Origin of the sequence: Cytobacillus kochii, from assembly GCF_020171845.1 — a bacterium.
GTDB lineage: Bacteria > Bacillota > Bacilli > Bacillales > Cytobacillaceae > Cytobacillus > Cytobacillus kochii.
Window position 1 is genome coordinate 1 of the sequence record NZ_JAIVAM010000009.1, and the last position, 115,343, is coordinate 115,343.

Annotated in this window: 116 protein-coding genes, 2 riboswitches and 1 other annotated feature (1 of these 119 running past the window's edge); of the genes, 85 read left to right on the top strand and 31 right to left on the bottom strand. The window is 36.1% G+C overall.

The annotated features are described in order from the left end of the window. From LCM23_RS26195 to LCM23_RS14755, 5 genes are all read left to right on the top strand, one after another. The gene (locus LCM23_RS26195) at positions 1–84 is read left to right on the top strand and encodes an IS3 family transposase (RefSeq protein ID WP_224936932.1); all 84 of its coding nucleotides are present in this window, start codon (positions 1–3) and stop codon (positions 82–84) included. 254 nt (positions 85–338) lie between these two features. Beyond that, entirely contained in the window at positions 339–1,562 is a 1,224-nt protein-coding gene (locus LCM23_RS14740) for a metallophosphoesterase family protein (protein WP_224937650.1), read from the top strand. Then, positions 1,559–4,555, top strand: coding sequence for an ATP-binding protein (locus LCM23_RS14745; protein WP_224937651.1), 2,997 nt, complete (start codon positions 1,559–1,561; stop codon positions 4,553–4,555). Before LCM23_RS14740 ends, LCM23_RS14745 begins: the two co-directional genes overlap by 4 nt. Before the next feature lie 71 nt (positions 4,556–4,626). Next, positions 4,627–5,571: a 3'-5' exoribonuclease YhaM gene (gene yhaM, locus LCM23_RS14750; protein WP_224937652.1), complete on the top strand. Its 945-nt coding sequence runs from the start codon at positions 4,627–4,629 to the stop codon at positions 5,569–5,571. Between the two features lie 194 nt (positions 5,572–5,765). Beyond that, positions 5,766–5,954 carry a sporulation YhaL family protein gene (locus LCM23_RS14755; RefSeq protein WP_224937653.1) on the top strand — a complete coding sequence of 63 codons (189 nt, stop codon included), beginning with the start codon at positions 5,766–5,768 and terminating at the stop codon, positions 5,952–5,954. 105 nt (positions 5,955–6,059) lie between these two features. Here LCM23_RS14755 and LCM23_RS14760 read toward each other — a convergent pair whose 3' ends face one another. Beyond that, entirely contained in the window at positions 6,060–6,947 is an 888-nt protein-coding gene (locus LCM23_RS14760; RefSeq protein WP_224937654.1) for a peptidylprolyl isomerase, read from the bottom strand. A gap of 281 nt (positions 6,948–7,228) precedes the next feature. Here LCM23_RS14760 and LCM23_RS14765 point away from each other — a divergent pair, with 281 nt between their 5' ends. After that, a complete protein-coding gene (locus tag LCM23_RS14765) occupies positions 7,229–7,318 on the top strand; it encodes a YjcZ family sporulation protein (protein ID WP_095369913.1) in 90 nt (29 codons plus the stop codon). Positions 7,319–7,381: 63 nt separating this feature from the next. Further along, positions 7,382–7,483 carry a YjcZ family sporulation protein gene (locus LCM23_RS14770; RefSeq protein WP_095369912.1) on the top strand — a complete coding sequence of 34 codons (102 nt, stop codon included), beginning with the start codon at positions 7,382–7,384 and terminating at the stop codon, positions 7,481–7,483. A 72-nt stretch (positions 7,484–7,555) separates the two neighbouring features. Here the strand turns inward: LCM23_RS14770 and LCM23_RS14775 are convergent, their stop codons facing one another. The 7 genes from LCM23_RS14775 to LCM23_RS14805 form a co-directional block, all read right to left on the bottom strand. Further along, entirely contained in the window at positions 7,556–7,735 is a 180-nt protein-coding gene (locus LCM23_RS14775; protein ID WP_095369911.1) for a hypothetical protein, read from the bottom strand. 94 nt (positions 7,736–7,829) lie between these two features. Continuing rightward, a complete protein-coding gene (locus LCM23_RS14780; protein WP_224937655.1) occupies positions 7,830–8,381 on the bottom strand; it encodes a DUF3267 domain-containing protein in 552 nt (183 codons plus the stop codon). 243 nt (positions 8,382–8,624) lie between these two features. Next, positions 8,625–9,200, bottom strand: a complete 576-nt coding sequence (locus LCM23_RS14785; protein WP_224937656.1) for an HTH-type transcriptional regulator Hpr — start codon at positions 9,198–9,200, stop codon at positions 8,625–8,627. A 255-nt stretch (positions 9,201–9,455) separates the two neighbouring features. Then, complete coding sequence (locus LCM23_RS14790; protein ID WP_224937657.1) at positions 9,456–9,830, bottom strand: YtxH domain-containing protein; 375 nt, start codon at positions 9,828–9,830, stop codon at positions 9,456–9,458. Between the two features lie 144 nt (positions 9,831–9,974). Beyond that, entirely contained in the window at positions 9,975–10,502 is a 528-nt protein-coding gene (locus LCM23_RS14795) for a tryptophan transporter (RefSeq protein ID WP_224937658.1), read from the bottom strand. Positions 10,503–10,629: 127 nt separating this feature from the next. Then, positions 10,630–11,706: a 3-phosphoserine/phosphohydroxythreonine transaminase gene (gene serC / locus LCM23_RS14800; protein WP_224937659.1), complete on the bottom strand. Its 1,077-nt coding sequence runs from the start codon at positions 11,704–11,706 to the stop codon at positions 10,630–10,632. 301 nt (positions 11,707–12,007) lie between these two features. Beyond that, positions 12,008–12,430, bottom strand: a complete 423-nt coding sequence (locus tag LCM23_RS14805; protein ID WP_224937660.1) for an HIT family protein — start codon at positions 12,428–12,430, stop codon at positions 12,008–12,010. Positions 12,431–12,998: 568 nt separating this feature from the next. Between LCM23_RS14805 and LCM23_RS14810 the strand changes: the two genes are divergently transcribed. From LCM23_RS14810 to LCM23_RS14825, 4 genes are all read left to right on the top strand, one after another. Next, positions 12,999–13,739, top strand: a complete 741-nt coding sequence (locus LCM23_RS14810) for an ABC transporter ATP-binding protein (RefSeq protein WP_095369905.1) — start codon at positions 12,999–13,001, stop codon at positions 13,737–13,739. Further along, on the top strand, positions 13,732–14,949 hold the full coding sequence (locus LCM23_RS14815; protein WP_224937661.1) for an ABC transporter permease: 1,218 nt from the start codon (positions 13,732–13,734) through the stop codon (positions 14,947–14,949). Before LCM23_RS14810 ends, LCM23_RS14815 begins: the two co-directional genes overlap by 8 nt. Positions 14,950–14,991: 42 nt before the next feature. Continuing rightward, positions 14,992–15,708 (top strand): EcsC family protein, encoded by a 717-nt coding sequence (locus tag LCM23_RS14820; RefSeq protein WP_224937662.1) that lies wholly within the window; start codon positions 14,992–14,994, stop codon positions 15,706–15,708. A 183-nt stretch (positions 15,709–15,891) separates the two neighbouring features. Further along, on the top strand, positions 15,892–17,292 hold the full coding sequence (locus LCM23_RS14825; protein WP_224937663.1) for a hypothetical protein: 1,401 nt from the start codon (positions 15,892–15,894) through the stop codon (positions 17,290–17,292). A gap of 123 nt (positions 17,293–17,415) precedes the next feature. Here the strand turns inward: LCM23_RS14825 and LCM23_RS14830 are convergent, their stop codons facing one another. Beyond that, positions 17,416–17,916, bottom strand: a complete 501-nt coding sequence (locus LCM23_RS14830; protein WP_224937664.1) for an antibiotic biosynthesis monooxygenase family protein — start codon at positions 17,914–17,916, stop codon at positions 17,416–17,418. A gap of 175 nt (positions 17,917–18,091) precedes the next feature. Here LCM23_RS14830 and hemE point away from each other — a divergent pair, with 175 nt between their 5' ends. The 3 genes from hemE (at position 18,092) to LCM23_RS14845 (ending at position 20,788) form a co-directional block, all read left to right on the top strand. Further along, positions 18,092–19,132: a uroporphyrinogen decarboxylase gene (hemE, locus tag LCM23_RS14835; protein ID WP_224937665.1), complete on the top strand. Its 1,041-nt coding sequence runs from the start codon at positions 18,092–18,094 to the stop codon at positions 19,130–19,132. 37 nt (positions 19,133–19,169) lie between these two features. Then, a complete protein-coding gene (hemH, locus tag LCM23_RS14840) occupies positions 19,170–20,105 on the top strand; it encodes a ferrochelatase (protein WP_224937666.1) in 936 nt (311 codons plus the stop codon). Positions 20,106–20,209: 104 nt separating this feature from the next. Then, positions 20,210–20,788 carry a TetR/AcrR family transcriptional regulator gene (locus LCM23_RS14845; protein ID WP_224937667.1) on the top strand — a complete coding sequence of 193 codons (579 nt, stop codon included), beginning with the start codon at positions 20,210–20,212 and terminating at the stop codon, positions 20,786–20,788. Between the two features lie 650 nt (positions 20,789–21,438). Here the strand turns inward: LCM23_RS14845 and yhfH are convergent. Then, a complete protein-coding gene (gene yhfH / locus LCM23_RS14850; RefSeq protein ID WP_095369898.1) occupies positions 21,439–21,573 on the bottom strand; it encodes a protein YhfH in 135 nt (44 codons plus the stop codon). A 158-nt stretch (positions 21,574–21,731) separates the two neighbouring features. Here yhfH and LCM23_RS14855 point away from each other — a divergent pair, with 158 nt between their 5' ends. The 28 genes from LCM23_RS14855 to LCM23_RS14990 all read left to right on the top strand — a co-directional run bounded on the left by LCM23_RS14855 (position 21,732) and on the right by LCM23_RS14990 (position 50,104). After that, complete coding sequence (locus LCM23_RS14855; RefSeq protein ID WP_224937668.1) at positions 21,732–22,466, top strand: MBL fold metallo-hydrolase; 735 nt, start codon at positions 21,732–21,734, stop codon at positions 22,464–22,466. A 13-nt stretch (positions 22,467–22,479) separates the two neighbouring features. Continuing rightward, positions 22,480–23,466, top strand: a complete 987-nt coding sequence (locus tag LCM23_RS14860) for a lipoate--protein ligase (RefSeq protein WP_224937669.1) — start codon at positions 22,480–22,482, stop codon at positions 23,464–23,466. A 210-nt stretch (positions 23,467–23,676) separates the two neighbouring features. Continuing rightward, on the top strand, positions 23,677–25,236 hold the full coding sequence (locus LCM23_RS14865) for a fatty acid--CoA ligase family protein (protein WP_224937670.1): 1,560 nt from the start codon (positions 23,677–23,679) through the stop codon (positions 25,234–25,236). 62 nt (positions 25,237–25,298) lie between these two features. Then, positions 25,299–25,411, top strand: a riboswitch (SAM riboswitch). A gap of 158 nt (positions 25,412–25,569) precedes the next feature. Continuing rightward, the gene (locus LCM23_RS14870) at positions 25,570–26,967 is read left to right on the top strand and encodes an LLM class flavin-dependent oxidoreductase (protein ID WP_224937671.1); all 1,398 of its coding nucleotides are present in this window, start codon (positions 25,570–25,572) and stop codon (positions 26,965–26,967) included. 17 nt (positions 26,968–26,984) lie between these two features. Then, on the top strand, positions 26,985–27,800 hold the full coding sequence (locus tag LCM23_RS14875) for a MetQ/NlpA family ABC transporter substrate-binding protein (RefSeq protein WP_224937672.1): 816 nt from the start codon (positions 26,985–26,987) through the stop codon (positions 27,798–27,800). An 84-nt stretch (positions 27,801–27,884) separates the two neighbouring features. Then, positions 27,885–27,987, top strand: a riboswitch (SAM riboswitch). 257 nt (positions 27,988–28,244) lie between these two features. Then, the gene (locus tag LCM23_RS14880) at positions 28,245–29,033 is read left to right on the top strand and encodes an alpha/beta hydrolase (RefSeq protein WP_224937673.1); all 789 of its coding nucleotides are present in this window, start codon (positions 28,245–28,247) and stop codon (positions 29,031–29,033) included. After that, positions 29,026–29,175: a hypothetical protein gene (locus LCM23_RS14885; RefSeq protein WP_224937674.1), complete on the top strand. Its 150-nt coding sequence runs from the start codon at positions 29,026–29,028 to the stop codon at positions 29,173–29,175. Before LCM23_RS14880 ends, LCM23_RS14885 begins: the two co-directional genes overlap by 8 nt. Before the next feature lie 20 nt (positions 29,176–29,195). Beyond that, on the top strand, positions 29,196–29,363 hold the full coding sequence (locus LCM23_RS14890; protein ID WP_095369892.1) for a YezD family protein: 168 nt from the start codon (positions 29,196–29,198) through the stop codon (positions 29,361–29,363). A 32-nt stretch (positions 29,364–29,395) separates the two neighbouring features. Beyond that, a complete protein-coding gene (locus tag LCM23_RS14895; RefSeq protein WP_224937675.1) occupies positions 29,396–29,716 on the top strand; it encodes a hypothetical protein in 321 nt (106 codons plus the stop codon). A gap of 13 nt (positions 29,717–29,729) precedes the next feature. Further along, the gene (locus LCM23_RS14900) at positions 29,730–31,106 is read left to right on the top strand and encodes an LLM class flavin-dependent oxidoreductase (protein ID WP_224937676.1); all 1,377 of its coding nucleotides are present in this window, start codon (positions 29,730–29,732) and stop codon (positions 31,104–31,106) included. 13 nt (positions 31,107–31,119) lie between these two features. Beyond that, entirely contained in the window at positions 31,120–31,668 is a 549-nt protein-coding gene (gene ssuE, locus LCM23_RS14905) for an NADPH-dependent FMN reductase (protein WP_224937677.1), read from the top strand. A gap of 207 nt (positions 31,669–31,875) precedes the next feature. Next, a complete protein-coding gene (locus LCM23_RS14910; protein WP_224937678.1) occupies positions 31,876–32,679 on the top strand; it encodes an alpha/beta fold hydrolase in 804 nt (267 codons plus the stop codon). 148 nt (positions 32,680–32,827) lie between these two features. After that, positions 32,828–33,604 carry an enoyl-CoA hydratase-related protein gene (locus tag LCM23_RS14915; protein ID WP_224937679.1) on the top strand — a complete coding sequence of 259 codons (777 nt, stop codon included), beginning with the start codon at positions 32,828–32,830 and terminating at the stop codon, positions 33,602–33,604. 705 nt (positions 33,605–34,309) lie between these two features. Continuing rightward, complete coding sequence (locus LCM23_RS14920; protein ID WP_224937680.1) at positions 34,310–34,936, top strand: NEAT domain-containing protein; 627 nt, start codon at positions 34,310–34,312, stop codon at positions 34,934–34,936. A gap of 2 nt (positions 34,937–34,938) precedes the next feature. Next, the gene (locus LCM23_RS14925; RefSeq protein WP_224937681.1) at positions 34,939–36,690 is read left to right on the top strand and encodes an NEAT domain-containing protein; all 1,752 of its coding nucleotides are present in this window, start codon (positions 34,939–34,941) and stop codon (positions 36,688–36,690) included. Positions 36,691–36,750: 60 nt separating this feature from the next. After that, entirely contained in the window at positions 36,751–37,644 is an 894-nt protein-coding gene (gene isdE / locus LCM23_RS14930; RefSeq protein WP_224937682.1) for a heme ABC transporter substrate-binding protein IsdE, read from the top strand. Positions 37,645–37,657: 13 nt separating this feature from the next. Further along, the gene (locus tag LCM23_RS14935) at positions 37,658–38,641 is read left to right on the top strand and encodes a FecCD family ABC transporter permease (protein WP_095369883.1); all 984 of its coding nucleotides are present in this window, start codon (positions 37,658–37,660) and stop codon (positions 38,639–38,641) included. Then, positions 38,631–39,401 (top strand): ABC transporter ATP-binding protein, encoded by a 771-nt coding sequence (locus LCM23_RS14940; protein ID WP_224937683.1) that lies wholly within the window; start codon positions 38,631–38,633, stop codon positions 39,399–39,401. The genes LCM23_RS14935 and LCM23_RS14940 overlap by 11 nt, the downstream gene beginning before the upstream one ends. A gap of 2 nt (positions 39,402–39,403) precedes the next feature. Next, positions 39,404–40,144: a class B sortase gene (gene srtB, locus LCM23_RS14945; RefSeq protein WP_224937684.1), complete on the top strand. Its 741-nt coding sequence runs from the start codon at positions 39,404–39,406 to the stop codon at positions 40,142–40,144. A 6-nt stretch (positions 40,145–40,150) separates the two neighbouring features. Then, a complete protein-coding gene (locus LCM23_RS14950; protein WP_224937685.1) occupies positions 40,151–41,080 on the top strand; it encodes an ABC transporter substrate-binding protein in 930 nt (309 codons plus the stop codon). 58 nt (positions 41,081–41,138) lie between these two features. Then, the gene (locus LCM23_RS14955; protein WP_224937901.1) at positions 41,139–42,083 is read left to right on the top strand and encodes a FecCD family ABC transporter permease; all 945 of its coding nucleotides are present in this window, start codon (positions 41,139–41,141) and stop codon (positions 42,081–42,083) included. Next, positions 42,080–42,844, top strand: coding sequence for an ABC transporter ATP-binding protein (locus LCM23_RS14960; protein ID WP_224937686.1), 765 nt, complete (start codon positions 42,080–42,082; stop codon positions 42,842–42,844). Before LCM23_RS14955 ends, LCM23_RS14960 begins: the two co-directional genes overlap by 4 nt. Before the next feature lie 13 nt (positions 42,845–42,857). Further along, on the top strand, positions 42,858–43,193 hold the full coding sequence (gene isdG / locus LCM23_RS14965) for a heme oxygenase (protein ID WP_224937687.1): 336 nt from the start codon (positions 42,858–42,860) through the stop codon (positions 43,191–43,193). A 386-nt stretch (positions 43,194–43,579) separates the two neighbouring features. Further along, positions 43,580–44,215, top strand: coding sequence for a pentapeptide repeat-containing protein (locus LCM23_RS14970; RefSeq protein WP_224937688.1), 636 nt, complete (start codon positions 43,580–43,582; stop codon positions 44,213–44,215). A 152-nt stretch (positions 44,216–44,367) separates the two neighbouring features. After that, a complete protein-coding gene (locus LCM23_RS14975; protein WP_224937689.1) occupies positions 44,368–45,000 on the top strand; it encodes a CatA-like O-acetyltransferase in 633 nt (210 codons plus the stop codon). Between the two features lie 2,297 nt (positions 45,001–47,297). Next, positions 47,298–48,287, top strand: coding sequence for an ABC transporter substrate-binding protein (locus LCM23_RS14980; protein ID WP_224937902.1), 990 nt, complete (start codon positions 47,298–47,300; stop codon positions 48,285–48,287). A gap of 47 nt (positions 48,288–48,334) precedes the next feature. Then, positions 48,335–49,288 carry an ABC transporter permease gene (locus LCM23_RS14985; protein WP_224937690.1) on the top strand — a complete coding sequence of 318 codons (954 nt, stop codon included), beginning with the start codon at positions 48,335–48,337 and terminating at the stop codon, positions 49,286–49,288. A 21-nt stretch (positions 49,289–49,309) separates the two neighbouring features. Further along, the gene (locus LCM23_RS14990) at positions 49,310–50,104 is read left to right on the top strand and encodes an ABC transporter ATP-binding protein (protein ID WP_224937691.1); all 795 of its coding nucleotides are present in this window, start codon (positions 49,310–49,312) and stop codon (positions 50,102–50,104) included. A 192-nt stretch (positions 50,105–50,296) separates the two neighbouring features. Here the strand turns inward: LCM23_RS14990 and LCM23_RS25935 are convergent, their stop codons facing one another. The 4 genes from LCM23_RS25935 to LCM23_RS15005 all read right to left on the bottom strand — a co-directional run bounded on the left by LCM23_RS25935 (position 50,297) and on the right by LCM23_RS15005 (position 53,111). Further along, positions 50,297–50,419: a hypothetical protein gene (locus LCM23_RS25935; protein ID WP_263624268.1), complete on the bottom strand. Its 123-nt coding sequence runs from the start codon at positions 50,417–50,419 to the stop codon at positions 50,297–50,299. A gap of 47 nt (positions 50,420–50,466) precedes the next feature. Continuing rightward, complete coding sequence (gene tyrS, locus LCM23_RS14995) at positions 50,467–51,708, bottom strand: tyrosine--tRNA ligase (protein WP_373370896.1); 1,242 nt, start codon at positions 51,706–51,708, stop codon at positions 50,467–50,469. Positions 51,709–51,753: 45 nt separating this feature from the next. Next, positions 51,754–51,966 (bottom strand) — a binding site (T-box leader). Between the two features lie 4 nt (positions 51,967–51,970). Then, entirely contained in the window at positions 51,971–52,450 is a 480-nt protein-coding gene (locus LCM23_RS15000) for a MarR family winged helix-turn-helix transcriptional regulator (RefSeq protein ID WP_224937692.1), read from the bottom strand. A 109-nt stretch (positions 52,451–52,559) separates the two neighbouring features. Beyond that, a complete protein-coding gene (locus tag LCM23_RS15005) occupies positions 52,560–53,111 on the bottom strand; it encodes a helix-turn-helix domain-containing protein (RefSeq protein ID WP_224937693.1) in 552 nt (183 codons plus the stop codon). 121 nt (positions 53,112–53,232) lie between these two features. Here LCM23_RS15005 and LCM23_RS15010 point away from each other — a divergent pair, with 121 nt between their 5' ends. From LCM23_RS15010 to LCM23_RS15020, 3 genes are all read left to right on the top strand, one after another. Continuing rightward, complete coding sequence (locus tag LCM23_RS15010; RefSeq protein ID WP_224937694.1) at positions 53,233–53,958, top strand: AzlC family ABC transporter permease; 726 nt, start codon at positions 53,233–53,235, stop codon at positions 53,956–53,958. Then, complete coding sequence (locus LCM23_RS15015) at positions 53,948–54,256, top strand: AzlD domain-containing protein (protein ID WP_095369864.1); 309 nt, start codon at positions 53,948–53,950, stop codon at positions 54,254–54,256. The genes LCM23_RS15010 and LCM23_RS15015 overlap by 11 nt, the downstream gene beginning before the upstream one ends. Positions 54,257–54,358: 102 nt before the next feature. Further along, positions 54,359–55,633: a M48 family metallopeptidase gene (locus LCM23_RS15020; protein ID WP_224937695.1), complete on the top strand. Its 1,275-nt coding sequence runs from the start codon at positions 54,359–54,361 to the stop codon at positions 55,631–55,633. A 146-nt stretch (positions 55,634–55,779) separates the two neighbouring features. On the opposite strand, the gene LCM23_RS15025 is transcribed toward LCM23_RS15020, so the two are convergent. After that, positions 55,780–56,016, bottom strand: a complete 237-nt coding sequence (locus LCM23_RS15025; RefSeq protein ID WP_224937696.1) for an IDEAL domain-containing protein — start codon at positions 56,014–56,016, stop codon at positions 55,780–55,782. 217 nt (positions 56,017–56,233) lie between these two features. Here LCM23_RS15025 and LCM23_RS15030 point away from each other — a divergent pair, with 217 nt between their 5' ends. Beyond that, entirely contained in the window at positions 56,234–56,794 is a 561-nt protein-coding gene (locus LCM23_RS15030; protein WP_095369861.1) for a competence protein ComK, read from the top strand. A gap of 6 nt (positions 56,795–56,800) precedes the next feature. On the opposite strand, the gene LCM23_RS15035 is transcribed toward LCM23_RS15030, so the two are convergent. Beyond that, complete coding sequence (locus tag LCM23_RS15035) at positions 56,801–57,178, bottom strand: hypothetical protein (protein WP_224937697.1); 378 nt, start codon at positions 57,176–57,178, stop codon at positions 56,801–56,803. A gap of 213 nt (positions 57,179–57,391) precedes the next feature. Between LCM23_RS15035 and LCM23_RS15040 the strand changes: the two genes are divergently transcribed. From LCM23_RS15040 to addA, 5 genes are all read left to right on the top strand, one after another. Continuing rightward, positions 57,392–59,365 (top strand): S9 family peptidase, encoded by a 1,974-nt coding sequence (locus LCM23_RS15040; RefSeq protein ID WP_224937698.1) that lies wholly within the window; start codon positions 57,392–57,394, stop codon positions 59,363–59,365. A gap of 288 nt (positions 59,366–59,653) precedes the next feature. Continuing rightward, complete coding sequence (locus tag LCM23_RS15045; RefSeq protein ID WP_224937699.1) at positions 59,654–60,601, top strand: LCP family protein; 948 nt, start codon at positions 59,654–59,656, stop codon at positions 60,599–60,601. A gap of 45 nt (positions 60,602–60,646) precedes the next feature. After that, a complete protein-coding gene (locus LCM23_RS15050) occupies positions 60,647–61,258 on the top strand; it encodes a TVP38/TMEM64 family protein (protein ID WP_224937700.1) in 612 nt (203 codons plus the stop codon). Between the two features lie 225 nt (positions 61,259–61,483). Continuing rightward, positions 61,484–64,978, top strand: a complete 3,495-nt coding sequence (gene addB, locus LCM23_RS15055; RefSeq protein ID WP_224937701.1) for a helicase-exonuclease AddAB subunit AddB — start codon at positions 61,484–61,486, stop codon at positions 64,976–64,978. Further along, positions 64,971–68,711 (top strand): helicase-exonuclease AddAB subunit AddA, encoded by a 3,741-nt coding sequence (gene addA, locus LCM23_RS15060; protein ID WP_224937702.1) that lies wholly within the window; start codon positions 64,971–64,973, stop codon positions 68,709–68,711. The genes addB and addA overlap by 8 nt, the downstream gene beginning before the upstream one ends. A gap of 33 nt (positions 68,712–68,744) precedes the next feature. On the opposite strand, the gene LCM23_RS15065 is transcribed toward addA, so the two are convergent. From LCM23_RS15065 to LCM23_RS15090, 6 genes are read right to left on the bottom strand one after another with little or no spacing between them, the layout of a single operon-like run. Continuing rightward, complete coding sequence (locus LCM23_RS15065; protein WP_095369854.1) at positions 68,745–68,963, bottom strand: spore germination protein; 219 nt, start codon at positions 68,961–68,963, stop codon at positions 68,745–68,747. 12 nt (positions 68,964–68,975) lie between these two features. Beyond that, complete coding sequence (locus LCM23_RS15070) at positions 68,976–69,350, bottom strand: spore germination protein GerPE (RefSeq protein ID WP_224937703.1); 375 nt, start codon at positions 69,348–69,350, stop codon at positions 68,976–68,978. A gap of 4 nt (positions 69,351–69,354) precedes the next feature. After that, complete coding sequence (locus tag LCM23_RS15075; protein WP_191814817.1) at positions 69,355–69,531, bottom strand: spore gernimation protein GerPD; 177 nt, start codon at positions 69,529–69,531, stop codon at positions 69,355–69,357. Further along, complete coding sequence (gene gerPC, locus LCM23_RS15080; protein WP_224937704.1) at positions 69,528–70,133, bottom strand: spore germination protein GerPC; 606 nt, start codon at positions 70,131–70,133, stop codon at positions 69,528–69,530. Before gerPC ends, LCM23_RS15075 begins: the two co-directional genes overlap by 4 nt. 27 nt (positions 70,134–70,160) lie before the next feature. Beyond that, positions 70,161–70,394, bottom strand: a complete 234-nt coding sequence (locus LCM23_RS15085; RefSeq protein WP_224937705.1) for a spore germination protein GerPB — start codon at positions 70,392–70,394, stop codon at positions 70,161–70,163. A gap of 17 nt (positions 70,395–70,411) precedes the next feature. After that, a complete protein-coding gene (locus tag LCM23_RS15090) occupies positions 70,412–70,633 on the bottom strand; it encodes a spore germination protein (protein WP_095369849.1) in 222 nt (73 codons plus the stop codon). A 200-nt stretch (positions 70,634–70,833) separates the two neighbouring features. Here LCM23_RS15090 and LCM23_RS15095 point away from each other — a divergent pair, with 200 nt between their 5' ends. The 5 genes from LCM23_RS15095 to LCM23_RS15115 all read left to right on the top strand — a co-directional run bounded on the left by LCM23_RS15095 (position 70,834) and on the right by LCM23_RS15115 (position 77,672). Beyond that, positions 70,834–72,426, top strand: a complete 1,593-nt coding sequence (locus LCM23_RS15095; RefSeq protein ID WP_224937706.1) for a long-chain-fatty-acid--CoA ligase — start codon at positions 70,834–70,836, stop codon at positions 72,424–72,426. Positions 72,427–72,814: 388 nt separating this feature from the next. Further along, positions 72,815–73,987 (top strand): DUF418 domain-containing protein, encoded by a 1,173-nt coding sequence (locus LCM23_RS15100; RefSeq protein ID WP_224937707.1) that lies wholly within the window; start codon positions 72,815–72,817, stop codon positions 73,985–73,987. Positions 73,988–74,065: 78 nt separating this feature from the next. After that, entirely contained in the window at positions 74,066–74,962 is an 897-nt protein-coding gene (locus LCM23_RS15105; protein WP_224937708.1) for a fumarylacetoacetate hydrolase family protein, read from the top strand. 114 nt (positions 74,963–75,076) lie between these two features. Then, positions 75,077–75,427: a YisL family protein gene (locus LCM23_RS15110; protein WP_224937709.1), complete on the top strand. Its 351-nt coding sequence runs from the start codon at positions 75,077–75,079 to the stop codon at positions 75,425–75,427. Positions 75,428–75,941: 514 nt separating this feature from the next. Then, positions 75,942–77,672 (top strand): putative bifunctional diguanylate cyclase/phosphodiesterase, encoded by a 1,731-nt coding sequence (locus LCM23_RS15115; protein ID WP_224937710.1) that lies wholly within the window; start codon positions 75,942–75,944, stop codon positions 77,670–77,672. 75 nt (positions 77,673–77,747) lie between these two features. On the opposite strand, the gene LCM23_RS15120 is transcribed toward LCM23_RS15115, so the two are convergent. Then, positions 77,748–78,317: a DUF2777 domain-containing protein gene (locus LCM23_RS15120; RefSeq protein WP_095369844.1), complete on the bottom strand. Its 570-nt coding sequence runs from the start codon at positions 78,315–78,317 to the stop codon at positions 77,748–77,750. Between the two features lie 211 nt (positions 78,318–78,528). On the opposite strand from LCM23_RS15120, the gene asnB reads away from it, so the two are divergent. Beyond that, on the top strand, positions 78,529–80,376 hold the full coding sequence (asnB, locus tag LCM23_RS15125) for an asparagine synthase (glutamine-hydrolyzing) (protein WP_224937711.1): 1,848 nt from the start codon (positions 78,529–78,531) through the stop codon (positions 80,374–80,376). A 218-nt stretch (positions 80,377–80,594) separates the two neighbouring features. Beyond that, a complete protein-coding gene (locus LCM23_RS15130; protein WP_224937712.1) occupies positions 80,595–82,121 on the top strand; it encodes an alpha-amylase family glycosyl hydrolase in 1,527 nt (508 codons plus the stop codon). A 188-nt stretch (positions 82,122–82,309) separates the two neighbouring features. Here the strand turns inward: LCM23_RS15130 and LCM23_RS15135 are convergent, their stop codons facing one another. Both LCM23_RS15135 and LCM23_RS15140 read right to left on the bottom strand, forming a co-directional pair. After that, complete coding sequence (locus tag LCM23_RS15135) at positions 82,310–83,176, bottom strand: SDR family oxidoreductase (RefSeq protein ID WP_224937713.1); 867 nt, start codon at positions 83,174–83,176, stop codon at positions 82,310–82,312. A gap of 121 nt (positions 83,177–83,297) precedes the next feature. After that, positions 83,298–83,789: a YajQ family cyclic di-GMP-binding protein gene (locus LCM23_RS15140; protein ID WP_224937714.1), complete on the bottom strand. Its 492-nt coding sequence runs from the start codon at positions 83,787–83,789 to the stop codon at positions 83,298–83,300. A 90-nt stretch (positions 83,790–83,879) separates the two neighbouring features. Here LCM23_RS15140 and LCM23_RS15145 point away from each other — a divergent pair, with 90 nt between their 5' ends. The 3 genes from LCM23_RS15145 (at position 83,880) to LCM23_RS15155 (ending at position 85,780) form a co-directional block, all read left to right on the top strand. After that, a complete protein-coding gene (locus tag LCM23_RS15145; protein ID WP_224937715.1) occupies positions 83,880–84,752 on the top strand; it encodes a CvfB family protein in 873 nt (290 codons plus the stop codon). A gap of 239 nt (positions 84,753–84,991) precedes the next feature. Continuing rightward, positions 84,992–85,135 carry a hypothetical protein gene (locus tag LCM23_RS15150; protein ID WP_224937716.1) on the top strand — a complete coding sequence of 48 codons (144 nt, stop codon included), beginning with the start codon at positions 84,992–84,994 and terminating at the stop codon, positions 85,133–85,135. A gap of 468 nt (positions 85,136–85,603) precedes the next feature. Continuing rightward, entirely contained in the window at positions 85,604–85,780 is a 177-nt protein-coding gene (locus tag LCM23_RS15155; RefSeq protein ID WP_224937717.1) for a hypothetical protein, read from the top strand. A 118-nt stretch (positions 85,781–85,898) separates the two neighbouring features. On the opposite strand, the gene LCM23_RS15160 is transcribed toward LCM23_RS15155, so the two are convergent. Together LCM23_RS15160 and LCM23_RS15165 are read right to left on the bottom strand one after the other, a co-directional pair. Continuing rightward, positions 85,899–86,030, bottom strand: a complete 132-nt coding sequence (locus LCM23_RS15160) for a DUF3941 domain-containing protein (RefSeq protein WP_095369838.1) — start codon at positions 86,028–86,030, stop codon at positions 85,899–85,901. Between the two features lie 76 nt (positions 86,031–86,106). Further along, the gene (locus LCM23_RS15165; protein WP_224937718.1) at positions 86,107–86,967 is read right to left on the bottom strand and encodes a DegV family protein; all 861 of its coding nucleotides are present in this window, start codon (positions 86,965–86,967) and stop codon (positions 86,107–86,109) included. 125 nt (positions 86,968–87,092) lie between these two features. Between LCM23_RS15165 and LCM23_RS15170 the strand changes: the two genes are divergently transcribed. Both LCM23_RS15170 and LCM23_RS15175 read left to right on the top strand, forming a co-directional pair. Then, positions 87,093–87,923: a YitT family protein gene (locus LCM23_RS15170; RefSeq protein ID WP_224937719.1), complete on the top strand. Its 831-nt coding sequence runs from the start codon at positions 87,093–87,095 to the stop codon at positions 87,921–87,923. A gap of 15 nt (positions 87,924–87,938) precedes the next feature. Continuing rightward, on the top strand, positions 87,939–88,664 hold the full coding sequence (locus tag LCM23_RS15175; protein ID WP_224937720.1) for a BsuPI-related putative proteinase inhibitor: 726 nt from the start codon (positions 87,939–87,941) through the stop codon (positions 88,662–88,664). A 51-nt stretch (positions 88,665–88,715) separates the two neighbouring features. Here LCM23_RS15175 and LCM23_RS15180 read toward each other — a convergent pair whose 3' ends face one another. Both LCM23_RS15180 and LCM23_RS15185 read right to left on the bottom strand, forming a co-directional pair. Next, positions 88,716–88,868 carry a hypothetical protein gene (locus tag LCM23_RS15180; RefSeq protein ID WP_191814850.1) on the bottom strand — a complete coding sequence of 51 codons (153 nt, stop codon included), beginning with the start codon at positions 88,866–88,868 and terminating at the stop codon, positions 88,716–88,718. A gap of 99 nt (positions 88,869–88,967) precedes the next feature. Next, positions 88,968–89,786 (bottom strand): Cof-type HAD-IIB family hydrolase, encoded by an 819-nt coding sequence (locus tag LCM23_RS15185; protein ID WP_095369834.1) that lies wholly within the window; start codon positions 89,784–89,786, stop codon positions 88,968–88,970. A 228-nt stretch (positions 89,787–90,014) separates the two neighbouring features. On the opposite strand from LCM23_RS15185, the gene LCM23_RS15190 reads away from it, so the two are divergent. The 14 genes from LCM23_RS15190 to clpB all read left to right on the top strand — a co-directional run bounded on the left by LCM23_RS15190 (position 90,015) and on the right by clpB (position 107,256). Next, complete coding sequence (locus LCM23_RS15190) at positions 90,015–90,782, top strand: prolyl oligopeptidase family serine peptidase (RefSeq protein ID WP_224937721.1); 768 nt, start codon at positions 90,015–90,017, stop codon at positions 90,780–90,782. Between the two features lie 90 nt (positions 90,783–90,872). Then, positions 90,873–91,184: a metal-sulfur cluster assembly factor gene (locus LCM23_RS15195; protein WP_095369832.1), complete on the top strand. Its 312-nt coding sequence runs from the start codon at positions 90,873–90,875 to the stop codon at positions 91,182–91,184. Positions 91,185–91,416: 232 nt separating this feature from the next. Next, positions 91,417–92,433 (top strand): GTP 3',8-cyclase MoaA, encoded by a 1,017-nt coding sequence (gene moaA, locus LCM23_RS15200; protein WP_224937722.1) that lies wholly within the window; start codon positions 91,417–91,419, stop codon positions 92,431–92,433. 24 nt (positions 92,434–92,457) lie between these two features. Beyond that, entirely contained in the window at positions 92,458–93,723 is a 1,266-nt protein-coding gene (locus tag LCM23_RS15205) for a molybdopterin molybdotransferase MoeA (protein ID WP_224937723.1), read from the top strand. After that, complete coding sequence (gene mobB / locus LCM23_RS15210; protein WP_224937904.1) at positions 93,717–94,178, top strand: molybdopterin-guanine dinucleotide biosynthesis protein B; 462 nt, start codon at positions 93,717–93,719, stop codon at positions 94,176–94,178. The genes LCM23_RS15205 and mobB overlap by 7 nt, the downstream gene beginning before the upstream one ends. Before the next feature lie 382 nt (positions 94,179–94,560). Further along, a complete protein-coding gene (argC, locus tag LCM23_RS15215; RefSeq protein WP_224937724.1) occupies positions 94,561–95,592 on the top strand; it encodes an N-acetyl-gamma-glutamyl-phosphate reductase in 1,032 nt (343 codons plus the stop codon). A 16-nt stretch (positions 95,593–95,608) separates the two neighbouring features. Next, positions 95,609–96,838, top strand: a complete 1,230-nt coding sequence (gene argJ, locus LCM23_RS15220; RefSeq protein ID WP_224937725.1) for a bifunctional ornithine acetyltransferase/N-acetylglutamate synthase — start codon at positions 95,609–95,611, stop codon at positions 96,836–96,838. 13 nt (positions 96,839–96,851) lie between these two features. Beyond that, positions 96,852–97,628 carry an acetylglutamate kinase gene (gene argB / locus LCM23_RS15225; RefSeq protein WP_224937726.1) on the top strand — a complete coding sequence of 259 codons (777 nt, stop codon included), beginning with the start codon at positions 96,852–96,854 and terminating at the stop codon, positions 97,626–97,628. Then, positions 97,628–98,779, top strand: coding sequence for an acetylornithine transaminase (locus tag LCM23_RS15230; RefSeq protein ID WP_263624270.1), 1,152 nt, complete (start codon positions 97,628–97,630; stop codon positions 98,777–98,779). Before argB ends, LCM23_RS15230 begins: the two co-directional genes overlap by 1 nt. An 81-nt stretch (positions 98,780–98,860) precedes the next feature. Further along, positions 98,861–99,940: a carbamoyl phosphate synthase small subunit gene (locus LCM23_RS15235; protein ID WP_224937727.1), complete on the top strand. Its 1,080-nt coding sequence runs from the start codon at positions 98,861–98,863 to the stop codon at positions 99,938–99,940. Further along, positions 99,933–103,025, top strand: coding sequence for a carbamoyl phosphate synthase large subunit (locus LCM23_RS15240; RefSeq protein ID WP_224937728.1), 3,093 nt, complete (start codon positions 99,933–99,935; stop codon positions 103,023–103,025). The genes LCM23_RS15235 and LCM23_RS15240 overlap by 8 nt, the downstream gene beginning before the upstream one ends. Further along, positions 103,022–103,975 carry an ornithine carbamoyltransferase gene (argF, locus tag LCM23_RS15245; RefSeq protein WP_224937729.1) on the top strand — a complete coding sequence of 318 codons (954 nt, stop codon included), beginning with the start codon at positions 103,022–103,024 and terminating at the stop codon, positions 103,973–103,975. The genes LCM23_RS15240 and argF overlap by 4 nt, the downstream gene beginning before the upstream one ends. A gap of 398 nt (positions 103,976–104,373) precedes the next feature. Beyond that, the gene (locus LCM23_RS15250; RefSeq protein ID WP_095369821.1) at positions 104,374–104,553 is read left to right on the top strand and encodes a YjzC family protein; all 180 of its coding nucleotides are present in this window, start codon (positions 104,374–104,376) and stop codon (positions 104,551–104,553) included. A gap of 108 nt (positions 104,554–104,661) precedes the next feature. Further along, positions 104,662–107,256: an ATP-dependent chaperone ClpB gene (gene clpB / locus LCM23_RS15255; protein ID WP_224937730.1), complete on the top strand. Its 2,595-nt coding sequence runs from the start codon at positions 104,662–104,664 to the stop codon at positions 107,254–107,256. A gap of 86 nt (positions 107,257–107,342) precedes the next feature. Here the strand turns inward: clpB and LCM23_RS15260 are convergent, their stop codons facing one another. After that, on the bottom strand, positions 107,343–107,534 hold the full coding sequence (locus tag LCM23_RS15260) for a YjzD family protein (RefSeq protein ID WP_224937731.1): 192 nt from the start codon (positions 107,532–107,534) through the stop codon (positions 107,343–107,345). Between the two features lie 222 nt (positions 107,535–107,756). Here LCM23_RS15260 and LCM23_RS15265 point away from each other — a divergent pair, with 222 nt between their 5' ends. The 4 genes from LCM23_RS15265 to LCM23_RS15280 all read left to right on the top strand — a co-directional run bounded on the left by LCM23_RS15265 (position 107,757) and on the right by LCM23_RS15280 (position 110,690). After that, positions 107,757–108,491: a lipase family protein gene (locus LCM23_RS15265; protein ID WP_224937732.1), complete on the top strand. Its 735-nt coding sequence runs from the start codon at positions 107,757–107,759 to the stop codon at positions 108,489–108,491. A 148-nt stretch (positions 108,492–108,639) separates the two neighbouring features. Further along, on the top strand, positions 108,640–109,401 hold the full coding sequence (locus tag LCM23_RS15270) for a hypothetical protein (RefSeq protein WP_224937733.1): 762 nt from the start codon (positions 108,640–108,642) through the stop codon (positions 109,399–109,401). A 119-nt stretch (positions 109,402–109,520) separates the two neighbouring features. Next, positions 109,521–110,486, top strand: coding sequence for a BMP family ABC transporter substrate-binding protein (locus LCM23_RS15275; RefSeq protein ID WP_224937734.1), 966 nt, complete (start codon positions 109,521–109,523; stop codon positions 110,484–110,486). Positions 110,487–110,498: 12 nt separating this feature from the next. Continuing rightward, positions 110,499–110,690 (top strand): ComZ family protein, encoded by a 192-nt coding sequence (locus LCM23_RS15280; protein ID WP_191814887.1) that lies wholly within the window; start codon positions 110,499–110,501, stop codon positions 110,688–110,690. Between the two features lie 28 nt (positions 110,691–110,718). Here the strand turns inward: LCM23_RS15280 and LCM23_RS15285 are convergent, their stop codons facing one another. Continuing rightward, positions 110,719–110,973 carry a hypothetical protein gene (locus tag LCM23_RS15285; RefSeq protein WP_224937735.1) on the bottom strand — a complete coding sequence of 85 codons (255 nt, stop codon included), beginning with the start codon at positions 110,971–110,973 and terminating at the stop codon, positions 110,719–110,721. A 238-nt stretch (positions 110,974–111,211) separates the two neighbouring features. On the opposite strand from LCM23_RS15285, the gene LCM23_RS15290 reads away from it, so the two are divergent. The 4 genes from LCM23_RS15290 to LCM23_RS15305 all read left to right on the top strand — a co-directional run. Further along, positions 111,212–112,144, top strand: coding sequence for a beta-ketoacyl-ACP synthase III (locus tag LCM23_RS15290; RefSeq protein WP_224937736.1), 933 nt, complete (start codon positions 111,212–111,214; stop codon positions 112,142–112,144). 46 nt (positions 112,145–112,190) lie between these two features. Further along, the gene (gene fabF, locus LCM23_RS15295; protein WP_224937737.1) at positions 112,191–113,429 is read left to right on the top strand and encodes a beta-ketoacyl-ACP synthase II; all 1,239 of its coding nucleotides are present in this window, start codon (positions 112,191–112,193) and stop codon (positions 113,427–113,429) included. Positions 113,430–113,568: 139 nt separating this feature from the next. Then, entirely contained in the window at positions 113,569–114,351 is a 783-nt protein-coding gene (locus LCM23_RS15300; protein WP_224937738.1) for a DUF2268 domain-containing protein, read from the top strand. Between the two features lie 258 nt (positions 114,352–114,609). Then, a protein-coding gene (locus LCM23_RS15305) for an ABC transporter ATP-binding protein (RefSeq protein ID WP_224937739.1) crosses the window boundary here: on the top strand, positions 114,610–115,343 show its 5' portion. Its footprint extends 301 nt past the window's final position; the window shows 734 of its 1,035 coding nt (coding positions 1–734); the start codon lies at positions 114,610–114,612; its stop codon lies off the right edge, out of view.

Consider the following 115,343-nt stretch of genomic DNA (forward strand, 5'->3'; position numbering starts at 1 on the left):
ATTTACCATTACAATTACAAACGAAGACAAAAGAAACTAAAGAAACGCGCGCCGATTGAATATCGACACGCGCTCACTGCTTAGCTTTTTATGTTGTCTACTTGACAGGGGCAAGACCAATGCGTCCGGTTTTTTTTATGCGATAAGAAACGAATATTTCTTAAATAAGCATGATGGTTAGTATTTAGCAAGTTGATATAAAGGGCAAAACTACCATTAAGGTGAACAAGAGACTGAGCTGAGTCTTCTGAATTTCAATTCTACGATCAATCAAGTAAGAACGTGCATTCGCTTTTGGTTTGCGTTAAAATAAAAGAAAAATGTAAGAGGGATAAAAAATGGAGCCTATCAAATTTATTCATGCTGCAGATTTACATTTAGACAGCCCGATGGTTGGATTAAAAGACTTACCCGACTTCATATTTGAGCGGTTAAAGGAAAGTACATTTCGTTCATTTATTAAGCTCATTGATGTTGCAATAAGTGAAAAAGTTGATTTTGTTATCTTAGCGGGAGATTTATACGATGCAAGCGATCGGAGTATAAAGGCACAAAACATCTTGCGAGAACAGATGTTACGTTTACATAAGGCTAGCATTCGTGCATTTATTGTTCATGGTAACCATGATCATCTTGGTGGAGAGTGGATTAAATTAACGATGCCAGAGAATGTATTTATTTTTGGTGAAATACCAGAAGTAACTAGATTTCAAAAAAACGATACAATTATTCATCTTTATGGCTTTAGTTACAAAGAACGACATGTCGATGAAAGAATGGTTCAGCTTTATCAGAAAGAAGAAGCGGCTGGTTATCATATCGGCATTTTACATGGCAATTTGGAAGGATTAACAGAACACGGGAACTATGCACCGTTTACGATTTCTGACTTGATAGAAAAGCAGTTTGATTATTGGGCCCTTGGTCATATACATAAAAGAGCTGAAATCAATACAGTACCACCAATTATTTATCCAGGAAATATACAAGGAAGACATAAAAAGGAAACAGGTATAAAGGGTTGTTATTTAATAGAATTACAAGAGCATATTTGCGAGAAGCGATTTATTGAGACAAATGATGTGGTTTGGGATGAAGTGGTCCTTGATTGTAGTTCATTCAATTCTTTTGAGGTTTTATTATCAAATTGTATCAAATTGTTAGAATCAAAAAGAAGAGAAGGAAAAGCCATTATACTTAAATTAGAATTACAACACTTAAGTATGAGTGAAATAGAAGAAAAAGCCATTCGGTCAGGTGAATTAATAGAATTTCTCCAAGAAACTGAACGAATACAACAATCCTTCGTTTGGGTAAATGAGTTAAAAGTTAAAAAGCAGTTAGTGTGGGATGAGGAAAGTTTACGAAGTCAGTCACCTTTTTATAAAGAAATGTTAGATCTTGCAAATGAAGAAATAGTTCTGAAGGCATTATCCCCATTATATAGACATAAACAAGCAAGTCGATGGATAGATGAATTATCACTAACAGATCAAAAAGAAATTGTTGCAGATGCAAAACAATTGTTACTTGAACTATTAGTGGAGGGGGTGAACGAATGAAGCTTAAAGGGATGGAGATCTATGGTTACGGTAAATGGGAAAATATCAAAATTGAACAGTTAAACGATTTTCATTGTTTTTACGGGCAAAATGAAGCGGGTAAATCAACACTAATGTCTTTTATTCATAGTATGTTATTTGGTTTTCCATCTAAAAAAGGAAATGAAAGAAATTATAAACCTAAGAATAGTAATCAATATGGTGGAAAATTAATTGTCACTTTACCAGATGGGCATGAAGCAATGATTGAGAGAGTAAAGGAAAGAACACCAGATGAAGTGAACGTTGTGCTCAGTTCTGGAAGAAGCGGTGGTTCTACGTTATTAGAGGAATTGCTCCAAGGGATGGACCAATCATTATACCGAGCAATCTTTTCTTTTGACCTGTTTGATATTCAAAATGTGCAATCATTTAGTAAAGAAGATTTAGGGCATTTTTTATTTTCTTCCGCGGTAGTTGGAACAGATGGCATTTTAAAGGCAGAACAATATTTGCAAAAGCAACTGGATTTGCGTTTTAAGCCATCTGGAACAAAGCCAGTTTTAAACAGCGGTTTAAATGAGCTAAAAAAAGCATATGAAAATCTAAAAAAAGCGGAAAAAACGAATAACCTTTATAAAGAACGAACGGAGAAAAAAGAAGAATTAATTCATAGTAACGAACTACTTGAACAAGAAGTGGAACAGTTAGAAGCGATGCTAAGTTCTTTAAGGAAATGGTTTACGGTTGAGGAAGTATATCTTCATTATTTAAGTTTACTAGATGAAGAAAAGCAATTAGACGTAGATGACTTTCCAATAGATGGGTTAAAGCAATTAGATGCTATACAACAGAATATGGAAGTATTAGAAGACCAAAGAAATGAACTCATCATGAAAAGAAGTAACCTTGACGAAAAATTAATGAATGCAGGGTTACAGAAGCAAATACTTGAAAATAGAGCAGAAATCGAAGCTGTTTGCGAACTGAATACTGTCAGAGAGAATCAAGTGCAGACGATGAACGAATGGCAACTCGAAATAAAAGCTTTGGAGGAAGAATTGCAGCATATGTCAGATAAGCTGCATATGCAAATATCTGAGGAAGAAATTTTATCTTTTGATACGAGTATGTTTCAAAAAGAGCTCATCTCTAATGTAATGAAGAAAAAGTCGCGGTTGACCGATAGAAAATTGCAATTGGATGAAGAGTCGGAGACTATAAGAACTGAATTAAATGAATTAGAAAATAAAATAAATGAAAGTAGAAAGAAGTTACTATCAAGGGAAGAGAGAGCAAACATTGTTAAACAAATCACTACTTTTGAGCAACAGGAAAGTCACCATCAGAGATTAACTGAAATCAATGTCAATATACAATTGCTCACGGAGAAACATAAACAAGCAATTACTAAGGATAAGAAAGCCCAAAAAATTGAATATATGAAGATAAGTTCACTTATATTATTATTTATTTTCATTGGCATATGGGGATTTATTGAAGCTTCATTCCTCATCCAAGCATTAGCGATTGGGGGAATCTGTCTTACCTTTATTAGTTCTTTTTTTAAACAGAAGGCAGTCTACTCTGATGGAATAAAGGATGAATTGGATTATTTAAGACAACAAAAAGTGGTATTAGAAAGAGATGAGCCCATCGCAGCTAAGGAGCAGGTGGATGAATGGAAGCAGCAAATTGAAAGAGATAACAAGCAAGAAGCCGAAGTTGCAGAATACGCTCGGCGATTAGATTATGTCAATAGTCAGTATGAAAAAATCATCGCCGCATATGAAGTGTGGGAAGGTGAGATGAGAGAAATTGATAGTAAGATAGATCTCATTGCCGAGCCATATAAATTAAATAAATCAACTATGAAAAATCAATTACTTGATGCCTTCTTATTGATTGAAGAGATGAAGGGCACGATTAGAAAAAAGAAGATAAAGAAAACGAAATTGGATGACTTAAGCCAATCTATTACTAATATAGAGGAGAAACTATCTCATTATTTCTCGTTAGTGGTTATCGAACCACGCTCATATGCTGATGGCGTGATTCAGTTAAAAGATATCATCGATAAAGAAAGAAACAAACTTGCAAACTTTGAAAAAAATAAGGAAATAAAAGAATCAATCCAATCAGATATTACGATTATAGACGAGAAAATAGCAAATAGAGAAAAGCATGTTCAATCGTTACTAGAAGAAGCTGATGTGTCTTCAATCATAGCTTTTAAAGAAAAAGGGATGGCTGCTAAAAGGAAGCAAGCCATTAAAGAAGAGCTACGGACCGAAAAATTAAAGTTAAATATGACAAACTTATCACAAGAGACATTAAATAAATATGTTGAATTAAGACCGACAGAAGAACATTTAAAAGAATACCAAATAAGCATTGATACGAGGAAAGAAAGAATTACCAAGCAACAAGAAATACTACATCATCTTTCTTATGAAATTAAGCAATTAGAAGAAGGTGGGATTTATGCTGAACTATTACACAAATACAAACAATTAAAAGCAGAATGGAATGAGTTGGCAAAGGAATGGGCCGTGTATGCAACAGCAAAGAGCTTACTATCTGAAACGGTGAACACCTTTAAAGAAGAAGAATTCCCTAAAATATTAAAGAAAGCTGAGAGGTATTTTTCTGATTTAACATTAGGTCAATATAAGAGGATTTTTTATGATAGCGACAAAGACCATTTATTATTAGAGCATAAGGAAGGGATGTTTTTTGAGCCAAGATCGTTAAGTCAATCAACAGCTGAGCAACTTTATATTAGTTTGCGGTTGAGCTTGGCAGAAATTGTGTTCCATCGGTATCAGCTCCCTTTTATAATTGATGATGGATTTGTGAACTTTGATCATAAAAGAGTGGAAGAAGTCATGCGAGTACTAAGAGGTAAAGAGCAGCAGATTATTTTCTTTACTTGTCATAAAGGCATGTTGCAAAGTTTTAACGGGGATGAAGTGATTGATTTAAGTGAACTACAAACAGCAACAAGCTTTTAAAAATGAAGGCTGTAAAATAGATATGGTATACTTTTACTTAAAGGTAAGACTTAGAGGAGGCAGGTGTAACGATGACTAAAGGAATCGTTTATTACGATACAGGAGAGCAGGTTGAATTGTTCTTACTAATAAAAAATGCTACAAAAGGTGTGGCAAGTAACGGTAAACCTTTTTTAACTTTGATTTTTCAAGATAAAAGTGGGGATATCGAAGCAAAACTTTGGGATGTTTCCGAACAGGATGAAAATAATTACGTGCCAGAAACAATTGTCAAAGTGGCGGGAGATATCTTAAATTATCGTGGACGACAACAGCTACGGATAAGACAGATTCGTCCGTCAAATGAAAACGATACGGTAAAGTTAGCGGACTTTTTAGAAACTGCTCCTATTGACGCTGAAGAAATGATGGGGAAAGTCACACAATACATTTTTGAAATGAAAAACCCAAATATTCAAAGAATCACTAGACATTTATTAAAGAAATATCAAGCTGAGTTTCTAGAATATCCTGCAGCGACTAAAAATCATCATGAATTTGTCTCAGGTTTAGCTTATCATGTTGTTTCAATGTTAGATCTCGCTAAAGCGATTGCAAACCTTTACCCTACATTGGATAAGGATTTATTATATGCAGGTATCATTCTGCATGATTTAGGTAAAGTTACAGAGCTATCTGGCCCTATATCCACAACCTATACAGTAAAAGGAAACTTACTCGGCCATATTTCCATCATGGTTAGTGAGATTGAGACAGCGGCTGAGGAGCTATCAATTCAAGGAGAAGAGGTCGTTATTTTACAGCATATTGTTCTGTCTCACCATGGTAAAGCAGAATGGGGTAGCCCGAAACCGCCTTTAATTAAAGAAGCGGAAATCATTCATTATATTGATAATTTAGATGCGAAAATGAATATGCTTGACCGATCATTATCTAGAGTCAAACCAGGTGAATACACTGAAAGAGTTTTTGCTTTAGATAATCGGGCATTTTATAAGCCGACTTTTCATGAATAAATGAGAAAAAGCAAGTATGTGGAATGTAAGAATGTCACATATCTTGCTTTTTTTTTGCGGTTTAACAGTCGGGTGTATGTGTTCGTCATGACTATGGAAATGAGAGTAAGGTGAGCAAAATGGTTATGAAAAATTTTTTGCATATTATGGGACGAGCAGACATATTTTCTAATAAGAGAGTAAGGAGGAGTCCAATGGTACCTATATGGCTTTATTTTGTGATTGCAGGTATTTTCATTAGTGCATTTATGGCGATTAAGACAGGTAGGGATGAAAGAAAGGCGGAAAATGCTCAAATTGAGCAGGAAGGTGAAGTTTATATGCAAAGGTTAGAATCCGCTAGGGATGACAAACGAGAACAATATGAAAGGCAAGAAGGATAATAAAGGTTGAACCATAGATACGAAAGAAAATATACACATAAATAGTCTAATGGTTTTGAGACCAAAGAAAAGACCTGGTTATGTCATATAACCAGGTCTTTTATGTTATTGTTCTTCTTTTGTTTCTGCATCATCGGCTTCTGCTTCAGGAGCTTTGAATAACTCTTTAAAATCATTATCTTTTACTTCCACACCTGAATTTTCTAATTCCCTCTGCATTGCTTCTTGAATAATCGTACTATCAACTTTCGCTACTTTCACTTGATATTCAATTTCTTCTTTCATATCTTCATATGATTCTTTTTCTTTTTTGTCAGTTACTTGAATGATATGGAAACCATGTTGTGATTCAACAGGATCACTAATTTCATCTACTTCTAATGCATAGGCAGCTTCTTCAAATTCTGCAACCATCTGGCCAGCTCCAAACCAACCTAAATCGCCACCATTGGCAGCAGATGCGGTATCAGTTGAATATTCTTCCGCCACTTTTGCAAAGTCTTCGCCATCATCTAATTTCTTTTTCACTTCTTCAGCTGTTTCTTTATCCGCTACAAGAATATGACGCGCTTGGATTTCTGGCTTATAATTCTCATAGTATTCCTTCATTTCTTCTTCGGTAGCTTCAACATCTTTAATTGCCGCTTTTTCTTGCATTAGACCTGTTCTTAACATTTCTTTTAGGTCCTCTTCACTTTCCATACCGTATTGTGCAAGTGCTAATTGGAAGTTAGAACCTAATTGTTCTTTCATTGTATCTACTTGTTCATTAAGTTCGTCCTCGGAAACCTCATAATTTTCTGAGAGGACTTTCTCATAAACGAGTTCTTGAAGAACTTGTTCACCATATTGTTCTTTCAAGGCTTGATAAAAGTCTTCTTGTGTAATATTTCCGTTTCCTGTTTCGACTACTACTTCAGAATCTCCTGAACTACAAGCGCTTAAAACTAATACACCTGTTGCAACAGAAAGGGATAAAATCCATTTTTTCATGTTGAACACTCCCACGTTTATTGTTGTATATACACAGTAAATACTATAACACAAATCATTTCCTTAACAAAAATATTTACTACAAAATTAGGTTTATTTAAGAAAATTTTGGGTATTAGACTAACCATTCTAGAGAGTCCAACATAGGATATAAAGAAATTGAAAATGATATTTCGTCCAAAGAAGTTTATAGAAAATATAAAAAGACGAGATACGCGCCTATTCGCACGACAGAGTGTTTGAATAGTATGTGGTAACAACCTAATAAGGGAGGTGTTATCATGGGTGGAGGATTTGGATACGGCGGAGGCTTCGCTTTAATTGTTGTTCTTTTCATTCTATTAGTCATCGTAGGTGCTGCTTGGTTATAAAAAATAGCGTTATAAGACAATAAAGAAAGAACTTATAACGGACGATAGAAGGGAGGAAAATCCATGTCACACGGCGGTGGAGGATTTGGATACGGTGGAGGTTTCGCTTTACTCGTTGTCCTTTTCATTTTATTAGTAATTATTGGAGCTTCTTGGGTTTGCTAATTAATTCATACCTCAAGCTTTTCCATACAGAGAAAAAGCGGCGAAAATCTCGCCGCTTTTTTTACATTTATTTTAAGTAAATGCAATTTCAACAAAGGAAGAAATAAGCAGTATCGTAATTAAAACATTAATTGTTCGATATACTTTCGGTTGTTTCTCCTCTGGAATTTCCTTTTGTAAACATAAGGAAAAAGTAAGTCTGTTAATATTATATAGAATAAATACAGCAAAAATAATAAAAATGGAGATCATCGATGATTCCCTCCCCTAGTCAATCGTAGTCTATTGTTTTACAATATCAAAAATAATCATAAAAAGATAGTATAAAAGGTTGGAAGAATGGATTTTATCTAGTTTCTTTGATTTGTATTAATATATTGAGTCCAACCTCATTCTCTTCAATATATGAAAATTTGGGTGTATTCATTACGATTTTTATATAGATTAAATCTCGGCATGATAATCCAATATGCAAAGATAAAAGAATGATGAAAAACGCTCCATATTGTTGAAATGATAACATTAACAATAAAAGTGTTCCATTAATACATAGTATCGGTGCGATTAAAGCACTTAGATACATCAATTTAGGTACTGGTTCATTGACTTTTAATTGTATCATGGGTACACATTTTGATCGTAATTCCAACGATTTCTTTATATTTTTATTTACCGGCATTAATGGAATATAATGAATCAATTTATGGACAGGATACAATCCAATCAGAAAGAGGGTGAAGATACTTAAACTTTCTGTATTAATCACTGTATCAGGAAACAAATAATTCATTGGTAAATATGTGATAATAAAGACTGTAAATGCCAGTATAGCAGACATGAAGTCCAACCATAATTGTCCATACTGCTTGTTAACATTTATCTCCTTTACACAGCTCATAAACAAAATAATCCCTCGCAGTTCAGCGCTCATGTTTTAAATTCAAACACTACTTTACTCTCCTCTTTAAGAAAAATCAATACCATTTTTTCGATAAAAAAATGATTGTTAAATTTCAACATAAAAGTGAAGGGATGTAAGGGTTTTCATTATTTTATTTTATATTTAATGAACATATTGTCTTTTATACCAAAATAAAAAAGCGGAGAAGTTTGTTTATAATTCCGCTTTTATCGTACAAAATTATACTAATTCTTTTGTATATTCTTTTTTCTTTAATAGTTTACCATCTTTTTCCTCAAATTCGTTATCAATATTTGAAAATGATTTTTCGAATATTTCCATAAAATCATCTCCGTAAATGTTGCGGATAATGGCCATCACTTCAATGATTTCCGGGAATTTTCCATATAATTCTTTTAAAGGCATCGCACCTGAAAAAACAGAATTTTTATCTGGATGATATGTTTCCATTAATTCTAGAAAAACGCTTTCACCTTTATCCGTTAATTTAATGTAAGTATTCCTTTTATCACTTTCTCTTTTTGAAAATTCAAGATATCCTCTTTCTTCAAGCTTTTTAGAAAAATTAAATGCGGTAGATACATGCATAACGCCAAACTTCGCTACATCAGAAATGGATGCGCCATTTAAATGATAAGCAATCCATAAAATATGGTGTTCATTGATATTTAAGTCATATGGTTTAATCCATTGTTGCCAATCTTTTTCAATAGATTTCCATAAAGCTTTACTCAATTGAGCAACCCTTTGGCTGAAAAGCATGGCTTCCTTGATTGAGAAATTCGTTTCTGACATTTCGCTTCACCTACTTTTTTATTATTGTATATTTATTATGCCAATAAAGCAAAAATTAATAAAGATATTAATTTGCATAATTTTTAGATTTTGTTTCTTGTTTTTAGGAGTAATACTTCTGTTAGCATTTGGCATAATCTTAAAGCAAACCATTTTTATAACATAATATATTAGATTTCTTTTTTAAAATAAGAAATCCTTCTTTTTTTCTAAAATAATTAGAGAAAAAAGAAGGATTGTAAAACAGAAGGCTATTTATTCTTTGTCCATTGGATTGGCATGTTTTAAGGTTTGTTCTAATTCAGCTATTGATTTTTCAATATTTGCGATTTCTTGTTGTAAGTTTTGTTGATGGGGAAGTATTTCACTTTTCCATTGTTTAATGGAAGATGATACGTCTTCGGTTAAGGTGGAAAGAGCTACTTTCCCTTCTTCACCTACATGGACGATCTGATTCTTGATATCAGTTAGTTGTTTACCTAATTCTTTTATTTGAATAGAAGCCGATTTTGATTGTACAGTAATATATTTTCGGGTATCTTTACCAGAAGCAGGTGCAGTAAAGAGTGTAGCTGCAGCAGCTGCTACCCCGCCAACGACAAAGCCTAAAAAAAGTGATTTCGCTTTCAATCTAAACTCTCCTCTCAATTTTAATGTCTACGTATATCATACATGAATCCAGTAAAAAGAACATCTATTACCCCTTATATTCCACGCTTAATAGCTATATTAAACATAAAAAAAACACCTGTAGTCTACTACAGGTGGGGAAGTTTATAAATGAATCGCGTGTTCATTTAATTTAGTACGTTTATTAATAGATTTTGTAATTGGGAACAATACTGCCATTAAACCGGCATTTAATAATACGGTTGGTAAGACGCTTGCTGCAAATAACCCGATAAAGGCACCTGGTAGACCTACAATGATGTAAGCGGATGTTAAAAATAAAAATCCAGATATCAGTGTGCCAATCGCTGTTAAGACAATAGCGACAATTGATTTAGCGCTGATATTTTTTAACAGTGACAAAAGACCATAAAATATGAAGGCAGTTATCAGCTTATCAATAATATTAGGAATTTGTCCTCCTGGAAATCCTGTAGTCAAGGCTGAAAGAATACCACTTACAAGTCCAATAAGAACAACGCTTTTGACGTCGGTAAATAATAAAATGCCTAAAAACATCATGACTAACATCATGTCAGGCTTTACACCCATAAAAATCGGCGGAGTTATGGCATGTAGGACAACACCCATTCCTGCCAAAAGGGCAAGGGCAACAATATTTTTACTTTTCATTTTCTCATCTCTCCTCAAGCTAATCTCATTTTGAACTGTATTCTCCTACAATGCACTCATTGCTTGCAGCGAGAACTTTAATTTATTATAACATCACAAATATCATATGAACATATCTATTTTATGGTTAATATTTTTCTTTGAAGTTCTTCATAAATGATACTAAAGCTTCTACATGTTCTAATGGAACAGCGTTATAAATAGATGCTCTACATCCTCCAACAGAGCGATGTCCATTTAACCCAACAAATCCTATTTGTTTCGCCTCTTCAAGGAATTTGGTAGAAAGTTCTTCGCTTTTTAAGTTAAAAGTGACATTCATATGAGATCGGCTCTTCTCATCAGCATGCCCAATGTAAAAGCCATTGCTATTATCAATCATATTGTATAAGAGGGAAGACTTCTCTTCATTTCTCTTGCTTATTGCATCTATCCCACCATTTTCTTCTACCCATTCTAAAACTAGAGAGAGAAGGTAAATCGCTAGTGTTGGAGGTGTGTTATATAAAGAGTTATTTTTTGCAAACGTTTCATAGTTTAACATAGTAGGTAGTGCTGGTTGACTTTGAATGAGTTCTTTACGAATAATAACTACTGTTACCCCAGAAGGTCCTAAATTCTTCTGTGCACCTGCATAAATAAGGTCGAATTGCTCTATTTGAAGTGGGCGGGACAAGATATCGCTTGACATATCTGCAATAAGTGGGACTTGTGTATTTGGATATTGGTGCCATTGTGTTCCAAAGATCGTATTATTACTCGTTAGATGAAGATAAGCTGCATCTTCTGACAAATTAATTTCCTCTAGCTCAGGAATGCGATGATAGCCCGTTTCCTTCGTCGAAGCAGCAACATGGGTGGAACCAACCTTTTTGGCTTCTTTTAATGCTTTATCTGACCATGAGCCAGTAAGGATATAGTTTGCCGTCTGATCTGGCTTTAACAAATTCATTGGGATCATAGAAAATTGTAAACTCGCTCCACCTTGTAGAAAAAGAACTTCATAATCATCTGGGATGGATAGGATATTTCTTAATGAGGCAATAGCTTTGTTATGTACTTTTTCATAATCTTTACTTCTATGGCTTAACTCCATTAAAGCCATACCTGTTCCATTAAAATCTAGCCAAGCTTCTTTTGCTTTTTCTAGGACCGCAAATGGCAAAGTTGCTGGACCTGCATTAAAGTTAAATGCTCGTTTCATGCTTTTCCCTCCATCATTCACAATGTTGTACTATATCGCTGTAGCGAAATAAAGATATCATTATGTTATCAAAAAAAACACATTTGTACAGAATTAATTAAAAAGATTTTGAATTTTTTTAGAAATATTTTAAGTAAGGTTTCTTTCAGGACGATGGTTAAAGGAAAGTGAGATGGAGAGGAGAAAATATATATTTATTGGCTTTGGGGTCTTGAGTGTAGATACAACTACATGGAAGGTTGATAGAAATATTGTAAATAGGTTTTATCAGACACAGATCTTGCTGTGCCTGATAAAAGCTTTATGATAAATGACTATGTATTTGCTGTGACATCTTTTGGAGATCTTCAGGCGTATATTCTGAAGTATGTGTTTTCCATACGACACCTAAACCATCACCTTGGCCATATCTAGGAATAAGGTGCATATGATAATGAAAGACGGTTTGGCCAGCAATTTCCCCATTATTATTAATCGTGTTTAATCCATCAGGCTGGAACTCTGCTTTAAGCGCACGGCTAATGGCTGGAACAGCTTCAAATACGTGACGGGCTGTTTCTTCATCTAATTCAAAGATATTTTCTTTATGAATCTTTGGAATAATCAACGTATGTCCTTTGGTTACTTGACTGATATCTAGAAATGCAACGACATGCTCATTTTCATACACTTTTGCTGAGGGGATTTCCCCAGCTACTATTTTACAAAAGATGCAGTCACTCATATTTTTTTCATCTCCCTTATACTTGAATTGACCATATTTTATCATAAATTAAGACCAATCATAAATAAAAGAAGCAGGATTCCATAAGAATCCTGCCGAAATTGAAGGGGAATGCTTCTTGGCTTCTACTCTTGGAAATACTCTTTAACAAACACCTCATTTGACAGTTTTGTTAAATGCATTGAATAACTACCATCACAAACTACTTGTAATTGGTATCTTTAATAAACACCTCATTTAGAAATGATGATTTAAACCACTTTCGGTAAAGCGATTTAAATGTTTAAAAAAAGCTCAATGCGTTTTCATTACATTTGTGCAATAAAAACATCTCCTTTAATAGTTGCATTTGAAGCTACAATCGGTTTGAAAGATTATTGTCTGCCGTAGACACCTCATTCAAGTTCATTCATTAAGATAATGAATGTTGATTTGTATTCCCCTTCATAAAATAGAATGCCCGTAATAAGAAGAGATATGCGTCACCCAAAAAAATAGTTGTTTTCTTTACAATATGGTTTTAATTTACTTACAATAAGAATAACTTTTTACAAGGAAGGTCGATCAAATGACTTTATTAAATATTAAAGAGGTAACAGGTGGTTATACGAGAAATCCCGTATTAAAGGGTATTTCCTTTGATGTCAAACCGAATGAAATTGTAGGATTAATTGGACTGAATGGCGCAGGTAAAAGTACAACAATCAAGCATGTTATTGGTCTTATGGAGCCAAATAAAGGTGAGATAACAATTAATGGGAAAACATTCTTAAGTGACAAAGATGCGTATCGTAGACAATATACCTTTATACCAGAAACGCCAATTTTGTATGATGAATTAACTTTAGATGAACATTTAGAAATGACAGCTATGGCTTATGGACTCGAACGTGAAACCTTAAAAGAAAGAAAAGCACAGTTACTTAAGGAATTTAGGATGGAAAAGCGCTTAAAATGGTTTCCTGCCCATTTCTCTAAAGGAATGAAACAAAAAGTAATGATTATGTGTGCTTTCCTTGTACAACCTTCCTTATATATTGTTGATGAACCTTTTGTAGGGCTCGATCCGCTCGGAATTCAATCACTATTGAATTTAATGGAGAAAATGAAAAATACCGGCGCAGGTATCCTGATGTCCACTCACATTTTAGCAACTGCAGAAAGATATTGTGATCGCTTTGTGATCATACATGAAGGTGAAATTAGAGCGAAAGGCACATTAGAAGAGCTAAGGGTACAATTTAATATGGCTGGTGCTACATTAGATGATTTATATATCCAGTTAACAAAGGAAGAAAATTATGAATGATATACAAAGTATCTGGAAGAATCGCTTAGCGAATAGAACAAAGGAACTAAGTCGCTATTTAAAATATATTTTCAATGGCCACATCGTTATTGTAATGGTATTTCTTATTGGTACAGTGGCCTATTATTATCAAGAGTGGCTAAAAACGCTCACTTCGGATTTTCCAGTGGCAGAAATTATGGCCATTCTACTTGGTCTTATCGTTACATATAGCCCGATTTATACCTTTTTAGAAGAAGCAGATCGTGTGTTTTTACTGCCATTAGAGAATAAACTAGGTAGGTATTTCAAGAAAGCAATTTTAACTAGCTTTTTATTATCCTCCTACTTAATTCTTATTGGCTTGGCCGTGTTAATGCCGTTGTATGCAAGTGTAAATCAAGGAGATTTCAGTTCGTTTTTTCCGTTTTTAATTATTTTGTTGTTAGTAAAAGGTGTGAATATGCTTATTCGTTGGCGAGTCCAATATGAGATGGATTATACAACCCATTTAATTGACTCATTTGTTAGATTCGTCATTAATGTTGCGTTGTTATTTTTCATATTTAGCTCAGCACATATTGGGTTCACGATCGCCACTATAGGTATTCTCTTATTACTTTATTTGTATTTTTATCAGAAAACAAAAGGAAAAGGATTAAAGTGGGAATTCTTAATTCAATCGGAAGAGAGAAAAATGGCCAAGTTTTATCGTGTGGCAAATATGTTTACAGATGTACCACATTTACGTGATCAAATTAAGCGGAGAAAATGGTTGGACTGGTTATTACAATCGGTTTCCTATCAGCAGGAAAACACCTTTCATTATTTATACTTAAGAACTTTTCTCCGAACGGGAGATTATCTAGGCATCTTTTTCCGTTTAACAGCCATCGGCGGTGTGTTGATTTATTTTATTAATAATGGAATCGCGCAAATTGTTATTGCCATGCTTTTTATCTATCTAACTGGGTTTCAACTCGTGCCATTGTGGAGACAACATCAAAATAAATTATGGATAGATCTATACCCAGTCGATGTTAAAATTCGAGAAAATTCATTTAAATGGTTAATTGCTCGTGTGCTGATCATTCAAGCCATCATTTATGCGTTACTCATTATGATAAAAGGGAATTTCTTTGTAGGTTTTGGTGTGCTCGTCTTAAGTGGGTCAGTAGCCGTTGGTTATGCATATCTTTATATGATGAAATCATTGCGTTCTCAACCGTAAGCTGATAGAAAGTAATAATTGATAATGGAGTGTGGTGATATTATGGGGAGTTATGAGGAGGCTGTCTCAAGAGAAGTAAAAGATTGGCTTTATCAAATGCGGAAAAAGTCAAGATTATGGAAAAGAACCTCCAAACAGGCCCAAGATAAATTCAATGGATTAATCCCAGAAAAAGCTCATCACTTGATAACAGATGCGATAAAGCATATGGTAAAAGCTACATTATGGGGGAGTGAATATACAACAAAGAGACCTTCTCAAATAGTGGTTACATTACAGGAACAAGATGAAAAGTTAACAGAGACGTTGATTAAATATAGAAATACGGCTTCCGTTGAAGGAGCAGGAACAGGTGCTGTAGGTTTTATAGGTGGGTTAGCCGATTTTCCACTGCTTCTTAGCATAAAAATGAAGTTCCTATTTGAAGCAGCAATGATATATGGCTTTGATACTTCAGAATATGAAGAAAGATTATTTTTACTTCATATTTTCCAATTAGCATTTTCAAGTGATGATAAACGCAGAGAAACAATGGATATCATTGAAGATTGGGAAAATAGGAAAGCAGAACTTGTAGATATGGATTGGCAGGTATTTCAACAAGAATACAGGGACCATATTGACTTAATTAAAATGCTACAAATGATTCCTGGGATTGGTGCGGTCGTTGGTGCATATGCTAATTTTCACTTATTAGAACAATTAGGGGCGGTCGCTAAAAATGCTTATCGGTTAAGAAGAATCCAACAAAATAACTGAACTAAGTGCCACAGATGTTACTTCTGTGGTTTTTTGTTATTAAAACATATTTCCCGGGGAATTCCGACAAAAAAATTGGCCATGTCGAATGGTGATACACACAACTTTTTCTCCCAAACATATTTTAAAGTAATCCATTAGGGCAGATGCCTAATAAATGGATGAGGGGGGAGAATGACGAACATGGGCGTCGAATTAACAGCAATACATTGGATTTATGTTGTGTTTATTTTGTTAATTATTGGATTTATGGTCGCTAGAAGAGATACAACCTTTATTTGTATAGTCGGGATATTCTTAATCGCGATCACAGCAACGAATTCGATTAATTCTTCGATCAGTGGAATTTTTAACAGTTTTATTTTTGCTATTACGGAATTATTACCTACAATATTAGTCATCTCAATTATTGTAGGTATGAGCAAAACATTAACATCAACTGGCATTAATGATGTCATGATTTCACCATTTACTAAACTGATTAAAACACCAACATTAGCTTATTGGGTAATAGGTATTTTAATGATGGGAATTTCATGGTTCTTTTGGCCGTCTCCAGCAGTTGCTTTAATTGGTGCAGTGTTATTACCAGTGGCTTTAAGAGCAGGTCTGCCTGCATTAGCAGTAGCGATGTCAATGAACTTATTTGGTCATGGTATAGCATTATCAGGAGACTTTGTTATTCAGGCTGCTCCTAAACTGACTGCAGACGCAGCAGGGTTACCAGTTGGTGATGTCATCTCAGCAAGTATTCCACTCGTCATTGTTATGGGGGTTGTGACCACCTTAACAGCGTTTTTCTTTATTAAGAGGGATATGAATTCAGGCAAACTTAATATGTCAACAGCTATGACGGAAAGTACAGATTTACCAACTGATTTACCGCAAGCAAACCTACTTACACCTATACAAAAAAAGATTTTTGCTATTCTTATTCCCATTTTATTTGTGATTGATGTGGTTGTTATGTTTTTATTCGACCTTCAAGGAGGAGATGCGACCGCTTTAATTGGGGGTACAGCCATTCTCATTTTACTCACGATTACATTATTTTCTCATAGACAAAAAGGCCTCGAAAAAATAACCACTTATTTAGTCGAAGGATTTCAATTCGGGTTTAAAGTATTTGGACCAGTGATTCCAATTGCTGCATTCTTTTATTTGGGAGATGCTGGGTTTCAGGCAATCATCGGAGAGCAGCTTCCTCAACATTCACATGGAATCGTCAACGATTTAGGCGTTGCACTTGCATCTGTTGTACCATTAACTGCACAAGTTGGTGCGATTACATTAACGGTAGTAGGAGCAATAACTGGTTTGGATGGATCAGGTTTTTCAGGAATATCTTTGGCTGGATCTATTGGTAGTTTGTTTGGTACAGCGATTGGTGGTGGTGCAGCAACATTAACTGCTTTAGGTCAAATTGCAGGAATTTGGGTAGGTGGCGGGGCGTTAATTCCATGGGCAATGATTCCCGTTGCCGCTATATGTAAAGTGGATGTATTTGAGTTAGCGAGGCGTAATTTTCTTCCTGTCGTCATTGGCTTGATTGTGACAACAATTGTAGCGATGTTTTTAATATAGTGATATAAAATTGATAGGGCTGAGGCGAAGTGAAGTAGCCTCAGCCTTTTTATAAACATTTCGTCGCGAGCGTTTTTGTCTATTACTGTAATTGACTGATGTTTTTTTTAAGTGGGAAAGCTTTTATTTATCTGCCGTTTGTATATAATAAAAACTGGTATATGCAGGATCTGATAGTAATTCTTTCTTACTACTTTGTTCTTCCTGTATTTTTTTTGCTATAGGATTTGTACTTTCCCAGTTCTTATATGAAGATTCGGAGTCCCAGGCTGTAATAATTACATAAGTATGACCTTTCATCGGAGTTAAAACCCTAGCTGCTTGGAACCCATTTGTATTTGTAAAGTTTGAAGAGAATTGCTGAAATTTGAATTCGAAAATGGGTTTTCCTTCATCAGTTAAGGGGATATATTGAATAGCAATAAATTTACTTCTATGAAGGTCTCCAGTTGAATCATGGATGTGATAAGATTTTGGTTGTTGAAACTTACTTTTTTTGCTTTCTGTTTCATGTACTAATAGGGTATTCTGACTATTTTGCATGAGAACGATATTCTCATTACTGAATTTTTCCATCAGTGGAAGTAGAAAATTTTTAGTGCCGCTTGTCATATAAAGATTCATTACTTTCACCTCGATTTTGATGATAAAAACGTCAAATTTTCGACATTTGAAGCGGGTACTGTACAATAAACACCGAAAAAAGTTATAGTTAATGTGAACATTTACTAAATAAGAATAATTCTAAGCTTATTTGTATGGAAAATACATAAGGCAAATGAAAGGTGGACTTAATTTAATGACTATAAATGATACATTCCTTAAAGCGGCTCGAGGAGAAAAGACTGATTATGTGCCTGTGTGGTATATGAGACAAGCAGGCAGATCACAGCCGGAATATCGCGCAATTAAGGAAAAATACTCTTTGTTCGAGATTACACATCAACCTGAATTATGCGCATATGTAACAAGACTTCCTGTAGAACAGTATAACAATGATGCCGCTATTTTGTACAAGGATATCATGTCACCGCTTCCAAGTCTCGGTGTGAAAGTTGACATAAAACCTGGTGTGGGTCCAGTCATTGATGAACCAATTCGTTCGATGCAAGACGTTGAGAAGCTCGGCGAGATACATCCTGAAGAAGATGTTCCATATATTCTAGATACGATTAAGTTATTAACAAAAGAGCAATTAACTGTGCCGTTAATTGGTTTTACCGGTGCACCATTCACATTAGCGAGTTATATGATTGAAGGTGGACCTTCTAAAAATTATTATAAGACAAAAGCGTTTATGTATTCAGAACCAAAAGCATGGTTTGCACTAATGGATAAATTAGGTGAAATGGCAATTACATACGTAAAAGCACAAATTAAAGCAGGTGCTAGTGCCATTCAAGTTTTTGATTCGTGGGTTGGTGCATTAAATGTAGAAGATTATCGTATTTATATTAAACCTGTCATGGAAAAAATCTTCTCTGGCTTGAAAGATGAAGGGGTACCACTTATTATGTTCGGTGTTGGCGCGAGTCATTTAGCGAATGAATGGAATGACCTTCCAATTGATGTTGTAGGCCTTGATTGGAGGTTGCCAATTAGTGAAGCAAGGTCAAGAGGTATTTCAAAGACAGTGATGGGGAATTTAGAGCCAGCCTTGCTACTTGCTCCGTGGGAAGTAATTGAGAAAAAGGTCCGTACTATTCTTGATGAAGGAATGAGTCAACCCGGATATATTTTCAACTTAGGACATGGCGTCTTCCCAGAAGTCAATCCTGAGACATTAAAAAAACTCACATCGTTTATCCACAGTTATTCTAAGGAACAATTTGGGAAATAATAAAAGAAAAAGTAATCATTTTTAAAGAGGTGTAAGAATGAATAAAGAAAAAATTGGTTTGTTAGTAATGGCTTATGGAACACCTTATAAAGAAGAAGATATTGAACGTTACTACACACATATTAGACATGGTAGAACTCCATCGGAAGAGATGTTAGAAGATCTAAAGAGTCGCTATAAAGCGATTGGAGGAATATCGCCATTAGCAAAAATAACTGAGAATCAAGCGCTATCACTTCAAGAGCATTTAAATCAAATTCAAGATCAATTTGAGTTTAAAGCTTATATCGGATTAAAGCATATAGAACCATTCGTTGAAGATGCAGTTCAACAAATGCATGATGATGGGATTACTAAAGCTGTCAGTCTTGTTCTTGCACCACATTATTCTACTTTTAGCATTAAATCTTATAATGGACGAGCAGAAGATAAAGCTCAGACGCTTGGCGGTCCAACTATTTACTCAGTCGATAGTTGGTATAAGGAACCGAAATTTATTCAATTTTGGGCAGATGGTGTGAAGAAGCAAATTGCTAAAATGTCAAGTGAAGAAAGAGATCAATATATTTTAATTGTCTCTGCACATAGCTTACCAGAAAAGATTAAAGAATATGGTGATCCATATCCTGAACAACTACAAGAAACAGCTGAGTTAATTGCTAAAGAAGCTGGCGTTCGTGAATTTGCTGTCGGTTGGCAAAGCGAAGGAAATACACCTGACCCATGGCTAGGACCTGATGTGCAGGATTTAACAAGAGATTTACATGCAAAAAAAGGCTATAAAGCATTTATTTATGCACCAGTCGGTTTTGTCGCTGATCATTTAGAAGTCTTATATGATAATGACTATGAATGTAAGGTGGTTACAGATGAAATAGGAGCTGCCTACTATCGTCCAGAAATGCCAAATAGTCATCCAGCGTTTATTGATTCTTTAGCAACAGTTGTCTTAGACAGAATGAAAAATAAGTAATGAGTTGATTGCAACCGCTTTTTTTATTTTCATAAAGGAGCGGTTACTTTTTTTAGGATTTTTTGACAATGTGAACAGTTTGGTCATAGAGAGGGGAGAAGTAGATGGCCGTTGACCGTAAACAATTAATTATTCAAGCTGCCACAAAATCATTTTCTCTTTTTGGCTATAAAGCTACAACAATGGAACAGGTAGCCAAAATCGCTAATGTAGGAAAAGGGACAATATACACTTTCTTTAAAAATAAAGAAGAATTATTCGATGAAATTATTACGGCACTTATTAGAGAAATGAAAATAGAGGCAGAGCAGGTTTTGTCATCGGATTTATCATTACAAGAAAATTTACATTTAGCTCTATATCGTATTTTGGAATATAGACTAGAGCATCAATTAACAATTAAGCTGTTCCAAGAGGGAAAAGAAATGGGGACCACTGCAGTTATAGAGATGACGAACAAAATAGAAAGAGAAATCATTTCTTATATAGGAGAAAAGGTAAAAACATTAGGTATTGATAAAGGAGAAATAGAACCGTGCGACCCTGAATTGACTGCCTTTATTATGTTAAAGTTATACATATCACTCATTTTTGATTGGGAAAGACAGCATGCTCCACTTTCGAAAAGTGAAATCGCTGAGCTTATGGAAAGGTATGTGTTTAAAGGGCTTATAAAATCATGAATGTAGAATGGAATCATCATCAAATCAGCTCGCACATCAAGTGTGGGCTGGTTTTTTGTTTCTAATAAAGTGATTTTAGATAACAGTTATTTGCATCGTGTTAATTTAAAAGGTAAATCTAAGCAGCGGTAAAATATTGTGAGAATTAGCTTACTCTAGCAAAACCAATCTTCACTCAGCGGGTAAAAGGGTCCTGCCTTAAATATGTCATTCTGTTTGAATAACACAAATGATGCCGAGCAAATAGAGTTTGCAAGTCACTCAAAATCGGAAATTGGAAATGAGAGCTGAGCAAAGGTGATTTGCCTCTCACTCAGATCAAAAACAGGAAAAGAAATGGCAAGCTGAGATTTTTCTTAACAGTATTTATTCTTTTCACACATGGATTCAAAAGTCATTCATTCTAGATGGATCGTTGAATTCGGAGCATGCTCGTTACTACTATTCATTATCTGCAATTATTGTCTTCTTTTCTAAGTTACTATTATAGATTTGAGATGTTCTATTTTCCATAAAAATGATTTACTCAAGTGGTGTCGACAGGATGCCACAAGATGTTGAATTGGGAGTAAAACAAAAAGAAGACTTGCTAAGGGGAGCACGCCTTCTTCTTCCAATGTTATATATTTAAGGGATGGGAAACTAGCATTCTACAAATCTGAGACACCTAAACAATGGTCACACTTATTACCGTAACATTCATGTTGCTCTTCGATGGACTTCCCGCATTCAGTACATTGCTTTTGTGGAAGATTCCTAAAGAAATCTAAAATGTTTTGAACCATGGTTGAAGCCTCCTAATCGTTAATTGAATTGTTTTGATATTTACATTGTATTATAACAGTTTAATATAGTCAACAACTGTTTCAATACAAATTAGAAAAAATGAAAAAATGGGCATAATTTAGTATAGTTAGAGATGAATCAAAAGGAGGGAAATGCAATGAAATTAACGGTTATAGGTGCATGTGGAGGTTATCCAAAAGTGGGAGAAGCAACTGCTGGGTATTTATTAGAGCATGATGATTTTACATTATTAATTGACTGTGGAAGTGCTGTTTTATCCAAAATGCAAGAGATTAAACAACCAGAGGAGTTAGACGCAGTCATACTTTCCCACTACCACCCAGATCATCATGCTGATATAGGTGTACTTCAACACGCTCGATTAATTCAAGGATACTTAGGAAAAAAAACAAGTATTTTACCGATTTATGGGCATGATGAAAATGAATATGAATTCCAAAAATTAAATTATAAAAATATCTCAGAAGGTGTACCTATTAAAGAAAGCCTACCATTAACAGTTGGCCCCTTTACAATTACTTTTCAACGGACCAACCACCCTGTATTATGCTATGCGATGCGCATAAAAGTAGATAATAAAGTAATTGTATATACAGGTGATACTTCATATAAAGAAGAGTTAGAAGGATTCGCTCATAAAGCAGATATACTTCTATGTGAGTGTAATTTTTATGGACATCAAGAAGGTAAAAATGCGGGACATATGAATAGCTATGATGCTGGTCGGTTAGCACAAATAGCCAAAGTGAAGCATCTTCTATTAACCCATTTGCCCCATTATGGTAATATAGAATCGTTAAAGGATGAAGCTTTAACAGAGTACAACGGACCGATTAGTCTAGCCGCTTTTGGCATGACTTTTGAAATTTAAAGGAGTGGGTACCATGAAATTTATAGATAATCAAGGAATTACAGATCCTCGCATTAATTTAGCTATTGAAGAATATGCGTTGAAGAATTTAGATATTAATGAATCATATCTATTGTTCTACATAAATAAACCATCAATCATCATTGGTAAAAACCAAAATACGATTGAAGAAATCAATACAGAATACGTTGAAAAAAATGGATTGCATGTAGTGCGCCGTTTATCTGGTGGCGGTGCTGTATACCATGATCTTGGTAATTTAAACTTTAGTTTCATCACAAAGGATGATGGCGAAAGCTTTCATAATTTCTTGAAATTCACTGAACCAGTGATTACTGCTCTAAACAAGTTAGGTGTAAATGCAGAATTAAGCGGTAGAAATGATTTGACAGTAGAAGGGAGAAAAATTTCTGGAAATGCGCAGTTCTCCACAAAAGGGAGAATGTTTAGTCATGGAACATTAATGCTCGATTCAGAAATCGAAAATGTTGTCTCTGCACTTAAAGTGAAAAAGGATAAGATTGAATCAAAAGGAATCAAATCTATTCGCAGCCGAGTAGCAAACATCTCAGAATTTTTAACGGAAAAAATTTCTATTGAAGAATTTAGACAATTAATTTTACAGCATATCTTTGAAGGTAGTGAAGTAAGTGAATATCGCCTAACAGAAAAAGACTGGGAAGAAATTCACAAAATCTCAGAACAAAGATATCAAAATTGGGAGTGGAACTATGGCAAGTCACCAAAATTTGATTATGAGCATTCTAAAAGATTCCCAGTAGGTTCTATTGACATTAGACTGAATGTAACAAAAGGACAAATTACTGAATGTAAAATTTACGGTGATTTCTTTGGTGTCGGAGATGTAACCGATATTGAAGAAAAATTAGAAGGCATCCGCTATGAAAAAAGTGAAATTGAAAAGGCGCTAGCTGGTATAAATATAAAACATTATTTCGGTAATATCACAATAGAAGACTTTGTGAATTTAGTATATTAAAGCTGTATCAGTCTGTGAATACTAAGGCATGAAAGTATTTTCACCGTTAAGGATGAAGAACTTTTATGCTTTTTTATTTTATTAATAAAGAAAAAAATAGTGTAGATCTTAGTAGACTACTTGAATCCTGAAATTTCTTTTAATATAATAAATTTAGAAAATTTATATTATAAAAATGAATGACTATTCATTCAGGAAAGAGGGAGAAACTTGAATTTAACAAGTCAGCTTCACAAGATTGCCTTAGAAAATGGGGAAAAAAATGCGTATTATTTTATGGATCAAGCAAGTACATACGCTGAGCTCGATGAACAAGTAACAAGGTTTGCATCAGGACTTTCGTCATTAGGTATAAAGGAAGGCGATCATATTGCCTTGCTACTTGGTAATTCGCCGCATTTTGTTATTAGTTTATATGGTGCGTTAAAGCTAGGGGCAAAGGTAATACCGATAAACCCTATCTATACGCCTGAAGAAATTGGCTATATTTTAAAAGATGGCGATGTAAAAGCGGTGATTATGCTTGAGCAATTATTACCATTAGCAGAAAAAATGCATCATTTATTAACAGATATTAAGCATTATATTGTCTGCGAAACCGGTCAAACAAGTGGACTTCCAGCTCTGAGAGATAAGTCGGTATTTCCTAAATTGAAATCGTTTTCAGAGCTTGTTTCCAATGGGGATGTAACATTTGCTGATGCAGATGTGACACCCGATGATGTCGCGATTATACTCTATACATCAGGAACAACAGGCAAACCTAAAGGAGCCATGTTAACTCATCGTAACCTGTATAGTAATGCGAGTGATGTCGCGGACTATTTGCAAATTAATGAACGTGACACGGTGATTACAACCTTACCTATGTTTCACGTGTTTTGCTTAACGGTTGCTTTGAATGCACCCCTAATAAGTGGAGCAACGATCTTAATAGACCCTAAATTTAGTCCGAAAGAAATTTTCCGTTTAGCGGAAAAATACAAGCCAACTGTTTTTGCCGGCGTTCCTACAATGTATAATTTTCTTTATCAATATCCTGAAGGCAACCCTGATGTCTTCCAATCTATGAGATTATGTATTTCTGGAGGTGCTTCACTTCCTGTTGCATTGTTAGAAAATTTCGAGAAGAAATTCAATGTGGTTATTTCTGAAGGTTATGGCTTATCAGAAGCTTCTCCGGTCACATGCTTTAACCCACTAGATCGTCCACGGAAACCGGGGTCGATTGGCACATCTATTATTCATGTTGAAAATAAAGTAGTTAATGAATTAGGAGAAGAGGTCGCTGTAGGTGAAGTAGGGGAGCTTGTTGTGAAAGGCCCTAACGTTATGAAAGGATATTACAAAATGCCTGAAGAAACAGCTGCCTGTTTAAAGGAAGGTTGGTTATATACAGGTGACCTAGCTAAGAAGGACGAAGAAGGATACTTCTACATTGTTGACCGTAAGAAAGATATGATAATTGTTGGCGGCTATAATGTGTATCCAAGGGAAGTAGAAGAGGTTTTTTATGACCATCCTGACATTGTTGAAGCGGCTGTTTTAGGTGTACCTGATCAGGATACAGGAGAAAAAGTTTTAGCCTATATTGTACCTAAAACTGAAAATTTAACGGAGGCACATTTATTGGCGTATTGTAAAGAAAAGTTAGCTAAATACAAAATCCCTTCCTCTATAGAATTTTTAGAAGAATTGCCGAAGAATACAACAGGAAAGATACTGCGTCGTGCTCTAAAGAAAAAGGTCTTAGAAAATCAAGAAGCATAAGTTAAAAAAACATGTTGACAAAAGATTCTAAATATTTTAGAGTTACTATATCAATTAAATAACCACTATCTAGAGAGGTGGAGGGACTGGCCCTACGAAGCCTCGGCAACAGACTTAGCATCGCAAGTACTGTGCCAATTCCAGCAAGCTAGTATTTTAGCTTGAAAGATAGGAAGAGAATGAAATATTTATGAGCGTACGTTACCTCTTCCTTTTAGGAAGAGGTTTTTTTATGGCTGATTGGACCACCAAAAGCGATAAACATTCTTAGCACAATTGATAAATACATTATTATGCTTCTTTTGTAGAAGCGTTAGAGGAGGTAATGGCAGTATGAGTTATAAAAAACAAATGATATTGAATGCATTTGAAATGACAAGTGCAATGCACAATTCTCATGGGCTATGGAAGCATAAAGATTCCAAACGACATCGTGCCTATAAAGATATTAATTATTGGATGGAATTAGCCAAAACACTCGAGAAGGGAAAATTCGATGCTGTCTTTTTTGCGGATGTATTAGGTGTTTATGATACGTATAAAGAAAGCAAAGAACCTTCAATTAATGATGGATTACAGTTTCCTGTTAATGATGGAGCGTTTGTCATCCCTGCTATGGCAGCAGTGACAGAGCATCTGTCATTTGCATTAACGGTGAGTACAACATATGAGCCACCTTTTGGGCAGGCAAGACGATTTTCCACATTAGATCATTTGACAAAAGGAAGAGTGGCATGGAACATCGTTACTTCCTATCTTCCTAATGCAGCAAGAAATTTTGGTTTCAAAGATATGATCAAACACGATAAGCGTTATGAAATTGCCGATGAATATATGGATGTCGTTTATAAACTGTGGGAATCAAGCTGGGAAGATGGAGCGGTGATAGAAGATACAGAACAAGGGGTATTAATCGACCGTAAGAAAATCCATGAAATTCACCATAAGGGAGAATATTTTGAAGTCGAAGGACCGCATTTAACAGAACCTTCACAACAAAGAACACCTGTTTTATATCAAGCAGGGACTTCTCCTAAAGGTCGTGCTTTTGCAGCAAAACATGCAGAATGTGTATTTGTAGGTGGGCCAACTCCTGAAAGAGTAAGACATTATACAGAGGATATTCGAAAACAAGCGGCTGAATATGGCAGAAACCCGGAAGATATTAAAATATTCACTTTCCTAACAGTCATTGTAGGTAAGACAACTGAAGAAGCGGAAGAGAAATTTGCTGAATACAACCAATTATGGAGTGCAGATGCAGCGAAAGCACAGTTTGGGGGCGCAAGCGGTTATAATGTTGCGGAATTTACAAAGGATGAGTTAGATAACCCATTTGAATTTAAAGCTACAGAGCATGGGCATTATAAAGCTGCTTCATTAACGAAAGATGCGAAGAAAAAACTATCGATTAAAGAAGCGATTTCAAAATTAGAAGGATTAGATAGAGACAACATAATTGTCGGCAATCCATCAGAAGTAGCAGACCAAATTCAATATCAGTTTGAAGCCTCTGGGGTCGATGGTTTTAATTTAAATCATTTAGTAACGCCAGCAGATTTGGAAGATTTTATTGAGCTTGTTATTCCGATTCTACAAGAACGTGGTTTATATAAAAAGGAATACAAACAGGGTACGTTAAGAGAAAAGCTTTTTACTCACGGCTCGCCTCTTTTACCGAGTGGTCATCCAGGAAGTAAATTTCGTAAAGGCGAAAAAATAAACAATTAAAATAAGAGGTGAAGGGTATGAGAAAAGTTTGGTTACTATTTTTTGTACTGATTTGTTGCACTGTTTTAAGTGCATGTGGGGCATCAGGTTCATCCGGCGAAGAAAAGAAAGAGATGGTATTAGGGGCGACAGTTCCTTATAGTGATATGCTTAAGCAAGGTGTAGCACCACTACTTGAGGAAAAAGGGTACAAAGTAGAAGTAAAGGAATTTAATGATTATGTTCAACCGAATATTGCTTTAGATAGTGGAGATTTGGATGGTAATTTATTTCAACATAAAGTGTACTTAGAGAATTTTAACACTGAAAAAGGGATGGATCTAGTAGATATTATTTCTGTTCCTACAGCTCCAATTGGTATTTATTCAGAAAAATTCAACTCCCTTGAAGAAGTGAAAGATGGCAGCACGATGGCCATTGCTAATGATCCTACAAATTTAGCGAGAGGATTAACAGTTGCGCGTGATGCTGGTTTAATAGAATTGAAAGATGATATAAACCCAGTCAATGCAACAGTTAATGATGTATTATCTAACCCGAAAAATTTGAAATTCCATGAAGTAGATGCAGCCCAACTGCCAAGGTCTCTTGAATCAGTTGATCTTGCTGCTGTTAATGGTAACTTTGCGGTTGCTGCAGGATTAGATTTAACAACAGCCATTTATCGTGATCAAATTCCTGAGGAAATCCAAAATAGAATTGTTGTACGTAAAGAAGATAAAGACGCCCAAATGGCAAAGGATATTATTGAAGCCATAGAGTCGGAGGAATTTGCAAAAGTAATTGAAGAAAACTTTAAAGGTTTTCATAAGCCAGAATGGATGGGCGAATGAGTAAATCATCTTAATTTTTAAAAAAATAATTGACAAATATTGATAAATATTATAGAGTAAATCATATAAAATTTAATATGATTTTTCTTATCCAGAGAGGTGGAGGGACTGGCCCTTTGAAGCCTCGGCAACAGGCAATTTATTGCACTGTGCCAATTCCAGCAAGCTGTAGCTTGAAAGATAAGGAGAGATAAAGAACGGAACTTTAACCTCTTCTTGTCGGAAGAGGTTTTTTATTTTGCATGATTTAATCACCAAGGGATGATCTCCTCTATACAAATGCTGTTTTTAAACTGATTAAACCTATTTGTTAAGTTGGAATTATAGTTGCTGATTGGACCTCCAAAGGCAGTAGTGCAGCTAGATTTACATCAATGGGAAAAATCGGCAATGGTAGTCAACCATTGTCCACCAAAATGTTGCGATATAAAGGAGGACGAAAAAATGAAAAGAGTAGAATCAACAGTTATACCAGGTGCGGATTCTTTTTATTATGAAGGTGGAGACATTGGTATTCTCCTCATTCATGGCTTTGTTGGAACACCACAGAGCATTGAGGACTTGGGTGCGGAACTTGCAAATAGGGGTTTTACTGTTCATGCCCCAAGGCTAACAGGACATGGAACAAAAAGCAGAGATCTAGAGTTATATGGTTATGATGATTGGTTCAATGATGTCGTTACAGCTTATAAACAATTAAAGGAGACATGCAAACAAGTCTATTGTTTAGGTCAATCTATGGGCGGTGCATTAGCGCTGTTGTTAGCTAAGAAATATGGAGAGCTGGACGGATTGATCCTAATTAATACTGCACTGACATTACCAGATTACGAGTATTTAAGATATTACGATGAGAAACACTATATTGACGAAGGTAGCCCAGATATCAAAAATCCGACTATACATGAAATTACTTACGATCATATTCCAGTAAAAGCAGTTCACTCTTTACAAAAGGTAATGAGTGACGCAGGAAAAAGTTTAACTCAAATTCATTGCCCAATATTATGCTTTAAGTCTATCCATGATCATGTTGTACCTCCAGAGAATACAGATCGTATTTTTATAGAAATTCAAACAGATCATAAATGGCTTCGGGTCCTCTACAACTCATACCATGTAGCATCCATGGATTATGATCAGTCCAAAATTATTCAGGATACAACAGAATTTCTAAATACGATAAATGAAGAAAAAAGGAACACCGAGTGGGGGGGAAAAGAGGTTGGCTAAGTTTTTACAAAAAGCGATAGCAAAGAGAAAACAAACCTTAATCAACCTTATGCTTACTAAAGATGAAATAAAGTTCAAGCGACATGAATTAGAACAGTTAACACTTACAGAAATAGAGGAGCTTGTAAAAAGACTAAAATAAGTCCCATAAAGGAGAATTTTATGGAAAAACACATTGATCAAGATAAAATTCATACCATTCTCACAACATTAAAGGAACTCGAATATGGTTGTGTCACCATTACTGTACACGAAGGAGATATTACCCAAATTGACATTACCGAGAAGAAACGATTTGCTTTGAAAAAGAAACAACAAAATAAAAAATGATGGAATGAAACAATTGAAAAGGAGTGAGTTACATGCAGTCAACAATTAGTCATCGAGCACCCAATGTAGCTAAAAACCTATCAGGCTGCATGTATTTGAATCTACCTGACTTTCACTTCATTAGATGGTGTTGTCAATCTTTTAATATTAATAAAGGAATCTTCCATACGGTTGAACAATCACTTTATGAAAAAGGGTTGCATTCAATAATTGTTAGAAGACTGTTCGTCATCGCGTTTTTAGATTTTGCCTCGAATCAAATTGAAAATCGAAACAATAAAACGAGAATTATATTTGGAAAAGGTGGTTTAAGTAAAGCACTTGATGATTTTTTTATAAAATATGATCACTAAAGGAGAATTAAAAATGACGGCGAAAAGAATGTACCTCAATGCTTTTGATATGAACTGCGCTGGGCATCAATCACCAGGATTATGGACACATAAGGATGATCAATCTTCTACTTATAAAGACATATCATATTGGACACATTTGGCTCAAGTACTTGAAAAGGGACGTTTTGATGCCATTTTCCTGGCAGATGTGCTTGGTACATATGATGTTTATCAAAATTCAAGAGAAGCGGCGGTTAAACAAGGGGTACAAGTGCCAGTTAATGATCCTGCTTTCGTTGTCCCTATAATGGCGCAAGTAACAAATCATTTAGGGTTTGGTCTAACGGTTTCAACTAGTTTTGAACATCCATATGTATTTGCAAGGAGGATATCCACGCTCGATCATTTAACAAAAGGAAGAATAGGTTGGAATATTGTCACTTCTTATTTAAATAGTGCTGCACTAAATATAGGACTAGATCAACAAATCAGTCATGATGAACGTTATGAGATAGCTGATGAATATTTAGATGTTACATATAAACTGTGGGAACAAAGCTGGGAAGACGACGCAGTGGTTTTAGACAAGGAAAAAGGGCTCTATACAGATCCAAGTAAAGTTCACGATATTAACCATGAAGGGAAGTATTTCAGGGTGCCAGGGGCACATCTATGTGAACCTTCTCCACAAAGGACACCGGTTATTTTTCAAGCGGGTGCATCTACAAGGGGGAGAAAGTTTGCTGCTAAACACGCAGAGTTGGTCTTTATAAGTGTGCCGACAAAAGAAGCCGGTAAAGTAATAGTCGATAAAATTAGGGAAGCAGTAAGAGCGGAAGGGAGAGACCCTAGTGAAGTAAAAATCCTTTCTCTCGTCACGCCTATTATCGGTGAAACAGAGGAAGATGCTAGAGCGAAGTATGAAGACTATCAAAACCATGCAAGTTATGAAGGATCATTAGCGTTATTTGGGGGGTGGAGTGGTATCGACTTCTCAGAGTATAAAGCAAATCAACCAATCGAGTACGTTAAAAATGATGCCATTCAGTCAATCGTTGAAACATTTACGAATATTGATTCTACAAAGAGTTGGACGGTCGATGACATTGCCAAATTTGTTGGTGTCGGCGGGATGGGTCAAGTGGCTGTTGGTACAGCACACTCTGTTGCTGATCAATTAGAAGGATGGAAAGAAGAGACAGGAGTTGACGGGTTTAACGTTGCATATGCTGTCACTCCAGGTACATTCGAAGAGTTCGTTGAGCATGTCATTCCAATCCTACAAGATAGGGGGCTCGTAAGAAGAGAGTATGAAGAAGGTACCCTAAGAAAGAATTTATTTGGGTATGACCATTTGCCAGAGCATCATTATGGTAAAAAATTTAGTAAGTTGACAGTTACAAAATAGGAGGCGTCTGAAGATGACAAATGTTGTAATCATATCGGGAAGCACATCAAACAATTCCCGTTTAAACGGATTAGAGCAAGAAGCGATTGCCTTTTTAAACAAAAAGGACGTGTCATATGAGCAAATTACAGTAAGGGAGTTACCTGCTGAAGATTTAATTCATGCCAAATTTGATAGCCCGGCAATTATCGCAGCGAATGAAAAAGTAGAAAAATCAGATGCGGTAATCATATTAACACCTGTATTTAAAGCGTCTTATACAGGTGTACTAAAAGCTTATTTGGATTTATTACCTCAAAAAGGTTTCGTTGATAAATCTGTATTACCGCTTGTGATAGGGGGCTCATTTGGACATTTACTTATGATTGATTATGCATTGAAACCAGTTATATCCAGTTTAGGAGCAGAAACAGTCCTTCAGGGTGTATATGTTTTAGATAAAGAGATTGAAAGAACAGAAGATCATCGTTTTTTTGTCGAAAATCATGTAAAGGAAAGATTAGATAAAGAATTAAATCGTCTGCATTCTTTATTGTCTATGAAGGAATTACAACTAAAATAAGTGTAAATATATTTTTTGCCGAACAACTCCTGTTTGTTCGGCTCCTTTAATTGTTTGAAAAAACTATGAGATACAATGTTTTTTCGAAATTTAGCGTTGCATAATAGCTCCGAGAAGATAAATTTTAGCTATTGTTTTTGCCACTACTTTTAAGGATTGAGGCATAGATTATATTATCATTGAATTTTTTAAATGGGGGTTGATGATGTGACAATAATGAAATTAAGTGACGGTACAAGTATTTATTTTGAAGATGTAGGTAATGGTGAACCGGTCATTTTTATTCATGGTGTATGGATGAGTGGTCGATTCTTTGAAAAGCAGATAGAATACTTTAAGACTGATTATCGTGTGCTAATACCAGATTTACGAGGACATGGTCAATCAGAAAAAGTCCATCATGGCCATACCATTGCACAGTATGCCGAAGATATTAGACAATTTATCACAAATTTAAAACTAGAGAATGTGACCCTTATTGGCTGGTCGATGGGAGCATTTGTCATATGGGAGTACTTAAAGTTATTTGGTGATAAACATATTAAATCGACAGTTATTGTAGATGAACTTGCCTCCGATTTTAAATGGCCTGATTTCTCAATAGGCGCCTTTGATATGGAGACTTTAACTAGTTTTATGAGAGAAGTGCAAAGAGAACAAAAAGCCTTTTTAAAAGGATTCATTCCACTAATGTTTAAAAAAGAATTAAGTCAAAGCGAGCTAGATTGGATGCTTGAAGAAACGACAAGATTACCTGCTTCCGTTGCAAGTGCCATTCTGTTTGATCAATCAGTCGTTGATTATCGCAGCTCTCTACCCGATTACGACATTCCCACACTTCTATGCTTTGGTAAAGAAGAAAAGTTGATCCCAGTAGCGGCAGGCAAGCATCTTTTAAATGCTTTACCGAATGCAAAGCTGCATATATTTGAGGAAAGTTGTCATTGTCCTTTTCTAGAGGAAGCTGATGTTTTTAACAAAGTCGTAGATAATTATATTAAAGGTTTATAAAGAAGGTAACTAGCTTTTCTTCATAAGGAAGGCTAGTTTTTCTTTTGAATTTTTTATAGGTGAATGGCTTTGTTTTATATTTGAAAGGGTTTTCATGATTTAGTGGCGAATATTGTTATGAATATTTTATATGAAAAGGAGCTAGAGTATGGAACACATTCAATTAGATATCAACGATTATATTGCTACAATAAAATTAAATCGTCCTGATGCGTTAAACGCATTTAATTATGAAACATTAATTGAGCTACAACAGCAAGTAGAAAATGTTCGAGCAAACCCAGAGGTGAGAGTAGTTATTTTAACTGGGACAGGCAATCGTGCATTTAGTGTTGGTGCAGACCTAAAAGAAAGAAGAAATCTTACCGATGAGGAAGTAAGGCGAAACCTATATAAAATGGGGGACGTTTTTAATATGATTGCAGAGTTGCCTCAGCCGACGATTGCAGCTATTAATGGTTTTGCGTTTGGTGGCGGTTTAGAGCTTGCTCTATGTTGTGATTTTAGATTTGCGGCGGATGTAGCTAAGGTAGGCTTAACTGAAACAGGTCTAGCTATTATTCCTGGAGCGGGAGGGACGCAAAGGCTTCCTCGCTTAATTGGTGAAGCAAAAGCAATGGAATTAATACTCACAGCGAAGAGATTATCAGCCATAGAAGCAGAGCAATACGGTATCGTAAATGAGGTATGCAATGAAGATACATTGTTCGATACAGTCATACAATTTGCGAGTAAAATGCTTAATAACGGCCCAATCGCACTTAAACAAGCAAAGTTTGCTGTAAAACAAGGAATGAATACTGACTTACATACAGGATTACATATAGAAAGAAAAGCTTATGAAGTGTTACTGCCTACAAAAGACAGAGTAGAAGCATTACAAGCCTTTGCAGAGAAAAGAAAGCCGAATTTCCAAGGAAACTAACTGTTTTAAAAACCCTTTAACCACTATTTATTCATTAGTTGTTAAAGGGTTTTTTGTGGAGATAATAGCGGCTGAAAAAACTAAATATATTTACTTCAGTACCAGACATAGAAACAGGAGAACCTAGCATACACCATATAAAACAATATCTTCATTTTGTTATCTTTGTTGTAAGGTTAGCCATAGTCATTTTGGCGCATCACTCAGGAATACGACGGAAATGAGAGCTGGGCAAAATCATGCGTATCGCTTAGATCCGGAATAGGAAATAAATCTAAGAAAATAGGATGATTAAGAAGGATAAGGGAAAGTCACAAATAAGTTACTTACTATCTATGGAAGGTGAGTATCTTAGCTTAGAAATCAAGTAGATAGTAATGTGCTGCTTGACAAAGTAGGGTAGTATACATTCGACCAAAATACAGACCAATATTTGGTGTTGAACGAAAGAAGTGAAAAAAATGTTAAATATTTGCGAAAAAAACAATTGACTATGATAATCATTATCAACTACAATTACGTTGTAACGGTCATCATCCTAATTACCTAGTCCATAAAGGGGAAGGAGGCATATTATTTTTTTGTATAATATTGAGAATGATAATCAATTAAATTCCTATGGCTTATTGTATAAGGGTGAAGATAAGTTTTTTTATTTCAATATAATTGAGAATGATAATCAATTATATAGAGGAGGGTATATACTTGTTAGTCAAAAAGATTTCGGCTCTACTTTTATCAGTAATTGTATTTTTAGCCATTACTCCAGCCCTACATACGTCAGCTGCACTAACTGATGGTACATATTCTGTGTCGTACTCAGTTATTAAACCAGATAGTGGCTCAGCATCCATGGCAGATGGGTATTTTGCAAAGCCAGCAAAAGTAAAAGTAGAAGGTGGCAATATAACGGTCCAATTAACAACAACGAGCAGCATGATTAAAGATTTCCAAGTTGACTCAAAAAATGTATCTGTGCTATCAACTAGCGGTGAAAATGAAACAGTTCAGTTTACAGTAAATAGTATTTCTCAACCTGTAAATGCAAAAATTCATGTCGTTGCAGATGCCTCTTATGATCACTGGTATTCTATTAGACTGTCTTTTGATGAAGCGAATGCAAAGTTAATTGAGGCGGCAACGAATAATCAAGAAACAGCACCTGCTTCATCTGGTGGTGAAGAAGATAATAATACCAGCGGCCAGAATCAAGAACAAGAAGTTGTAGCTAATCCAGAGACAGGAGACAATGTTCAACTTTATGTTCTACTAGCTATCGGTGCAGCTTTATTTATTTTATTCACTTATCAAAAACAAATGAAAAGGGGTTAAATATGAAACGCATATTAAGAGTAACAGTTGCACTATTTGTCCTTGCTTTAGCTGTTTTACAAAATGCCTCACCAATAAAAGTAAATGCTGCGCAAGATTTAGCAAATGGGAAGTATACCATTAATTATCAAATTCTATATAATGGTCAGCCTAATGCAAGCTGGAATAGTTTTTTTGAAAATCCTGCATCACTAACAGCAAAAGATGGAGCATTAAGCATCACAATAAAAATTAATGGTGCCAACCAAGTAATGCAAAAGATACAAACAGAGTCCAATGGTACCTATCAAGATGCCCAAGTTGTAAGTGAAGACCAGGCTTCAAGAGTATATCAATTTCCTGTTGATGGACTGGATCAGTCAACAAATGTGAAATTATTCATGTCTTACGGAACCCATACCATTCAACTTTCTTTTGATGAAAATTCGATTACAACAGTTGAATTAGATCAACCTGATGAACCAAAACCAGAAGAGCCAGGCACAGAAGAACCGGGAACTGAGGAGCCAGGCACAGAAGAACCGGGAACTGAGGAGCCAGGCACAGAAGAGCCGGGAACTGAAGAGCCAGGCACGGAAGAGCCGGGAACTGAGGAGCCAGGCACAGAAGAGCCGGGAACTGAGGAGCCAGGCACAGAAGAACCGGGAACTGAAGAGCCAGGAAATGAAGAGTTAGCAGATGGTCAATATACAATCAATTATCAAGTGTTATATGATGGGCAACCAGCACCTGCAAATTGGGCAGGATTTTTCCAAAGCCCAGCGACGTTAACGATTGCAAATGGTGTTCCTTATATTTCTTTCAACTTAGGGGCAAGTCATGTAATTACTAATCTTCAATCAGAATTAAATGATGTTTTTGAAGATGTAGAAGTAGTAAGTGAGAACGCTGCAGAACAAACAAAACTAGTTAAATTCCAAATAGCAGATGTGAACCAATTGACTAATTTACGTATGGTTATGTCTTATGGTAGTACTCATGATGTAGCACTTGAGTATGATGTAGACAGCATCCAGCCGATTGGAAATGAAAATCCAGGAACTGAAGAACCTGGAGGAGAGAATCCGGGAACTGAAGAACCAGGCACAGAGGAACCAGGTGATAATGAGCCAGCACCAAATGATGATGTGTTAGCAGATGGTGAGTATCCATTACCATTATCTATTCTTGGTGTAGATTCTGATACGGAATCTGCATTTGCGAAGTATTTTGCGGATGAAGCTTTATTAACTGTAAATGACGGTGAGTATTCCCTGCAATTTACACAAGTGACGGGGCTTGATACGTTAGGGACAATCGAATTTGATATTGCTGGTGAAACCGTTGCTTTAGAAGAAATAAGTAGAGACGAAGAGGCAGGAGAACGTGTACTATCAGTTGATATCGAAGCAATCCAAGAAACATATGTAGCTGCTATCGAAGCCATTGGTGCCCCACATCTTTATCCTGTTCGATTTGTGTTAGATGTATCGAGCTTGGATGTCGAAATTGACGATGATGGTAATGGTCAAACACCCCCTCCAATCACTCCTGGGGAAGATAAGGGTAGCGGAAGTGGAAATAACAATGATAGTCATTTGCCATTTGACCGTAATGATAATCAAGAACAACCAAAAGATAATCAAAAAAATGTAACCAATGTAAAAACAGGTGATTCATTAAATATTCTTCAAGTAGGCATTTATGCAGCATTACTTCTTTTGTCTGGATTCTATTTATTCAGAAAATACAGATTAAAAGGAATGGGTATGTAAGGAATTTAGTAATAAACTGCTGTTCGCATTTTGAACAGCAGTCCCATTTGGAGGTTTCTTATGAAAAGAATTCTACTAACATTTTGCATCATGCTATTATTTTTCATTGCTGGGTGTGCAGGCGGACAGACTGCAGGTGAAGAGAAGGAAGCGAAAGATGAAGGTCAAACAGAAGAGGAAAAAGTAAGAATTGTTGCAACAACTACTGCTATAGCAGAAGTGATGAGCGAACTGGAGCTGGATTTAGTCGGTATACCTACCACTTCATTTCCACTACCTGAACGATATCAAGATGTTGTCGAGGTTGGAAATCCTATGAAGCCTGATATGGAGGTCATTAAAACATTAAACGCCGATAAAGTGTTATCTGTGACTACATTAGAATATGACTTGAAGGACTCGTTTGTAAATGCAGGAATTGAAACAGATTTCCTCAACTTTCAAAGTGTAGAAAGTATGATCACAACAATCAAGGAATTAGGAGGTACATATCATCGTGAAGCTCAAGCAGAAGCTTTATCTCAAAACATTGAAAGTAAAATTGAAGAGATACAAGAAAAAACCACACAATATCAATCTCCAAAAGTACTAATCTTACTCGGGATTCCTGGTAGCTATTTAGTGGCAACAGAAAACTCTTATGTAGGTAATTTAGTGAAGGTTGCTGGTGGTGAGAACGCGATTACGGGCTTTAACGAAGAATATATATCAGCAAATACAGAGTATTTACATGAAGCAGATGCTGATGTCATTTTGCGATTATCACATGGGATGCCTGATGAAGTAGTTGAAATGTTTAATAGTGAGTTCAAAGACAATAATATTTGGCAACATTTTAATGCAGTTAAAAATAATCGCGTATACGATCTGAGGGAACCTTTATTTGCCACAACCGCTAATTTGAATGTAACAAATGCACTTGATGAGCTTGTAGACATACTATACGTAGATTAAAAGGAAGAAGCTTATGAATAAAAAAAATTTCTATTTTGTAATCGTGACCATTCTTTTGTTAGTAGTGACGGGCTTTTCTGTTTTAAGTGGAAGTGTATCTGTCACGATCAAAGAATTAATAATGGACCTGTTTTATGGAGGAAATGAGGAAGTAGCTGTCATTCGCGATTTACGCTATCCCCGCATTATCGTCGCAATGTTTGCTGGTGCGGCCCTATCAGTAGCGGGTGTGCTGTTTCAATCGGTGATGAGGAATCCATTAGCTGATGCAGGGGTCATTGGGATTTCGGCCGGGGCGAGCTTCTTTTCTTTGTTTGGTATGTTGTTTCTTCCGGGCTTATATATAAGTGGGCCGTTATTTGCTTTCATTGGGGGAAGTATCGCTTGTTTTCTCGTTTATTCTATGAGCTGGAAATCAGGATTAAGTCCTTTACGTATTATTTTAACGGGTATTGCTGTTAGCGCAATGTTTACAGGTTTAAGAGAAGCACTCTTAATGATCTGCAGTTATTTCAATATCGCACTCGGTCCATCTAATAGCTCTACGTTAACAATGAAAACATGGGCAGAGGTTGAAATCATTGTCATGTATGGCATTCTTGGTCTCGTGCTAGCATTCTTAGTCAGCCCATGGTGTAATCTATTGGCATTGCAAGATAAAAAGGCTAAGAATTTAGGTATGAATGTCAATGTCTCAAGAATAATGATATCAGCCATCGCTGTACTTTTAGCTGCAGTTGCAACGTCTGTTGCCGGAGTCATTGTATTTGTTGGCTTACTCGTTCCTCATATTGCTAGGCAATTAATCGGTACGGACCATAAAAGATTAATCCCATTTTCTGCTATTGCAGGTGCATTATTAATTTTGACGGCTGATACACTAGGTCGTACGCTAATCGCTCCACTAGAGATACCAGCTTCGACGATTATGGCTGTCATCGGTGGGCCGTTCTTAATATTTCTATTAAGAAAGAGTGATAAAGTTTATGGAATTTAAATCCATTCAATTTTCATACGATAAAGAAAAACAAATATTAAAAGACAATACTGGGGTTTTTCCAGCAGGGAAAATATCTACCATTATCGGGCCTAACGGTTCCGGTAAATCAACGCTATTATCTTTATTAGCAAGAGATGAAAAGTCGACATCCGGATCGATAATGATCGATGGCAAACAAATACACACCTTTAAACCAAAGGAGTTTGCAAAGTTAGTAGGAACAGTCTACCAGCAAAATGAAGCGCCGATAGATTTAACAGTAGAGAAGCTCATTGCTTTTGGTAGATTACCATATAAGCGAGCCTTTCAAAAGTTGTCCTTAGAGGATGAGGAAGTCATCGATTGGGCAATTTCATTAACCAAGCTTGAAGACAAACGAGAACGGCCGTTGAATCAATTATCTGGCGGGGAACGGCAAAGAGTTTGGATAGCGATGGCGTTAGCGCAGAAAACAAAAATGCTTTTCCTTGATGAGCCAACAACGTATTTGGATATGTATTATCAGTTGGAATTATTAGAGCTGATTCAATTACTTAACCGAGAATACGGTTTAACGATTGTGATGGTTCTTCATGATATTAATCAGGCAGTACGCTATTCTGATCAGCTTATTGTCATGTGTGATGGTGAAATTGTTGCATCTGGTCTGCCCCAAGAAATCGTCAACGAATCCTTAATTAAAGATATATATGGCGTAGATGTTTGTGTAGAGCATAATATTCGTACGGGACTGTATTTAGTTCCTTTAGGAACATGACAATGAAAATGCTCAAAACATTAGTTAACCTTTTGGCTATTGGTGTTTTCCTCTATGCTGGTTCACAACTTTTTATCATTTTTTATGACTATTATGAGAACAGGCAAAACATGAATAATGTGCAAGAGATTTATCGGGCAGATGAACATGAGCCAAATACGCAAACAACGGGATTAAGAGGGCAGTTTGAACCATTAAAAGAATTAAATGAAGATATTATAGGCTGGATTACGGTTGACGATACAGCGATTGATTATCCGATATTACAGACACGGGATAATGACTACTATTTAACAAGAAATTACTTGCGAGAAGAAACTAGAGCTGGAAGTATCTTCATGGATTATCGCAATAATATCAGCGATGAGGAGGATCTTAATACGGTCATATATGGACATCGAATGAAGGATGGTACAATGTTCGCTGGTTTGAAGAAGTATTTGGATTCATCTTTCTTTAATAAGCACCAAGTCATCTATTACGATACGCTTTATCAAGGCTATGATTTGGAAGTTTTCTCTGTTTATCAAACGAAGACTGATTTTTATTATATTGATACAGATTTTTCATCTGATAAAGAATATGGCGACTTTATTCATTCGTTAAAGGAAAAATCTGTACATGAGACAGATGTGCAAATAACAGGAAATGATAGAATTGTCACCCTTTCAACTTGTGATTACTCTTTAGATCGAACAGAAGGAAGGCTAGTTGTCCATGCGAAGTTAGTAGAAAGGGGATAAAAAGTGATGAGAAAATGGTTAGGCGCTTTTTTGCTTGGCACATCCATTAGTTTAGTAGGCTGTGGCGTACAAGATACAGAACATGCGGTCTCCTCTTCAGTAGAATCGTTATATACAATAGAAGATTTTGCTGGTAGGGAAATTGGTTTTGTTGAGGAGCCGACTAAAATAGCTGCATTAAGTAATGGTGATGTCGATATTATTTATTCATTAGGAGAGAAGGTAGTTGGCAGACCGAATGCCGATACGTGGATTAAAGAAGCCGAGGAAGAACAACAAATTGGCTCTACACATGAAGTTAATTTAGAGAGAATAGCATTACTGAAGCCTGACGTAATATTAGCCAATCGAACGTTGAATGAAAAAGATGTACCTTCATTGGAATCATTAGGAGCAGAGGTGATTTTAACGGAAGCAAATTCAATTGAAGACATTATGAATCAAATTTCACTTTATGGATCGATGTTAAATAAAGAAGAAGAGGCGAAGAGTGTAAAGTCAGATCTAGAAACGAGGTTAAAAGAGGTAGAACAGCCATCGACTGCAGCTCGCGTTTTACTTGTTTATGGTGCGCCAGGAACATATATGGCCGCTCTACCGAATTCTTTAAGTGGGGATATCCTAACACATGCAGGCGGTGAGAATATTGCTGCAGATTATCAAGCGTTAGAGAGTTTCCCACAATATGCACAAATCAATACGGAGAGAATTATTGAAGCGAATCCTGACTTTGTCATGTTAATGACCCACGGGAATCCCGAAGAGGTGAGGGATGGGTTTATAAAAGAAATGCAACAAAATGCAGCTTGGAACTCTATTGAAGCTGTGAAAAACGGCAGAATTGAAGTGTTACCGGCTGACCTATTTGGTACAAATCCTGGCACAAGGGTTGTGGAAGCAGTCAGTTTTCTCTCAGAGAAGTTGAAAGTGAAGTGAACCATCATTGAATGTAGTTAAAAATAAGAAAGTCGTGTTGACTTTCGTGGTCCTAATTATGCTTACACTACTATCTGTCTATGCAGGTATTTCCTTCGGAGCCATTTCTATACCGTTAGTTGAAATCCTTCAAGCTTTTCAAGGAAATGGGGTGGAAATGTATCAGACGATTATATTCGATTTACGTTTACCAAGGGTACTAGTTGCTTTATTAGTGGGCGCATGTCTTGCTGCCTCGGGGGCTTTGTTGCAAGGTGTGATGAAAAATCCATTGGCTGACCCGGGGATTATTGGTGTTTCAGCTGGTGGCGGTTTACTTGCTGTCATAACGATGCTCGTTTTTTCTGCTTACAGCTATTTATTGCCGGCAGGTGCATTTATTGGCGCATTTCTAACAACGATACTCATCTATTTACTAGCATGGGAAAAAGGCGCTTCTCCAGTGAAAATTATTCTGGCAGGTGTGGCAATGAATGCCCTTTTAGGTGCTTTAATGAATGGTGTTATGGTCATCTATAGTGATCGCGTGCAAGCTGTTCTCTCGTGGCTCTCTGGTGGCTTGAATGGGCGCAGTTGGTATCATCTTGAATTCATGTTGCCATATGCAGTTATTGGTCTACTGCTTTCTTTTTTTGCTATTAAAAAAGCGAATCTTATGCTTTTGGGTGACGAAACAATAAAACTACTTGGTCAAAATGTAGAGTGGGCAAGATTACAAATGATATTGCTGGCCTCTTTTTTAGCAGGAACCGCTGTCAGTGTTGGAGGGTTAATTGGTTTTGTTGGTCTAGTCGTACCTCATATGATTCGATTAATTATTGGTGAAGATTATCGCTATCTTTTACCATTTTCAATCCTAGGTGGAGCTAGTTTAGTAGCTTTTGCCGATACTGTAGCAAGAACATTGTTTGACCCAATTGAATTACCTGTTGGCATATTGCTCGCTTGCATAGGTGCACCATTCTTTCTTTATTTATTGAGGAAGAGGAGGGTTTCTGCATGATTGATTTGCAGCAAGTCGCGTATAAGCAAGGGAATTTTCAGTTAAAAGATATCCATCTGACATTTCCAACAGGGCAAATTACAGGGATTGTCGGACCGAACGGATCGGGTAAATCGACACTATTAAAATTGGTAGCGAAACTTATATCCGCTAACCGAGGAGATATTCTTATAAATCATGAGAGTATCAATAACTATACAAGAAAGAATTTAGCGAAAGAGTTAGCTATGCTCGTTCAACTAAAGGAGGGGATGCCGGGGTTCTCAGTGCGACAAATGGTTGCATATGGAAGAACACCTTATCAAAAAATGATGAAAAGTGAGAACGTAGAAGACAATGAAATCATTGATTGGGCAATGAAGGTAACTGGTATTACTCATATGAGCGATCGTCTTGTGCAAACATTATCGGGAGGAGAACAGCAACGTGTCCGCATTGCGATGGCACTTGCTCAAAAAACGAATATTTTGCTCTTGGATGAACCGACGACTTACTTGGATATCGGACACCAAATTGAACTGATGTCATTGCTAAAAGAACTGAATCAACAGTTTAAAATGACCATTGTCATGGTACTTCATGAGCTCCAATATGCAGCGATGTATTGTGATTCAATGGTAGTTCTGCAAGGAGGGGAAATTGTCGCAACCGGTCTCCCCAAGGATATCCTAAATGCAGAATTACTTAAAAAAGTATATAAACTTGATGCTGATGTAATATTTGATGGTAAAGTGCCATTAATTAAACCAAATCAATTTTAAGGGGGAACCTGAGATGTATATTGTAACAAATACTGTTCACCTTCAACCAGGAAATGCTGATATGTTTGTTGAGAGATTTAATCGAGAAGGTAAGGTAGAAACGATGCCGGGCTTCGTTGGTTTAGAAGTGATGTTAACGGAAAATACGAAAGACTATGAAGAAATAACTATTGTTACAAGATGGGAAGATACAACAGGCTTTAAAGGCTGGATGAAAAGTCGAGAATTTAAAGATGCCCATGCCCATAGAGGCGGAATCCCTGAATTTATTATTAAAAACAAAACCACCTATTATCAAGTAAAGTTACGTCGCAAGCCAAGAATAGAGACAGAAAGCTCTGTCGGGTAATTGTACTTGGTTACTTACAAACAGAGTGTAAAGACATCCTATTTGGGGATGTCTTTTTTTGAATGTTGGAATAATCAATAGAGTATAGACAATAAGCGTTTAAATTCAATATATATGTCTTCATTAGGGGAAACAATCGTTGGCTTATGGACCTTCCTTTTAACAAGGGTCTAATGCTTGATGTAGCTACTCTGAATTCAGGTCCCATTTAACTATAATAAGGGGATTTCTTGGACAAACAATTTCATTTAAGATATGCGTCTTGATTATCCTATGTATCAGAAAATGTTTAAAAGTCAAGTCTTGAAAAAGAACGTATGTTCCCTTAAGTTTGTATCTAAAGAACTTATAAATGAACTATTCTTTTGAAAGTAGGTAGGTATACAGTGAAGCTTGACACACCCAAGATCCCTGAAGATCTAACTGAAAAGAGATTTACAGATATTTTTTACGAAGAAGATCCGGAATTTGAAATGTGTATGGTTACCGATTCAGAATTTGCCAACGAAGTACTTGATCGAGTGAGACTATATAAAACAGTGATTAGGAATTGTAATTTCACAAATACGGATTTTAGGCGAATTGATCTTACTGATGTACGCTTTGAGAATTGTGATTTATCCAATGCTAATCTGGGTAATGCCTCCATGAATCGAGTTGAGTTTCTTAATTGTAAGTTACTTGGCAGCAGCTTAACAGAGTCTTATATCGGTAATACAAGATTTATGGAATCAATTCTTAATATGGTTACGTTCGGTGACTCAAAACTTGAAAAGGTGATTTTTGATAATGCTACGTTAAAAAACGCTGACCTTTTTGCCTGTAAGCTTAAAAAAGTAGAATTTCTGTCATGCAACCTTAATGGCGCAAACTTTGATGAGACACCATTAAAAGGAATTGATATTAGCTCATCCGATTTTGATTCTTTAACTGTTTCAATAGACAACTTAAGAGGGTGTATAGTATCAACGTCTCAAGCGATACAATTCGCTTCGTTATTAGGACTAAAAATCCGACAGTAATGTCCCCTTTAACTTCGTAATTTGATTTTAATGGCACAAAATGTCTTATGAAAGCTTTATTTATCATAAAAGGCAAACAAATTTTGATGATATTTATGCAAAGTTTCTTTTTGCCAACATGTAGTAATATTTTAAATGAGAGGTTGAAATAGATGTCAAATTATCAAGTCATTGATTTAGAAAGTTTTCCAAGAAGAAATTATTATGAGTATTTTATGGCGACAGACACAACCTTTGAAATGACAGTAAAAATTGATGTTTCGCGAGCAGTTGAAAAATGCAAAGACGAATCTATAAGTTTTTATGCTTACTCCATTTTTAATTTGACTAAATCGGTTAACAAGATTCCGAATTTGAGGTATGCCCACAAAAATCAGCAATTAGTAGAATGGCAAGAATTAGTGCCAACGTTTACGAACTTTAATCAAGAAACAGAGTTATTTTATAGTTTATGGTTGGAAGAATTAACAGATTATAAATCAGTTGACTGTGAGTACAAAAAGCTTATAAAAGACTATGCAAACACAACAGATATCGCACCAATGGAAGAGGTCCCACCAAATGTGGTAAACATTTCATCAATTCCTTGGATGCATTTTGAACATTTTTCATCTCACGCAGGAGCTATTAAAAATAATTTAACACCAATGATTACTATTGGAAGGTATGAAAAGGTAGGTTCACAGTTGCTACTGCCGGTGAATATTAAGGTTCATCATGCAACAGTAGATGGTTATCATGTATCGCTTTTTTTTGATATACTGCAACGTGAAATGAACCGTTAACTTTTAGCGCTCTCACTATAATCGTTTTTTGAAAATGTTTCTAAGAATAGAAACTTTAAAATATTCATTTTTGTTAGCTTGATGGCTATGGGGGAGAATCGCATAAAAACTTCAAGAAAACGATAGAGGCCCAATTATGGGAGATGACCATTAGAAAATCACCAAACTTTTTTATGAAAATTAAACAACGATCAATATTTCACAAAGAAAATTGAAGTAGAACTTGAGGAAGCAAATACTCTTTTAGAGATGAGTGACATTATAATAGTTGAAAGGATATAAAAAAGAGAAGGTCTGTTAATCTTATCTTTTTTGTTACTTTTATTCTGGATGTATTTTTACTAAGACCTTACTGTACTGATACACTCCGTGATTTACTTTGGAATAGTAAATTTAGTCAAACAATCACCTTTGAATATCTATATAAGCTAATTGGACATGAGTTAGATCAATAAAAATATTAGATGTTGATTGTGGCTTTAGGCATTTTAGGGGGCTATTAACAAAAAGAAGATTTATTATACAATCTACCGGATTAGATATCATTATGAATTTTATTAGAATCTCTAGATGAAATATCCGAATAGACATTTTATCTACAATCCAGGGAAGATGTATGACATATAGCACCTCCTAAAATAATTTTACGCAGCCAACATCTACAACACATTTGCCACTATTGAGACTATGCCAACAACAAGAATCTTGAGTAGAAGGTATTTTATCTTTACCTACTGTAATGATAGATACTGGTGAAGTAGAGTTTCGAAAAAAACAAGAATACTCGTTAGAACCAAAATGATAAAACCTAGACTTCCAAAAAACCACTTCAAATAAATCCTCCCCTAATATTGTTTTTTAATTGACGACCAAATTCGTATTTCGTTATAGCCAACGACACTTCTTTGTAACTCTTTCGTAGTTTCTAGAAATTAAAATAGAATGAGTAGATTTAAGGAGGAAAAAAAACATGAAAAAATTATGCAATTTATTGGCAATTAGTTTATTATGAGTATGTAAGGTATTTGACCCTGTACCAAAAGAATCAGTGCTAGCAGATGGTCAAAGTGTTAGTGGCTCATACGGCAGGAGAACTATACCTTATATGTGCCATCATCTTATGAAGGGAGTGATTAAGTTCCGTTAATGGTGATGTTGCATGACTGCACGCAAGCTGTTAGTCAATTTGCGACATGTTAAAAATGAATGCGCTTTCATAAGGGGGTTTTCTCGTTTTATCCTAATAAAAGTGCTTCTGCTAATAATAATAATTATTGGAATTGGTTTGAAGAGAGATGGCTGGCCTAGTATCTTTACAGGAAAGATATGCGCCAATATTTTGCGAGTTATAACAAAGTCTATAGGGTTATCAACTGGGGAAGGGATGCTATTTTAGAGGCAACTGATCCAGAAGTGTTTTGTTGGTACGGGTTTAGAGTATAAAGCAGTGAAGAATACCGGTAATTGCAATCACTTCGAACAAAACAGAGTGGAGAGCGGTTTTTAACCAAATGAAACAGAAAAAATCAGTGCCTGGCGGTTAAACTTACAAGGTTGAAAAATATAAGACTACTGAAAATAAGGTTCTTATGCTGAAGGTAACTATTCAAAAGTTTTTGTAGGGAGCTCGTTGCTGATGGGGGAGGGGGGAGTAACAATAAAAGTGGTTGACAAGTGGATGTATAAAGGCACGTATCGAGGCATCCTTTCATTTGATACAACGAGTATACAAGAAGATTACCACATAGCGAAAAACCGGGTGTACCTTAAGCTATGATAGAGGGGTGTCCCATAGCTTATTTTAGATTTAAAAGTAGCGATATTAGATTAGTGCCATGAATTAATATACAACAGTTACGGCGTCTAATATAGTACAAGCTACTATCCAACAAGATTCCTACGTAGAGTCTATTATTCAGAGCCGGTATTAACTGTAGATGATTACTACAGAAAAAGTACAATTTCGCTTAAAAACGAACACAACTGCAGGACTCAATGCAAACGATGTAGAATTGTATGTTGGGAAAAGGGTATTCATTAGCTGATTATTTTTATCCAATAGTGGTAGTAATATACTCTTAATTAATTGAAAATTTATAATAATTAATTATATATTAGTGTAGTTCCAATTTCATGGAATTCATTCTATTTTTTAGTGTCAGATAACATAAATTTTTGGAAAATAATAAAAAGTTCTTGTCTCCTTAGTATTATATGTATATAATTTAATGAACCAAAGCACAAAAGCGTAAAAGCGATAAAGTAAAGGGGATGAATGAATAGTGAAAAAGAAAAATATGTGGAAAACATTATCGACAGCTGGATTATTAAGTGCATTAATATTGGCAGGGTGCGGAAACTCTGAAGAAACAACGAATGAAGCAAGTGGAGAAAGCGGTGAGAAAAGCTATCAAGTCGGTATTACGCAAATCGCTGAACATCCAAGTTTAGATGCAGCATCTGTTGGCTTTCAACAAGCATTGAAGGATGAGGGATTAGAAGTAGAATTTGATACACAAATTGCCCAAGGGGATCAAAATAATAATCAATCGATTGCGAACAACTTTGTAAGTGATCAGGTGGACTTAATCTTTGCCAACTCTACACCAAGTGCACTAGGTGCATTAAATGCAACAAAGGATATCCCAATTGTGTTTACTTCAGTAACAGATGCGGTTGGGGGTGGACTTGTTGATTCCATGGAAGCACCTGGCGGAAATATTACAGGCACATTAGATAATCACCCGGACGCTATACCGAACACAGTAGAATTCATAGACAAATATTTTGATATAGAAACAATTGGTGTTGTTTATAATTCCGGTGAAGCCAACTCTGTATCGCAAATTGAGACAGTGAAAGAAGTAATAGAAGGAACGGGATTGAAATTAGCTGAAGCAACTGTTTCAACATCAGCTGAAGTAAAACAAGCCACAGAATCATTAGTTGGTAAAGCAGATGTCCTTTATATCATTACAGATAATACAGTAGTTACAGCTCTAGAGTCAGTCGTTCAAGTGGCAACAGATAAGAAAATTCCACTTTTTGTTGGGGAATTAGATTCTGTCGCTCGTGGCGGATTTGCTGCATACGGGTTTGATTATAATGATATCGGTTATGAAGCAGGTGTGATGGCAGCAGAAATATTAAAAGGTGAGAAAGAAGCAGGCGAAATGGATGTACAATATCCACAAAATCTAAAGCTTGTTATAAATAAAGAAGCGGCTGAAGCAATGGGTGTTGAACTAAACCCTGAATGGGAAGAATCTGCGGAATTTATTGAATAATTGACAGGTATCTTATTCAGCACGACAGATGAAAGGGAGAGAGCATAATGCCTTCAGCAATATTTGGCTCCATTGAAGCAGGTGCAATGTATGCATTAATGGCGTTAGGTGTATATTTATCTTTTAGAGTATTAGATTTTCCTGATTTAACTGTTGATGGTAGTTTTGTGACTGGTGGAGCAGTTGCTGCCGTTTTAATTGTAGGAGGAACGAATCCATTTTTAGCAACAATTTTAGCTTTCGTTGCCGGTTTTCTAGCTGGTAGCGTGACAGGGTTACTTCACACAAAAGGAAAGATCAATCCTTTATTATCAGGGATTATCATGATGATTGCTTTGTACTCTATTAATCTACGCATTATGGGTAAGTCGAATATCCCACTATTATCAGAGGAAACCGTCATTACAAAACTAACTGATTTTTGGCAAGGATTAGGTTTAGATAATGCCTTAGCTTTCATTGGCTTTGTGCCAAAAACATGGGCAATCTTAATTCTTATGCTTATATTGGCTCTTTTTGTCAAAGTAATGATTGATTGGTTCTTGAAAACTGATATTGGTCTGGCCATTCGAGCAACAGGTAATAATGAAACGATGATTCGTAGCTTTTCAGCGAATACAGATACATTAAAAATATTAGGTCTAGGGCTATCTAACGGTTTGGTAGCTTTATCAGGTGGCTTAGTGGCACAATACAATGGTTTCAGTGATGTCGGCATGGGTATAGGCATGATTGTTATTGGGCTAGCTTCTGTTATTATCGGCGAAGCGATTTTTGGTGCAAAAACAATTTTTCGAGCAACGTTAGCTGTTATCGGTGGGGCGATTCTGTATCGTATTATTGTTACATTAGCGCTACGCGTGGAGTTCTTAGAAACGGGAGATATGAAATTAATTACGGCATTGATTGTCGTCTTCGCGCTTGTCCTACCGAAGATTCTTGAGAAGCAAAAAGAGAGACAACGAAAGAAAAAACGAATGCTTCAAGCAGGAATGGAATAAGTAGAAGAGAGGGGTGACGACATGCTTGAATTAAATCAGATTCATAAAATCTTCAATGAAGGCACACCAGATGAGAAGATTGCACTAACACAGATGAATCTCGATCTTCATCAAGGCGATTTTATGACGGTCATTGGTAGTAATGGGGCAGGAAAATCGACTTTAATGAACATTATCTCAGGGAAGTTAATACCGGATGTCGGTCAAGTAATTATTGATAGAAAAAATGTATCGAATGTAAAGGAAAATAAACGGGCACGTCTAATAGGGCGCGTATTCCAAGATCCAATGGCAGGGACTGCACCTGCAATGACGATTGAAGAGAACTTAGCTATTGCCTACACAAGAACGAGATCACGCGGCTTGCATATAGGCGTTTCGAAAAAAAGAAAAGCGTTTTTTCAAGAAAAATTAGAGATGCTTCATTTAGGTTTGGAAAACAGACTGCAAGCAAAAGTAGGTTTATTATCAGGTGGTGAGAGGCAGGCATTGTCTCTTTTAATGGCAACCTTCACTGAACCTAAAATCCTTTTATTGGATGAGCATACGGCTGCATTAGATCCATCCCGGGCAGAATTGATTACGAATTTAACGAAAGAAATTGTTGGTAAATTCCAATTAACGACATTAATGGTAACTCATAATATGCAGCAAGCGATTGACCTAGGAAACCGGTTAATTATGATGGATAAAGGCCAGATTATTTTCTCTGCGGATGAGAAGCAAAAATCGCAGCTTACGGTTGAAAAATTATTAAATGAGTTTCAACAAATTCGTGGTGAAAAAATGAACAGTGACCGTGCAATACTTGCATAAATGAAGATTTTAGTGTGAGAAAGAGTCCGTTAATGGGCTCTTTTTTTGTGGTGCGGGAGTTGATTTTTATGTTTCTTCAATAGAATGTTAATAAATACGATACCAGGGTGGCTTCTATTTAATGATTTTGACTTGGTGAAGAAATGGTTGATCAAATCTTGTAATGAAGCATAATCTAAGATAGCAATTTCTTCATAAAACCGTACACCCTTGATCTTCTAATGGACAATATTCATAAACGGTGATACTGTCACAACTTATTGGTGCAAGTGGACTTTCTAGTTGGCGAATGACTAGTAGGAGAAGCGTAAACATAGAAATAGCCACCTGATAAAAGGTGACTATGCAAATTACCTCACAACCTAATTCTTTACCAATAATTTCATGAATTTTCTTTTACCTACTGAAACAATCATATTATGGCTAATCGTAGTCGTTTCCATTTCAGTGGTAATTTTTTTACCATTTATTTTAATTGCGCCACCAGCAATCATTCTTTTTGCCTCGGATTTTGAAGGTAGTAAGCCTGTATTCACTAACAATTGCACAATGGTGATAGAAGTTGGGCCAGACCATATCATTGTCGGCAGATCTTCAGGTAATTCTCCTTTTTGGAAAATCGTAATAAATTGTTGTTCTGCTTTTTCAGCTGCTTCTTCATCATGGTTCATTTGTACAATTAGCTTTGCTAATTGCATTTTTACATCACGTGGATGGAGGGTTTGCTTATCTAGCCCTTCTTCTATCTCAGTTATTTCTTCAGGTGTAAGAGGTGTAATAAGTGTAAAATACTTCTCCATGAGTTCATCCGGAATGGACATTGCTTTCCCGTACATTTCGTTTGCTGGTTCATTAATACCGATATAATTATTCTTAGATTTTGACATTTTCTCAACGCCATCTAATCCTTCAAGTAGTGGCATCAGCAGTGCAATTTGCTTAGGTTTTCCAAATTTCTCTTGAAAGTGCCTACCCATAAGGACATTAAAGTGCTGATCGGTGCCCCCTAACTCAATATCACATTCAAGCACAACAGAATCGTATCCTTGCATGACTGGGTAGAAGAATTCGTGTAAAGAAATCGGCTTCCCGAAGGCAATTCTTTCTTCAAAGTCATCACGTTCCATTAAACGGGCAATGGTAATTTTACCAGCTAATTGAATGACATCATCAAACTTAAGTTGAGAGAGCCATGTTGAATTATAATGTAATTCAACTTTTTCCATATCGAGTACTTTACCAAATTGCTCAAAATAAGTTTGGGCGTTATGCTTCACTTCTTCATCGGTTAACGGCTTTCTAGCGATGGACTTACCTGTTGGATCACCAATCTTACCAGTAAAATCCCCAATTAATAATTGAATCGTATGACCATTATCTTGGAATTGCTTTAACTTCTTTAAAACAACCGTATGACCTAAATGAACGTCAGGAGCTGAAGGGTCTAAGCCAAGTTTTATCTTTAAAGGTTTATTTAATAAAATAGATTTTGCTAACTTTTCTTCTAATTCTTCAGTGGGTATTATTTCTTGCACACCTTGTTTGTATAACTTTAATTGTCTCTGTAACTCTTTTAATTGCTGTTCTGATAATTTTTCTTTCACAATTATTCACATCCTTAATAAATAATAAAAATCCACATCCCTAATAAAAGGGACGTGGATTTCACGCGTTACCACCCTAATTGAGAAGTATAATACTTCTCCACCTCAACATTTAACGAACGTAGCCGTTCATTGCAAGTAGCAATGAAAGTTCAAGAAGTTGTAATTCGCTTCATCCTTTATACCGACTCTCAGTCATTTGTCGGCTCTCTGTGATAGGGAGGAGGTTGCTACTAAGACTTCTATCATCACTTTTTCTTTATTAAAATTTATTGTCTTTAATGAGCCGGTAAAGGGTTGCAGCTAATTGCTTTTGATCGTCCGTTTTTAACCCATTAACAATGGAGATTTCTCCCTCATGAAATTCGGGATAAAGCTCTTCAATGACTTCTTTACCCTTAGGGGTAATCACAACAAAGGTATTTCGGCGATCTCTTGGGTCGGTTTCCCTTCTGCAAAATGACTTATTCTCTAATGTACGCATAATATTGCTGATTGTTGCTTTTGATACACCTGCAGAAAGGGCAAGCTCTTTTGTTTCCATTTTTCCATATATCCATAAATCATAAAGAATCGAAAAGGAAGTCCAAGAGATTTTATGCTTGGCTAACACTTCTTGCTCTAGCTTATTTTTAATGCCTTGGCCAATGCGATATAGGCTAGTGACTACGGCTATTGCATTTGGCTCTATCGTTGTTTTTTTACTTATCTTTTGAATGACCGTTGACTCTTCAGGATGCAAATAGCCATCTTCGTCTAATTGATGAATAGGATCACTCCTCTATTATTTTCAGAATCATTAGCTATGAAATGATTCTACAAAAAAAGAAACAGAATTGCAACCCTTAAACTTAAGGGTAATACAAAACTGTTTGATAAATAATCATATCTTCCCCAATATTGCGATACGTATGAGCCTTGTTGGCGGAGAAACGGATGGAATTACCTGGTTGAATGGTATATTGTTGTTCATTAATTTCAAGTTGTAGTGTACCAGTAATCACCGTTACATACTCTTCAACACCTTCATTATGTTTTTCTGATAGATGTTCATAACCTGTCTCAATCTCGACAGTAAAAATTTCAAACTTTTTCCTTGGGTCAAATGGGAAGACCGGATATACGCGATATTTCCCACTATACTCCATAATGGGACTGATATCATGGCGATTAACCACATGAATAGGAGACTGCTGTTCCTGAATTAAAGATGAGAAGGAAACTTGTAATCCTGTGGCAATCTTCCATAATGTTGTCACAGTTGGGTTGGATTCACCACGTTCTATTTGTCCAAGCATCGCTTTACTTACATTAGTTAAGTTGGCTGTAGTATCTAGACTTAAACCTCGTGCTTTACGTAGATTTTTTAAGTTAACGCCGATATTTTTTTGAATATTATCCATAATTCCTCCGAAAATGATTGTTTAATATAACGTACAAATGTATAATATATTGTACAAATAACTAATCAGTTTATTTATTCAATATTATACTATTTTTGGGGATGAAGGGTAGGGAGAAATCTTGGCGGAGCTATTGTTACAAACAAGAGAAGTACCATTTCGAAAAGGGTTGCAGGCTGGTGTAAGTATTGCGATTGGTTATGCCCCCGTTGCACTTACTTTTGGCTTATTAGCAAAGACAGCAGGTTTATCTTTTATAGAGACCGTACTTATGAGTATGGTTGTTTTTGCAGGTGCATCACAATATATGGCACTTAGCTTAATTAGTTTAGGAACGAGTACTTTTGAAATTATTTTTACAACTTTTATTGTTAATATTCGCCATTTTCTGATGAGTACAGCGCTTAATGAAAAAGCAGAAGATGACAAACTAATGAAAAAGGCCCTCTATTCATTCGGCATTACAGATGAATCTTTTTCAGTTATTGCTACAAAAGACGGTGTGCAAAAAACTGGCTTTATTTTAGGTGTGAATATCATTGGGTATATGAGCTGGGTTACTTTTACGGCCCTTGGATACGTCGTTGGTGCAAACTTGCCACAAGTGTTACAAGAAAGCATGACAGTTGCGTTATATGCGATGTTTATTGGTCTACTTGTCCCTTCGATGAAAGGGAGTGCTAAGGTTGTTTACCTTGCTGCTATTGCTGCCGGATTAAACACTATTTTTACCTTTACAGGTGCACTTTCAACAGGATGGTCAATTGTTATAGCAACTTTAATTTCTTCCGTTCTTGTTGAGGTTATAGAAGGAATGAAGAGAGGGGATCGGCAAAATGAGCAATGAAGTACTTTGGTTAATTATTGGCATGGGTCTTGTTACATATCTTCCAAGGGTTGCCCCATTTTTACTTTTTAAAGGAAAGGAACTGCCTATATTTGTGCAATCTGTTTTAAAAAATGTTCCTTATGCGACACTAGGTGCTCTTATTTTTCCTGGGGTTTTGCTTATTGGAGAAAGCATCTGGTACGGCTTACTTGGTGCGGCGATTGCGTTTATCGTTGCTTATATTGGCGCGAATGTAGTCTTTGTTGTCCTTAGTGCTATTATCGTTTTGTCAGGTTACTCCTTATTCATCAGTTAGTTATTTCTTTCCTCCTTTTTGCAGTTCTAAATATGGAAAAGTATACTAAACTAAGTATGAAGGGTTGTACTTTTTTTCATTGAGATTAAAGGAGGGAACAAATTGGCAAGAAAAATTGGTCTTTATGGCATTCTTGGCTACTTTTTATATGGTTTATTCTTTTATTGGTATTTATTCCATTTTGCAAATACAGATTTACCGTTCGAGTATCAAGGTACAGTTGCTGATCCTGCCACTTTTTTAAATGGTAGAGAACTTGTATTAACTGAGGAATATTCGAAAATACGTAATTTACTATTTTTCTTGTCTACACCATTTGAATGGATATTTTATTTATCAATTCTTTTATTGGGCTTATCTGGTGCCTTTAAAAAATGGGCTGAGCAATCTTCTAAATTCAAATTTGTGCAAACGTCTATTTATGTTGCTTGGTTGTCACTTTTCGCCTTTATTGCTACGACACCACTCAGCTATATCAGTTATCATTTTTCAAAGCAGTACAATATTTCTACTCAAAGTTTTGCTAGCTGGATGAAAGATGAACTTATAGACTTTTGGGTGAACTTTGGCATGATGGTGCTTATCGTTTATGTATTATATCTGCTTATTAATAAAAGCAGGAAGCGGTGGTGGCTATATGCTTGGATGTTAACCGTTCCTTTTTCATTGTTTTTAATGTTCCTTCAACCAGTGGTCATTGATCCGTTGTATAATGATTTCTATCCTTTAAAGAATAAGGAATTAGAGAGTAAAATATTGACGCTTGCTCATGAAGCAAACATCCCAGCTGACCATGTGTTTGAAGTCGATATGGCGGAGAAAACGAATGCTTTGAACGCTTATGTGACTGGTATTGGATCAAATTCCCGGATTGTTCTCTGGGATACAACTTTAAATAGATTAGATGATGACGGTATTTTATTTATTATGGCACATGAAATGGCGCACTATGTTGAGAAGCATATATATATTGGCATAGGCGGATATTTATTATTATCTTTAGTTGGATTGTATTTAACTTATCGCATAATGGAGTGGGCGGTAACGAAGTATGGAGAAGCTTTGAAGATTCCAGCAGTAAATGATATCCGTTCCTTCCCATTATTTCTTATGATTATTTCCATGCTTCTGTTTATTTCTAGTCCGTTGTCCAATTTGGTTTCACGTTATCAAGAAACAAGAGCGGATCATTATGCAGTTGAATTAACAAAAGATCCAGAAGCGGGGATTGAAACTTTTCAAGAGCTTACCAAAGCTGGTCTTAGTCAAGTGAATCCACCATTACTTGTGAAGGTATTTCGCTATGGACATCCGACAATGTTGGATCGAATCATTGAATTAGAAGAATATCAAATAAAACATCGAGACGATGAATAGATAAAAAGAGGTACCATTTTATGCACACAGCCTTTTGCATTTGCAACAGGGGGTGTGTATATTTTTTTTCCTTTTTTCCCCTTCTTTACCTCGTAGTTATAATTTCAAAAATAAAAAATCCCCCATTGGTGGTGGAGGATAATAGGTTACGAGCCATATTCTTTTTGCAGTTGAATATATTCATTTGATAGTGTAATGAACATTTTTTTATTTTTGCAGTCTAATGCTTCATCTAATTTCACTTTTACAGCTTGCAGTTTTCTGTTTAGGATAGCGTCGCTAATGACCATGTCGACATATAAGTCTAAAACAAATGCTTCTTTTTTTCTTTTGCGTTTCATGGCGCTTGCTTTCATTAATTCGGTGTATGATTTTTCTTTCATAAAAATCACCCCAATGGCTTTTTATTAGTATATGTAAAGAATTGTATTTATTCAACTTATTTTTGAATTTTTAAAAAATTAAATATATTATTTTCAAATAAATTGTCAATTTAATAGGAAAAAAGACTGGTTATCATCTTCCCTTTCTGGTAAAATAGAGCTAATTTTAAAAATATTTAGTTTATTTTTCAAAAAAAGTAAAGGGGTGTACCGTTTTATGGCTGAGAAGGAAACGATGATTGAAGAGTATGAAATTAATACAGAAACTATGATGATTTTGCCAATTGAATATGGTAGTAAGATTTATTCTCATATTTATGAAATCGAAGGTGAAGCGGTTTCGCCTTTTAAACCGCTTGAAATTATTAAGAAAAGTTGTCGCTTCTTTGGTGCTAGCTATGAAGGTAGAAAAGAGGGGACAAGACAACTGACAGGTATTACACATAAAGCACCTATTACAATTGATCCCACTAATCTCATTTATTTTTTTCCAACAGCTTCTGCTACAAACCCCAACTGTATATGGATATCTAATGAGCATGTACTCCATTATCGTCCGCATGAGGGAGGACAAACAGAAGTAACTTTTAGAAATAGGCGTACGCATATTATCCCTGTTTCACATAACATATTTCAAAATCAAATTCTAAGAACCGTTCTGTTAAAAGATACGTTATCGAGCAGAATTGAAGAAACGGAACGAAAATCGCTTTACTTTCTAAAAAGAAAAAAAGCAGAGAAAGTTTCAGAAAACATTAACTTCCTTCGCAGATTATGATGGATATTATTTGCTAATTGGCGATGAAGTATAACGTTTGAATAAATAAAACTCCAGTAATTCATGGACTTTATTTCGTATACGAGGGTTAAAATAATTATGTTGCTCTTCATATCCTTTATAAAGAAACATGAACATTGTAAATGCTTCATCGCGCTTAATTTCTTGTACACTCAACTTTTCTTTATTCATATAGTGCTTCACGCTTCTTAATTCCTTCTGGATTACCCTCATTGTTTCATCAACTAAATTCACATAAGGTTGCTTCAACTTAAACGGACTTGCATCAATCACTTTTAAATCCCTATTAAGTATCGTAAGCACCATTGGCAAATAAATCGCTTGTTCCATAATATTCCGGTCTCGCTCAGGAATTCTTGTCATCGTAAATACTTCTCCTTTTTTTAGTATAGAACACTTGTTCTTATTATATTCTACTCTCATTAAAATATTCATGCAACTGTATCCATTTTTTGTTATTTGATTTTTAGCTTGAAAGAGAGGTATGAATTGCTCACAATAAAAGTGGATAAATAAAGGGGAATATTACTTACGTCACGAATAAAAGTGAGAAGAACCTATAGAGGAGTGAAGAGGATGAATGCAAAAAAACGAATCAAGCCGGAGGATCAATATCAACTAAAGTCGGTATCTGATCCACAATTAAGTAAGAATGGCTATGATTGTGTTTATATAGAAACGACCATGTGTGAAGAAGAAAATACATATAGCTCTCATTTGTTTTACATAAATACAAATCAACCTGCAGAAACGCAACAATTAACATACGGAAAAGGGAGAAACTTGGCACCAAGATGGTCACCAGATGGGTCACAAATCGCATTTGTTTCTAATCGTAATCATGAGGTAAATCAAATATTTATGTTATCAATGAACGGAGGCGAAGCAAAACAACTGACAAATGAACCGAATGGTGCGACCAATCCTATATGGTCACCGGATGGTAAAAGAATCGCTTTTCAATCAACTGTAGAGAAAGAGAACCTTCCAGAAAAAAACAAGGATAAACCAGAGCCGGTTGAAATAGAAAGGATGAAATATAAGTCTGACGCCAAAGGTTTATGGTCTGGTGATTATCAACATATTGGAGTAATTGATATTGCTTCAGGAGAGCGTGAATGGCTTACAACAGGAGAGCAGGATTATTATCTCCAATGTTGGTCTCCGGACAATCAATCTATTGCATTATTAGCCGATTTGGCAACAGATAAAGATCATTCTTTCAATAATGATGTATACATATTAGATGTTGAAAGTAAGCAGATGGAGAATATGACAAAAGGAGTTGCCAGCTTCTCTCATGTATCATGGTCCCCTGATGGCAAATGCTTGGGGCTAATTGGGTCGAAGTCGACCTATAGGAATGCTTCTTTGTCTAGGATATGGACATTAGATGTATCCACGGGAGAATTGACTTGTTTAACAGAAGAATGGGATGTACAAGTCGGTGATTATGTTGTTGCTGACTTCCATCAGTCTGCAAATGCTTCACAGTTTTTATGGGCTGAGGATAGCTCGAGCTTCTATTTTCTAGCATCTGACCATGGCAATACAGTACTGTATTTTGGCACAGTTGAAGGAGCGATGTATCCGGCATTATTAGAAGAAAGGCATCATATTTATGGTGTTTCTACAGGAGGCACGATAGATAAAGCGATAGTAGCGATTAGCACACCTACTAATCCGGGAGATTTATACTTGTTGAACGTGACTAGTGGAGAAAAAACAAGACTGACAAATATTAATCAAGCTTTCTTTGAGGAGACGGCTGTTGCTGATGCAGAGGTCCTTCAATATCAATCGATAGATGGATGGGAATTACAAGGTTGGTTAATAAAGCCGATAAATCACGAGACAGGAGAGAAGTATCCTCTTATTGTAGAGATTCATGGTGGTCCACACATGATGTATGCCAATACATATGTCCATGAGTTTCAAGTGTTAGCCGCAGAGGGATATGCGGTGTTATATACAAATCCACGGGGCAGTCATGGATATGGACAAGCTTTTGTAGATGCTGTAAGAGGAGATTATGGTGGCAAAGATTATGAAGATATCATGACTGCTGTCGATTATGTTCTCGAATATGATGAGGGAATTGACCGTGAGAGGTTAGGGGTAACAGGCGGTAGCTACGGTGGCTTTATGACAAATTGGATTGTCGGACATACAAATCGTTTTAAGGCAGCTGTTACTCAGCGCTCCATATCTAATTGGATTAGCTTTTATGGTGTAAGTGATATCGGCTATTATTTCACTGACTGGCAAATAAAAAGCCAGTTAAAGGATATAGAAAAATTATGGAAACATTCACCATTAGCATTTGTGGAGCAAGTAGAAACCCCACTATTAATTTTACATAGTGAAAATGATTTAAGATGCCCGATTGAACAAGCAGAGCAATTTTACATTGCATTAAAACACCATAACAAACAAGCGAAGTTTATTCGTTTTCCACAAGCTAATCACGAACTCTCTAGAAGTGGGCACCCCAACTTAAGAATGAAGAGACTTCATTATATAAAAAATTGGTTTAATGAATATGTTTAAAGATGCTTACCCCGGAAGTGTGATCACTTTCGGGGTATTTGGTAATATTTCGTAAGTGAAACTTTTTTCATGCTGTATCAGTCATATATAAAGGGACGAAAATATCTTTAAAAAGATGTAAAGATAATGAAGAAATGATTTAGAAAAAAGGCTGCAACGTGTATAATTCTAGTATATCTTTTAAAAGAGTTACTGTTCTGTTTATTCCAAAAGTAACAGTATCGGGATAATCTGATATAATTTACAAAAAGAAAGAAAAGAATAATAGGATGAAAGGATACATTTAAAATGAGAGCTGAAAGACATCAAGGAAAGAAGAAAAAGCGGAAATTTGGCAAAATAATAAGAAATTTATTTATCATATTCTTGCTTGTTGTTGTTGCAGTAGTAGGATATTCTTACTACCAATTTAAACAAGGTCTACAAACTTCTAAAGCAGATAATGATTCAAGTGTACCAGAGCAAGTATACGAATTTAATGGTGAAAAAGATCAATACGGTGGAACGAATATTTTACTCTTAGGTAGTGACTCAAGAGGAGAAGAAAATGCACGTGCAGATACAATTATGGTTGCACATTATCAACCTGATTCAGGCACTTATAAAATGATTTCTTTTATGCGCGATATGTATGTCGATATTCCAGGACATGGTCAAAATCGTATTAATGCTGCACTTGCTTATGGAGGACCAGAATTATTAAGGCAAACGATTAAAGAGAACTTTAACATCGACTCGCAATATTATGCGATTCTTGATTTTGAGGGGTTTGAAAAGGTCATTGATGTGGCTTTTCCAAACGGTGTAGAAATCAATGTGGAGAAAGAGATGTCTCAGAAAATCGGTGTAACATTAAAGCCGGGATTACAGAAATTGGATGGCGAACACCTTTTAGGATATGTCAGATTCAGAAATGACGCGGTTGGCGATTTCGGTCGAGTTGAAAGACAACAAAACGCGATTAAAGCAGTAATGAATCAATTTACTAGTTTAAATACGATAGCTAAACTACCTAAACTAGTAGGAGTTGTTACACCTTACGTCAATACCAATATGAAAACAAGTGACATCTTATATATGGGAAAAGATGTTTTAATGAATGGAAGCCCGCAAGTAGAGTCATTAAGAATTCCAGCAGATGGCACTTACCAAAATGTTAGAATTAGTGGAATGGCTGTTTTACAGGTTGATTTAGAAGCAAACAAACAAGAGTTACAACAATTTTTAACTAACTAAAAGAAGAATATCTATGTTTTTTCGAGCGAGAGAAGGAGAGTATGGATGGATTTAGAGAGTATCAGACAGTGGCTTACACTAGAAAATATATTAGCTCTAATTGAAGAATATCGTTCATTTGGCCCTCTTCCAGGAATTCTACTACCTTTAATAGAGGCATTTTTACCTTTTCTCCCGCTTTTTTTATTCGTGATGGCTAATGCGAATGCGTTCGGATTATGGGGCGGATTTTTATATTCTTGGATTGGCTCAGTTGCAGGAGCTTTGCTCGTTTTTTTTATCATTAGAAAATATGGCCAAGCGCGATTCTTAAGTGTAATTAAAAACCATGATAAAGTAAAAAAATTAATGGCATGGGTTGAAAAGCATGGTTTTGCACCGTTATTTTTATTACTATGCTTCCCTTTTACACCATCTGCTATTGTAAATATTGTGGCTGGCTTATCGAGAATAAGTATTGCCCAATACGCATTGGCAGTCATAGCAGGAAAAATGGTAATGATTTTTACAATGAGTTTCGTCGGGCATGATATTGCATCACTGATTACAAAACCGACGAGAACGGCCATCGTCATCCTCATCATTGCTATTCTTTGGTATGTAGGTAAAAGAATAGAAATTAAATTAAATACAAGTGTAGAAAAACCGAAAAAATAGATAGGTTAGAGGAAAGCCCGGCAGATGTTTGCTGGGTTTTTTTATTTTTGAATAAGAACAGAAAAATAATAGAGCACATGCATCGATCATTCAACAAAGTTAAGGACCAAGTAGAATTCCCTGTATTTACTTTAAACTCAAAAAGGAGAAAAATGTGAGAGATGTGCTAAAATAGGAACAAAGATTCTATAGGTCGATTCACATTGAAAGTGAAGGTGAAAATACATGACAGTAAAGATGTTAATTGGTCGGTCTCAGACAGGAAAAACCGAGAAGATGGTCGGTGAGATAAAGCAACTTATGAAAGAAAATCCTGAAGGCTCACCAATTATTTATATTGTTCCAGAACAGATGACGTTTCAATCTGAATATAAATTAGCTAGTTCTAAAGGTTTAGGAGGAATGATTAGAACACAAGTTTTTTCTATCACGAGATTAGCATGGCGAGTTCTGCAAGAGACCGGTGGAATAAGCCGTTATCATTTAAGTAGTATTGGTACAAACATGCTCATTCGCAAGATTATTGAGGAACAGAAGGATGAGCTGAAAATTTTTCAAAATGCAGCTGATAAAAATGGGTTTATCCAGCAGATGGAAAGCATGTTAACAGAGTTTAAACGCTATTGTGTGAACCCTACTGAATTAGAAATGCGAATAGCGCAATTACAACAGAATGATCATGAGAAAAAAGTATTAGCAGAGAAACTGCATGATTTAGAATTGATTTATTCGAAGTTTGAAGCCGGTATATTGGATAAATACTTAGACTCGGAAGACTATTTGCAATTACTTGCTGAAAAAGCAAATGAATCGGTTTATTTGCAAAAGGCAACAGTTTATATCGACGGTTTCCATAGCTTTACACCACAGGAATACCGCGTTATTGAAGCACTTATCCGTCATTGTCCAAATATGACAATTGCCCTAACGCTAGATCAGCCGTTTGATAACGAACCACCAGATGCCCTCCATTTATTTAGGCAAACAGGTGAGACGTATCAAACAATTCTAGAGATAGCTAAGCAACAAAATCAACAAGTCGAATATGAGTTACTTTCTCAAGTTTCGACAAACAAGCATGAATCATTGAGACATTTTGAAGCCAATTTTGAAGTGCGTCCGACTATCCCATTTAGTGGGGAGGCACGGGTCATGATTGCCCATGCAATGAATCGCAGAGCAGAAATTGAGGGGATTGCCCGGAAGGTTCGTGCCCTTGTTCGTGATGAAGGGTTAAGGTATAAAGATATAACCGTACTTATGAGAAACGGTCATGAATATCATGATTTAATTACAACCGTGTTTAATGATTATGAGATTCCTTTATTTATTGATAGAAAGAAGTCCATGTTACATCATCCTGTTGTCGAGTTTATTCGTTCCAGTTTAGAGGTGTTAATGAGTAATTGGCGATATGAACCTGTTTTCCGTACGATAAAAACTGAAATGCTTTTTCCACTTAACTATTCGTCTCCATTATTACGTGAGAAGATGGACCGGTTAGAAAATTATGTTTTATCTTATGGCATACAAGGTAGTAAATGGACAAAGAAAGAGCGCTGGACATATCGGAGAATTCGTGGCCTTGAGATGACAAATACAGGGCAAACAGATGCAGAAAGAGACATAGAAGAAGAAGTAAATCAATTAAGAGATATCGTAGCTGCACCACTATTGAGACTTTCAAGGCGAATGAAGAAAGCGGAAACGGGCAGGGAATACGCAGAAGCCCTTTATTTATATTTAGAAGAAACAGATATCCCAGCCAAAATAGAAAAACTTCAAATAGAGACGGAAGAAAGAGGAGAGCTTGTTAGATCTAGAGAGCATAACCAAGCATGGAATGCAGTGGTTGAGCTATTGGATGAATATGTAGAAATGCTTGGTAGTGAGCAGATGACGACAGAGCGCTTTGCGACCATATTAGATGCAGGTATTGAAGCCCTACAATTTAGTATTGTGCCACCTGCAATGGACCAGGTAATTGCTGCTGATATGGAAAGATCACGAGTGGCTGATATGAAAGCTGCCTTTATTATTGGCTTAAATGAAGGGGTTCTACCAGCAAAGTTTCCAGAAGAAGGTGTATTAGCAGATGATGATCGCGAGCAGTTATTGTCACTAGGAATGAAAGTAGCTCCTTCAACGAAAACGAGATTGTTAGATGAAGAGTTTTTGGCGTATAAGGCATTTGTCACACCGTCAGAGTATTTATTTGTTAGCTATCCAATGGCAAACGAAGAAGGAAAGGCACTCATTCCCTCTCCATTTATAAAGAGAATAAAAGATCAATTTGTACAAATAAAAGAAGAGTATTTGATGTCAGATCCAGCAGAACTAAATGAAAAAGGACAAATAGACTATATCAGTCATATTAATACAGCATTAACGTTTTTAACATCACAATTACAATTACAGAAACGCAATTATGCCATTTATGACATGTGGTGGGATACGTATAATATTTATTTACAGAAATCAGGCTGGCAAGATATCACAAACAAGGTTTTAGCAAGTTTACATTATGAGAATAGGACAGAACCACTAGATGAAGAGATTAGTAAAGCATTGTATGGTGAAACGATTCGTGCAAGTGTATCAAGAATGGAACTCTTTCATAGCTGTCCGTTCTCACATTATGCCCAATATGGTTTGCGTTTGAGAGAACGGCAAGTCTTTCGATTAGAGGCACCTGATATTGGTGAATTATTTCACGCCGCCCTAAAATATATAACCGAAACGGTTATGCATAAGGACTTGCAATGGTCAGATATGACAAGGGAACAATGCGAATTACTTGCAAAAGAAGCAGTTGAACTACTTGCACCTAAATTACAGCATGAAATTCTCTTAAGCTCTAATCGATACTTCTATATTAAGCGAAAACTGGAGCAAATCATTAGCCGTGCATCCTTTATTATGGGAGAACATGCAAAAGCCAGTGGATTCACACCCGTCGGTTTAGAGATGAGCTTTGGACCTTCTGGTGATTGGCCATCTCTATCTTTTCCATTGAAAAATGGCAGTATGATGGAACTAGTGGGACGCATTGATCGTGTTGATCAAGCGAAAGGTGAGAAGACAGGATCGTATTTACGCATTATTGATTATAAGTCAAGTGAGAAAGATGTGAATATTAACGAGGTCTATTACGGATTATCGTTACAAATGTTAACCTATTTGGATATTGTCATTGCCCATTCAGAGGAACTCATCGGTATGAAAGCTGATCCAGCGGGTGTTCTGTATTTTCATGTTCATAATCCAATGATTAACTCAAGCAAAATGCTTGGTTTAGACGAGATAGAAAAAGAGATCTTGAAAAAGTTCAAAATGAAGGGATTATTATTAGGAGAAGAAAATGTTGTACGTTTGATGGACAAGTCATTAACAACAGGCGATTCGCCGATTATTTCTGCTGGCTTTAATAAAGATGGGACACTATCAAAGCGATCCAAGGTTGCTGATAAAGCGGAATTTAATTACTTGCGACAATTCGTGAGAAGTAAATATATTAAAACGGGTAACCAAATGACAGGTGGTCAAGTGGAGATATCACCATATAAATTGAAAGAACGGACGCCATGTACATTTTGCTCTTTTAAATCCATCTGTCAATTTGATGAGTCATTAGAAACGAATACATTTAGAATATTAGATGAAAAACCGAGAGATGAAGTGCTAACTCGGATAAGAGAGGAGGCAGAAAAGGATGCCTAAATCTATCATTCCACCAAAGCCTGAGAATCTTACTTGGACAGATGATCAGTGGAAAGCGATCCATGCGACAAATCAAGATATTCTCGTAGCGGCAGCAGCAGGATCGGGGAAAACCGCTGTACTAGTTGAAAGAATCATTACCAAAATATTAAACACTGACAATCCCATGAATGTCGATGAGCTTCTTGTTGTCACATTTACTAATGCTTCAGCAGCAGAAATGCGTCATAGAATAGGAGAAGCGCTAGAGAAGGCAATTCAAGCGGACCCACATTCCTATCATTTACGTAAACAATTAACTTTGCTCAATAAAGCATCCATCTCAACGTTGCATTCTTTCTGCTTAGAGGTAATAAAGAAATATTATTATTTAATCAATATAGACCCAGGATTTAGAATTGCAGATGAAACAGAGGCTCAATTATTACGAGATGAAGTTTTAGATGATTTATTTGAAGAAGCTTATGGTAAAGAAGATAACGAAGTATTTTATCACTTAGTGGATACGTTCACAAACGATCGTAGTGATGTGGCGCTTCAAGATATGATTAGACAAATCTATGATTTTGCTCGAGCAAATCCGTCAATGGATGATTATTTGGACAAGATGATTGAGATGTACAATGTGACTCCTACTGCAAATATGGACGATATTCCATTTGTTGGTTATCTCCTCTCGGATGTTCACCTGCAATTACAAGGTGTGAGAAGTTTATTAGTCCACGGCCTTGATTTAACAAAGCAACCTGGGGGACCAGCGCCAAGAGCGGACAACTTTGTAGCAGATATCCAACTAGTCGATATCTTAATTCAGGCGGCTGAGCAATCTTGGGAGACATTGTATGAGGCAATGCAGTCTTATAAATTTAAAACATTAAAGGCTTGTAAAGGGGAAGAGTTTGAGCCAGAACTAATAGAAGAGTCGAAAAAAGTGCGAGATCAAGCGAAAGATGTCTTGAAGAAACTGAAAGAAGAGCTTTTTAGCAGGAAAGCAGAATCTTTTCTAAGTGATATGTTAGAAATGAAGCCACATATTGCAGGATTAGCACAATTAGTAAAAGCATTTGCAGAGAGGTTTGCAGCAGTTAAAACAGAAAAAGGATTAGTAGACTTCGCTGATTTAGAACATTATTGTTTGGATATTCTTGGGGTTGTTGATCAATCTAATCAATTCATTCCTACAGACGCTGCCCTTGCCTATAAAAACCAATTTAAAGAAGTGCTAGTCGATGAGTATCAAGATACGAATATGGTACAAGAGGCGATTCTTCAACTAGTCACAAATGATAATGAGTTAAACGGAAACCTCTTTATGGTTGGAGATGTAAAACAATCGATTTATCGTTTCCGTTTAGCAGAACCGAACTTATTTTTAAACAAATATAATCGGTTCACGACTGACGGTGAATCAACAGGTTTGCGCATTGATCTGGCGCGGAATTTCCGCAGTAGAAAAGAAGTCCTACATGGTACCAATTTTATCTTTAAGCAAATTATGGGAGAAAATGTAGGGGAGATTGTTTATGATGAAGCAGCTGAACTTGTTCCTGGAGCTGCTTATCCTGAAGAAGTGACGCATCCGATTGAGTTAACGATGATTGATCTTGAAGATGAAGATCATACGGAACAACCTGATTCGTTTGAGGAAGAAGAACTCGCGCAATCACAGTTAGAAGCAAGACTCATAGCAAAGAAAATAAAAGAATTAATGGCTAGCCATAAACAAGTGTATAATGCAAAGCTTAAGCAAGAGCAACCGATGAAGTATCGGGATGTTGTGATTTTATTGCGTTCAATGACGTGGGCACCACAAATGATAGAGGAATTAAGACAGCAAGGGATTCCTGTTTATGCTGATCTTTCACAAGGCTATTTTGATGCAACGGAAGTTTCCATTATGATGTCACTCTTAAAAGTGATAGATAATCCATATCAAGATATTCCATTAGCCGCTGTATTACGTTCACCAATTGTTGGTCTAACAGAGAATCAATTGGCGACCATAAGAGTTCCTCATCAAACTGGTGCTTATTATGAAGCGGTTCAACAATTTTGTTCTGAAGTTCAAACAGGGGATAAGGTTGCCATTTATGATAAGCTAAAGCCGTTTTTATTGCAGTTAGAAAATTGGCGACAAAAAGCCAGACAAGGTGCTTTATCTGATTTGATTTGGCAATTATATAGAGAAACACGATTTTATGATTTTGCAGGTGGTATGCCTGGTGGAAAACAACGCCAAGCTAATTTGCGGGCCTTATATGATCGGGCAAGACAATATGAAGCTACATCATTTAGAGGATTGTTTAGATTTTTGCGCTTTATTGAAAGAATGAGAGAAAGAGGAGACGATTTAGGGGCTGCCCGTGCCTTAGGAGAACAGGAAGATGTAGTACGTATCATGACTATTCATAAAAGTAAAGGGTTAGAGTTTCCTTTTGTCTTTATGCCAGGGCTAGCACGAAACTTTAATACGATGGATTTGAAGAAGTCTTTCTTGCTAGATAAGGATCTGGGGTTAGCATATAAATATGTGAATGCAAATAAACGGATTTCTCTTGCTTCGTTACCGCAGCTTGCCTTCAAACGTAAGAAAAAAATGGAGATGCTTGCTGAAGAAATGCGAGTGCTCTATGTTGCTTTGACAAGAGCGAAGGAAAAGCTTTTCTTGATTGCTTCACCGAAAAATATGGCTAAGAAGTTGAAGGATTGGCAAAGGGTGTCGAGGAAGTCAGACTGGCTACTTGATGATTTTACTCGTGCTCAAAGTACAAGCTATTTAGACTGGATTGCACCTGCTATCATCCGACATCAAGATAGCGCAACTTTAGATACTAGTTTGAACCCGGTAGTAGCAGCAATTCATAAGCATCCATCTAGTTGGGAAGTTCAAATTGTTGCAAAAGAAGAAGCAAAGGCGATGATTGATGAAAATCAAGTTGAATCTGACCTTCTCTTAGAAAAAGTACAGCAGGGAGAAAGAGTCGATAAAGAATCTCGTTATTATGAAACGATTAAGCATCGTCTAGAATGGTCATATCCTTATCAATCAGCAATGAAATCAAGATCGAAACAGTCAGTTTCTGAAATAAAAAGGCAAAAAGAAATCTTTTCTCAAGAAGAAAGTGGACAAGAATTAGTTAAAGGGTTTAAAAAGCCAATTTTAAATCGACCGTTATTCATGCAAGAAAAGTCCATTACACCTGCTGAAAGAGGAACGGCCTTGCATACAGTGATGCAACACTTAGACTTACATGATCCAGCAGATGAAAAGCATATAATGGAAAAAGTAGAACATTTAGTAAAAAAAGAACTGTTAACAGCTGAGCAAGCTACGGTCGTTGACCCAGCTTTGATTGTTGACTTCCTTGAAAGTGAGCTAGCTGAGCGTATGAGAAAAGCAACGACTTTGCAAAGAGAAGTACCGTTTAACCTTGCTTTGCCAGCTAGTGAAGTTTACTCCCATTGGGATCAAGCAGCAGAAGATACGGTATTAGTACAAGGAATTATTGACTGTTTGTTTGAGGATCATAAGGGCCTTGTTATCGTGGATTACAAATCAGATCGCATTACCGATCGTTTTAGAGGCGGAATGGATGAGGCAGCGCCGATTTTAATTGATAGATACCGAGTTCAAATTGATTTATATACGAAAGCGGTCGAACAGATTACAAAAAGGAAAGTCGCACAAAAGTACCTTTATTTCTTTGATGGCGGTTATTTTTTGCAAATATAAAAAGAGGGCAGTTGCCCTCTTTTTAGTGTATTCTTATAAGTTGCCTACAGTTGGTTGATCCAATAAGTTTGCATCTAATACATTACTTGCACTGAGCCCATTGTTTGTCATTATAAATCCACCAGTGTTCAAAGTTCCAGAGCCAGTAGTAGATTTAGAGTTACTTTTTGGTGATATATAAAGTGAATCGCCGAATTGAACAATACCACCTGAAACATTGATTATCTGGACAGGGCCGATAATTGCCGGCATAATAAACACCCTTTATTCTTCGTTTTTCACAAATTGTCTAAAATGTTTCACACGAGATTCCATACTAATATCTTTCGTATTGCCAATATGAAGGACTGCGCTTGATGAAACGCCTAAAATATCTATATTCTTAACTTTAATAATGGGTTTATGTTGAATATAGTGAGTTTGGATATTTTCAGTTATTTTCGGAATAACTAATTCTTCTCTATAGATGTCATAAACGTTGTAATTACCTTCTTTACCATAAAAGATTTCAGCGTCTCGCTGCAGTGCCAATGCCCGGGAATAACCTTGGATATAAGAAGTATCACCGATTTCGAAAATGGAGGAGAAGCCAAATGTGTCCACCTTAATCTGGTCTACAACTGATGTTCTTTTAAACATGTAATTACTCCGGTGTTAGTGGTACAAAGGGACCGATAATTAGTGATTCAGGTGGTGTATCAAAGGTAGAGGCAAGCTGTATCGTTTCCGCATCTCCGACAATAAATATGGATGAACTCGACACACCAATTATGCGCACATCTCCCACACAGAGCTCGCGGTTATATACTTGGAAATTCATTCTTTTTTCATCTCCTTCATATTCTCCGGTAAATGACTAAGGAAGGCATAGACACCATTTCGTATTTCCGTTTTTAATGTTTCAATCACCTTTGTTTTCTCTTCCTGGCTGTCTAGATTACGATTAGACTGCTGTTTCAAATAGTAGTCTACACGACTAGAAAGTTGCTTTTTAATATCCTCTTTAATAAATTCTACATAGGAGCTATCATTTGGCATTTTTAAGTTTGCTTCTGCTTCTTCAACAATTTGTGGGAGCTCCCCTTCTATAAAAGTTAATAATGCTGTTTCTATTTCCATATTTCTTTTAAACAATTTTTTGGGAGAATAAGGTGTTTGTAATTCTTTTTGATCGACAGAGAAATCATCAATATCTTGCAAATCTGATGGATTTAAGCCAATGTTTAATGTCCCTTCCAATGTCTCTACTTTTAACTGGTCAAATTTATATTCGATCCGGTCGATATGAATAGGCTGGCGATCATTTTGTGCCATTTCTTCCTTCATTTTTTTCATTGAAGATTCAAGCTTTTGAATCCGCTGTTCTTGCATTTGTACATAAGCTTGTAATTGTTGTAAATACGTGTAAAGATCTTGACTCATCCTAAAATCGCCGCCTCTCAAATCATATTATGGTTTCGATGGAGCAGTTAAGGGAACGAGTGGTGTCCCCACTGTTGTTCCTGGGGCAATTGGCGTTTCTTCATATTCAGGTGCAGGTTCGGTAAACCCTCCCGTATTATACAAGTGGGAGGCTGGTTTAATAATACCTGCACTGCCGATTTGAAATACGGAAGAGTTTGAGACCCCGCCGATTTTAATTAGCTGAATAGAAATAGATTGTTGAATATAATAATTATTCATCGCTCATCACCTTAAAGTTATGCATTAAAGTAGTTACCTTGGTCAACGCTATCGTTATCATATGTGTTGGTTGTGCTATTGTAGTTAACAACATCTAATCCATCCCCTGTATTAAAAGAACCGGCACCAGAAAACGTTTTGGCATTAGAGAGGGGCATTACCTTATAAATATCACCAATGTTAAAAACGGAACTACTTCCTATAGAAATCACTTGAACAGCTCCAACAATTGCTGGCATATCAACACCCTTTGCGTACACTGAAGTTTTGAAAACGGGCGAATGCCCTAATTATCTATTTATCATTATCCTATGTGCCTAGTGTAATAGTGTGAAGAAACTTTATGATTAAGGGTGAAAAATATAGATGTCAGACTGTTGAAATGCTAAAATAATTATAATCAGAAAATTTTAATTATTTTAGCGAGGAGTGATTTACCGTGAAGGTACCATTAATATTAACTGAATTTCTAGATCGTGCGGTAAGGTTATATGGAGATAAAGAAGCAATATATGGTGATACGCTCACACTTACATATAATCAATTGAATAAAAGGGTGAATCAATTATCACATGGTCTGCAAAGCATTGGTGTACAAAAGGGAGACCGCGTCGCTTATTTAGCGCCAAATACTGTGGAAATGCTTGAAGGGTTTTATGGAGTATATCAATTAAATGCAATTATGGTTCCTCTTAATATCCGGCTACAACCAAATGATTACGTTTTCATATTAAATCATAGTGAATCAAAAGTACTTTTCGTTGATCAAGAACTGTATAGATTGATACAACCAATTAAAGATCAGTTAGTAACAGTAGAAACGATTATTGTTCATGATATGGATAGTGATACAACTGAAATTGGTTATGACAATTGGTTAGCATCTTTTCCTGAAGAAAGTTTTTGTAGAGAAGAAATAGACGAAGAGGATGTATGTTCTTTGTTATATACGAGTGGCACAACAGGAGACCCAAAAGGTGTGATGCTTACTCATCGTAACAACTACTTACATGCATTAAGTACGATGCATCATTTGCGAGTGAGTGATCAAGATACACTTATTCATGTACTGCCAATGTTTCATGTTAACGGCTGGGGTTCACCATTTTATTATACAGCGAATGGGGCAAAACAACTATGTCTGCGTAAAACGACACCAGAAGTCATCTTTCAAGCAATGGAGAAGTATAAAGTGTCTATCGTACATATGGCACCGACTGTATTGAATAGCTTAATGCAATACTATGATCAGCATCAAACGAAGTTCTCACATCCTATTCGCGTAGTGATTGCAGGTTCTGCGCCGCCGCCTGCGTTTGTTTCTAAAGTGGAAGCTGAGATGGGCTGGGACTTTATCCAAGTATATGGGATGACCGAATCTTCACCACTAAGCACGATATCACAAATCAGATCTCATATCCAAATAATTGAAAAAGAGACATATAGAATGAAGGCAAAAGCTGGTTATCAAATGATTGGTTCTCAAGTGAAAGTTGTTGATGAATATGGTGCAGAAGTTGCAAATAATAGCAAAGATATTGGCGAAGTGGTTGTACGTAGTCACGGGGTAATGAAAGGTTACTGGAAAAATGAAAAAGCAACAGCAGAAACGATTCGTGATGGCTGGCTACATACGGGGGATATGGGGACAGTAGATCAATATGGCAACATAGACATTGTGGATCGTAAGAAAGATATTATTATTTCCGGTGGTGAGAATATTTCTTCCATTGAAATTGAAGGTGTATTATACGAACATCCTGCAATTTTGGAAGCAGCTGTTATTGCCGTACCACATGAGAAATGGGGCGAAACCCCACATGCCTTTATTGTTTTAAAGGAAGGGATGGACGGGGTGAACGAAAAAGATATTATTGCTTTTACTCGTGAAAATATGGCTCATTTTAAAGCGATAACTAGCGTAACATTTACAAACGAACTACCAAAAACAGCTTCAGGAAAAATCCAAAAAATTCATTTGCGTAACGATTATTGGGCTACAAGCGGGAAAAACGGTAGATATGTTAATTGAACAATTTGTTTTAAGCGAGAGCGCATGTTTTTTGGATGTATTTTAATAATGAGAAGTATGGGCATATCTTTTAAGACAAAGATATGCTTTTTTTCATGTTCGGTAATGTACGTTAAGAAACTGCAAAAAAATAGTAAGAGAAAATGATTAAATTGATAGTAGAAAATATGCTATATTAAGGTAGTGTGTTGATGAATATTGGAATTAAAGGAAGAAATAGGTTAACTGTTTTCAGGTGGCTCTACTTTTATTCTCTAATCAGATTCTAATAGAAATAAGTGATCAGTTAACAAATTACAGTCCGGCAGTTGGAATAGCCTGGGAAAAAGAGAAGGAGGTAAAAGCAACGACTTAGTTCAATTGTAAATTAATTTCTTAGGAGGAAGTTATGCAATCGCTTAACGAAAACAGAAGGATTCATTCCATCGATGCGATGAGGGGATTCGCTTTATTTGGTATTTTAATAGTCAATTTTTTATCTTTCCATTCACCATATACGCATATAGATCCGTTTAATTATTGGGATAAAGCAGGGGATAGTACGGTTTTCCCTATTATTGATGTATTTTTTCAAGCGAGTTTTTATCCGTTATTTTCTTTATTATTTGGCTATGGTGTCATGATTCTAAAAGAAAGGGCAGAGTTAAAAGGCGTTCATAGTCCATTATTACTCGCAAGAAGATTTCTATTTTTATTAATCATCGGTTTATGTCACGCATTATTCATTTGGCATGGAGATATTTTAGTTACCTATGCTATCGCAGGATTTGCTCTTATTTTATTCATAGAACTGTCAGGGAAACTGTTAATTTTACTTGGTCTACTCATTTATATTATTCCTAATCTACTCTTAGTAGGGGTATTATTTCTTACGTTATTCATAGAACCAGATCTTTCGGTAATGATGACGACATCTGTTGCTGACATTGTTCAGGTATATCAATCAGGCACATGGCTAGAAATCGTCCGCCAGAATATAGATGACTGGTTAATGAATAATAATTTGGCCACAATGCCCATTTTAATGATTAGTATTTTACCATTGTTTTTAATTGGAGCAGGGCTACGAAAGCTTCAAGTGGTTGAAAAACTTGAACAAAGACGGATGACAGCGTTCGTTCTCATGATTGTATTTCTTACTACTGGGTACCTTATTAAACTATTACCATATTTCATTAGTACTAATTTAGCAATGCAATATATACAAGATATCTTTGGGGGCCCATTGGTAGCGGTTGGGTATAGCCTACTCATCCTTGTGCTCGTTAATAGCAAGATAGGTATAATCACAAAACCTTTACAAACAATCGGGCGCTTGTCTATGACGAATTATTTAATGCAATCCATTGTAGCTACATGTTTATTTTACAGTTATGGATTTGGATTGTATGGCAATGTATCATTGCTGACAGGAACCATGATCGCCATTATATTATACGTATGTCAAATTGTACTCAGCATGATATGGATGAAATATTTTGTATATGGCCCATTCGAATGGTGTTGGAGATGGTTCACTTATTGGCAAAAGCCGTCTACATTTAAAAGAATCCAAAAGTAAGAGTCATCTATTATTCACAATCATTTGCTAACATTTCAGTTAATTTACGCTATACTTATTTAAAAAGGGGTGTAGAGAGTGAAGTACATTACATATGAATACAATAATAAACAAGCTTACGGCGTACTTGTGAAAGATGAAAAAATGGTCTTACCTTTGCAGGAGGCTGCACAAAACAAAGGGGTACCTTTGCCAGAAGATTTAGTGGATGCCATCGGACATGAAAAATGGAGCGACACATTCATACAGGAATTAATAAGCGATGAAAGTGAATCTGCCCAGTTGATAGCCTTAAAAGACATTCAATTAAAAGCACCAATTCCAAGGCCGAAAAAGAATGTTTTCTGTGTAGGGAAAAACTATGCAGAACATGCAATTGAAATGGGAAGTGCAGCAGATATTCCTAAAGAAATGATTGTCTTTACGAAGTCACCTACAACAGTAGCTGCTCCAGACGAAGAAATCCCTCATTATCAACAACTAACAGAAATGTTAGATTATGAAGGAGAAGTAGGGGTTATTATCGGTAAAAAAGGCAAAGAGATAGAAGAAGCGGAAGCGTTAGATTATGTGTTTGGTTATACGATTATTAATGATATAACAGCAAGAGATATACAATCTAAACATAAGCAATACTTTTTAGGGAAAAGCCTGGATCAATCATGTCCGATAGGTCCGTGGATTGTTGGGAAAGAAGAGTTAACAAATCCTAATGATTTGCGTATTACGACTAAGGTCAATGGAGAAGTAAGACAAGATTCTCATACTTCAAAATTTATCTTTCCTATCGAGAAGGTTATTCACATCCTTTCAAAAGGGATGACGCTAGAACCAGGAGATATTATTGCCACAGGTACACCTGCTGGCGTTGGTAATGGCTTTAAACCACCACGTTTTCTAAAACCAGGTGATCATATTGAAATCACAGTTGAAGGTGTAGGACAGTTATCTAATACAATAATGAGTATTAATTAATCATTATTGTAAAGATTGATAGTAATCCTTAGGCTTTATCTATTTGATTATGGTATGATGTAAACGAATTATTCTCTAAGGATAAGAGAATAAGAAATTTAAGGGGGTTCTAATGTGACACATGCACATTTAACAACATGGATCGTTGCCTTTATTCTATTCTTTGTTGCCTTATCATTGCAGAAAAATGGCAAAGATAAAGTGGTACATATGATTCTAAGATTATTTTACTTATTAATCATTGCCACAGGTGTAGGTATGCTTTTCTCAATTAGTAATATTGATATTATGTATGTATTGAAAGCGCTTGTTGGCTTATGGATTATCTCTATGTGGGAAATGATCCTAATTCGTAATAAAAAGGGCAAAAAAACAACCATCTTATGGGTACAATTAATTGTCGCTTTTTTACTTGTCCTTTATTTAGGCTTAAGTTTGCCATTAGGATTCAAACCATTTATGTAGGTGAAAAGACTCTATTGAAAGCTGCTAAAACTAGCAGCTTTTTTCTTTTTTTGATGTCTTTATCTCGAATTTTATGGTATTTTTAATCTGATAGTACTATATTTATTTTCTTTTTTTGGGTATTTACTACTATATAAGGCGAAGCTGCGCTATCTGACACAGGCTTTATTGTTTGAGGGTATGTTTAACCTTGTAAGGATAAGAACCTCCATATGATTGATTATGAAGTAAAAGATGTGGGCGGTTATTGAATTAAATGAGAATGAACCGATAAAAGATTTGTGAGTGTTAGAGGAAAGAGCTTTTTATGATCGTCAAAGATAATAAACGTCATTATAATGGTAAATCGAGGTTGGATTATAAAGTATCAAATGTTGACGAATGAAAGGTGGACATACACTCGCAGGAGGATACACGAAATGGCAGCTATACTATCAGGAATTGACAAAATGAACAAATGCAGCTTGAAAATCAGGTGCCATCGTTTATTTCAGTAACAAAGGAGGAGCCGATGATGGTCGATTCGTTTATTCAATTACCTGTCAATGATCGTAAACGAACAAAACAATTAATGATAGAGTGCCAAAACTTAAAGCAGTGCTATCATGTTTTGTTCCAAAATAACACAGAATCTATCTTTACTATTGATGGTGAGGATCGTTTTACAAGTGTCAATTCAGCTTTAGAGGAAAATTCGGGCTATACAGCAAAGGAGCTGATTGGTCTGCCATTTACTCGTTTATTTGATCATCGCCAACTTCCAATTATCAAAGCTTTTTTTGACCGTGCAAGAATGGGGGAAACACAGCAATTCCAAGCAGATATTATTGGGAAACTTGGTAAGAAAGACTTTTATGATATTAAACTCATCCCAGTTATTCGAGATGAAAAGGTAAGTTGTATATATGGAATTGCTAAAAATGTTACAGAACTAAAGAAGATCGAAAATAAATTAACCGAATTATCGTACTATGATCATTTAACTGGACTCCCAAATAAACATAGATTTACTGAACAATTAATCTCGTCAATGAAAAGGGCGAAAAAAAATCGACAATCTTTTGCTTTACTATCTATTGATATCGATCGTTTTAAAATGATTAACGAAAGTGTTGGATATTTAATAGGCGATCAAATCATTCAGCAACTGGCTAACCGTGTTAATCAGACATTACCAACAGATAGCTTTTTAGGCAGCTTTGGTGGGGACCGCTTTTTATGCTTATTACCTGAGAATTTACAGACAGAAGAAATAATGAGAATCACACAGACTTTGCTTGAGACCATCGATCGTCCCATTGTCATTCAACAACAAGAGATTCATGTCACAGCAAGTTTCGGCATTAGTTTATATCCAAATGATGGGATAGATTCCGAACAACTGATGAAAAATGCTGATATCGCGATGCATCTTTCTAAACAGAAAGGTGGGAATCAAGTAACTTTTTTTTCTGAAGAAATGAATGATGAAGTGTTAAAACGGTTCGAGATGGAAGGCTATTTAAGAAAAGCGTTAAAAAATAAACAGTTCACACTTCATTACCAGCCTCTCGTTTGTTTAGAAAGTGGAGAGCTTTTTGGTAGTGAAGCTTTGATTAGATGGTACCATCCGAAAATTGGAAATATCTCTCCGGCAAAATTTATACCTTTAGCAGAGGAAACAGGACTCATTAACGATATTGGTCGATGGGTATTAAATGAGGCATGTAAGCAGAATAAATTATGGCATGATCAAGGTTTTACCCATTTACAAATATCGGTTAATGTAGCTGCACGCCAATTTCAACAAAAGCATTTTTTAAAGGTTGTTAAAGATGCACTGCAACAATCGGGCCTTCCACCGAAGTATTTAATTTTAGAATTAACAGAAAGTACGATGCTGAAAAATAAAAAACATAGTATTGCAGTTATGAAAGAGTTGCAAAGAATGGGCATTCAAGTATCGATTGATGATTTCGGTACAGGATATTCCTCATTAAGTTATTTGAAGGATTTGCCAATTGATACATTGAAGATTGATCGTTCTTTTATACATAATTTACGTATGAATACATCTGATGCTGCGATTGTGAAAGCGATCATTACGATGGGGAAAGGGTTGCAGTTAAAAGTGCTAGCAGAGGGTGTAGAAACAGAAGAGCAAATGAAAGTGCTGAAAAAATTGGATTGCCACTTTGCTCAAGGGTATTTTTTTCAAAAGCCATTAGTTAACCAGGAATTTGAAAAAGGGTTGCAGCAGCAATGATCATAACAATGGAAATGAGACTGTAGACGAGCTTGTAGGAAAGAGTGTCTACAGTCTTTTTTTTGTATGCCCATTTTATCCGGAAGAAGAGATTTTTTCAATGACCATTCTTTTTCCACTATTTAAAGTAAATTCGAAACGGTCTGTCTCTTTTTCATAATAAAAGAAATGATGCTGTACGCTACAAATATGTTCTTGATTATCAAAGATCATAAAATTAACACCGCTTTTTCTTGTTTCATCACCGAAAAATGTTAATTGATTATAGCAGTAAATACAATCGAAAATGGAGAAATCAATGCTGTTTAAACTAGTGATGAATTGTACAAAGGCATCGTCATTTACTTCTTCTAATAATGATTCTAATGAGAAAACGAGATGCTTTTTAATTCTTATTTGATCTTGATCTTTTAAATGGAGCAGATCACTCCCGCAATGGATTTGGCCATTGAGTGATAATACACCTTTTCTCCACCGTTTCAGTCTAAATACCTCAATTTCTTGTTGGCGATATTCTTCTAATGAAGATGCTTCATCCGTTTCCTGGTCAAAAAATACCCACTGATTATTAATAAATTCAACATTCCCCTCCATATAGGCTCTTGATTGTTGTTCTATTAAATTGAGTCGTTGTTGTCTGTTCATCATAAACCTCCAGGTAAAAGTCTTTCACTCTATTTTTTGGCAATTTCCTATTGTTTTATAACCTTTATCTAGGACAATTAACCATTTATTTTAGCTCGCATAGAATAAATCCATGCATGATGTTCCGGGCAATTCCACTCGTTTGACATCATTAAATTATCCGCTTAAATATTGCTGCATCTATGATGCTCGTAGAAAGGGTGAAGAAGCCATGTGTGGAATCACGGGCTGGGTTGACTTCAATACAAATATGCAAAATGAACGTCCGACACTAGAAAAAATGACGAATACTTTATCTAAAAGGGGTCCTGATGATACGAATATTTTTTCTTCTGGGCCAGCCGGATTTGGTCATAAGCGATTAGTCGTTGTTGATCCCGTTGGTGGGAAGCAACCAATGACCATTGATAAGAATCAAAATCGCTATACAATTTGTTACAATGGCGAACTTTATAATACAGAAGATTTAAGAAAAGATCTCCTTATAAAAGGATATTCGTTTAAGGGTCATTCTGATACAGAGGTTCTACTAACTTCTTACATTGAATGGGGAAAAAATTGCCTTCAATATTTAAATGGGATATTCGCCTTTGCGATTTGGGATGAAAACGGTCAAGAACTTTTTATTGGTAGAGATCGATTAGGAGTTAAGCCGCTGTTTTATAGAGAGACAGTAAAGGGGTTACTGTTCGGTTCAGAAATAAAAGCGATCTTAGCACATCCAGAAGTAAAAACAGAAGTAGATAGAGAGGGATTAGCAGAGGTATTCGGCCTTGGACCATCAAGATCCCCAGGGTCAGGTGTTTTTCGCGGGGTGAAAGAGCTACGACCAGCTCATGCGTTAACACTATCACAACAAGGGCTAAAGATTTGGCGATATTGGAATGTGGAAAGCAAAAAACATGAAGACTCTTTAGATGAGACAGCTGAAAAAGTACGTCATCTTGTTACAGATGCAGTAACAAGACAACTCGTATCGGATGTTCCTTTATGTACGCTCTTATCTGGTGGATTGGATTCAAGTGCGATTACAGCCATTGCAGCCACAGCATATCAAAAAGAGGGAAAGCCACCATTAAAAACCTATAGCATTGATTACGAAGGCAATGATCAATTCTTTAAGGCAAACGATTTCCAACCAAATGCTGATGGTTTTTATATTAAGAAAATGTCAGACACTTTCCATACCGTTCACCAGAATTGCATTATTTCACAGGAGGAGCTTGCCGCTCATTTAGTTGAAGCAGTTCATGTAAGAGATTTACCAGGTATGGCAGATATCGATTCTTCTCTACTTTGGTTCTGTCGTGAAATTAAAAAAGAGCATGTGGTTAGTTTGTCGGGGGAATGTGCGGATGAGATTTTTGGAGGCTATCCATGGTTTCATCGATCGGATGATCTCAGTCGAACTGGATACCCTTGGATGCGATCAATCGATGAAAGACAGCGCCTTCTGAAAGAAGATTGGAGAAAGAAATTAAACTTAAAAGATTACAGTATGGATAAATTTAATCAAGCGATTGCTGAAACCCCCCTTTTAGAAGGTGAAACATCGGAAGAAGCAAGAAGACGGCAATTATTCTATATAAACATGCTCAGCTTTATGACAACGTTATTAGATCGTAAAGATAGAATGAGTATGGGAGCTAGTTTAGAAGTTCGTGTTCCTTTCGCAGATCATCGTCTAGTAGAATATGTATGGAATATCCCATGGGATATGAAAATGCATGGTAATCGAGAAAAAGGAATTTTAAGGAAGGCGTTGGAAGGGGTATTGCCAAACGAGGTATTATATCGTAAAAAAAGCCCTTATCCGAAAACACATAACCCTGCTTATATTAGCATCGTGACAAAAATGTTGAATGACGTGTTAGAAGATTCATCCTCCGTTCTTTTTGAATTATTCGATGAAAAGAATTTACGAGAAATCGTGGCAACTGAAGGCTCTGCTTTTCAAGTTCCATGGTTTGGGCAATTAATGACTGGACCGCAGCTTCTCGCTCACCTAGCACAAATCCATTATTGGTTTAAAGATTATAATATTAATATTGTTGATTAAAAAAAGAGGTGTTCCCTTTTTAATTATTATGGGAGCACCTCTTTTTTTCTACGATAAAAATTGAGGTCTCACTCCAATTAATTAGTACGATATAAAAGAAATGTTACGATTTTAAATATTTTGTTCACTTCTGTTTGACGAAGTAACAACAAACCGCTAATCTATAATGGTTAACGTTTTTGTAAAATAGAGACAAACTATCATTAAGGAGGAGAAAGATGAAAAAGGTCATCACTCTCATCTTAATTCCGCTATTACTAGTGTCATTGGTGTCAAGTGTATTAGCAGAAGAAAAACGAAGCTTACAGGATGAACTTATTTATTATGTTATGATTGATCGTTTTAGCAATGTAGATAGTAAGAATGATTACCATGTGGATGTGAAGGACCTTGAAGCGTTTCATGGTGGTGATTTTGTTGGTATTATTGAAAGACTTGATCATATTGAAGATTTAGGTATGACGACGATTACCTTGAACCCGATATTTGCAAACGCCGATAAAGGTTATCATGGATATTGGGTGGAAGACTTCTATGAAACAGAAGAACATTTCGGAACGTTGGAAGAATTTAAACGACTAGTGGAAGAAGCACACAAAAGAGATATCAATGTTATAATTGATTTCCCACTAAATTATGTTGCAGCTACACACCCATGGGTAGACGACCCTACTAAATCAGATTGGTTGAAGGAATCTGAGGAAATCTCAACACCAGATATGTTCACGAAAGATTGGTTAGCTGGGTTGCCACAAATCAATTATGAGAATGAAGAAGCAGCACAATATATCATCGAAGCCGCTAAATGGTGGATAACAGAAACAGGTGTAGATGGTTATCGTTTAGAAGGCATCCAGTTAACGGATAAAGATTTTCTTGAAAGCTTTGTAGACAGTGTAAAAGAAACCGATAACGAGTTTTTTGTTTTAGGTGAAGTATGGTCCACAGACCCACAAGAAATTGCTAAATATGAAATGACTGGAATAGATAGCTTAACAGACTATGCTTCAACATCTAATATAAGGGAAGCATTTGTAAAGCCGGATGTGTCAATGACTGATACTATTGGTGACATCGAAAATAACATTGATACATATGAAGAACCAAATATGGTTACAAGACTAATTGATAGTAAAGATATGATTCGCTTTACAAATCAGCCAGTCGCATTAAATGAACATCCAGGACCAAGGTGGAGAACAGCGTTAACGTATTTGTTTACAACCCCTGGGATTCCAATGTTATATTATGGTAGTGAAATTGCGTTAATTGGGAATGAAACACCTGATAACCGCAGACAAATGGATTTTCGTACGGATCCTGAGTTAATTGAATTTATCGGACAGCTAACAAAAGCAAGAGAAAAATTACCTTCTATTGCAAAAGGAGATTTTACTCTTTTACATGAGAGTGAAGGTTTTACGGTTTTTAAGAGACAATTTAAAGAAGAAACATCAATAGTAGCCATCAATAATACAAGTGGTACGAAAGATTTAGTATTAACAGGAGAAGAGATAGAGAATGATAAAGAGTTGCGAGGGTTATTAGCTGGTGGGTTAGTAAGAAGCAATGATCAAAATGAATATCATCTCGTCCTAGACCGAGAAGAAGCTGAAATTTATGTTCTTACCGAAAAGCAAGGGTTTAACTTTGTTTATGGAGCAACATTGTTATCAGTGTTACTTGCCTTCTTTGCCTTTTTATTCTTGGCTCGAAGAAGAGGTAGAAATCGGACAGGAGAATAGAGAACAAAAGATGCCGAAACACTCTCGGCATCTTTTTTTGATAGTAAATGTAATTTGATTGGTTAGGTGCATTTTAAGTTATATTATTGATATTTATTGCTATTGTCATGACTTACACTACATATAGTGGGGCAGAGAGAAAAAGATTATTTAGCATTTCTTTTTGGTCTTGTCCCCTCTTACTTTCCCTATCCATTTACAATTTTCCCGCCGTTAATATGCAACATTTGTCCGCTCATATAACTTGAATCATCGCTTGCTAAGAAGACATAAGCCGGAGCGAGTTCAAAGGGCTGTCCCGCTCTTTTCATTGGAACATTTTTACCAAATGATGCAACTTCCTCAGCAGAGAAAGTGGACGGAATCAATGGTGTCCAAATTGGACCAGGAGCCACACCATTCACTCTAATCTCTTTGGAAGCTAACTGCAATGAAAGTGACCTAGTAAAAGAGACAATGGCCCCTTTAGTTGAGGAATAGTCGACTAATAGTTCATTACCTGCATAAGCGGTGACAGAAGCGGTATTAATAATCGTGCTGCCAGCTCCTAGATGTGGTAGGGTGGCTTTTGTTAAATGAAACATAGCATAAATATTTGTTTGGAAAGTTTTTTCAAGTTGTTGACCACTTATGTCCTCGATGTTTTTTTGTGGATGCTGTTCACCAGCGTTATTAACGAGAATATCTATTTTCCCAAATTTATTTAACGCTTGCTTTACAACTTCCTGACAAAAAGTTTCTGATGAAAGGTCTCCGCTAATTAAAAGACATGTCTTCCCAGCTTGTTCGACTAATGTTTTGGTTTCTTTTGCATCTTCATGCTCATTTAAATAAGGAACAATGACGTCTGCCCCTTCCTTAGCAAAGTATATAGCTGTAGATTTACCTATACCGCTATCACCGCCAGTAATAATAGCTACTTTACCTTCTAGTTTTCCAGCAGGTTTATAATCTTCATTCACATAGATTGGCTTAGGAATCATTTCCTCTTCCGTTCCTGGTTGATGATTTTGATGTTGTGCCATAAAGCTTTTTGGCAATTGTTTTTTATCCATCCTAATCCCTCCTTGCTGTTGTTTTCCCTTTTTATTATGTTGAAAACCTTACATTGTTATGAGGACAAACTTAAGTACAAAAAAGAGGCAGTGGAATCACTGCCTCTTAGCTAGTATGTAATTATCGATAATTAGAAAATTGAACATCGATTGTTAAATCAGCATCTCTTACTAGTGAGATGATTTGTTGAAGATCATCTCTATTTTTCCCTGTGACGCGGATTTGATCATCTTGCATTTGACTCTTAACTTTAACACCGCTATTTTTAATTAATGTATTGATTTTCTTCGCGTTATCTTTGTCAATCCCTTGAACTAAGCTTGCTCTTTGTCTAACTGTGCCACTTGAAGCAGGCTCAATTTTGCCATAATCTAAATTCTTAATCGGGATCCCTCGTTTAATCATCTTACTAATTAACACATCTTTCAGTTGCTCTAGTTTGTATTCGTCATCAGAAATAAGAACGAGCTCTTCTTTTTCTAAAGTAACCTTACTTTTGCTTCCTTTAAAATCATAGCGTGTCTGTATTTCTTTCATTGCAATTTGAATTGCGTTTGTGACTTCAGCAAAATCTACTTTTGATACGATATCAAATGAACTTTCTTTAGCCATAAAATAATTGTCCTCCTCATGAAAAGAGTTTCACTTTATGTTCTTATTATAGTAGAATATAGCAATGCGAACAACTTTAGGAGGATATAAATGGCTTTAATAGATGAGATCGGCAAAATTACAGAGTTATTAGTTTCCAGAGAAGCGGCTTTTGGTTATTTCTTAACAGATGGAGAAGAGGACGTTCTGCTTCATAAGAATGAGGTGAAAGAAGAAATTACAGAAGGACAAAAAATTTCTGTCTTTATTTATGTAGATTCTGAAGGTAGAAAAACAGCAACAATGACATTACCTGAGATTACTGTTGGAGTATATGGCTGGGCGAAAGTAGTAGATGTTAATCCTGAGCTCGGGGTATTTATTGATATTGGTATTAGTAAAGATATGTTACTGGGAAAAGAGGATTTACCTGTTCACGAACGAGTATGGCCGACTGTTGATGATACGGTATACGTTACATTAAGGGTTAATCGAAACGGTAGAATATATGTCAAGCTTGCTACAGATCAAGTGATAGCTAGTATTTCACATAAGGCTGGAAGGGAAGAACTTAATAAAGATATCCACGGATTTATTTATCGTACAGCCAAAGTTGGAAGCTGGATTTACACAGCAGAGGGCCTAAAAGGCTTCATCCATGAAACGGAAAGACGTCAAGAGCCAAGACTTGGGGAAAAAGTGAACGGTAGAATCATTGATGTCAAACAAGATGGTTCGATTAATGTCTCCCTCAATCCAAGAAAACAAGAAGCATTACTTGATGATAGTGAAATCATTCTTCATTACTTGCATTCACGTAATGGAGCTATGCCATACAGTGACAAAAGCGCACCAGAGGATATAAAGGATAGATTTCAACTAAGTAAAGCTTCTTTTAAACGTGCACTTGGTCGATTGATGAAGGACGGTAAGGTGTATCAAAAAGAAGGTTGGACTTATATAAAAGAAAATGAGTCAAAATAAATCAAAGCGGGAAGGTGTGAGAGCCATCCCGCTTTTTTTGTATGGGTTTCAATATACTCTTATGAAAATCGAGCAAGACTTAAGTTGTATTAGTTGATAGTAAAGGTGGAACTACAATTTAGTCTCGGTAGAAGTCGTTGCTAAAAAAGAGCGAGGAGGAAATATAAGCGATGTAAAAGAGAGAAACAAAGAAAGGAGTTAATAGTGAAACCGCGACTAAAAGTTGAAGGAAGAAAGAAATGAGTAGGGCAAATGGAGAAATCGCGACTAATAAGTGGAGAACTAAAGAAATGAGTAGGGTAAATGTAGAAATCACGACTAATAAGTGGAGAATTAAAGAAATGAGTAGGGCAAATAGAGAAATCGCGACTAAAAAATGGTGATCTAAAGAAATGAGTAGGGCAAATGTAGAAATCGCGACTAATAAGTGGAGAATTAAAGAAATGAGTAGGGCAAATAGAGAAATCGCGACTAAAAGTTGAGTGAAAAAAGAAATGAGTAGGGCAAATGAAGAAACCGCGACTAAAAGTTGAAGGAAGAAAGAAATGAGTAGGGTAAATGTAGAAATCGCGATTAAAAGTTGAAGGAAGAAAGAAATGAGTAGGGTAAATGTAGAAATCGTGACTAATAGTTGAGGGAAAAAAGAAATGAGTAGGGCAAAAAGAGAAACCGCGACTAATAAGTGGAGAATTAAAGAAATGAGTAGGGTAAATAGAGAAATCGCGACTAAAAATTGAAGGAAGAAAGAAATGAGTAGGGCAAATGAAGAAATCGCGACTAATAATTAAAGGAAGAAAGAAATGAGTAGGGCAAATGAAGAAATCACGACTAATAAGTAGAGAACTAAAGAAATGAGTAGCGTAAATAGGAAAACCGCGACTAAAAAAGAGGGAAAAGAAAATATAACCAATGTTAAAAGGAAAGTTGCAGATAAAGTTGCAGATTCCATAGTTAAAAAGACATCAACCACTGTACACACGAAAATAGCTTATCCTAACAATATGGTTAAGGATAAATACAAAAAATAAGCTTTGAAAAATGTCCATTGATCCCCATTTCAAGACAAAATTTTGTGAACTGTATAAGTCCTAAAATACTTGAGGTATCTTAGGACTTCACTTTTGTCATTTTTAAATTTTTGTTCAATCAAAGATGGTCTGTTTTCTTTGAAAAGCTTTTTCGACCTTCTTGCTTATTTTTTGTTTCTTCCATGTTTTTTTCATGGTTGAATGCGTTGTTATCTTTTGCTTTTTTGTCATTATCAGTTGTATGAGACATAAAATAAACTCCCTTCCATTCTTCATCTGTACACACTTAGTGTTTGAAAGAATGGAAGGAAGTATGTATAAGTGCATTAACCTTTAAGTTTATTTAAAAAGAAAATTGCAATTGTGCCGGCACCAGCATGGGATCCGACTGCTGAACCAATTGGAGAAATATAAAATTGTTCAACACCAAATTCTTTTTGAATCATCTCTTTCACTTCTAGGGCAGTGGCTTCATCATCACCATGACTAATAGCCACCATTTGTCTATCCAAGGCAACGCCTCTTTCCCTCATGATATCAATGATTCGTTTAAAGAGCTTTTTACGACCGCGATGCTTTTCAATTGGTACAAGTTTTCCATCTTCAACATTTAACAGTGGTTTAATATTGAGTAGCCCACCTACAAAGGCAGATGCTTTAGAAACTCTACCGCCCTTTGCTAAATATTCTAAATCATTAACTGTAAATAAATGTTCCATATGTTCGCAATTGAATGTTGCATTGCTAACAATTTCATCTATGGCAAGTTGCTCTTTTGCATCTTTTACAGCATTCAGTACAACTAATCCATGACCTAAGGAAGCACATTTACTATCTATGATGGTTAAGTTAAAGTCTGGGTAGGTTTCTTTTACTTGATCTAACACCATAACGGCAGTGGAATATGTTCCAGAAAGTGCGGAAGAAAAGGCTATATAGATACCATCTTCCTTGTTTTTAGCCATATTCGTAAAGATCTCTTCAAATAAAAGGGGAGAAGCTTGGGAGGTCTTAGGTACCTTACCTTCGCGAATGGCTTCATAAATATTCTTGGAATCGATCGTCAACAGGTCATCGTATTCCTCTCCATTTAAATGAACCTTCAATGGAATAAGTGTGACATCGTTTTCTTCAAAAAAACTTAACGGTAAGTCACATGCACTGTCAGCGAGAATTTTAACTGACATTATTTCACCTGCTTTCAACTTAGATGATACTAGTTTATAGAAACTTAGGAAAAAACACAATGGAATGCATTGAAAAACCTAAACTTGGGTAAAGAAAAGATAGAGAGATGATTAAGGAGGTCAATATGAATTGGATTGAAACAAGAAAAATCATCATTATTGTTGTGGGGGCAATATTAAATGCGATAGCGATGAACTTTTTCCTCATACCCGCAAATGTATATGCGAGCGGCTTTACTGGGGTAGCCCAACTTCTTTCGAGTATATTAAATGGTGCGGTTTCTACTGGCATACTTTTATTTATTTTAAATGTACCAATAGCCATCTTTGCTTGGAAGCGTGTGGGTAAACTTTTTACCTTATATAGCTTTTTAAGTGTTGTGATCACAACTGTTTCTATGGAGATTATCCCTGTCATCAGTGTATCAAAAGATATTTTGTTAAATGCTGTGTTTGGGGGAGTCATTGCAGCCGTCGGTGTCGGTATCACATTGAAATGGGGTGCTTCAACAGGCGGTATGGATATTATCGCTATGTATCTCTCGAAGGCTAAGGATCGACCAGTAGGTACATACTTTTTTTCACTAAACGCTGTTATTATTATTACAGCTGGCTTCCTTTTCGGATGGGAAAAAGCACTTTATACATTAGTGACATTATATGCATCCACACGGGTTATTGATGCGATTCATACAAGGCATGAAAAGCTTACAGCGATGATTATTACTAATAAGCAAGATGAAATGAAAAAGGCCATTCATAATAAATTGGTTAGAGGAATTACAATGATTCCTGCAAGAGGAGCATTTTCCAATGAACATCGGGAAATGCTAATGATTGTAGTATCAAGATATGAATTATTTGACTTACAAAGGACCATTCAAGAAGTAGATCCTAACGCATTCACTAATATTGTAAATACTGCCGATGTCTATGGTGTTTTTAGAAGAGATTAATGAAAGGGGGCAGTTATGCTACATTTACTGCTTAGTGCCATACTTGCGACGAATTTTCTTCCACAGCAGTCTGAAATGGAAGCAAACAACCATATGGATATTCAATTTGAGGTTCAAGCGGTTTCGGAAGAAAAATTGGTCCTTACTTTTACCGTTCATAATCAAACAAATGAATTGGTCGAATTGCAATTTAACTCTTCCCAAAAGTATGATTATGAGGTGTTGGATGAACATGGAAAAGTAATATATAGGTATTCGGATGGAAAAGCCTTTTTACAAATGATTCAAACAGAGAACCTTTCTCCGGGAGAAAAAAAGGAGTGGAAGTCTACTTGGGATTATCAAACCGCAAATGAAGGTACCTTAAACCCAGGCAGTTATAAGGTTCAGGCGAAATTTTTAGGACAGGTAATTAGGCCAGAGGGAATGGAAATAAACCACACTTCACACACCACTTTTATGTATGGTAAAGCACAGCCCTTTAACAATATGACAGTTGAGGGCAAAGATGGTATCTATCATATTAAGGGGCATTATAAGGGGCAGTTGCCGGTTATTTATTCTGTAGAAGATGGCCATTTTTTACTTATAAAAGAACAGCCTGTTCAAGTGAATAAAAATGGTGATTTTAATATTGCAGTGAAAGTGAAGGAAGAAGATTTACCAAAAAACGGTTCTCTGATCGCTTACCTTTCTGAAAAGGGAAGTAAAGGAACTCCGATTATACTGCAAAGTTTTTAAGATTGAAAAAGAGCTAACTCGAGAAAAGTTAGCTCTTTTTCCTGCGAAATTTTATATTCCACCGAGGGAAGAGTCATTTACATTCTTTAACTTTTCAGCTTCTGCCTCCGAGTATGTTGAATGGTAGGGTATACGTGCATCATGCTGAGTGACACTATCGGCACCTTGCTTAATAAAGCGCTTCGATTTATTACGTTTGCCCATTATTATCTCCCCTTAATGAAGAATATTGAAGTAGCTAATTGCTACGACATCCTTTATTTTGTACCATTTTTACTTTTTTTAAAAAGGGTAGATTTTGGATTAGTGTGTTTTTAAATTTAAATAATCATTTAAGAAGATACCAATCCCATCTTCTTCATTTGTTAAGGTCACTTCATTAGCCGCTGTTTTAACAGCGTCAATACCATTACCCATAGCCACACCAATACCAGCAAAATCAAGCATTTCTAAATCATTATCTTCATCACCGAAAGCAATCACTCGCTCTTTAGGAATATTTAAATAATCACAAGCTTGTTGAATGCCAATTGCCTTGTTTAAACCAGCCTTAACGATTTCGATAATATGGAAAGGTTCACCCCAGCTACGTTGATGAATAACTTCAGCATGCACATCATTCAAATGGCGCTGAATTTGTGTTATTTGCTCTTGGTCTGTATGAATGAGCATACTTGTTGGTGAAGCAGGCAGGAAGTTTCTTAAATCCCCTGTAGTGACTTTAGGGTTACCGAGATTAAACATATTCATCAGTTTTTCATCATGATAATGGTAATATACATCATCAAGCACTTCCGCAATAATATTATTGAACTTAAAATCTTGACTAGCATCAATAATGTCTCTTGTTACTTTCATATCAAGAGGCGTATGGCGTATTCCCCATTTTGGATTTGTTGGATGATGAATAAAGGCACCGTTAAAATTAACGATAGGTGTGGTCATTTGCATTTCCTTATAATACATTTCACTTGAACGATAAGGTCTTCCTGTAGCAATCATCACCTCATGTCCGGCTTCACGGGCTTTAAATAGGACTTCTTTTGTTTTTTGTGAGATGGTTTTATTATCCTTTAATAAAGTTCCATCTAAATCAAGAACGATTAAATGTTTTTGTGTCATAATATCTCCTTCAGTTTTTTATAGGAAAAAATCATTCATATAATAAGCATTAAAGTATGGTAAGGCGCTAATAAATGTTAAACTTGAAAGGCAGTTAATATTTTCAAGTAGTATTTATTATCTAAGTTTACACTATATTACCAATGTATACGGTCATTTGTAAAAGAAATAACCTCTTTTATAAGATGTTTACATTTTCTTATAGTTTTTAACATAGGAGGAGACATAGTGGTTATTATTGATCATCAGGAATTAAAAGGTATTCCCGCTTTGCATATCGTGAAAGATGAGTTTAAATCCCAATCGCTGCCTCTCATTTTCTTCATTCATGGTTTTACTAGTGCGAAAGAGCATAACCTACATTACGCTTACCTGCTTGCTGAAAAAGGATTTCGTGTTATATTACCAGAAGTGAATGAACATGGTGAAAGAGGTCATGGATTGCCAGAGCCTGAATTGCAATTGAAATTTTGGGATATGATTATTCAAACAATTAAAGAATTACCGGAAATAAAAGAAGAGTTAGTAGCTAAAGGGTTAGTTGATGAGAATCGTATTGGTGTGGCAGGGACTTCAATGGGTGGAATTATTACACTTGGTGCCTTAACACAATATAAATGGTTGAAGGTGGCAGTCAGTTTAATGGGCATGCCATATTATGAGAAGTTTGCTGGGATGCAAATTGAAACAATGCGGAAAAAAGTAAAGGATTTCCCATTATCAGACACTCAAGTTGAGGTTGTTCTAGATGAAATTACAAAGTATGATTTAAGTAAACAAGAGGAAGTTTTATCAGGACGTCCATTGCTATTTTGGCACGGTAAAAAAGATACGACTGTTCCATTTGCGCCAACTTATGACTTTTTTCAAACGATACAACCTTTATATAAGGACCATCCAGACAGGTTGAATTTCATTGTTGATGAAAATGCAGGACATAAGGTAAGCAGAGAAGGTTTATTAGCAACAGTTGAATGGTTTCAACGATATTTATAAGAAAAAGTGATAGTTAAACAGCTATTCCTTTTTCATTGATGACTTTTTTGTTATGATAGCTATAATATATGAAATGAGGAGTTGTGTTCGATGGACAAAGATTTAAAAGAAAGCATTATGGGCGCACTTGAACTTGTTGTTGACCCTGAATTAGGAGTAGATATCGTTAATTTAGGACTCGTCTATGATGTTACTATGGATGATGAAGGAAATACGGAAGTTGAAATGACTTTAACTTCCATGGGTTGTCCTTTAGCTGGCACAATTGTTGATCAAGTGAAAACAGCGCTTGCGGATATCCCTGAAGTAAAAAGCACGGAAGTTAATATTGTATGGAGTCCGCCATGGACAAAAGATAAAATGTCTAGATATGCAAAGATTGCATTAGGTGTACGTGATTAATTAAGGTGTAAGAAAAAACAGCAAAGCATTGCTTGCTGTTTTTTTGTATGAATGAATATTGAAATAAATAGCGCTCCTTTGCCTTAGACAGGGATAAAGCTTAAAGTAGAGATTTAGTACTCTAATTGGCATATGCCAATAGAGGATTTCATGTTATATTGGAATAAAATCATTTTACATTTTATTTATAGAAAAAGTTATCGACGTGATCGATAAGACGGAGTTGATTTACATGAAACAAACTCATATTAAGGATTCACTCAATCGGCCATTACGAGATTTACGTATATCAGTAATTGACCGTTGCAATTTTAGATGCCAATATTGTATGCCAGCAGAAATTTTCGGACCAGATTTTGTTTTTCTACCTAAGAATGAATTGTTATCTTACGAAGAAATTGAAAGATTAGCACGGATTTTTGTTGGTTTAGGTGTAGAAAAAATTAGGTTAACCGGTGGAGAACCCTTACTACGGAGAGAATTGCCTTTATTAGTGGAGAAACTATCTCAAATTGAAGGCTTAGAGGATATCGGGTTAACAACTAATGGCGTATTATTACCTAAATTTGCTACTCAATTAAAAGCCGCTGGGTTAAAACGGGTGAATATTAGCTTAGATAGTCTGAAAGATGAATTGTTCGGTGAAATTAATGGACGCAATGTCGGGACAGGTCCGGTGATAAAGGGAATACACGCAGCAAAAGAAGCGGGACTCGGTGTCAAAATTAATATGGTTGTAAAAAAAGGCTTAAACGATGAAGAAGTCCTACCAATGGCGAAGTTTTGTAAAGAACATTCACTACAGTTAAGATACATTGAGTATATGGATGTTGGTGATACAAACGGTTGGAAAATGAATGATGTGGTGACAAAGAAAGAAATTTTCCAGCAATTAAATGAACATTATGATCTTGAGCCAGTTGATCCTGACTACTTTGGCGAAGTTGCTAAAAGGTATCGCTACACTGGTACTGATATAGATGTAGGATTCATTACCTCAGTATCTGAATCTTTTTGTTCTAGTTGTACCCGCTCAAGATTATCTGCTAATGGGCAGTTATACACATGTTTATTTAATGGTGAAGGACATGATATTAAATCATTTATTCGTTCAAATGTCTCTGATGATGATATTGTCGGATATGTTACTGACATATGGAACCATCGGAATGATCGTTACTCTGATGTCAGAACAGACGAAACGAGAAAAAATCGCAAAAAACTTGAAATGTCTTATATTGGCGGATAAAGATTATTTAGGGGATGGAAACAGATGCTAGAAAAGAGGAAGCCGATTCAGGTTGCTGAAGCAGTTAAAAAAGTAATGAGTTATAAACAAAGCGGCGCCGTTGAATTTGTCTCAATTAAGGAAAGTCATGGTAGATATTTAGGAAAAGATTTAACTGCAACAAGTGATGTACCACATTTTAATCGCTCCCCATACGATGGCTTTGCAGTGAGGTCTATAGATACGAAAGAAGCTTCTTTACAAAATGAGGTCGTTTTTGAAGTAGTTGATCATATTGGAGCAGGCTACGTATCCTCAAAAAAAATAGGACCAATGCAAGCAGTACGTATTATGACGGGGGCAAAAATCCCTGATTCATGTGATTGCGTCGTTATGCTTGAGGTAGCGAGATCGTTTGAAGATGGGGACCAATCGTATATGTCTATTAAGCGTAGCTTCAACGCTGGTGACAATGTTTCTTTTCAAGGGGAAGATGCAAAGAAAGGTGAGGTACTCGTTGAAAAGGGAACGAAAATCAATCCTGGTATCCAAGCCATTCTAGCGACATTTGGGTATGCTGAAGTACCTGTAGCTAAAGGACCGGTTATTGGGTTATTTGCCACCGGAACGGAATTATTAGAAGTGGAAGAAGAACTAGAAGATGGAAAAATAAGAAATAGTAATAGTACGATGCTCATAGCGCAAATTGAACGCGTTGGTGCTGATGTGAAATATTATGGTAAACTACCAGATGATTTTGATACATGTTACGAAGCGATTGCAACTGCGATTGATGATGTAGACATTCTCATCACAACAGGTGGTGTATCTGTAGGAGACTTTGATTATCTCCCTGCGATATACGAGAAACTACAGGCGGAGGTTCTGTTTAATAAAGTCGCAATGAGACCAGGCAGTGTTACGACAGTAGCACAGATAAATGGAAAATTATTATTTGGCCTCTCTGGGAATCCTTCTGCTTGTTATGTTGGCTTCGAATTATTTGCAAGACCAATCATTCGTTATAAGTTAGGTTGCCGCTCCCCTCATTTAAGAAAAGAAACAGCGATCTTACAACAGGATTTTCCAAAAGCAAATCCATTTACAAGATTTGTTAGAGCCGATGTGTATGTCACAAATGGCTCATTGATGGTGCGACCTAGCGGTGTTGATAAATCAAATATTGTCATGAGTTTAGCAAGAGCAAATGCATTTATGGCATTGCCAGGTGGAACGAGAGGCTATGGTGTTGGAGATATTGTTGAAGTTTTTATGCTTGAAGATTTTGTGGGTAGCAATTGGCCGTGGTAACACCTAAAATTATGCAAGTGGTTGGTTATCAAAATAGTGGTAAAACGACATTCGTCACTCAACTTGTACAAGCTTTAGCAGAAAAAGACTTGAATGTCGCAACGATTAAACATCATGGCCACGGAGAACCTGATGTAGTATCAAATAAAGATAGTAGTAGACATATCGCATCAGGAGCCACTGCTACCATTGTCGAAGGTGAAGGCATGCTATTAATGCAAGCAAAAAAGCTTAATTGGACACTTGAAGAGCAGATTCAGGTACTAACTTATATGAATCCAGATGTTATTATTATTGAAGGACATAAAAAAGCAAACTATCCTAAAGTTCTTTTACTGAGGGATGAAACCGATCAAAGCCTTATTGAGCAACTGTCAAACATCAAATATATAGTGACAAAAGATGATAACAACGAAGTGGTTATAAAAGAAATAGTGAATAAACTTATACGGTAGTTCATTACATGATATTAGTACATAAGATACTCCCCTAAAGGTAGACAGGTTTTAAATAAACCTACTCTACTTGTAGGGGAGTATTTTATTATGCATTCAATTGTTTAGAAAAATGGGGATGAACGAAAGGAGTTTAAAGTTAAAAAGAACAGCAAAAAGATTTTTTAAATAAATAAATCATTTTTGGTTTAATTGGCGTATTTTCGGGTAGGGGTTTAAATAAAAGTCCGAAAAATAAGTTAAATCTAAATTTTTATTTAATTTGTTAAAAAAACTTACAAAAACCTGTTGCATTTCTTTTCAGAAATTTCTATAATAGTAGTTAAATATTTAATAAATATAAATAAAAATTTATAAATATACAAAACTAAAGGGTGACGTGATGAAAGCTTCAATTATTGGTACAACAGGATATGGTGGGGCAGAACTATTGAGAATATTAAAAAACCACCCCGAATTTGAAATCTCTTCTATACATTCCACTAGAGATAATTTAGCCATTTCTGATGAATATCCACATTTAATCGGAATCATGAACAATCAATTACAAAAGATAGAGCCTGAGAAAATTAGTGAAAGTTCAGATATTGTGTTTTTAGCAACGCCCTCTGGTGTATCAGGTGAATTAGCGGCACAATTTGTGAATAAAAATATTAAAATAGTAGATTTATCGGGAGATTTAAGGTTACCAGCATCCGAATATAAACAATGGTATAAGAAAGATCCTACTTCTGATGAGGTGATTAACCAGGCGGTATATGGATTAACTGAGTGGAATCGAGACCAAGTGAAAACTTCACACCTGATTTCGAATCCTGGTTGTTATCCGACTGCTACATTATTAGGTTTAGCTCCTGTAGTTGTTGAGCATTTAATAGAAAAAGATCAAATTATCATAGATGCCAAATCAGGCATCTCTGGTGCGGGTCGCTCTCTATCAAGGACGTCAAGTTACGCTGAGGCAAATGAGAACTTCTCGGCATATAAAGTGAATCAACATCAACATACACCTGAAATTGAACAACAATTAAAGGTGTGGAATAAGGAAATGGAAGCAATCACCTTTACCACACAGTTACTACCAATTACCAGAGGTATAATGGCTACAAGTTATGTGAAACTGAAAGAAAATTATTCGACTAAACAGTTAGTGGAATTATACGAGCATACTTACCAGCAAAGTCCGTTTGTACGTGTCAGACCAGTCGGTAATTATCCATCAGTAAAAGAGGTAGCCGGTTCTAATTATTGTGATATTGGTTTACATGTTGACGAGCGCACAGGCCGAATGACAATTATCTCTGTAATTGATAATTTAATGAAAGGGGCAGCTGGTCAGGCTGTACAAAATGCAAATTTAATGTTTGGAATGGAAGAAACGACAGGGCTGGAGATGACCCCGTTATACCCATAAGGAGGAACGACAAACAATGGAAGCAACTAAAAACAGCCTTATTACATACATACAAGACGGCTCTATTACAACACCAAAAGGTTTTAAGGCTGATGGTATTTATGCAGGGCTTAGTAAAGGGAAAAAGGATCTTGGAATGATTGTTAGTGAACAACCAGCGAGTAGTGCAGGTGTTTATACAACAAGTTCCTTTAAAGCGGCTCCTTTGTTAGTAACCCAAGAAAGTATTGTCGCCAAAGGTAAGCTTCAAGCGATTGTCGTAAATAGTGCTTGTGCAAATGCTTGTACAGGGAAGAGAGGGCTTGAAGACGCTTATAAGATGAGAAAGCTGACTGCAGAGCAATTAAATTTGACTGAGCACTTGGTCGGAGTAGCATCTACTGGAGTCATTGGCGAATTTTTAGATATGGAAAAAATCGAACAAGGGATAAAATCCATCCAACCACAAGCAACAAAAGAACATGCTAATAGTTTTGCTACAGCAATTTTAACAACTGATTTAATTGATAAGCAGACTTGCTACTCAGCTGAAATAGCGGGTGGGACGATTCATATGGCAGGAGCAGCAAAAGGGTCAGGTATGATCCACCCTAATATGGCAACAATGCTTGGTTTTGTGACAACGGATGCGCAGGTAAGTCCCGGTGATTTACAGATGGCACTTAAAGAAATCACAAACGAGACATTTAACCAGATTACAGTAGATGGAGATACATCTACAAATGATATGGTCCTTGTGATGGCAAATGGAATGAGCGAAACGGAAAGATTGAGTCCAGCTCATAAAGATTGGCCGATTTTTATAGCTTTGTTAAAACAAACATGTGAAGAGTTGGCAAAATCAATTGCTAGAGACGGCGAAGGTGCTACAAAACTTGTTGAGGTAATAGTCAAAGGTGCAATCACAAACGAAGAGGCACAAAAAGCGGCTAAACAAATTGTTGGTTCTAATTTAGTGAAGACAGCTATTCACGGAGCAGACGCTAATTGGGGGCGAATTATTGGTGCGCTTGGGCAAAGTCAAGTACAGGTTGATCCGAATAATGTAGATATTTCTATAGGCCCCATTCAAATGTTAAAAGAGAGTACTCCCGTTTCCTTTTCTGAAGAAGAAGCGAAGGCATATTTACTTGGTGAAATGGTGGAAATTCACGTTGATCTACATATTGGCGAATGCTTAGGAAAAGCTTGGGGATGCGATTTGTCGTATGATTACGTGAAAATAAATGCAAGTTATCGTTCCTAAGGAGGAATAGACAATGAAGCGTATTGTAATCAAATGTGGGGGAAGCGTGATGGATCAGCTATCACCTGCGTTCTTTGAAAGTTTACATCATTTACAGAAGAATGGTTACCAACTTATTTTCGTTCACGGTGGTGGTCCTGAAATAAACAAAATGCTGCAAATACACAAGGTAGAATCACAATTTATCAATGGTTTAAGAAAAACAACGCCAGAGACGATGAAGATTGTTGAAATGGTGTTATCAGGTGTAGCCAATAGGAAGTTAGCAACATTGCTTGATAGTAATGGTTTTGAAGCAGTTGGTTTGAATGGGAGTGACCACGGTTTTCTACAAGCTGATTTTATTAATGAAGCAGAGCTTGGGTTAGTAGGAGAAATTACCAAAGTGAAAGCGGAGTTATTAGAAGTAATTCTTAATAAAGGCTATATACCTGTTGTCACGCCTATTGCTACAACAGAAGATGGTAAGAAGTTAAACATCAATGCAGATTTTGCTGCTGCATCTGTAGCAAAAGCAATTGAAGCGGAAATGTGTATATTCGTCACCGATGTTGAAGGAGTATTAATTAATAAACAACTCGTAGAGCATTTAGATACAGAAGAAATAAAACAGCATATTGACAGTGGTGAGATATCGGGCGGGATGATACCAAAGGTAAACTCTGCAGTGGCGGTGTTAGAACAAGGCCTTGCTAGTGTAATGATTGCTTCTGGGAAGCACAACTTTTTTAATGGAGAAGCATGGACAGGGACAAAAATGACAAAAAAACAAGTAGAGGTGGTACAATAATGAATCATTTATTCCCCACATATGCTCGCTGGGAAGTAGAACCAGCAGAGGCAAAAGGCACAAAACTAATAGATAAAAACGGGAAAGAATATTTAGATTTCACATCCGGAATTGGTGTCACTAACTTAGGTCATCGCCCCGAATCAGTCCAAGCAGCGATCACAAAGCAATTAAATAAGTTTTGGCATGTATCCAATCTATTTACACAAGAACAACAAGCATTGGCAGCAGAAAAGTTAGCTCATGCATCTGGTTTAGCTTATACATTCTTTGCAAATAGCGGAGCAGAGGCAAATGAAGGGGCAATTAAATTAGCCAAAAAAGCTACAGGTAAAGACAAAATCCTTACATTTAACAAATCTTTTCACGGTAGAACAATTGCTACGATGGGGGCAACAGGTCAGGATAAAGTAAAACAAGGGTTTGGGAGTATGCTGCCAACATTTTCGTATGCTACTTTTAATGATATCGAGTCGGTGAAATCATTAATAGATCATGAAACAGCAGCCGTGATGGTGGAAGTGGTTCAAGGTGAGGGTGGTATTCACCTTGCGGATTCGGCCTTTTTAGAAGAATTGCAACAATTATGTCAAGAATACCAAGCATTGCTCATTATTGATGAAATTCAAACAGGCATTGGTAGAACAGGTAAACCATTTGCCTTTCAACATTATGACCTACAACCAGACATTATTACTTGTGCAAAAGGGCTTGGAAGTGGGCTACCAATCGGTGCTATCATAGGCAAAGAAAATCTAAAGGAATACTTTGGTCCAGGTAGTCATGGTTCCACATTTGGAGGAAATCCATTAAGTATTGCTTCAGCGATCGCTACAATGGAGATAGTCTTCAATGAGGATTTTTTATCAGAAGTGAATGAAAAGGCAGAATATTTACTTGAACAGTTGAAGGAATCACTATACAATATAGAAGAGGTAACCGCTATTCGTTCATTAGGATTAATGATTGGTATAGAGATGAATACAAATACGGCATCTTTAATGCAATTCTTAAGAAATGATGGCTTGCTTGCTTTATCGGCGGGTGAGAATGTCTTGAGATTATTACCACCGTTAACAGCAACAGTAGAAGAGATAAATCAAGCAGTAGCTATACTGAAAAAGAATATAGTTCCAGTTCAGACAGCCTGAAATATGGCTGCATTTTTAAAACTAAAAATGCATAAAAATTAATTTTATTTAATGAATATACAAGTTCACGAGGTGTTAAAGATGGAAGGGTATTTACATTTAAAAAGCGGTCATTGTTATAAAGGGGAATGGCTAAATATGCCACCACAAAATGAGGTTGCAGGAGAAATTGTTTTCTTTACAGGAATGACAGGTTATCAAGAAGTGCTAACAGATCCATCCTACAAAGATCAGATGATCGTTTTCACTTATCCTTTAATTGGGAATTACGGTGTGAATGAATCAGACTTTGAGAGTAAAAAGCCACATGTAGCTGGCGTGATTGTTTATGAGGGGACAAATGAACCTTCTCATTATCAATCTGCCTATACACTGAAGGAGTATTTGCGTAAATGGAATATTCCTGTGCTAGGGCATATGGATACAAGGTCAATTGTGAAAAAAATTCGGGCAGTTGGTTCCATGCCAGCAACTATGTCCGCTCATTCTGTAAAAGATACAACATGGAGTAAACAAGAGGATCATAAGGTTGAAATGGTTTCTAATCCTCAGATGCACACATATGGTGAAGGTGATAAGCATATTGTTCTTTATGATTTCGGCTATAAGAAATCAATACTTAATAGCTTATTACAGCAAAATTGTAAAGTGACTACTGTGCCATTTTCTACAACATTCAATGAAGTTGCTAAGTTAAATCCTGATGGTATCCTTCTGTCCAATGGTCCTGGAGATCCGAAAACGCTTCAACACGTCTTACCCGAACTTAAAAAAGTAATTACCAGCTACCCTACTTTAGGGATTTGTTTAGGACATCAGTTGGCAGCACTTGCACTTGGGGGTAACACAACAAAGTTATCTTTTGGACACAGAGGGGCGAATCACCCTATTAGTGATTTAAAAACAGGACGTGTCATGATGTCTTCGCAAAACCATAGCTATGTTGTTGATACAGTAAGTTTAGAAACAACTGGATTTAAAACAAGGTTCATTAATTTGCATGATCAATCTGTTGAGGGTCTCACTCATGAAATTTATCCGATTGAGACGGTACAATTTCACCCTGAAGCTAACCCTGGACCAACCGATACGCATTATTTATTTTTAGAATTTATTCAAACGATTGAAGAGAAGAAAGGGAGCGTTATCGCATATGCCTAAAGACAACAGTATCCAATCAATCCTGGTCATCGGATCGGGACCAATCGTGATTGGGCAAGCAGCAGAATTTGACTACGCAGGCACGCAAGCATGCGCGGCGCTTAAAGAAGAAGGCTACAAGGTGATATTAGTAAATAATAACCCTGCAACAATTATGTCAGATCACGCATTTGCAGATAAGATTTACTTTGAACCATTAACAGTAAATAGTATTGAAAAAATCATTCAAAAAGAAAAACCAGATGGCTTATTAGGAACTTTAGGAGGTCAAACAGGTCTAAATTTAACCTTTCAACTAAGTGAAGCAGGCGTATTAGATAAATATGAGGTGAAACTATTAGGTAGTAGTATCGAAGCAATAAAAAAAGGTGAAGATCGGGAAGCATTTCGCCAATTAATGAATGACTTAAATGAACCAGTTCCAGAGAGTGAAATCGTTCATCATGTGGAAGAAGCGGTTGCGTTTGCTGAAAAGATTGGTTTCCCTATCATTATCCGACCTGCTTATACCCTTGGCGGAACAGGGGGCGGTATTGCAACAGATATGAATGAATTAAAGCATTTCGTTAAGAGCGGCCTAAAAGAAAGTACGATTACGCAAGTACTTGTAGAAAGAAGTATTGCTGGGTTTAAAGAAGTAGAATATGAAGTGATGCGCGACAGCAACAATACTTGTATCACCATTTGTAATATGGAAAACATTGATCCAGTAGGTGTACATACAGGAGATAGTATTGTTGTTGCCCCGAGTCAGACATTAAGCGATGTAGAGTACCAAATGCTTCGTAGTGCTTCTGTCAAAATTATTTCTGAGTTAGGCATCATTGGTGGATGCAATATTCAATTTGCTCTAGACCCAGAAAGTAAAAATTACTACCTGATTGAGGTGAATCCTCGAGTTAGCCGATCTTCTGCTCTTGCTTCTAAAGCAACTGGATATCCGATTGCACGAATGGCAGCAAAGTTGGCTGTAGGCTATCATCTTTCTGAAATTATTAACCCAGTAACTGGTGATACTTTTGCTAGTTTTGAACCGGCACTAGACTATTGCATTGTCAAATTTCCAAAATGGGCGTTTGATAAGTTCTCTGATGCTGATCGCAAATTAGGCACGCAGATGAAAGCAACAGGAGAAGTAATGGGGATTGATAGAAACTTGGAGAGAGCGTTGATCAAAGCGGTTCATTCCCTTGAAGGAAAAGGACTTGATCTTCACTATCCTCGGATTAAAAAAGATACAAAAGAGACGTTACTGAAGGAGCTAGCAGGCCAAACAGATGAAAGATTCTTTATTATATTAGAGTTAATAAGACGTGGGGTAAGCGCTGAAGAGATAAAAAACATCACTAAAATTGATTATTTTTATCTGTCAGCTTTCCAACGTTTAATCTCATTAGAAAAAGAGATTGCACAAGCTTCACTCGAAAATATTGAGCCAGAAATGATGCAACTGATCAAAGAAAAGGGCTTTGGTGATGCCTACCTTGCTTCAGTGTGGCAAGTCGATGAAAAAGCTGTTCGTCATAAAAGAAAAGAAATGGGGATAATCCCATCTTATAAAATGGTTGATACATGTGCTGCCGAATTCGCTGCGTCTTCCAATTATTTTTACTCTAGCTATTTTGGAGAAAATGAACAAATACCAAGCGATAAAAGAAAAGTTTTAATCATTGGTAGTGGTCCGATACGAATTGGCCAGGGAATTGAATTTGATTATTGTTCTGTACAAAGTGTCTTTGCTTTAAAAGATGAAGGTATTGAAACGATTATGATTAATAATAATCCAGAAACAGTCAGTACGGATTTTACGACAGCAGATCGTCTTTATTTTGAACCATTAATCATTGAAGACGTGATGAATGTAATTGAAGCGGAACAAGTGAATGAAGTCATTGTTCAAGTAGGTGGACAAACAGCGCTTAACTTAGCTAATCAGCTAGAGGATTACGGGGTAAAATTACTCGGTACTGATTCGAAAACCATTGATACCCTTGAAGATAGAGAATTATTTTATCAATTATTAGATGAACTTGAAATCCCTCATATTCAAGGGTACGTTGCAGAAAATGAAGTTGAACTCGAACAATATGTAAACCAAATCGGCTATCCTGTATTGATTAGACCATCTTATGTTATCGGTGGGATGGGAATGGAAACCATTTATAATGATGAAGCGTTTCAAGTTTATAAAAAGAAGGATATTCCATTCCCTGTACTTGTGGATCAATTCTTACAGGCGAAAGAGGCGGAGCTTGACTTAGCCGCAGACGGAGAGCATGTTCTCATCCCGGCAGTTATGGAGCATATTGAAAGGACCGGGGTTCATTCTGGTGATAGTATGTCAGTCTTACCGCCACAAAGCTTATCAAAAGAAGTACAAAATCTTATGATTAAGTATGGACAATTGATGGTTAAAAAGCTTGGATATAAAGGTTTAATGAACATCCAATATATTATTGATGATAACAAAGTTTACTTACTTGAAGTAAACCCGAGGGCAAGTCGAACGGTGCCAATTGTAAGTAAAGTGAGTGCTATTCCATTGGTTCAAGAGGCAACGAAAGTATTATTAGGAAAGCAATTTTTCGAAAAAGACCAACTTCCAGAAGATACGAAGCAAACATTTGTTACTGTCAAATATCCGGTTTTCTCTAACTATGCACTAAAAGGTCTTGATGCTAAAGTAGGACCAGAAATGAAGTCAACTGGTGAAGGAATTGCGTTAGCAGCGACTTTACCACAAGCTTTAAAGAAAGTGTTTCAATTACATGGAGATAAGGAACGGTCCGTTTTGTATAGTGGCGAATTAACAGATGGCATCAGGACATTGGCAAAAGAGTCAAAAACCAAATTGCTAGATGCTCAAGGGGCCGAATTAGATGAAACAACTGTTGCACTTTACAATCCTTTCACTGGTGAAGAAAATCAACGTATGCGGGAATGGGCGGTTAAAAATCGACTACACACTTTTAGTGAATTAGAGTCACTTGAAGCCTATTTACTTGCTTTAACAGAAAAGGATTGGCAAGCAGTAGCAATTGAGGATTGGCAAAACGACAATGTAAAGGAAGTGACGATATCATGATTACAACATCGACTGTATGTGGTAAAAAGTTAGATATTAAAGGACAGGATATGCTAACATTAGCTGATTATTCTTCTGAAGAAATCAATGGACTTGTCGAAAAGGCATATTTAATGAAGCAAACGGATCATCAAGCCGAAGAGCCATTGAAGGGCAAAATATTGGGAATGATTTTCGAAAAGTCATCTACACGTACAAGGGTTTCCTTTGAAGCGGGTATGTTACAACTTGGCGGTCATGCCCTTTATTTAAATAGTAATGACATGCAAATCGGTAGAGGAGAAACGATTGCAGATACCGCAAAAGTATTATCTAATTATGTTGATGGCATTATGATTCGTACATTTTCTCATGATATTATAGAAGAACTTGCCACACATGCTACTATTCCAGTAATTAATGGGTTAACGGACCTTTATCATCCTTGTCAAGCACTAGCAGACTTGTTAACGATTAAAGAAGTAAAAGGAAAATTAGCAGGTATTCGTTGTGTTTATGTTGGAGATGGCAATAATGTAGCTCACTCATTAATGATTGCGGCAGCAAAAGTTGGCATGCATATGACGATTGCATGTCCGAAAGGCTACGAACCAGATGAAAAAGTGGTCACTTTAGCACAAGGATTTGCTGAAGTGACGGGCAGTAAAATTGTCGTCGAAAACGACGTAAAAAAGGCGGTTGATGGCGCTGATGTCATCTATACGGACGTCTGGACGAGTATGGGTCAAGAAGAAGAAAATGAAATGCGTTTACAAGTCTTTCATGATTATCAAGTGAACGAGTCACTTGTAGCCTATGCAAAAGAAGATTATTTATTCCTTCACTGTTTGCCCGCACACCGTGGGGAAGAAGTCTCGGCGCCTGTTATTGACGGTGATCACTCCGCTGTTTTCCAACAAGCAGGCAACCGTCTTCACGCACAAAAAGCCTTATTAACTGAATTACTATAGTGTTGACAAGCTGAAGCACGAACTATTCTGTTCCTAGAATGGTTCGTGCTTTTTATCATTTGAGGGGGAATTTAGGAAGTTTGAGGGTGAGCAAAAAAGGGTTTGCTCGTACATTGAGAGGAAAAAACGCAGGGATAGCGAAGCAAAGTGAGTGAGCTCGTACATCAAGATGAAAATGCGTTGGAATAGCGTATCAAAAAGGATTTGTTCGTACCTCATGAGTGAAAAACGCAAAGATAGCTGCGGGGTAAGAGTAATTTAAAAGTACACCCAACAATAAAAGCGCCAGAGACAGGCTTGCAATCTGATTTGAGGAAAACACAATACCTACAATTTCCTTTATGATTCCTCCTTCTCGCGGAAATAATAAAAGTGTAAGTTTGAAGGAGGTGCTCATTTTGGGACAAAATCGACAATTTAGAGCAGGGCAGAAAGCGCCAAATAATGGTAAATATATTGAGATTGGTGAAACTGGCAGTAATGTGAATAACCCACAAGTGGTAAGTCTTCGTGCGGGTGATCGATTTCCTGAAAACTCAAACCATAATCGATTATGGACTTATCAAAGAAAACCATAATAAAGAACGAATCAGATGCCATCCCAAAATGTGGATGGCTTTACATATGGCAGGAAATAATTTTATAATAAAACAAAGGTCAAAAAAGGTCAGGAGTGTGACGTACGATTGGATATTAATCAAATGACAAACTCTTTGCAAGAAGGTTTAATGACTGCCAAAAGGATGGCGACAGATAAAGGTCACCAAGAGGTGGATACGGTGCACCTTTTCCTTTCCTTCTTGCAGGAGGATCATCTATTTACAAATATTTTAAGACGAAGTGATTTTACAATTGAAAATGTGAAACAATCATTGCAACATTTATTAGAAAGAAAACCCAGGGTTAGTGGAAGTGGTGCGGATTTAAATTCTTTTTATCTTACTAATGATTTAAGAAAAACCTTGTCAAAAGCAGAAGAATTAAAATTGCAATGGCAGGACAATTATATATCCATTGAACATGTTTTATGGGCAGTGATTGTGGCAAAGACGAATGTTACAGACCTCTTTTTAATGAAAAAGAAGGATATCCAACAAGCAATTGAAGAAATCAGGGGGAATCAAAAGGTGACATCACAAAACCCAGAAGGTACTTATGAAGTACTTCATAAATATGGTAGAGATTTAGTGGAAGAAGTGAAAACAGGGAAATTAGATCCTGTCATTGGCAGAGATCAAGAAATCCGTAATGTAATTCGCATACTTTCAAGGAAAACGAAAAATAATCCTGTCCTCATCGGTGAGCCAGGTGTTGGTAAAACAGCAATTGTTGAGGGATTAGCACAGAGAATTGTTAGAAAAGATGTACCAGAGGGACTGAAAGATAAGACGATTTTCTCATTAGATATGAGTGCGTTAATTGCTGGTGCTAAATTTAGAGGTGAATTTGAGGAACGCTTAAAAGCAGTGTTAGCAGAGATTAAAAAGAGTGATGGTCGTATTCTTCTGTTTATAGATGAGATACATACAATCGTTGGAGCTGGTAAAACAGAAGGTGCGATGGACGCTGGTAATATGTTGAAGCCGATGCTTGCCCGAGGTGAGCTACATTGTATTGGCGCAACAACATTGGATGAACATAGAAAGTATATTGAAAAAGATCCGGCATTAGAGAGAAGGTTTCAACAAGTATTAGTAAAAGAACCCGATGTAGAAGACTCTATCTCTATTTTAAGAGGTTTAAAAGAGCGATTCGAAATTCATCATGGGGTCAATATTCATGACAGGGCTATTGTTGCAGCAGCTACTTTATCTGATCGTTATATTACAGATCGTTTTTTACCAGATAAAGCGATTGATTTAATTGATGAGGCATGTGCAATGATCCGGACAGAGATTGACTCTATGCCTACGGAGCTGGATGAAGTAACAAGAAAGGTAATGCTGCTTGAAATTGAAGAGGCCGCTCTGCTAAAAGAGTCTGATGAAATCAGTCAAGGGAGGTTAGAGAAACTAAGAGAAGAACTTACTAACTTTAAGGAACAAGCGAAAGAAATGAGAGCGAAATGGTTAACAGAAAAGGCTGCGATACAATCGATACAATCAAAACGAGAGCAGTTAGAAATTTTGAAAAGAGAGTTAGAGGAAGCTGAGAATAAGTATGACCTTAATAAGGCAGCAGAGTTAAGACATGGGAAAATCCCTGCATGTGAAAAGGAGTTACAACAATCAGAAGAAGAGGCGAATAATAAAGAAAATGATAACCGTTTATTACGTGAAGAGGTCACTGAAGAAGAAATTTCTGATATTGTATCGAGATGGACTGGTATACCTGTCTCTAGATTAGTTGAAAGTGAACGGGAGAAGTTATTGCGATTAGAGTCGATTCTACAAAAAAGAGTCATCGGTCAAAATGAAGCCATCACACTTGTCTCCGACGCAGTTTTAAGAGCAAGAGCAGGCATAAAAGACCCGAAACGGCCGATTGGTTCTTTTATTTTCTTAGGTCCTACAGGGGTTGGAAAAACAGAGTTGGCAAAGGCGTTAGCGGAATCTTTATTTGATAGTGAGGAACATATCATTAGAATTGATATGTCGGAGTATATGGAAAAACATGCGGTATCAAGACTAGTTGGTGCACCACCAGGTTATGTTGGGTATGAAGAAGGCGGACAATTAACAGAAGCGGTTCGTAGGAATCCGTATGCAGTCATATTACTAGACGAAATAGAGAAAGCACATCCTGAAGTGTTCAATATTCTTTTACAAATGTTGGATGATGGAAGGGTTACTGATTCTCAAGGTCGAACAGTTGATTTTAAAAATACCGTTATCATAATGACATCAAATATAGGGTCTCATATTTTGCTTGAACGCGATGAAGCGAAAGAGAAGGGTAATATAATAGAAGAAACTCGGAATAAAGTATTAGAAATGTTACGTTCGCATTTCCGGCCAGAGTTTTTAAATAGAGTAGATGAGGTTATTTTATTTCATCCTTTAGGTAAAGAAGAGATGAAAGGAATTGTTGAAAAACTAATCCATGAACTACAACAAAGGTTAATTCATCAACAAATTATCTTAACAATAGATGATAAGGCAAAGGCTTTTATTGCCGAAACGGCTTTTGACCCCATATACGGTGCAAGACCATTGAAGCGTTACATGCAAAGAGAAATTGAAACAGCATTAGCAAAAGAAATGATCGCGGGAAATATCCAAGCGAAATCACATGTAGCTATCTCTAGTGACAGTACAAAACTTATCATAAAACAATCATGAACCAGTGGAAAATAGCATAAACTGGATATATTAACGAAAGTAAAAAAACAAAAGTCATCCATATTGGATGACTTTTGTTGCCATTCTTAATGTAGTCCTTCCTTCTCTTCTGGTGCTGCAGGAATGACAGCAGCGAGAATGTAAAGGAGAATACTTACTGCAACCGAAAGGACAGTTGCCGTTTGTAAATCATAACTTACACCATTCATGTTGCTTACTACATAAGTAACCATATTCATAAGTAAGAATGTCCAAATGAACGTCCAAATGTATTGCATTTTTACTCACCTCATACGTATGTCAGTCTATTTAATAGTATCATACAATGGTTGGATTATAAACGTGATTCACTGATTTTTTTTCATAGGATTATGTCTAAAATGTGAATAACAGTTGGAATCAAGCGTTTGAACTAATTCATTAAAAGCTAGGCAAATATCCTATTCAAATTACCTGTACAATCATACATTAGTATGAACAACAGTAAAGGGGTTAATAAAATGGATAGCCGAAACTTTCAACTGCATACAGAATGGAATATGATTCATTACCCAGAAAAGCCAAGTGGTTTCGGTGTTCTTATCATTGGGGATGAACGCCATTTTGTTGATGAGAAACAAAGCTTCTGGACACAAAATGAAGGGAAATCATCTCTCATTTCATCATTAAGAAGAGATGGTTATACTATCTTTTATTCGAATCTATATGGGCGAAATTGGGGAAGTCGTAAAGCCATTGAGATGGCAAAAAGATTGTATGCCCATACGATTAGACATGAAATTATTAATGAAAGAATCCATATAATTGCTGAAGGTATGGGCGCACTTGTCGCTGGAGCATTAATGAATGAAATGAATGAGAATATACGGTCGATTACGTTTATCAATCCCATCTTTTCATTAAAAACACATTTGGAACAAGAAAAAGAACATAAATTTTTCTATAAAAAATTAAAGAAAGAAGTTGAAGCTGCACTTGTGAGTAATATTAAAGAGATAGATGAATCCATCGTAATAAATGAAGAACAATTCCTTCAAGTAGACCTCCCAGTAAAAATCATTCATATCCTCTCAAGTAGCCGTGCATATAAACAATCTCATCATTTAAAAGACTTATCAGTGAAATGGTCAGAAAACAATCAACGAGTCTCAATCAATTATTTATTACCAGAAAAAAGGCATAGTTTAAGCTACCATATTATTCGATTTCTCAACGAAAATGAGTCGATATTATAAGTCTGAGGAAAAAATCCCTCAGACAATTTTTTTTTGAAATGTAAAACTTGCTAGTTTGTTATAAGTCATATTTGAGTGAGAGATTTCGATGATATATAAAGATAATTCCGCATAGTATACAATAAAACAGACGACTGGAGGCTGGGGTATGAAGCAAGCAGTTGTAATTGATGGTTATAGTTTTGTAGGTTTTGGCACTTGTAAAGGGTTGTTAGAAGAAGGGGTCGAGGTTTTACTGCTCAATTCATTGAAGGCAGATGATGCTTTAGAAAAACAATTATCCGTTGGGAGAAATGCGAACTTAACCGAAGTGGATATAGATAGTTTAAACACTTTGCTTGAAGAAGAGGCCACTGTTTTTATTGATGGTTACAGTTTATATATTAAAGATATAAACATGGAGAGGTTTTTAGTTCCTTTCTTAGATAAAATCTCTTTTGAAAAGCGAAAATGTGTGGTTACTTTGCCCATTCAATGGTTGTATACAGGTCATTCAAAAAAATGGGTGCAAAAGACCTTTTCTCATGCTCATATCTATTACTTACCAACAGTATATGGACCGTTTCAACCGGAAGAAATGCTTTTTCAACAAAAGCTGATGCATACTAACCACAATAAAAGTGTCAGTGAAAAGGAATGGCGGAATGATGCTGTTTATATTGACGAAGCCATCACCTGTTTATTGCATGATTTTTTATCAAACAATAAGAGTGGAGAAAAAATAATTAGCAGTGGAATTGAAAACCATTGGCAGCAATGTGTAGATTATTTACAAATTAATCTTGAAAATCATACTGTAAAAGAAGATAACAGTTTAAGAGACGAACCTCAAACAATTCATATTCATAACCATCTATCGGTGGAAAAAGCGCTTAGTCAACAGAAAAGACATGTGGATATTCTCCCATAAATATAAAGTACTTTCATCGGAAAAACCTTTTCAATCACTAGGATAAAAGGTTAGAATGATGTTAGTTGGTCTTTTCGAAAGAAAAAATCAACTAACATAAAGGGGCGAAAGATATAGAAATGAAGAAAGCTTTAATTAGGTGGGGGAGTTTGGTTCTATGCCTTCTCTTATTATCGTCATGTGGACAGGTATTTTCTGGGGGTCAGCTGCAAAAGGCTGGCTTATTAGTGCCGGATACCATTAATGATCAAGTGTGGGGTACGAAAGGGTATAAAGGCCTACTCAAGATACAGTCTACTTATGATATTGATGTGTATTATAAAGAAGGGATGAACTCACAACTCGTTGTCGAAAGAGCGGTAAAGGAATTTTCAAAAAAAGGGGTCAATTTAATTTTCGGACATGGAAATGAATATGCAGAGTACTTTAATCAAATATCAGCACAATATCCAGATATTCAGTTTGTGAGCTTTAACGGGGACGCACAAAATGAAAATACGACAAGTTTAAATTTTGAAGGATATGCAATGGGCTTTTTCGGAGGTATGGTGGCTGGTGAGATGACAGCTACTAATATTGTTGGTATTATTGCGGCATTTGAATGGCAACCAGAAGTAAAAGGTTTTATTGATGGTGTGAACTTTCAAAATGATGAAGCAGATGTTAAAATACATTATGTTGAAAATTGGGATGATGCCCATAAGGCTGCAGGGTTAATGGACAAGTTGGTCATAGAAAAAGCAGATGTCGTTTATCCAGCAGGTGATGGATATAATGTCCCTGTCATTGAAAAAGTAAAAGAGCATGGTTTATATGCCATTGGTTATGTTTCTGACCAATCCCATCTAGGGAAATCAGCAGTATTAACAAGTACGATTCAACATGTTGACCATTTGTATGAAATAGTAGCAGAACAATTTCATAATGGAGAACTTCAGTCTGGAAACCTTTCTTTTGACTTTCAAGAAGATGTCATTTCATTAGGTGCGTATAGTCCAGAATTATCTCCAACCTTTATTCAACAATTAAATGCAGCAGTAAAAAAATATAAAGAAACAGGTAATTTACCGACAGAACCATCATAGGAGGATAACAGAATGTCAAATGATAAAACAATGGAATTTATGCAAATCGCGATGAAATATCTACCTGAAGCAAAAGCCGAACTAGAAAAGTCAGGTGTAAATTTATCAATGGAAATGATTCAACCGTTTATGACGATGTTTACACAAGTGATGAATGAAGCATATGAATTAGGGAAAGCAGATGCACAAAAAGAACATGAATAAGAGAAAAGCTAGCGGCGTGGGATTGCCGTTAGCTTTTTTTATTCATAAAGACTTCAACGATTGGAGCAGCATGTTTTAAAAGTGGTTTTAATTCCTCTGCAGAATCCATTAATTGAGACATATTGGCCATTAATTCCACCAGATCTAATTGTTCGATTGTATTTAAAATAGAAGGTGATTTTTCCTCCTCCTGCTTATGTTGTCTTCCGAGAATCCAATCTTCACTTTGACGAGCATCTCTATTACCAAACATAAATTGATTAAAAAACGGTTCTTCACTCATATAAGCAATCCTCCTTTTGATTTTCTATTGTATAAGTTATTCCTTATAATATATGGGTGAATAAAAGAAAAGGTTGGACGAAAATAATAATTATGAAGAAAAATATTGAAACTTTACCTGCTTATTTGATAAAATTAGTACCAAGTACTAATAATTGATATTAAATTTTATTTCTCGTAAATAAAAAGGTTGAATTTCTTATAACGACAAAGTGGAAGAGAAAAAGGGAGTGGGAAAGATGAATGCTGGAATTGTGGGCTTAGGTAGATACTTGCCTGAAAAAATAGTAACGAATGCTGATTTAGAAAAAATAATGGATACTTCAGATGAATGGATCCGCACGAGAACAGGTATCGAACAAAGACGGATTGCCGATGACGATACAGATACTTCTGATATGGCATTCGCTGCTGCAAAAAAAGCATTACAGGATGCAGATTTGTCTCCTGAAGATATCGATTTAATTATTGTCTCAACTGTCACACCAGATCAGCCATTTCCAAGTGTTGCTTGTTTACTGCAGGAAAAGTTAGGGGCAAAGAAAGCAGCAGCTATGGATGTAAGTGCAGCTTGTGCTGGTTTCATGTACGGTGTGATTACAGCGAAACAATTTATTGAAACAAAAACGTATCAGAATGTACTAGTGGTAGGTGTTGAAAAGCTGTCTAAAGTAACCGATTGGTCTGATCGTAATACAGCTGTCCTTTTTGGAGATGGTGCGGGTGCCGCTGTCATTGCTCCTGTATCTGAAGGAAGAGGCATTTTATCATTTGAACTAGGAGCAGATGGTGGTGGAGCGAAGCATCTTTATCAAGATAAGTACATTGTGATGAATGGTAGAGAAGTTTATAAGTTTGCGGTTAGACAAATGGGTGAAAGTTGTATTAATGTATTAGAAAAAGCTGGTTTAACAAAAGAGGATGTAGATTTTCTTATCCCTCATCAAGCAAATATTCGTATCATGGAAGCTTCTAGACAACGTTTAGAGTTACCAATTGAAAAAATGTCAAAAACAATTGATAAATATGGTAATACATCAGCATCTTCTATACCAATTGCTATGATTGAGGAGATAGAAGCTGGGAAAATTAAAGATGATGATATTATCGTAATGGTCGGATTTGGTGGCGGATTAACATGGGGAGCCATCGCTTTAAAATGGGGAAAATAAGTATAAATATAATAGGCTTTATTGATATAAAAGGAGTGACATAATAGTGGAAAAAAAACGTGTCGTTGTAACAGGACTTGGAGCAGTAACACCGGTTGGAAATAATGTAGAACAGTCGTGGAGTAATATTAAAGCTGGAAAATCTGGAGTAGGACCGCTAACAAGATTAAATGCTGATGAATATCCTGCTAAAGTAGCTGCGGAAGTGAAAGATTTTGATATTCATGAGTATTTAGAGAAGAAAGATGCAAGAAAGATGGATCGCTTTACTCATTATGCAGTGGCTTCTTCAATCATGGCAGTGAAAGATGCTAATTTGACGATAAATGATGAAAACGCGCATCGTGTTGGTGTTTGGGTAGGATCAGGAATCGGTGGAATGGAAACATTCGAGAATCAATTTGAAACCTTTTTAAACAGAGGCTACCGCCGTGTGAGTCCATTCTTTGTACCAATGATGATACCGGATATGGCTGCAGGGCAAGTATCAATCACATTAGGTGCAAAGGGAGTGAATTCCTGTACAGTAACCGCTTGTGCAACTGGAACGAATTCAATCGGTGATGCGTTTAAAGTCATTCAGCGTGGTGATGCGGATGTCATGGTAACAGGAGGAGCAGAAGCACCAATTACGAGAATGTCTGTTGCAGGATTCTGTGCTAACACAGCGCTATCTACCAATCCAGATCCGGCTACAGCAAGTCGCCCATTTGATAAAGATAGAGATGGATTTGTTATCGGAGAAGGTGCAGGTATTCTCATTCTTGAAGAATTAGAACATGCACTAGCTCGCGGTGCCAATATTTATGCTGAAATTGTTGGGTATGGGTCAACTGGAGATGCCTATCATATAACCGCACCTGCACCAGAGGGAGAAGGCGGTGCGCGTGCAATGAAAATGGCACTTGACGATGCGGGTCTCACTCCTGAACAAATCGATTATATTAATGCTCATGGTACGAGCACAGATTATAACGATAAATATGAAACGGTTGCAGTGAAAAGTGTTTTTGGTGAACATGCTTATCATTTAGCCATTAGTTCAACAAAATCTATGACAGGTCACCTTCTAGGTGCTGCCGGAGGCGTTGAGGCGATTTTCTCTATCCTAGCGTTAAGAGATAGTACGTTGCCACCAACGATTAATTACAATACAAAAGATCCAGATTGTGATTTAGATTATGTACCTAATGAATCAAGAGAAAAAACTATTGGAGCTGTTATGAGTAACTCATTAGGCTTTGGTGGTCATAACGCAACAATCGTCTTCAAAAAATATCAATAATAAAATCAAACACGGACAAATTCTGCTTTGTTACATGGCGGAATTTGTCCGTGTTTTTTATATTTTTATGGTTTTCTTTTGAACCGATTATTTGTCTCTTCCATAAAATAAACAACAACATTTGATGGGAGAGAACCATATGCCGGTAATTAGAACTGATGAATGGTTAGATCAGCATTTTACTGAACCAGAAAAGTTGATTGAACCATTGTTAAATTCATTCCATGAAAACGAGCCACAAAGGTTATACCAATTCTTATCCTCCTTTGGCATGTATTCACCAAATAGAAGGAATAAAGAACAATTCAAACAGTTAAAAGAAAATAAAACATGGGAAAAAGTTGAATTGTTATTAAACAAGTATAGAAAAAACTGGAAAGGACCAGATGTCCCCATTTACTTATTTCCAATTGCACAAGGCGGATTATTCTTTAGAACATCTTATGTGAAGTCTGGCTTGTCATTCCCTGACAAGATGTTTTTATTTCTCGCTCCATTAGAAGATGAGAAAGAATTAGAAGCATTATTTGTCCACGAATACCATCATATCTGCCGAATGAAGAGATTAAAAAAAGAAATGGCTGAGTATACATTATTAGATAGCATTGTATTAGAAGGATTAGCAGAATGGGCAGTGGAGAAAAGTTGTGGAAAATCGTATCGTTCAAAGTGGTGCACAGAACATGATAGAGAAAGAATACAATACTATTGGCATAAATATGTAAAAAAAAATATAGACATAAAGAGAGACAATGAATTACATGACCAAATTCTATTCGGTGAGGGGAAATATCCAAAAATGCTTGGCTACTCCATTGGCTATGAAATCGTCTCAATGTATGACAATGAAAAAAAAATCAAGCTCAAAGAAAGTATGGTTATTCCTTCAAAGTTTTTTGTACCTCAGTGGGAAAAAGAATAGAGTAGATGAGAAAACATGTAAAGAAAATAAAAAAATTGTCAAAGTAAGTAAAATAGTATTTTTTCCTTATATTAACATACAAGTAACAGGATGTAAGAACTATTTCATGACCACTCCATACTATTTATAATATTATCAAAAGATAGATTTTTGAAAAAATTCCTTGTATTCGTAATCTATTTGTAATAATATACAGATAATTAATCCTAGTACTAAATATTTTACAATACTGTAAGATATTACGATTGAGGTGTTGAAATGGTAGGGAAAGAAGAAAGTCCTAGCTTGGACACAATTTTACAAGTAAATGAATTAAAAGCAGGTTTTGATATAGACGGAAAGGTCTATCACGCAGTAGATAATGTATCTTTTGACGTAAAGAAAAAACAAATTCTTGGTGTCGTGGGAGAATCAGGCTGTGGAAAGAGTGTCATGTCTATGTCCATTATGCAGTTATTACCGAAGGAAACAGGAAAAGTCACTGGTGGTGAAATTGTTTTTGAAGGTAAGAATATTGAGAATTACTCCATTAATCAAATGAATACCATCCGAGGTAATGATATCTCAATGATTTTCCAAGAGCCAATGACGGCACTTAACCCTGTATTCACAATTGGTTTTCAATTACAGGAGATTCTCTTTAATCATCAGAAGATTTCGAAAAAGGATGCACGAGAAAAAAGCATCCATCTTTTAAGACAAGTAGGCATATCAAGGCCAGAGAATATCGTTGACGAATATCCCCATCAACTTTCAGGAGGAATGAGGCAACGGGTAATGATCGCTATTGCGATTGCCTGCCAACCAAAGTTACTCATAGCTGATGAGCCAACGACTGCATTAGATGTGACAGTACAAGCCCAAATACTAGATTTATTAAGGGAAATTCAATCAATCAATAATATGGCGATTATTCTCATTACCCATGATCTTGGGGTCGTTGCTGAAATGTGTGACGATGTAATTGTTATGTATGCTGGGAAAATTGTTGA

Coding starts and splice junctions, on each gene's coding strand:
- LCM23_RS14740 (WP_224937650.1), top strand. CDS start 339: ATGGAGCCTATCAAATTTATTCATGCTGCAGATTTACATTTAGACAGC.
- LCM23_RS14745 (WP_224937651.1), top strand. CDS start 1,559: ATGAAGCTTAAAGGGATGGAGATCTATGGTTACGGTAAATGGGAAAAT.
- yhaM (WP_224937652.1), top strand. CDS start 4,627: ATGACTAAAGGAATCGTTTATTACGATACAGGAGAGCAGGTTGAATTG.
- LCM23_RS14755 (WP_224937653.1), top strand. CDS start 5,766: ATGGTACCTATATGGCTTTATTTTGTGATTGCAGGTATTTTCATTAGT.
- LCM23_RS14760 (WP_224937654.1), bottom strand. CDS start 6,947: ATGAAAAAATGGATTTTATCCCTTTCTGTTGCAACAGGTGTATTAGTT.
- LCM23_RS14765 (WP_095369913.1), top strand. CDS start 7,229: ATGGGTGGAGGATTTGGATACGGCGGAGGCTTCGCTTTAATTGTTGTT.
- LCM23_RS14770 (WP_095369912.1), top strand. CDS start 7,382: ATGTCACACGGCGGTGGAGGATTTGGATACGGTGGAGGTTTCGCTTTA.
- LCM23_RS14775 (WP_095369911.1), bottom strand. CDS start 7,735: ATGATCTCCATTTTTATTATTTTTGCTGTATTTATTCTATATAATATT.
- LCM23_RS14780 (WP_224937655.1), bottom strand. CDS start 8,381: ATGAGCTGTGTAAAGGAGATAAATGTTAACAAGCAGTATGGACAATTA.
- LCM23_RS14785 (WP_224937656.1), bottom strand. CDS start 9,200: ATGTCAGAAACGAATTTCTCAATCAAGGAAGCCATGCTTTTCAGCCAA.
- LCM23_RS14795 (WP_224937658.1), bottom strand. CDS start 10,502: ATGAAAAGTAAAAATATTGTTGCCCTTGCCCTTTTGGCAGGAATGGGT.
- serC (WP_224937659.1), bottom strand. CDS start 11,706: ATGAAACGAGCATTTAACTTTAATGCAGGTCCAGCAACTTTGCCATTT.
- LCM23_RS14805 (WP_224937660.1), bottom strand. CDS start 12,430: ATGAGTGACTGCATCTTTTGTAAAATAGTAGCTGGGGAAATCCCCTCA.
- LCM23_RS14810 (WP_095369905.1), top strand. CDS start 12,999: ATGACTTTATTAAATATTAAAGAGGTAACAGGTGGTTATACGAGAAAT.
- LCM23_RS14815 (WP_224937661.1), top strand. CDS start 13,732: ATGAATGATATACAAAGTATCTGGAAGAATCGCTTAGCGAATAGAACA.
- LCM23_RS14820 (WP_224937662.1), top strand. CDS start 14,992: ATGGGGAGTTATGAGGAGGCTGTCTCAAGAGAAGTAAAAGATTGGCTT.
- LCM23_RS14825 (WP_224937663.1), top strand. CDS start 15,892: ATGGGCGTCGAATTAACAGCAATACATTGGATTTATGTTGTGTTTATT.
- LCM23_RS14830 (WP_224937664.1), bottom strand. CDS start 17,916: ATGAATCTTTATATGACAAGCGGCACTAAAAATTTTCTACTTCCACTG.
- hemE (WP_224937665.1), top strand. CDS start 18,092: ATGACTATAAATGATACATTCCTTAAAGCGGCTCGAGGAGAAAAGACT.
- hemH (WP_224937666.1), top strand. CDS start 19,170: ATGAATAAAGAAAAAATTGGTTTGTTAGTAATGGCTTATGGAACACCT.
- LCM23_RS14845 (WP_224937667.1), top strand. CDS start 20,210: ATGGCCGTTGACCGTAAACAATTAATTATTCAAGCTGCCACAAAATCA.
- yhfH (WP_095369898.1), bottom strand. CDS start 21,573: ATGGTTCAAAACATTTTAGATTTCTTTAGGAATCTTCCACAAAAGCAA.
- LCM23_RS14855 (WP_224937668.1), top strand. CDS start 21,732: ATGAAATTAACGGTTATAGGTGCATGTGGAGGTTATCCAAAAGTGGGA.
- LCM23_RS14860 (WP_224937669.1), top strand. CDS start 22,480: ATGAAATTTATAGATAATCAAGGAATTACAGATCCTCGCATTAATTTA.
- LCM23_RS14870 (WP_224937671.1), top strand. CDS start 25,570: ATGAGTTATAAAAAACAAATGATATTGAATGCATTTGAAATGACAAGT.
- LCM23_RS14875 (WP_224937672.1), top strand. CDS start 26,985: ATGAGAAAAGTTTGGTTACTATTTTTTGTACTGATTTGTTGCACTGTT.
- LCM23_RS14880 (WP_224937673.1), top strand. CDS start 28,245: ATGAAAAGAGTAGAATCAACAGTTATACCAGGTGCGGATTCTTTTTAT.
- LCM23_RS14890 (WP_095369892.1), top strand. CDS start 29,196: ATGGAAAAACACATTGATCAAGATAAAATTCATACCATTCTCACAACA.
- LCM23_RS14895 (WP_224937675.1), top strand. CDS start 29,396: ATGCAGTCAACAATTAGTCATCGAGCACCCAATGTAGCTAAAAACCTA.
- LCM23_RS14900 (WP_224937676.1), top strand. CDS start 29,730: ATGACGGCGAAAAGAATGTACCTCAATGCTTTTGATATGAACTGCGCT.
- ssuE (WP_224937677.1), top strand. CDS start 31,120: ATGACAAATGTTGTAATCATATCGGGAAGCACATCAAACAATTCCCGT.
- LCM23_RS14915 (WP_224937679.1), top strand. CDS start 32,828: ATGGAACACATTCAATTAGATATCAACGATTATATTGCTACAATAAAA.
- LCM23_RS14925 (WP_224937681.1), top strand. CDS start 34,939: ATGAAACGCATATTAAGAGTAACAGTTGCACTATTTGTCCTTGCTTTA.
- isdE (WP_224937682.1), top strand. CDS start 36,751: ATGAAAAGAATTCTACTAACATTTTGCATCATGCTATTATTTTTCATT.
- LCM23_RS14935 (WP_095369883.1), top strand. CDS start 37,658: ATGAATAAAAAAAATTTCTATTTTGTAATCGTGACCATTCTTTTGTTA.
- LCM23_RS14940 (WP_224937683.1), top strand. CDS start 38,631: ATGGAATTTAAATCCATTCAATTTTCATACGATAAAGAAAAACAAATA.
- srtB (WP_224937684.1), top strand. CDS start 39,404: ATGAAAATGCTCAAAACATTAGTTAACCTTTTGGCTATTGGTGTTTTC.
- LCM23_RS14950 (WP_224937685.1), top strand. CDS start 40,151: ATGAGAAAATGGTTAGGCGCTTTTTTGCTTGGCACATCCATTAGTTTA.
- LCM23_RS14955 (WP_224937901.1), top strand. CDS start 41,139: ATGCTTACACTACTATCTGTCTATGCAGGTATTTCCTTCGGAGCCATT.
- LCM23_RS14960 (WP_224937686.1), top strand. CDS start 42,080: ATGATTGATTTGCAGCAAGTCGCGTATAAGCAAGGGAATTTTCAGTTA.
- isdG (WP_224937687.1), top strand. CDS start 42,858: ATGTATATTGTAACAAATACTGTTCACCTTCAACCAGGAAATGCTGAT.
- LCM23_RS14975 (WP_224937689.1), top strand. CDS start 44,368: ATGTCAAATTATCAAGTCATTGATTTAGAAAGTTTTCCAAGAAGAAAT.
- LCM23_RS14980 (WP_224937902.1), top strand. CDS start 47,298: ATGTGGAAAACATTATCGACAGCTGGATTATTAAGTGCATTAATATTG.
- LCM23_RS14985 (WP_224937690.1), top strand. CDS start 48,335: ATGCCTTCAGCAATATTTGGCTCCATTGAAGCAGGTGCAATGTATGCA.
- LCM23_RS14990 (WP_224937691.1), top strand. CDS start 49,310: ATGCTTGAATTAAATCAGATTCATAAAATCTTCAATGAAGGCACACCA.
- LCM23_RS25935 (WP_263624268.1), bottom strand. CDS start 50,419: ATGTTTACGCTTCTCCTACTAGTCATTCGCCAACTAGAAAGTCCACTT.
- LCM23_RS15005 (WP_224937693.1), bottom strand. CDS start 53,111: ATGGATAATATTCAAAAAAATATCGGCGTTAACTTAAAAAATCTACGT.
- LCM23_RS15015 (WP_095369864.1), top strand. CDS start 53,948: ATGAGCAATGAAGTACTTTGGTTAATTATTGGCATGGGTCTTGTTACA.
- LCM23_RS15025 (WP_224937696.1), bottom strand. CDS start 56,016: ATGAAAGAAAAATCATACACCGAATTAATGAAAGCAAGCGCCATGAAA.
- LCM23_RS15030 (WP_095369861.1), top strand. CDS start 56,234: ATGGCTGAGAAGGAAACGATGATTGAAGAGTATGAAATTAATACAGAA.
- LCM23_RS15035 (WP_224937697.1), bottom strand. CDS start 57,178: ATGACAAGAATTCCTGAGCGAGACCGGAATATTATGGAACAAGCGATT.
- LCM23_RS15040 (WP_224937698.1), top strand. CDS start 57,392: ATGAATGCAAAAAAACGAATCAAGCCGGAGGATCAATATCAACTAAAG.
- LCM23_RS15045 (WP_224937699.1), top strand. CDS start 59,654: ATGAGAGCTGAAAGACATCAAGGAAAGAAGAAAAAGCGGAAATTTGGC.
- LCM23_RS15050 (WP_224937700.1), top strand. CDS start 60,647: ATGGATTTAGAGAGTATCAGACAGTGGCTTACACTAGAAAATATATTA.
- addB (WP_224937701.1), top strand. CDS start 61,484: ATGACAGTAAAGATGTTAATTGGTCGGTCTCAGACAGGAAAAACCGAG.
- addA (WP_224937702.1), top strand. CDS start 64,971: ATGCCTAAATCTATCATTCCACCAAAGCCTGAGAATCTTACTTGGACA.
- LCM23_RS15065 (WP_095369854.1), bottom strand. CDS start 68,963: ATGCCGGCAATTATCGGCCCTGTCCAGATAATCAATGTTTCAGGTGGT.
- LCM23_RS15070 (WP_224937703.1), bottom strand. CDS start 69,350: ATGTTTAAAAGAACATCAGTTGTAGACCAGATTAAGGTGGACACATTT.
- LCM23_RS15075 (WP_191814817.1), bottom strand. CDS start 69,531: ATGAATTTCCAAGTATATAACCGCGAGCTCTGTGTGGGAGATGTGCGC.
- gerPC (WP_224937704.1), bottom strand. CDS start 70,133: ATGAGTCAAGATCTTTACACGTATTTACAACAATTACAAGCTTATGTA.
- LCM23_RS15085 (WP_224937705.1), bottom strand. CDS start 70,394: ATGAATAATTATTATATTCAACAATCTATTTCTATTCAGCTAATTAAA.
- LCM23_RS15090 (WP_095369849.1), bottom strand. CDS start 70,633: ATGCCAGCAATTGTTGGAGCTGTTCAAGTGATTTCTATAGGAAGTAGT.
- LCM23_RS15100 (WP_224937707.1), top strand. CDS start 72,815: ATGCAATCGCTTAACGAAAACAGAAGGATTCATTCCATCGATGCGATG.
- LCM23_RS15115 (WP_224937710.1), top strand. CDS start 75,942: ATGGTCGATTCGTTTATTCAATTACCTGTCAATGATCGTAAACGAACA.
- LCM23_RS15120 (WP_095369844.1), bottom strand. CDS start 78,317: ATGAACAGACAACAACGACTCAATTTAATAGAACAACAATCAAGAGCC.
- asnB (WP_224937711.1), top strand. CDS start 78,529: ATGTGTGGAATCACGGGCTGGGTTGACTTCAATACAAATATGCAAAAT.
- LCM23_RS15130 (WP_224937712.1), top strand. CDS start 80,595: ATGAAAAAGGTCATCACTCTCATCTTAATTCCGCTATTACTAGTGTCA.
- LCM23_RS15135 (WP_224937713.1), bottom strand. CDS start 83,176: ATGGATAAAAAACAATTGCCAAAAAGCTTTATGGCACAACATCAAAAT.
- LCM23_RS15140 (WP_224937714.1), bottom strand. CDS start 83,789: ATGGCTAAAGAAAGTTCATTTGATATCGTATCAAAAGTAGATTTTGCT.
- LCM23_RS15145 (WP_224937715.1), top strand. CDS start 83,880: ATGGCTTTAATAGATGAGATCGGCAAAATTACAGAGTTATTAGTTTCC.
- LCM23_RS15150 (WP_224937716.1), top strand. CDS start 84,992: ATGAGTAGGGCAAATGGAGAAATCGCGACTAATAAGTGGAGAACTAAA.
- LCM23_RS15155 (WP_224937717.1), top strand. CDS start 85,604: ATGAGTAGCGTAAATAGGAAAACCGCGACTAAAAAAGAGGGAAAAGAA.
- LCM23_RS15160 (WP_095369838.1), bottom strand. CDS start 86,030: ATGTCTCATACAACTGATAATGACAAAAAAGCAAAAGATAACAACGCA.
- LCM23_RS15165 (WP_224937718.1), bottom strand. CDS start 86,967: ATGTCAGTTAAAATTCTCGCTGACAGTGCATGTGACTTACCGTTAAGT.
- LCM23_RS15170 (WP_224937719.1), top strand. CDS start 87,093: ATGAATTGGATTGAAACAAGAAAAATCATCATTATTGTTGTGGGGGCA.
- LCM23_RS15175 (WP_224937720.1), top strand. CDS start 87,939: ATGCTACATTTACTGCTTAGTGCCATACTTGCGACGAATTTTCTTCCA.
- LCM23_RS15180 (WP_191814850.1), bottom strand. CDS start 88,868: ATGGGCAAACGTAATAAATCGAAGCGCTTTATTAAGCAAGGTGCCGAT.
- LCM23_RS15185 (WP_095369834.1), bottom strand. CDS start 89,786: ATGACACAAAAACATTTAATCGTTCTTGATTTAGATGGAACTTTATTA.
- LCM23_RS15195 (WP_095369832.1), top strand. CDS start 90,873: ATGGACAAAGATTTAAAAGAAAGCATTATGGGCGCACTTGAACTTGTT.
- moaA (WP_224937722.1), top strand. CDS start 91,417: ATGAAACAAACTCATATTAAGGATTCACTCAATCGGCCATTACGAGAT.
- LCM23_RS15205 (WP_224937723.1), top strand. CDS start 92,458: ATGCTAGAAAAGAGGAAGCCGATTCAGGTTGCTGAAGCAGTTAAAAAA.
- argC (WP_224937724.1), top strand. CDS start 94,561: ATGAAAGCTTCAATTATTGGTACAACAGGATATGGTGGGGCAGAACTA.
- argJ (WP_224937725.1), top strand. CDS start 95,609: ATGGAAGCAACTAAAAACAGCCTTATTACATACATACAAGACGGCTCT.
- argB (WP_224937726.1), top strand. CDS start 96,852: ATGAAGCGTATTGTAATCAAATGTGGGGGAAGCGTGATGGATCAGCTA.
- LCM23_RS15230 (WP_263624270.1), top strand. CDS start 97,628: ATGAATCATTTATTCCCCACATATGCTCGCTGGGAAGTAGAACCAGCA.
- LCM23_RS15235 (WP_224937727.1), top strand. CDS start 98,861: ATGGAAGGGTATTTACATTTAAAAAGCGGTCATTGTTATAAAGGGGAA.
- LCM23_RS15240 (WP_224937728.1), top strand. CDS start 99,933: ATGCCTAAAGACAACAGTATCCAATCAATCCTGGTCATCGGATCGGGA.
- argF (WP_224937729.1), top strand. CDS start 103,022: ATGATTACAACATCGACTGTATGTGGTAAAAAGTTAGATATTAAAGGA.
- LCM23_RS15260 (WP_224937731.1), bottom strand. CDS start 107,534: ATGCAATACATTTGGACGTTCATTTGGACATTCTTACTTATGAATATG.
- LCM23_RS15265 (WP_224937732.1), top strand. CDS start 107,757: ATGGATAGCCGAAACTTTCAACTGCATACAGAATGGAATATGATTCAT.
- LCM23_RS15270 (WP_224937733.1), top strand. CDS start 108,640: ATGAAGCAAGCAGTTGTAATTGATGGTTATAGTTTTGTAGGTTTTGGC.
- LCM23_RS15275 (WP_224937734.1), top strand. CDS start 109,521: ATGAAGAAAGCTTTAATTAGGTGGGGGAGTTTGGTTCTATGCCTTCTC.
- LCM23_RS15280 (WP_191814887.1), top strand. CDS start 110,499: ATGTCAAATGATAAAACAATGGAATTTATGCAAATCGCGATGAAATAT.
- LCM23_RS15285 (WP_224937735.1), bottom strand. CDS start 110,973: ATGAGTGAAGAACCGTTTTTTAATCAATTTATGTTTGGTAATAGAGAT.
- LCM23_RS15290 (WP_224937736.1), top strand. CDS start 111,212: ATGAATGCTGGAATTGTGGGCTTAGGTAGATACTTGCCTGAAAAAATA.
- LCM23_RS15300 (WP_224937738.1), top strand. CDS start 113,569: ATGCCGGTAATTAGAACTGATGAATGGTTAGATCAGCATTTTACTGAA.